Origin of the sequence: Sphingomonas glacialis (genome assembly GCF_014653575.1) — a bacterium.
GTDB classification, from domain to species: Bacteria; Pseudomonadota; Alphaproteobacteria; order Sphingomonadales; family Sphingomonadaceae; genus Sphingomonas; species Sphingomonas glacialis.
This window is the reverse complement of sequence record NZ_BNAQ01000001.1, coordinates 115,344-230,686: the sequence shown is the minus strand read 5'-3', so window position 1 is coordinate 230,686 and position 115,343 is coordinate 115,344. Positions and strand designations below refer to the sequence as shown.

Below are 115,343 nucleotides of genomic sequence, written 5' to 3'. Positions count from 1 at the left end.
GAGCGAGACAGTCTTGCGGATCATGCGGTCGCCTCGCCCTGGCCGGAAGAACGCGTCGGGGGCGTCTCGTCCGCAGGCTTCTGTTCGTGGTGGAGCTTTTGCGAGATGCCGCGTGCGCCGCGTCGGATCATCACGAAGAATAACGGGATGTAGAAGATCGCGAGGATCGTCGCGGTCAGCATCCCGCCGATCACCGCGGTGCCGATCGCGACGCGGCTGTTCGCGCCGGCGCCGGTCGAAATCGCCAGCGGCAGCACGCCGAAGATGAAGGCAAAGCTCGTCATCAGGATCGGGCGCAGTCGGATCCGCGCCGCCTCGAGCGCGGCATCGATCACGCGCTTGCCCGACTTTTCGGCTTGCTCGGCGAACTCGATCATCAGAATCGCGTTCTTCGCCGCCAGGCCCATCGTCGTCAGCAGCCCGATCTGGAGATAGACGTCGTTCTGCAGGCCACGGAGCGTCACGGCGAACACCGCGCCGACCAGGCCGAGCGGAATGATCAGAAGCACGGCGATCGGGATCGACCAGCTCTCATAGAGCGCGGCGAGACACAGGAACACGACGAGCAGCGAGATCCCGTAGAGGAACGGCGCCTGGCCCGACGACAGCCGCTCCTGATACGACAGGCCGCTCCACGCAACGCTCGTGCCGGGATACTGTGCAGCGAGTTGGGTCATCTTCTCCATCGCGGTGCCCGAGCTCTGCCCCGGCGCGGCCTGACCCGAGAATTCGTACGACGAAATCCCCTGGAAGCGCGCGAGCGAGGGGGCCGCGGTGCTCCAGCTCGTCGTGGCGAAGGCCGAGAAGGGGGTCATCGCGCCAGTCGAGCCGCGGACATACCATTGTGCGAGATCGTCGGGCGACGAGCGGTACGGTGCGTCGCCCTGGACGTAGACGCGCTTGACGCGACCACGGTCGTTGAAATCGTTGACGTAGCTGCCACCCCACGCCGTCGAGAGCGTCGAGTTGACGTTCGCCTGGGTGAGGCCGAGCGTGCTGAGCTTCTGCGCGTCGAGATTGACCTGCAGCGTCGGCTGGTCATCGAGATCGGTCGGGCGCACCGCCGCGAGCGTCTTGTCGGCGCGTGCCGCCGCCAGCAATTTGTCGCGCGCCGCCTTGAATTCGTCACGGCTCAGGCCGCCCGAATTGAGCAGTTCCATCGTGAAGCCGGTCGACTGGCCGAGCCCGCGCACCGGCGACGGAACGGTCGCGTAGAATTCGACGTCGCGCAGACCGCTCAGCGCCTTGGTCGCGCGCGCGGTGATCGCGTCGGCGCCATTTTCGACGCCGCTGCGATCGGCCCAATCCTTGAACGCGATGAAGCCGCGCCCGGCATTCTGCCCGCCCGACCCGCCGCCGCCGCCGGCGACGGTCAGATAGCCGGCAACGTTCTTGGCCTCGGGGCCGGCAAAATACTTCTCGATCTCGAGCTGCGCCTTGCGTGTCGAATTGAGCGTCGCGCCTGGCGCGAGATTGTACTGGATCTGCGCGATGCCTTGGTCCTCATTGGGGAGGAAGCCCGTCGGCAAGCGCAGGAACAGGATCGCGAGGATTGCGATCACACCGGCATAGATCAGCACGAACAGCCATTTGCGATCGATCACCGTGCTGACGGCGGTGCCGTAGCGATCGATCGTCTTGTCGAAGCCGGTGTTGAACCAGTCCTTGGCGGGCTGCGTCTTGCGCGCGAGCCAGCCGTCCTGCTTCATGTCCTGCTTGCGCTTGAGCAGCGTTGCGGTCAGCGCCGGGGTCAACACCAGAGCGACGACGACCGAGAGCACCATCGCCGAGACGATCGTCACCGAGAACTGGCGATAGATCACGCCGGTCGATCCGCCGAAGAACGCCATCGGCAGGAAAACCGCCGAGAGAACGAGCGCGATCGCGATCAGCGCGACGGTAATCTCGTTCATCGACTGGATCGTCGCATCGCGCGGCGACATGTCGGGATTCTCTTCCATCAAGCGCTCGACATTCTCGACCACGACGATCGCGTCGTCGACGAGCAGACCGATCGCGAGCACGAGCCCGAACAGCGTCAGCGTGTTGATCGAGAAGCCGGCGAGCGAGAAGATGCCGAAGGTGCCGAGCAATACGACTGGCACCGCGATCGTCGGGATCAGCGTCGCGCGCCAGTTCTGCAGGAACACGAACATGACGACGACGACGAGCAGGATCGCCTCGAACAGCGTCTTCTCGACTTCCTCGACCGACAGCTTGATGAACGAGGTCGAATCCTGCGGGAAGCTGTAGGCATAGCCGTTGGGGAAGGCCTTCGAGGAGCGCTCGATTTCAGCCTTGACCAGTTCGGCCGTGCTCAGTGCGTCGGCGCCCGGCGCGAGGCTCACCGCGATGCCGGCGCCCGGATGGCCGTTAACGCGGCTGGTGACGTTGTAGCTTTCGGCGCCAAGCTCGATCCGCGCGACATCCGACAGGTGCACCGAGGAGCCATCGGGCTGCGTCTTGACGACGATCGCGCGGAACTGCTCGGGGGTCGACAGACGCGTCTGCGAGGTCACGGTCGCATCGAGCACTTGCTCGGCCGTATTCGGGACGCCGCCGATTTCGCCCGCGGCGACTTCGGCGTTCTGCGCGGTGATCGCGGTGGTGATGTCGCTCGGGATCAGGCTGTAGCTGGCGAGCTTGTTGGGATCGAGCCAGATGCGCATCGCATATTGCGCGCCGAACACGTTGATGTCGCCGACACCCTTGATGCGGCCGATCGTGTCCTGCAGGTTCGAGACGAGATAGTCCGACACGTCCTGGTTGGTCGTCCGGTTGGTCGTGTCATAGATCGCGGCGATCAGCAGGAAGTCGGGGTTCGACTTGGTCACCGTCAGACCCTGCTGCTGGACCTGCTGCGGCAAGCGCGACAGGGCCTGCTGCACCTTGTTCTGCACCTGCACCTGCGCGATGTCGGGATCGGTCCCTTTGTCGAAGGTCGCGGTGATCGTCACCTGGCCGCGCGACGACGAGCTCGTCGCGAAGTAGAGCAAGCCGTCGATCCCGGTGAGCTGCTGCTCGATGACCTGCGCGACCGAATTCTCGAGCGTCGCCGCCGACGCGCCGGGATAGGTCGCGCGGATGTTGACCTGAGGCGGCGCGATGTCCGGAAACTGCTCGACCGGCAGGGTGTAGATCGCACCGACGCCCGCGAGCATGATGATGATGGCAACGACCCAGGCGAAGATCGGCCGGTCGATGAAGATGCGCGATATCACAGGGCTGGCTCAGTTCTTCTGGACGGCTGCATCACCCGCTTTGGGCGACTTGATCGTCTGCGGCGCGCTTGCGGCAACGGGCTTGATGGTCTGGTTGACCTTCACCTTGCCGACGCCTTGCGTAATGATCTTGTCGCCAGGCTTGAGGCCGGTGGTGACGATCCAGTTGGTACCCTGCGTCGCCGTCGCGGTGATCGGACGCTGGACGGCCTTGTAGCCACCCTTGCCGTCGGCGCCGACGACATAGACCGTCGCCTCGCCCTTGGGCGTGCGCGAGACCGCTTGCTGCGGAACGAGGAAGGCGTTGGGATTGATCGACTGCGCAAAGCGCGCGCGGACGAACATGCCGGGCAGCAAGAGCCCCTTGGGATTGGGGAAGCGTGCGCGCAGCGTCACCGTGCCGGTTGCCGCATCGACCACGACTTCGGAAAATTCGACGTCGCCGCTGAGCCCGTAATCCGAGCCGTCCTCCAGCTTTAGCTGGACATTCGCGCGGGTCGCCACCGAACCGCCCGATGCGAGCGCGCGGCGGAGCCGCAACAGGTCTGCGCTGGCCTGCTGAATGTCGACATAGATCGGATCGAGCTTCTGGATCGTCGCCAGCGGGTCGGTCTGGCTCGCGGTGACGAGCGCGCCGACGGTGTAGAGCGAGCGCCCGATCCGCCCGGTGATCGGCGCGGGTACGGTGGTGAAGCGCAAGTTGATCTTGGCGGTGTCGAGCGCCGCCCTGGTCTGCGAGACCGTCGCGGAGGCCTGGCGTGCGGCGGCGGCGGCGTCGGTGTAATCCTGCTTGGCGACCGCTTGCATGTCGGCGAGCGGCTTGTACCGATCGGCCTTGACGCGCGTCGCCTCGGCATTGGCGATCGCGCTCGCGACGTTCGCGTTCGCCTGGTTTGCAGACGCGCGGTAGAGGCTCGGGTCGATCTGGTAGAGCGGCTGTCCCTGACGGACGAGCGCGCCTTCGGTGAAGAAGCGGCGCCGGATCAGACCGGTAACCTGCGGGCGGACTTCCGAACTCTGATAGGCGGCGGTGCGGCCGGCGAGTTCGGTCACCAGCGGGACGCTGCTCGGCTGGATGACGATATAGCCGACTTCGGGGGGACCCTTGGGGGCGCCACGGCCGCTCTTTTCCTGTTTTGCGCTGCCGCAGCCCGTCAGCAGAAGCGCCGATGCACCGACCACGATCATCGAGCGCAGGGAAGAAAACTCAGCCGCCATTGTGTCCACCGCTCTCAAGGCTGTTCCCGCACGGTGGATACCCTACGGAACGGTCGCCAAACGCTGCCTAGTAGCGATTGTTCCGGGGGCTTATCAACTGTCCCGGTACGGCCACAATTCAACCATTACCGAACCCTATGCGCATCACCGCAGCTTCGCGATGGTCAGTCCGTCGGCCTTGGCACGGTCCTTGGTCGATTCTTCGCTGCGCTTGAGCGCCTTGGAGATCGCCTTGAGCGCCATGCCCTTTTTGGCCAGCGTGTGCAGCTTCTGGATTTCGTCGGTCGTCCAGGGCTGCCGATGGCGTTCGAATCGCTCTTCACTCATGCGGCTGTCCTACGGCAGCCCCGATCGAAGTTCCAGCCATGCGCGCCTTCGACATACTCTTGCGACATAAGCACGCTAGCCGAAGGGAAAGACATTTGGGGCTACGATGATCCGCACAACAAAACTGCTTACGCTCGCGCTCGCGGCGACCCCGGCGTTCGCCTCCGCGCAACAGGCGACGACCAAGAGCACGACCAAGCAGGCGCCAGCAGCGGCACCGGCGGCGGCGCCCGACGATAGCGAGGACGGCCCCGATATCGTCGTGCGCGGGGCAAGGCAGCCTGGTTCGGTGATCGGCGACATTCCGCCCGAACAGCAGCTGAGCCCTGCAGACATCCGCTCGTACGGGGTCAGCTCGATCACCGAGTTGCTGACCGAACTCGCGCCGCAGATCCGCAGCGATCGCGGTGGCGGCGGTGCGCCCGTGATTTTGCTCGATGGCAAGCGGATCTCGGGTTTTGCTGAAATCCGCGATCTGCCGACCGAGGCGATCGCGCGCGTCGACATTCTGCCCGAGGAAGTCGCGCTTAAATATGGCTACACCGCCGACCAGAAGGTGGTGAACTTCGTCCTGCGCCGTCGCTTCCGCGCGGCGACGGTCGAGCTGTCGGACAAGCTCGCCACCGAAGGCGGGCGAAACGCGCCGCAGGGCGAACTCGACTTGCTCCAGATCGCCAATAAGGGGCGGGTCAATCTTCACCTCGAGTATCAGCCGGTCGAGGCGCTGACCGAGAGCGAACGCAGCATCCTCCCGACTGTCCGTCCGACGATTCCAGGCGCGACCACCGTGGCGACCGATCCGACCGACCAGCGACCGTTTCGCACGTTGCTGCCCTCGGGCCGCACGTTCAACGCCAACTCGACCTACGCGCGCAGCTTTGGCGCGGTTTCGGGAACGCTGAACGGGACGCTTTCGGCGAGCAACACGACCGGACTGCAAGGGTTGCCAAGCACGACGCTCATCGTTCCGGCGGGCAATCCCTTTTCGGCCAGCGCGGTGACGGTCAGTCGAACGCTGGGAGGGGACTTCTCGCCGCTCAAGCAACGCACTTCAGCGATCGCGGCGCACCTCGGCACGACGTTCAACGGCGCGATCAGCACGGCGTGGCAATGGTCGGTGACGGGCACCTATGACCATTCCGAATCGAAGACCTTCACCGATGCGGGGCTCGACGCGACCGCGTTCAACGCGCGGCTCGCGGCCAATGATCCGACCGCGAATCCGTTCGGCGCGCTTGGTGCCTCACAGATCGGGACGCGGGCGACGACGCGCGGCTATTCGACCTCCGACGAGGGGAAGCTCGACGTTCTGCTCAACGGCACGATCTTCAAGCTGCCCGCGGGCGAGGTTTCAACGAGCGTCCATCTCGGCGGCGACATCAGCAGCTTCAATAGCCGCTCGTATCGGGCCGGGCTGACCTCGACCGGCGCGGTGACACGCAATATCGTCAATGGCCAGCTCAACGTCGACGTGCCGCTGACCAGCCGCGCGAAGGACGTCCTCGCGGCGATCGGCACGCTCTCGGTCAACGGCAATGTCGCGGTCAACCACCTCTCCGATTTCGGGACGCTGACGACGCTTGGCTACGGGCTCAACTGGTCGCCAATCGTGCCGCTGCGGATTATCGCATCGGCGACGATGCAAGATACCGCGCCGAGCGCGACGCAGCTCGGCAATCCGCAGATCGTCACGCCCAACGTGCCGGTTTTCGACTATGTGCTCGGGCAGAATGCGAGCGTCACGACGGTGTCGGGCGGCAACCCCAACCTGATCGCGAGCAACAGCCACACCTACAAGCTCAGCGCGACGGTCAAGCCGTGGAGCACGAAGGACCTGTCGCTCACCGCGACGTATATCGACGCACGGATCGAAAATCCGATCGCCGCCTTCCCGACCGCGACCGCTGCGATCGAAACGGCCTTCCCGTCGCGCTTCACGCGGGTGCGCGATGCCAATGGCGATCTGGTGCTGACCCAGCTCGACACGCGACCGATCAATTTCGCGCAGAGCAGCCGCTCCGAGCTGCGCTGGGGGATCAATTTCTCGACGGCGCTCAAGTCGAAGCTGCAAAAACAGATCGAAGCGTGGCGCGCTGGGACGGGGCCGAACCCGTTTGCCGGGATCAAGATTCCCGACAGCGTACAACGCCAGATCGCGCAAGCGCGAGCGGAGCGCGGCGGGGGTGCCGGCGGACCTGGTGGTCCAGGTGGTCCAGGTGGTCCAGGTGGTCCCGGCGGCCCCGGCGGCGGGCGTGGCGGCTTTGGCGGCTTCGGGGGTGGTGGCCGTGGCGGCGGCGGCGGGCGGCTGCAGTTCGCGCTCTACCACACGTGGCACTTCAGCGAGCGCGTGCTCGTCCAGCGGGGTGGCCCGGCGCTCGACCTCTTGAACGGCGACGCGATCGGCTCGAACGGCGGGCAATCGCGCCACGAGCTCGAGGGGCAGGCGGGATACAGCAACAACGGCCTCGGCGTGCGCCTGTCGGCGAATTGGCAAAGCGCGACCGACGTCAACGGCGGAACGCTCGGCAACCCGCAGAACCTGCATTTCTCGTCGCTCGGTAAGCTCGGCGTGCGGTTGTTCGGGGATCTCGGGCAGCGGCTCGATCTGGTCAAGGCGCATCCGTGGATGCGCGGGATGCGCGTCGCGCTGGCGGTCGACAATCTGTTCGATACGCGCCAGCGCGTGACCAATGCGAGCGGGACGACGCCGGTCGCCTATCAGCCCGATTATCTCAATCCGCTCGGGCGCACGGTGCGCATTTCGATCCGCAAGCTGTTCCTCTGACGCGGGGCACGCTTCGGTAGCGATCGGCCCGGGCGCGCCTCTTGCGCCCGGGTCGCGCTGCGGCGACAAGCGGGCGATGGCATCGCCCGATTTCTCGCTGCTCACCAAGCGCCGCTTTGCGCCGCTGTTCGTCGTCCAGTTCCTCGGCGCGTTCAACGACAATGTGCTCAAGTTCGCGTTGCTGTTCCTCGCCAATTTCGGGGTGCATCGCACGGGTCTCAGCGGCGAGATGCTCGCGACGGTCTCGACCGGCATCTTCATCCTGCCCTATTTCCTGTTCTCGGCGATCGGCGGGCAAACCGCCGATGCGATCGACAAGCGCATCCTGATCCGCTGGATAAAGGCCGCCGAGATCGCGATCATGGCGGTCGCTCTGGTCGGCTTTGCGATCGGGTCGATCGCGACCCTGCTCGTCTGCCTGTTCCTGATGGGGCTCCACTCGACGATCTTCGGCCCGGTCAAATATTCGATCCTGCCGCAGCATCTCGGCCATCATGAAATGATGGGCGGCACCGGGCTGATCGAGGCGGGCACCTTCCTCGCGATCCTCGGCGGGCAATTGCTCGCCGGCGTGCTCGCGCCGTGGGAGGCAGGGCTTGCCGCGACCGGGCTCGCCTGCGTCGGGTTCGCCGCGAGCCTTGCGATCCCGCCGGCACCGCCGTCGGGCAAGCAGCACCGCATCGACTGGAACGTCTTCCGCGGCACCGCGGACATCCTGCGCACTGCGCGCCGCGACCGGCTCGTCGTCCTGTCGATCCTCGGGATCAGCTGGTTCTTTGCCGCAGGGGCGGTGCTGGTTTCCGAATTCGCGCCGCTCGTCAGTGGTACGCTCGGGGGATCGAAGGCGGTGGTGACGCTGTTCCTGCTCGTCTTCTCGACCGCGATTGCGATCGGCTCGCTGACCGTCAACCGCTTGCTGCGGGGCGAGGTCTCGGCGCGTTACGTGCCGCTGTCGGCGGCGGTGATGGGCGGGTGTATGATCGACCTGTGGGCATCGACGCACGGCTTCCAGGTGCGCGCGGCGGGGCTCGATATCGCGCACTTCTTCGCCGCGGCCGGGAGCTGGCATATCCTGATCGGGCTCGCCGGGATTTCGTTCGCGGGCGGGATGTTCATCGTGCCGCTCTACGCGATCCTCTCGACCGCGACGCCGGCGGCCGAACGCTCGCGCGTGATCGCGGCGAACAACATCGCCAACTCGATCGTCACCGTGCTGGTGGTGATCGTCGCGACCGCGATGATCGCGCTCGGCAGCGATGTGCCGGGGGTGATCGGGATGCTCGGTGTGGCGACGTTGGGCGTGGCGCTCGTGCTGCGCGGCATGCCGCGGCGGGGGATCCTCTGACCGGGCGGGCGGTTGACGCAACCGGGCGTAGCCGTAAGGGATTGGCGACCGTCTCGAGGAGTGCCCCATGAAAACCCGCGCCGCCGTCGCCTTTGCCGCCAAGCAACCGCTCGAGATCGTCGAGCTCGACCTCGAAGGCCCCAAGGCGGGCGAAGTGCTGGTCGAGATCATGGCGACCGGGATCTGCCACACCGATGCCTACACGCTCGACGGGCTCGACAGCGAAGGGCTGTTCCCGAGCGTGCTCGGCCATGAAGGCGCCGGAATCGTGCGTGAAGTCGGGCCGGGCGTGACGAGCGTGAAGCCGGGCGATCACGTCATCCCGCTCTACACCCCCGAATGCCGCCAGTGTAAGTCGTGCCTCAGCGGCAAGACCAACCTGTGCACCGCGATCCGAGCGACGCAAGGCAAGGGGCTGATGCCCGACGGCACCTCGCGCTTCTCGTACAAGGGCGAGACGATCTTCCACTACATGGGCTGCTCGACCTTCTCGAACTTCACCGTGCTCCCCGAAATCGCGGTCGCGAAGATCCGCGAGGACGCGCCGTTCAAGACGAGCTGCTACATCGGCTGCGGGGTGACGACGGGCGTCGGCGCGGTGGTCAACACCGCCAAGGTCCAGGTCGGCGACAATATCATCGTGTTCGGTCTCGGCGGGATCGGGCTGAACGTGCTGCAGGGTGCGCGGATGGCGGGCGCGAACATGATCGTCGGGGTCGACATCAACCCTGATCGCGAGGAATGGGGCCGCAGGTTCGGCATGACGCATTTCGTCAATCCGAAGGACGTCGGCGATCTCGTCGCGCATCTCGTCGCGCTGACCGATGGCGGGGCAGACTATACGTTCGATTGCACCGGCAACACGACGGTAATGCGGCAAGCGCTCGAGGCGTGCCACCGCGGGTGGGGCACGTCGATCATCATCGGCGTGGCCGAAGCGGGCAAGGAAATCAGCACGCGCCCGTTCCAGCTCGTTACCGGGCGCAACTGGCGCGGTACCGCGTTCGGCGGCGCGAAGGGGCGGACCGACGTGCCGAAGATCGTCGATTGGTACATGAACGGCAAGATCGAAATCGACCCGATGATCACGCACGTCCTCAGCCTCGAGGAGATCAATACGGGCTTCGAGCTGATGCACGCCGGCGAAAGCATCCGCAGCGTGGTCGTTTACTGATCGACCACCGCTATTCCGGCGTAGCCGCTGATGAGGGCGGCTCGGTATTGGGGATTAACGATTCAGAAACCGCGATCCAATAGCGCCGATCATGGGTGAGGTTGCCGGAGTATAGGAATGCGTTTTTATCAAGCCACGCGGTTTCTGTTTCCGCGTAATTTCCAGTTCCGCATGTTCAGCATCTGCTTTGGCGCGGTGCATTTGCCGATCATCGTCTTCTGCGTGAGCGAGTTGGTGCTGGCGCGGTGGGATTGGCGCCTTTTCGCGGCATTGCTCGTCGCGACGCTGGTCGGGACGGTCACCGCGATCGTCGCGCTGCGCGGGCTGCTCGCGCCGGTGGCGCATGCGACCGATTTGCTGCAGTCGTTGCAACGCGGCGAGCCCGTCCCGCCGGTGCCGACGGGCGGCGATGATCTGGTAGGGGCCTTGCTCGCCTCGGTGGCGCGCGCTTCGGCGGAAACCCATGCGCGCGTCGAGCGGCTGGCCGATGCCGCCGAAAAGGACGTGTTGACCGGGCTGCGCAACCGCCGTGGTTTCATGGACGCGATCGCACCGGTGTTGCGCGACGACCGCAATTCGGTGGTCGCGGTGCTCGACCTCGATCATTTCAAGGCGGTCAATGATCGTCACGGTCATGACGAGGGCGACCGTGTCCTGGTCGAGTTCGCCAAGCGGCTGCAGACCGAATTGCGCCGTTCGGATCTTCCCGCGCGCTGGGGCGGCGAGGAATTTGCGATCCTGCTGCCCGACACCGCGCTCGACGAAGCGACCGAGATCGTCGAACGGCTGCGCGCCTCGCTCCATCGCGACGAAATCGGCCATCGCGGCGGCGACGCGCTGACCTTTTCGTGCGGGCTCGCGGTCGTACGCGACTACGCGTCGCTCAAATCGGCGATGCTTCGCGCCGACAGCGCCTTATACGATGCCAAGCGCTCGGGCCGGGATCGCGTCAGAAGCGTGGCGTAAGGTGCGCCCGGACTCAGCGCGCGAGGAATAGCGGGAGGTAGGCTGTGCATGAGCAAAGCACGCGTCGTACCTCCGAACAGCGCTTCGGCGACGCGCCGAGGGCCAGAGCCACCCATCCCGCTTTAACCCGCGTAACACCGTTGGAGCAGCTCGCGCTCAGCCACGGCTGACGTTCAGTCGAGCCCGCCGCCCCGGACGTTGCTGCCAGCGAACAGCGCCGTCTATGCCAGACCGCTGCCGATCGTTCGGATCGCCTTTGGTCTTTTGGTATGCAAGCGTGGATCACGCGGGCGGTGGAGCGTCCTCATCGTCGGCCGGCAGGTGGAATTCATGCCACATGCCGTTGAGGATGCCGAAGCCGACTGCGAGCCCGAGACCCAAGACCCAAGTGAAATACCACATCGTCTAGTCCTTTCGGGATCAGTAGAAATCGGGGTTGGTGGCGACGTCGGCGGTGGTGACGCGGCCCCACATCACCTTGAACGCCCAGCTCGTGTAGAGCAGCACGATCGGCAGCAGGATCGCGGTGACGAACAGCATGAGCCCGAGCGTCGCCGGGGTCGATGACGCGTTCCACACCGTCAGGCTCGAATGCGCGTCGATGCTCGAGGGCAGGATATAGGGGAACATCGACAGGCCGACGGTCGCGATGATCCCGGTGATCGCCAGCGCCGAACCGCCGAACGAGCTCTTCTCGGCGCCCACGGTAATACCGACGAACGCCAGCACCGCGCCGCCGATGCCGAGCACTGGCGCGATCAGCATCCAGGGATGCAGCGCGTAATTGCTAATCCAGGCACCCGCGAGATGCTGCGTCGTGGTGCGCAGCGGGTTCGACTGGCCGAGCGGATCGGCCACCGACTGCATGTGATAACCGATGTCGCCGAACGCGACGTACAATCCGCCCCCGGCAAACAGCAGCAGCGTCAGGATCGCAGCGACCGCCCCGAAGCTGCGCGCGCGCCGATGGACGGGGCCGCCACGCTCGACCTTGAAGGTCAGCCACGTCGCGCCGTGGAGCGCGAGCATCGCGACCGAGAGCAGCCCGCACAGCAAGGCAAACGGCGTGAACAGGCCGAGCAAGCCGCCTTCGTAGAACGACCGCAAGTCGCTATCGAGCCGGAACGGCGCCCCGAGCAGGACATTGCCGACAGCGACGCCGAACACGAGGGCAGGGACGAACCCGCCGACGAACAACGCCCAGTCCCACCGGCTGCGCCACGCCGCGTCGGGGCGCTTCGAGCGATATTTGAAGCCGACCGGGCGCAGGATCAGCGCGGCGAGCAGCAGGAACATCGCGAGGTAGAAACCCGAGAAGCTGACCGCATAGACGAACGGCCACGCCGCGAAGATCGCGCCGCCGCCGGTGATGAACCACACTTGGTTGCCCTCCCAGGTCGGGCCGACCGAATTGATCACCATCCGCCGCTCGGCATCGTTGCGCGCGACGAACGGGAGCAGGCTGGCGACGCCGAGATCGAAGCCGTCCGTGACCGCAAAGCCGATCAGCAGCACGCCGAGCAGCGCCCACCAGATCACGCGCAGCGTTTCATAGTCGAACATTATCCGTCCTTTCGGTTCAGGCGGCGACGGGGAGAATGGGAACCACGACGGTATCGCTCTGGTCGGGCACGGGATCGTCGACATGCTCGAACGGGCCCTTGCGGATCGCCGCGATCATCAAGCGGACTTCGATCACCGCGAGCGCGCCGTAGAGCACGGTGAAGCCGATGATCGTCGTCCACAACGCCGCGACGCTCAGCGTCGAGGTGGCGAGGAAGGTCGGCAACACGCCTTCGATCGCCCAGGGCTGACGCCCGATCTCGGCGAGCATCCAGCCGAGCTCGATCGCGATCCACGGCAGCGGGATCGAATAGAGCGCGATCCTCAGGAACCAGCGCGTGCTGTCGTGGCGGCGCAGGCTCGCGAGCACGAAAGCGGTGGCGAACAGCGCGATCATGTAGAAGCCGATGAACGCCATCGCGCGGAAGCTCCAGAACATCAGCGGGACGTTCGGGACGACGTCCCACGCAGTCACCGCAATCAGCTTGGGGCTCGCCAGGCGCGGATCGGCGACGTGCGCCTTGAGCAGCAAGGCATAGCCGAGATCGCGCTTGTGGAGTTCGAACCGTGCGCGTTCGCGAACATTGGTCGGGTCGGTCTTGAGCTTCTGCACGGCGTCGTATGCGACCACGCCCGATGTGATCCGCTCCTGCGCCTTCAGCACCAGCTCGGACATGCCGGTGACTTCGGTGTCGAGGCTGCGCGTGGCGATCAGCCCGAGCACCCACGGCACTTCGACGGCGTAGCGCGTCGTTCGCGCGGCGACATCGGGGATGCCGATCAGCGTGATGCCGGCGGGGGCGGGGGCGGTGTGCCACGCCGCCTCGATCGCGGCGAGCTTCATCTTCTGGTTGTCGGTGAGCGCATACCCGCTCTCGTCGCCGAGCACGACGACCGACAGCGACGAAGCGAGGCCGAACGCCGCGGCGACCGCCATCGAGCGTTTCGCCACGCCGACATATTTGCCGCGCAGCAGATAAAGCGCCGAAATGCCGAGCACGAACACCGCCGCGCAGACATAGCCGGCGCTCACGGTATGGACGAACTTGGCCTGCGCGATCGGGTTGAACAGCACCGTGCCGAAATCGCTGATTTCCATCCGCATCGTTTCGGGGTTGAAGGTCGCGCCCGCGGGGTTCTGCATCCAGCCATTGGCGACGAGGATCCACAAAGCCGACAAATTCGTACCGAGCGCGACCATGAAGGTGACGCCGAGATGCGCGAGCTTGGACATCTTGTTCCAGCCAAAGAACATCAGCCCGACAAACGTCGCCTCGAGGAAGAACGCCATCAGCCCTTCGATCGCGAGCGGCGCGCCGAAGATGTCGCCGACATAATGCGAGAAATACGACCAGTTGGTGCCGAACTGGAACTCCATCGTCAGCCCGGTGGCGACGCCGAGCACGAAGTTGATCGCGAACAATTTGCTCCAGAAGCGCGTGATGACGCGCCAGATCGGCCGGTCGGTCATCACATAGACCGCCTCCATGATCACCAGCATGAAGCTCAGGCCGAGCGTCAGCGGCACGAACAGGAAGTGGTACAGCGCGGTTAGGGCAAATTGCAGCCGCGACAGGTCGACGACACCTGGATCCATGGTCAATCTCCGTTAACGCCGCACAGCAGCGGTCGCCCGGCTTCACCCGATTTCGCACCGCAGCAGATATTGGGGTTTTCCCGTACGAAGGGGCCCGGCGGACGCACGGCGGGCGGCGGAGCGTCGCGATACAGGGCGAACGCTCGATGGGCTGTGTCGCCAAAATGTCGTAAGCCCGCGCTACGGCGTCGGGATGGGTATCATGCACAAAGCATTTCTGTTTGGCGGCTTGCTCGCGATCACCGCGTCGGTTGCGGCACGCGACCATTCCGAGCCAGGCGTCGCGCTGCCGACCGGGCAGCGGCTGACTCCGCTGGCAGCACCAGGCGCACGCTTCGAACCGCTGACGACGCGCATCGCGCCGCACCCCGAGTATGTCGCCGATGGCGCCGCAGCGATTGCGGTCAGCCCCGACGGGCGCGAGATGCTGGTGCTGACCAGCGGGTTCAATCTGTTCAACGGCAGCGATGGCAAACGGCTCCCCGCGCAGTCGACACAATATGTCTTTCGCTACGCGATCGACGCACGCGGCGGTCGGTTGCTTCAGACGACGCGCGTGCCGAATAGCTATTCGGGGATCGCGTGGCAGCCCGACGGCCGCGGTTTCGTCGTCGGGGGTGGAGTCGACGATGTCGTCCATCGGTTCGAGGCGCACGGGAGCCGCTTCGCCGAGACGCGCGCGCCGATCGCGCTGGGGCATGCGAGCGGAAACGGTGCCGAGGTCAAGCCGCAGGCGGCAGGACTTGCGGTCAGCCCCGATGGGCGACGCGCGCTGGTCGCAAATTACTACAATGATTCGATCAGCCTGATCGACCTGGCTGCGGGCAAGGTGATCGCCGAGCGCGATCTGCGGCCTGGCAAGATCGATCCCGCGCAAGCCGGCGTTCCGGGCGGCGAGAACCCGTTTGCGATCGTCTGGACCGATGCGACGCATGCCTGGGTGTCGGCACCACGCGATCGGCAACTCGTTGCGCTGAAGGTCGTCGGCGATGCGGTCCGCGTGACAGGCCGCGTGGCGACGCTCGGTGCGCCGACCGCACTGCTGGTCGATCCACGCCTCGGCCGGCTCTACGCGACCGAGGACAATGCCGACCGGCTGGCGATCATCGACCTCAAGACCGGCCGTCTCGCCGCCGAGCCCCGGCTCGGGCTGCCGGACGCACTCGGCGCGGCACCGCTCGCCAAGGGGCTCAATGCCAATGCGCTGGCGCTGCTCCCCGATCACCGCTTGCTCGTGACGATGGGGGGAATCAACGCGGTCGCCTTGGTTACGCCGCGCGCCGATGGCGCGAGCGTCGACGGGCTCGTGCCGACGGGCTGGTATCCCAGCGCGGTCGCAGTGAGCCGCGACGGCGGTCGCGTATTCGTCGTCAATCGCAAGAGCCCGCCGGGGCCGAACCCGCTCGGCTGCGCGCCGAAGCTCGCTATCTATCGCGGCCAGCCCAATGCATGCGGCGCCGCCAACCAATATATCTTCCAGCTCGAAAAGGCCGGGCTGCTGCAGTTCGCGCTGCCCAAGCCAGCGGCATTGGTGCGCACCACGCTGCAAGTCGCCGACAATATCGGGTTGACCGCAACGCAGGCGCGCGCGGCCGCGAACACGACGATGGCGGCGGTGCGTGCGCGGATCAAGCACGTCGTCTTCATCATCAAGGAAAACCGGACCTACGACCAAGTGCTCGGCGATCTCGCGGTCGGAAATGGTGATCCGCGGCTCGCGATCCTCGGCGAGCGGCTGTCGCCTAACCACCATCGCCTCGCGCGCGACTTCGTCACGCTCGACAATTTCTACGACAGCGGCGAGCAGTCGAGCACTGGCTGGACCTGGTCGACCGCGGCGCGCGTGCCAGACCTCCTCGAGAAAACCGCGCCGGTCAATTATGCCGGACGCGGGCTGGCGTATGAGGCGGAGGAGGCCGATCGCTTCATCTATACAGCACAGACGCCCGCCGAGCGTCACGCGACGAACCCGGCGCTCTCGACCGATCCCGATCTGCTGCCCGGGCCAGCGCTGCTGACTGCGCCCGATGGCGATCGTGACGAAGAGACGGGCCAAGGTTTCCTGTGGAATGCCGCGATCCGTGCCGGGCTGAGCGTTCGTAATTACGGCTTTTCGGACGCTTCGGTCTACGATCTCGGCAAGCCCGGTTTCATTCCGCTCGAGCGCGAACCGGCGAAGACAGGGACGCGGATCTACACGCCGGGCGACCGCTTACTGGCCTCGCGCAGCGACCCGTATTTTCGCGGCTTCGACCAGAAGATGCCCGATTATTGGCGCATGCTCGAATGGCAGCGCGAATTCGCCGTGGCGGACGCGAAGGATGCGGTCCCCGCGCTCACGCTGCTGCGGCTCAGCCACGATCATTTCGGCGATTTCAGCGATGCGATCGACGGGGTGAACACCGTCGAGACGCAAATGGCGGACAATGACTATGCGCTCGGCCAAGTCATCGAGACGATCGCGCAGAGCCGCGCGCGTGATTCTACACTGATCTTCGTGATCGAGGATGATGCGCAGAACGGTGCCGACCATGTCGATGCCCGGCGCAGCGTGGCGTTCATCGTCGGGCCGATGGTGCGCCACAACGCCCTGGTCTCGACGCGCTATACCACCGTCAGCCTGTTGCGGACGATCGAGGCGGTGCTCGGCCTGGCGCCGCTCGGGTTGAACGATGCGCTCGCGGTGCCGATGGCCGATGTGTTCGATCCGGCGATGACGGGCTGGCGCTACCACGCCGTCGCCGCCGACGTGCTGCGCGCGACGCAATTGCCGATCCCGCGGGATCGCTTCGTGGCGGCACCAGTGGCCGCCGGATGTGCCCCGCACGACGCCGCTTATTGGGCCGCTGCGATGCGAGGACAGAATTTCGCGACCGAGGATCGCCTCGATACCGATGCTTTCAACGCCGCTTTGTGGAACGGGCTCGGCGTTGGCGCGCAGCCGAGCACGCGTGGCGGCGAGGATTTCCGTATCCAGCGTACCGCTTTGCTCGCGGGCGTCTCTGCAGCCGAGCCCTGTCACCGCTAGCAGCGCGGAATTCGCGGCGACGGAAATCGCTCTGGCATAGCGCTGCCCAGCGTGCTCCATTCGCTGGCGAAGGGAGCTGCCGCATCGAGTCGGAGTCGCACCGCCCATTCGGATTCTGGACCGCGACCGCGCTGGTGGTCGGCGGGATGATTGGCTCGGGCATCTTCGTCCTGCCCGCACAACTTGCGCCTTATGGCTGGACGAGCATCGTGGCGTGGATCGTGGGCGTCAGCGGCGCGATGTTGATCTCCTGGGTGCTCGCAAGGCTGACGGCGGCGATGCCCGAAGCGACGGGAGTGGTCGCGATGTGCGGCGCCGGGCTGGGCCGGCTGTGCGGCGTGCTCGTCGGGTGGAGCTATTGGATCGGTATCTGGTCCGCCAATGCGGTGATCGCACTGACAGCGGTCCGCTATCTCGCGCAATTCGTGCCGATGATCGGCGCGACGGCGCTTGCCCAGGCGGTGTCGGCGACGGTGCTGATTTGGCTGTTGACGGTGCTCAACCTCGGCGGTGCGCGGCTGGCGGGGGCGTTCCAAGTCGGCACGACGGTGATCAAGCTCGTCCCGCTTGGTGCGATTGTCCTGATCCTCGCCGGGATCGCGTGGCGAGGTGGGGTGGGGCATTCGACCGGGCCCTATGCGGATTTCGCATGGGGCGGTCTGACGCCGGCGCTGACCTTCGCCTTCTACGCGATCGTCGGGTTCGAAGCGGCGAGCGTCGCCGCCGAGCGGGTGCGCGACCCGGCGCGCAATGTGGTGCGCGCGATGCTGTTCGGGCTTGCGCTGACGGGGGTGCTGTATCTCATCGTCTGCACCGGCATCATCTTCGCATTGCCGAGCGCGGCTGTCGCCAATGCGCAGGCACCGTTCGCGCTGTTCGTCTCGACCTTCTGGGGGCCTTGGGCGGGGCTTGCGACCGCAGGCTTCGCCGCGATCGCGGCGATCGGCGCGCTCAACGGCTGGACGCTGGTGCAGGGCGAGGTGCCGCTCGGCATGGCGCGCGCCGGGCTGCTGCCGCGCTGGATCGGTGCAACCAGCGCGCGCGACGTGCCGGTTGCGATCCTGCTCGTGTCGAGCACGCTCGCCAGCTTGCTCGTTCTGTCGAACGCGACGCGGTCGCTCGGCGGGCTGCTCGACTTCATGCTGCGGCTGACGGCAGCGGCGACGATCTGGCTCTATGTCGGCGCGTGCCTCACCGCGCTGATCCTGCGGATCGCGCCCGTCGCCGCCGCGCTGGGGCTGGCCTTTGCCGCGTGGGCGATGTGGGGCGCGGGGATCGAGGCGATCGGCCTGAGCGTCGGGCTGATGCTGACCGCGATCCCGCTGTATCTGCTGCGCTATCGCGCGGCGCTATCCGAAGACGCGCCCGACTAGACTTTGATCGCGCAGGATCTCGTGTGCCGCATTGTGCCCCGGCGCGCCGGTCACGCCGCCGCCGGGATGCGCGCCCGATCCGCACAAATAGAGCCCCTTGATCGGCCCGCGATAGTCGCCGTGGCCGAGCACCGGTCTTGCCGCCCAAAGCTGATCGAGGCCCATCGCCCCGTGGAAGATGTCGCCGCCGACCAGCCCGAACTTGCGCTCGAGATCGAGCGGCGAATGGATCTGGCGCGCGATCACGCTCGCCTTGAAGTTGGGGGCGTGCGCGGTGACGGTGTCGATGATCAGGTCGGCGACCTCCTCGCGCGCATCGTCCCAAGAGCGGCCATCTGGCAGCGTCGGCGCGAATTGCTGGCAGAACAGGCTGGCGATATGCTGGCCGGGCGGCGCGAGGCTGTCGTCGACCGTCGTCGGCAGCTTCATCTCGACGATCGGCTGTTTCGACCAGCCAAACTGCTGCGCGTCGATGAACGCCTGGTCCATGTAATCCATGCCGGGCGCGATGATGATCCCGGCGGTATGATGCTCAGCCTTGTCCTTCCCGCGCAGCACGCTGAAATCGGGCAGTTCGGACAAAGCGACGTTCATGCGGAAGGTGCCGCTGCCGGTCTTGAACCCGGCGATCCGGCGGTTGAAGTCGGCCGGCAGATCGGAGGAATCGACCATCTGGCGATAGAGCAAGGCCGGGCCGACATTGGCTGCGACGATCTTGGCAGCAATCTCTTCGCCCGACTCAAGGCGGACGCCCGCGACTTTGCCACCTTCGGTCAGCAGCTTGGCGACGGGAGCGTCGAGGCTGATCTCGACGCCCGCTTCGAGGCAGGCGTGCGCCATCGCCTGCGTGATGGCGCCCATCCCGCCGACCGAATGGCCCCAGGCGCCGTATTTGCCGTTCACCTCGCCGAAGACGTGGTGGAGCAGGACATAGGCGCTGCCCGGGGTCGAGACGCCGGCATAATTGCCCACCACCGCGTCGAAGGCGAAGGCCGACTGGACATGGTCGTCCTCGAACCAGCCGCCGAGGAAATCGCGCGCCGATTTGGTGAAGATGTCGAGCAGATCGCGTTGCTGCTCGATCCCCATCTTGGCGACGGGCCAGCCCTGCGCCGCACCCGCGAGCAGCGCGCGTAAACCGCCGCCGACATTGGGCGGGGTCTTGAGCGCGAGATCGCGGAGCACTTGCGCGACCTTTTCGAGCGCGGCGTCATAGGCCGGGTAGGCGTCGGCATCCCTCTGGCTGAAGCGCGCGAACTGCGCTTGCGTGCGCGCGGTGCCGCCGCCGAGCGTGAGATAGGTGTCGGGGAAGGGGAAGAAGTTGCTGATCGTCCGCTCGATGATGCGAAAGCCGCGGTCGTGCAGCTTCATGTCGGCGATGACCTTGGGGCGCAGCAGGCTGACGGTGTAGCTCGCGGTCGAATTTCGGAAGCCGGGGTGGAATTCCTCGGTTACCGCCGCCCCGCCGACGACATGGCGGCGTTCGAGGATGCGGACCTTGAGCCCGGCGCGCGCGAGGTAGAAGGCGCAGACGAGGCCGTTATGGCCACCGCCGATGATGAGCGCGTCGTAGCGTTTGGTCATGCTTGCTCCCGCCTTCCTCTCTACTTTCCCCCTCCCGCCTTCGCGGGAGGTGTGGGGGAGGGTCTCCTTCTTCTTCGATGCCGCGAAGAAGAAGACCCTCACCGACTTCGACTAGGCCCGCCTGAAGAAGGCGGACCAAGTCTGCGTTGCCTCTCCCGCGAGCGGGAGAGGGAGCCCGCAGAGCACTACCCCCGCGACCATCCCGGCGCGGGCGCACGGTGCAATCGCGCCTCCGGGATCCGCTCGCGGATCTTCCGCGCGAAGCTGCGCAGGCACACCTCGCTCCGCCCGATCGGCCCTGCGGTGTAGCTGCGCGACGCCATCCCTTGCTGGACGCGCTCGATCAGCCACGTGTCCTCGGCATTGACGACGCGGTTGACCCGCCAATTGGCATAGCGCACGAGCTTCATCTCGCGCCGGTCATCGGGCAGCGCGAACGCCATTTCGCGCAGCACGCTGGTGGTCGGCGTCAGCGGCAGCCATTGCATGAAGTCGATCTGGTCGGCGTAGAGATCGAACGCCATGTTGGGCCACAGCTTAAAGTAGAGCCATAGCCGCTGGTTGGCCTCGGGCAGATGATCGACGTGCGGCAGATGCGTCTGGTAGAAGCGCTCCCACGGATTGTCCGAGACGCGGTCGACGATCTGGCCCGACATCTTGTCGACGAACGGCGCCGCCTCGATCGCATAGCTCTTGCCGAACAGCCGGCTCAGCCCGTCATGCGCGACCGGGATGTGCAGATTGTCCGAATAATTGTCGCCGACGTTCTTCCAGTTGACCGCGCGCTCGCGCAGCCGGACGGGCGAGAGCGCCTCCATCGCCTCGAGGCGATACGGCGCGATCTCGGCATCGTACGGCGCAATCATCGCGGCGACCGACGGACCATCGCCTTCGAGCCGGACGAACACGAAGCCGCGCCAGATCTCGAGCTCGACCGGGGCGAGGCCGTGCGCCTCGAGCTCGAGCGCGGGATAATCGCGGCGCATCGGCACGCCCGACAGACGGCCGTCGGTCTCGTAGCTCCAGGCGTGATACGGGCAGACAAACTTGCGCGCACATCCCGTCGGTCCCTCGACGAGCCGCATCGCGCGATGGCGGCAGACATTGGCGAAGGCGCGCAGCGCACCGTCATCGCCGCGCACGACGACGACGCTCTCGCCGAGATAGTCGATCGTGTGGAAATCGCCGGCGTTGGCGATCTGGTTCTGGTGGCAGACGATTTGCCACGACGGCCGCAGCACACGCTCGACCTCGACCGCATGATATTCGGGATCGGTATAGAGCCAGCCGGGCAAGCTCCAGTCGGCATCAGGATCGGGGGGACACGGCGCCATGCTCAGCTCCGATTGCGGGTGCGCCGATCGTAGGATCGGCGTGCGCCCCGGGCAAGACCGGGGCGCATCAAACGCGTTTGCCGCGGTTACTTCGACAGGTCGGTGAACAGCAGCTTGTAATAGCGGATCCCCGGTTCGATCGTCGCGATCGGCGTGCGCTCGTCGAGGCCGTGGCTGAAATCGTCCGACGGCTTGATGAAAGTCGGGCTCGCGCCATAGCTCGCGACGTGGTGCGAGCGGAACCACATGCTGTCGCTCGCGCCCGAGGCCATCGCCGGGAAGACGGGCACGCCCGGATAGACCTGGCCCATCGCGCGGGTGATCGCGGTGATGAAATCGGGGCGCATCGGCGATGCGTCGTTCGCCACCGAGCCTTCGCTGACATCGGCGATCGTCACCGACGGGTCGGCGATGACGCGGCCGAGCTCGGCCATGATGTCGGCTGGTTTGTGGCCGGGAAAGATCCGGCAGTTGATGTTGGCGGTCGCGCGTTGCGGGAGCGCGTTCTCGGCGTGCCCGCCGTTGACGAGCGTCGGGACGCAGGTCGTGCCGATCTTGCCGATGGTCGCGGGTTTGGCGGTCAGCGTCGCGATCGCGGCCTTGTCGGTCGGGTCGGCGACGAACGCTTTCAGCGCGGCACCGATCGCGGGCTCCTCGAACGGCGCGGCCTTGGTCAGCGCCTCGCGCGTCAGCGGGCTCAGTTCGGGCTTGAACTGATACGCGCCGACCTTCTCGAGCGCTTTCGAAAGCTCGACGATTGCGTTGACCGGGCGCGGCATCGACGAGTGGCCGCCGGGGTTGGTGACGGTCAGCCGGAAATCGGCATAGGTTTTCTCCGCGCCGTTCCACGTCCAATATTTGGGCTTGCCGGTCGCCTCGTCGAGTACGCCGCCGCCGCCATCGACGTTGAGCACGATATTGGCGTCCTTGAGCCGCTCGGCGATCAGCGTCGAGGTCTTCATCGCGGTTTCCTCGTCACCCGAGAATTCGATGACGATCGTCCGTTTGGGCTTGTAGCCGCTGCGCCGCAGGTCGGTGAGCGCGGTGATCGCGATCGTCCCGTCGAGCTTCATGTCGGTCGCGCCGCGGCCATAGAGATAGCCGTTTTCGACTACGGGGGTGAACGGATCGCGCTTCCAGTCGGCGGGCTTGGCCTCGACGACGTCCATGTGCCCCGAAATCACCATCGGCTTGAGCGTCGGGTCGCTGCCGCGCCACGTGCCGATCAGATAGGCGGTGTCGTCGACGGGCACGATCTCGACATCGGCATCGGCAAAACCGCCCGCGACGAGCGCCGCCTTGTAGAGTGCGGCGACTTGCGGGGTCTGGTTGCCCGGGCCCTTTACCGAGCGCAGCGCGATTGCCTTCTTGGCGAGCTCTAGCGCGGCATCGGCCGACGCCGCGGCGGTGGGGGCGGCCGCGTGCGCGCCGCTCGTCAGGATGGTGGCAGACAGGAGAACAGCGAAGACAGCGCGCATGCAGGGGTCCTTGGCGGGAGGCGCTGTGAGCCTAGCGCCCAAGCTGACTGGCGCAAGGCAGTTGCCGGTCGGAGCTATGCGTATTTTCCGAGTCTGCCCAAACGCGGGTCGCGACTTCTAGGGAAGACAGGCCAGAGCGCTCGTGCAGGCGGCCGTGTCGCGGCACTGCTGTCAGCGTGTCGCGCGCGTGTCAGGTCGAAACGATTCCCGCATTCCCCCCGGAAGGAGCCTGCTCATGGCCAAGACAATGCACGCCGCGGTCGTCACCGCATTCGGACAGCCGTTGGTGCTCCAGGAGGTTGCGATCCCGACGCCGGGGCCCGGGCAGATCCTCGTCAAGACCGAGGCGTGCGGGGTCTGCCATACCGATCTCCACGCCGCGAAGGGCGACTGGCCGGTCAAGCCAAACCCGCCCTTCATCCCCGGGCATGAGGCGATCGGCATCGTCGTCGCGCTCGGCACCGGAGTGACCCGCGTCAAGGAGGGTGACCGCGTCGGCGTGCCGTGGCTCTATTCGGCATGCGGACATTGCGAATATTGCCTGTCGGCGTGGGAGACGGTGTGCGGCGAGGCCAAGTTCGGCGGCTACACGCAAAATGGCGGCTTCGCCGAATATCTGCTCGCCGACCCCGACTATGTCGCGCACATTCCCGCCGGGCTGAGCGCGGTCGAGGCGGCGCCGCTGATTTGCGCTGGCATCACGACGTACAAAGGCATCAAGGAAACGCAGGCGCGGCCAGGCGAATGGGTCGCGATTTCGGGGTGTGGCGGGCTTGGCCATCTCGCGATCCAATATGCCAAGGCGATGGGGCTGAACGTCGCCGGGATCGACATCGACGACGGCAAGCTCGCCCACGCGACGCGGCTCGGTGCCGATCTCGTCATCAACGCAAAGACGCATAGTCCCGCCGAAATACTCAAGGAGAAGACCGGCGGCGGGGCGCACGGCGTGCTGATCACCGCGCCCTCGCTCGCCGCGTTCAAGCAAGGCGTCGCGATGACGCGCAAGCGTGGCACCTGCGTGCTCGTCGGCTTGCCGCCGGGCGAGTTCCCCGTGCCGTTGTTCGATGTCGTGGCGAATTGCATCACCGTGCGGGGATCGTTCGTCGGCACGCGCAAGGATATGGCCGAGTGCCTCCAATTCGCCGCCGACGGCAAGGTCAAGGCCGACATCGAGCTGCAGCCCTTGGCGGCGATCAACAGCGTGTTCGAGCGGCTCGAGCGCGGCGACGTGCCGTCACGCGTCGTGCTCGACTTCACGCCGGCCGACGCCTGAGCGCGTCTCGGATCGATCGGGAGGGTCTGGGATGAACCGCCGAAATCTTCTGCTCGGGGGCGGGGCAGCCGGGCTCGGCGTCGTGGGGGCTGGCTGGGCAGGCCTTCACGACCTGTCCTCGATGACCGCGTATGATGCGGCAGCGGCCGCCGCGCGTATTCCGCTTGGCGGCAACCCGGCGCTGGGCGAGCTCGTCCGCTTCGCGACGCTTGCCCCCAACGGCCATAATACGCAGCCGTGGCGCTTCCGCCTCGGCACGAACCGGATCGACGTGCTCCCCGATTTCAGCCGGCGCACCCCGGTCGTCGATCCCGACGATCACCATCTGTTCGTCAGCCTGGGATGCGCGACCGAAAATCTCGTGCTGGCGGCGGCTGCGTCGGGGCATCGCGGGGAGGCGGTGTTTGCGCCCGAGGATGGCGGGACGATCGGCTTTGCGTTTCGCCCCGGCCCGCCCGTCGATGATCCGTTGTTCTGGGCGATCCCCAAGCGGCAATCGACGCGTGGCCGCTATGACGGGCGATCGCTGCCCACCGCCGAGCTCCGCGACTTGGCGGTCGCGGCAGCGGTGCCCGGGGTCGAGCTGATTCTGATGACCGAACGCCGCGACAGGGCGATCGTGCGCGACATGATCATCGACGGCAACTCCAGACAGATGGCCGACCCGGCTTTCGTGCGCGAACTCAAGCAGTGGCTACGCTACAATCCGCACGCGGCGCTGCGGACACGCGACGGCCTGTTCAGCGCGGCGAGCGGTAATCCCGCGCTGCCGAGCTGGGCCGGGCCGGCGCTGTTCGATCGCTTCGTTACCGCCCGCTCGGAAAACGACCGATATGCGCGCCAGCTCGACTCTTCGGCAGGCGTGGCGATCTTCCTTGGGGCAAAGGCGGATCCCGACCATTGGGTGCGCGTCGGTCGGGCGTGCCAGAGGTTCGCGCTGCGAGCGACCGCGCTCGGCATCAAATGCGCGTTCGTCAATCAGCCGGTCGAGGTCGCCGGTTTGCGACCCGAGCTTGCCGCATTGATCGGCGCGCCAGGCATGCGGCCCGATCTCGTCCTGCGCTTCGGGCGTGGGCCCGCGTTGCCCTATGCGCTGCGTCGTCCGGTCGCAGCAGTGTTGGCGGCATGACGCTGCGTCTGGCCCGATCTACGTAGTTTCATCAGCAGCCAGCCCGACCTTCGCAGCGCATGAGGCGCTCTTGTGAAGCTCGGAATCGGGTTTCGTTTGCCAAGCGGAAGGGCCTTCGATGCATCAGCCGAGCCAGACACTCACCACGCGCAGCGGATTTACCTTTCACGTGCGCCCGGCGCGGCCCGAGGACGATGGCACCGTCGCCGAGTTCTTTACGCACGTGACGCGTGAGGATCTGCGGTTTCGCTTTCTCACCGGAATGAACGAAGTCGCGCCGGCACAGATCACCGCTCTCACGCACGTCGATCATCGCTGGACCGAGAATTACCTCGCGTTCACGCATGACGGAGCGACGATGATCGCGACCGCGATGCTCGCCTGCGACCCGGGGTTCGAGCGCGGCGAAGTCGCTATCGCGCTCCGCAAGGATTTCAAGCAGCACGGCATCGGCTGGACGCTGCTCGCGCATATCGCCGCGGTCGCCGACACCAAGGGCGTCAAGGTGCTCGAGGCGATCGAGAGCCGCGATAATCACGCCGCGATCGAGGTCGAGCGCGACATGGGCTTCACGGTTGCCCCTTATCCTGGCGACGGCGCGTTGTTGCTGGTGAGCCGCTCGATCGGTCACGCCGCGGTACAGGCTTGACCGCACGCTGCGCACGCCCCGGATTGTAACGGCCAAGAGGAAGTTCATGCCTTCGAAAATCAGCGCGCATTTGCGCGACCGCGTCATGGGGGCCGAGGCGGCCGCAGCGCTGATCGCACCGGGCAGCACGGTCGGGCTGAGTGGCTTTACTGGATCGGGCTATCCAAAGGCAGTTCCGCTAGCGCTCGCCGCGCGGATCGAGGCCGAGCACGCGCTCGGGAATCCGTTCCGGGTCCGCGTGTGGACGGGGGCGTCGACCGGGCCCGAGCTCGATGGCGCGCTTGCGAAGGCCGACGGGATCGAGTTTCGCCTGCCGTACAATTCCGATCCGATCGCACGCGAGAAGATCAACCGTGGCGAGATGGACTATTTCGACATGCATCTGAGCCAAGTCGCGCCGATGGCGTGGCAGGGCTTTCTCGGGCCGCTCGACACCGCCGTGATCGAAATCGTGGGCATTCGCGACGACGGATCGCTGATTCCGTCGTCGTCGGTTGGCAACAACAAGACCTGGCTCGACCGCGCCGACCAGATCATCCTCGAGGTGAATCGCTGGCAGAACCCCGCGCTCGAGGGAATGCACGACATCTATTACGGCACCGCGCTGCCGCCGCACCGCGTGCCGATCCCGCTCGTCCGCCCCGACGACCGGATCGGCGAGGCCTATTACCGCGTCGATCCCGCCAAGATCGTCGCGATCGTCGAGACCGACGCGCCCGATCGCAACTTGCCGTTCGCAGCACCCGATGCCGCAGCCGAAGCGATCGCCGGGCATTTGATCGAGTTCTTCCGCCATGAAGTCGCGCGCGGGCGGTTGCCGGCGTCGCTGCTGCCGTTGCAGTCGGGGGTCGGCAACATCGCCAATGCGGTGCTGAGCGGGCTCGTCGCTGGACCGTTCGAGGCGATGACCTCGTACACCGAGGTGATCCAGGACGGGATGCTCGACTTGCTCGATTCGGGGAAACTGCTGATGGCGTCAGCGACCGCCTTCTCGCTCAGTCCGGAGGCTGCGGCGCGGCTTAATGCCGATCTGCGCGCGTATCGCGACAAGATGATCTTGCGCCCGCAGGAGATCAGCAACCATCCCGAGCTGATCCGCCGGCTCGGCTGCCTCGCGATGAATGGGCTGATCGAGGCGGACATCTACGGCAACGTCAATTCGACGCACATCATGGGATCGCGGATCCAGAACGGGATCGGCGGCTCGGGCGATTTCGCGCGCAATGCCTATGTCTCGATCTTCATGACGCCGTCGACCGCCAAGGGCGGCGCGATCTCGGCGATCGTGCCGCAGGCGAGCCATGTCGATCATATCAGCCAGGACGTCCAAGTGCTCGTCACCGAGCAAGGCCTCGCCGACCTGCGCGGGCTGAGCCCGAAGCAGCGCGCGCAGCTGATCATCGAGAATTGCGCGCATCCCGATTATCGCCCCGCGCTCGCCGACTATTACCGCCGCGCCCGGCTGGGCTCGTACGGCCAGCAGACGCCGATGCTGCCAGGCGAAGCGCTGTCGTGGCACCAACGCTTCCTCGAGACGGGCACGATGCGGATGTGACCGGGATCCACCGGTGATGACGGTCGGCTTTTGCCCCGCGCCGATTTGACCCCTACGCTCGGGTGGCGGTCTATATCGACTGGGCGGAGACTCGCTGTTGCGGCCGACCTTGGACCGTTATCTGGGAGATGCGGTAGGTAGCGCCGCTGCCATCACCAAAGCTTGGGGAGCTTGGTTGAACATCTGCAAACGCGCTGCTAGCTGGTAGTCGGACTAATAGCGTGTAGCGGTTCGATCGGCTGCGCGGCTTTGTGGAGAGGTTAACGATGAGCGTATCGCTCGTTCAATTTCGCGGCGCTGACGGCGCTCGCGGCGTCGCTGCGCTCGGTCCCGACGGCTCGGCGCGCGTCGTACCCGGTGCCATCACCACCATCGCGCTTGCCAAGACGGCGCTCGCTGACGGGGGCGGTCTGGCCGAAGCGGTGGAACGCGCCGGCGTGGGCGATCCGCTCGACCTGGCGAGCGTGACGCTGCTCTCGCCGGTTGACCATATCGATCCCGCGCATCTGCTGTTGACTGGAACGGGTCTCACGCATCTCGGCTCGGCCGAGGGGCGCGACAAGATGCACCGTGCCGCAGTCGAAAATCCTGCGCCGACCGATTCGATGAAGATGTTCCTGATGGGGGTCGAGGGCGGCAAGCCGTCCGAGCCGGGGCAGGGCGTCCAGCCCGAATGGTTCTACAAGGGCGACGGGTCGCAATTGGTCGGCCCCGGCGAGCCGCTGCGCTCGCCCGCGTTTGCGCTCGATGCAGGCGAGGAGCCCGAGATTGCCGGCATCTATTTGATCGATGCCGACGGCACGCCGGTCCGGCTCGGCTTCGCGCTCGCCAACGAGTTCTCGGACCATGTCACCGAGCGGGGCAATTATCTGTGGCTGGCGCATTCGAAGCTGCGCAATGCCGCGCTCGGCCCCGAATTGCGCGTCGGTGCGCTCCCCGGCGATGTCCGCGGCACCAGCCGGATCGTGCGCGATGGCGCGACGCTGTGGGAAAAGCCGTTCCTGTCGGGCGAGGCGAACATGTCGCATTCGATCGAAAATCTCGAGCATCACCATTTCAAATATGCGCTTTTCCGCCGACCGGGCGATGTGCACGTCCATTTCTTCGGGACTGCGACGCTGTCGTTCAGCGAAGCCGTGCAAACCCAGGAAGGCGACGTGTTCGAAATCGAAGCCGTCCCGTTCCATTTGCCCGTGCGCAACCCGATCGCGATCGATGCGCCCGTCTCTGTCAGCATGAAGGCGCTTTGAGATGGTGATCCGCATCGGCATAGTCGGAGTCGGCAAGATCGCGCGCGACCAGCATATTCCCGTCCTCGACGCCTCGCCCGATTTCGATCTCGTCACCGCCGCGAGCCGGCACGGACGGATCGAGCACGGGGTGACGCACACCACGATCGAAGAGATGCTCGCCGCCGAGGAGATCGACGCGGTCTCGCTGTGCCAGCCGCCGCAAGTCCGCTTCGAGGCGGCGCGTCTGGCGATCGCTGCCGGCAAGCATGTGTTCCTCGAAAAGCCACCCGGCGCGACGCTGAGCGAAGTCGACCTGTTGCACGCTCTGGCACGCGATAAGGGGGTGACGCTGTTTGCGAGCTGGCATTCGCGCTACGCAGCGGGGGTCGAGACTGCCAGGGCTTGGCTGGCGGGCAAGACGCTGCGCTCGGTCCATGTCGAGTGGAAGGAAGACGTCCGCCATTGGCATCCCGGCCAGGCGTGGATCTGGGAAGCCGGCGGGATGGGGGTGTTCGACCCCGGGATCAACGCGCTGTCGATCGCGACCGCGATCCTGCCGGGCTTCTTCCTAACGCACGGCGTGCTCGAAATCCCAGCGAACCGCGCTTCGCCGATCGCAGCCGATCTGCACTTCACCGATGCGGCGGGAACGCCGATCCGTGCGGAGTTCGACTGGCGCCAGACGGGCCCGCAGACGTGGGACATTAAGGCCGAGACCGATGCCGGGACGCTTGTGCTGTCGAAGGGCGGAAGTGAGTTGCGGATCGACGGGGTCGAGCAGACGCTCGCGCCCGAGGCCGAATATCGCGGGTTGTACGATCGTTTCGCCGCGCTGATCGCGGCGGGTGAGAGCGACGTCGATGTCGCGCCGTTGCGGCATGTGGCCGATGCCTATCTGCGCGCCGAGCGGCGGCAAGTCGCGGCGTTCGAGGACTGAGCGAAGCCCGCAGCGTCGGTGAGGATCAAAGGGACGGCGGCCGCAACCGCCGTCCCCTTTTTTGTGTCGGCTCAGTGGCTGTCGCGCGGCAACCCTCGTGTCTGTGCGATACGCTGATACTTTTCGGCACCCTCGAGGATCGCGCCGGTGTTGAGCTGGCCAACGACGGCGCGCTGCATTTCCTGCCATGGCGTCTGCGAGGCCGGATACTGATACCCGCCCGCTGCGACCAACGCGGCGCGGCGCTCGGCAAGCTCTTCGTCCGAGATCAGCACATCGGCGGTGCCGCGACCGAGATCGATCCGCACGCGGTCGCCCGTCCTGAGCAGTGCCAGCCCGCCATGCGCCGCCGCTTCGGGCGAGGCGTTGAGGATCGACGGCGAGGCCGACGTGCCCGATTGGCGCCCGTCACCGATGCACGGTAGCGCGTGAACGCCTTCGCGGATCAGATACGCGGGCGGGCGCATGTTGACGACCTCGGCCGCGCCGGGATAGCCGATCGGGCCCGCGCCGCGCATGAACATCAGCGTCTCGCGCGTGATGCCGAGCGCGGGATCGTCGATCTGGTGGTGATAATCCTCAGGGCCATCGAACACGATCGCGGGGCCTTCGAACGCCTCGGGATCCTCGGGGTTGGAAAGATACTGTTCGCGGAACTCGGCGCTGATCACGCTCGTCTTCATGATCGCGGCGTCGAACAGATTGCCCTTCAGAACGACGAAGCCGGCTTCCTCGACGAGCCGCGTCTCGAAGGTGCGGATTACGCGATCGTCCTCGATCGTGGCATCCCGGCAATTGTCGCCGATCGTCCGCCCGTTGACGGTCAGCGCGCCTTCCTGGATCAAATCGTGGCGCATGAGTTCTGCGACGACGGCGGGCACGCCGCCCGCGCGATAATAATCCTCGCCGAGATATTCGCCGGCCGGCTGCAGATTGACAAGCAGCGGGACCTTGTGGCCGTGCGTCTGCCAGTCGTCGAGCTCGAGCTCGGCGCCGACATGGCGCGCGATCGCCGCCAAGTGGATCGGCGCGTTGGTCGAGCCGCCGATCGCCGAATTGACGACGATCGCGTTGAGGAAGGCGTCGCGCGTCATGATGTCGGACGGCTTGAGGTCCTCGCGGACCATATCGACGATCCGCTTGCCGGTGAGATAGGCGACTTCCTGGCGGTCGCGATACGGCGCGGGGATCGCGGCCGAGCCCGGCAGCATCATGCCGAGCGCCTCGGCGAGCGAGTTCATCGTCGTCGCGGTGCCCATGGTGTTGCAATAGCCGGTCGACGGTGCCGACGAGGCGACGAGCTTGATGAAGCCGGCATTGTCGATCTCGCCCTTGGCGAGCATCTCGCGCGCCTTCCACACGATCGTGCCCGATCCGGTGCGCTCGCCCTTGTGCCAGCCGTTGAGCATCGGGCCGACCGACAGCGCGATCGCCGGGATGTTCACGGTTGCGGCCGCCATCAGGCAGGCGGGCGTGGTCTTGTCGCAGCCGATCGTCAGCACGACGCCATCGAGCGGATAGCCGTAGAGCGTCTCGACCAGCCCGAGATAGGCGAGGTTGCGGTCGAGCCCGGCGGTCGGGCGCTTGCCGGTTTCCTGGATCGGATGGACCGGGAATTCGATCGCGATCCCGCCCATCTCGCGGATGCCCTCTCGCACGCGGTCTGCCAACACGAGATGATGGCGGTTGCACGGCGACAGGTCGCTGCCAGTCTGCGCGATGCCGATGATCGGCTTGCCCGACTGGAGTTCCTCGAGGCTGAGCCCGAAGTTCAGATAGCGCTCGAGGTACAGCGCGGTCATGTCGATATTGTCGGGATTGTCGAACCAGGCGCGCGAGCGCAGGCGAGCGAGCGGCGTGGCGGGAGCGGTAGGCGTGTCGGTCATGCAGGATCGTCCGGACTGGGTCAGCAGCAGCGCGGCGACCTCCCTAGGCGCGGACGGGTTTCCACATTCCCGCGCCACACACTCCGGTCGCCGAGGCTATCTGTTGACGAGATAGAGCGAGACTTATACTCGGACAAATACCGAGAAGGCAATCCGCCGCGCGCGGGGTTCGCCACATGGAGGATCTACGAATGGCCGCACCCGTGATTGCCGCGCCTGCCCCCGTCGCATCGGGCGATTCGCCCGACAATGGGCGCTATCGTTCGGCTCTGACGCTGCTGGCGAGCCTGTTCTTCATGTGGGGCTTCATCACCGTCATCAACAACACGCTGCTGCCGCATCTGCGCAGCGTGTTCGATCTGAGCTATACCCAGACGACGCTGATCGAAAGCGTGTGGTTTATCGCCTATTTCGTCGCGTCGATCCCCTCGGCCAAGCTGATCGAGCGGATCGGCTATCAGCGCTCATTGGTGGTCGGCCTCGTCATCATGGCGGCGGGTGCGCTCGGGATGATCGTCGCGGCGCGGATCCCGTCGTACGGGGTGACGCTGTTCGCTTTGTTCGTCATCGCGAGCGGGATCACGCTGCTGCAGGTCGCGGCCAACCCCTATGTCGCGGTCGTCGGCAAGCCAGAGACCGCGTCGTCGCGGCTCAATCTGGTGCAGGCGTTCAACTCGCTCGGCGCGACGCTCGCGCCGCTGTTCGGCGGGTATCTGATCCTCGGCCGCTCGACCTCGGGCACGGCGGCGGCGGGGGCGGCGGCGCTGACCCCGGCGCAGCGGCTCGCCGACGCGCAGTCGGTGCAATTGCCGTATCTGATCGTCGCGGTCGTCCTGGTCGTGCTCGCGGTCGTCATCGCGCGGTCGCCACTGCCGGCGATGGGCGCTGCCACCAAGCGCAACGCCAAGGCCGAGCGCGCCAACCATTCGCTCTGGTCGCACCGCAACCTGATCTTCGGGATCCCGGCGATCTTCATCTATCTGATCGCCGAGATCGGCGTCGGCAACCTCTTCATCAACTTCATCAGCCAACCCGAGATCGGCAGCACGACGCACGAGCAGGCGTCGCATTATCTCTTCCTGCTGTGGGGCGGGATGATGGTCGGCCGCTTCGTCGGCAGCTATCTGATGCAGCGCATCCCCGCCGAGCATGTGCTCGCCGCCGCCAGCATCGGCGCGTGCGTCGTGATGCTGATCGCGACCTTCGCCACGGGGCATGTCGCGATGTGGGCGCTGATCTCGGTCGGGCTGTTCCACTCGATCATGTTCCCGACGATCTTCACGCTCGGCATTCGCGGGCTCGGGCCGCTGACCGAAGAGGGGTCTGGGCTACTGATCATGGCGATCGCCGGCGGCGCGCTGGTCATCGTGCAGGGCAAGCTTGCCGATATGTACGGGCTGCAAAACTCGTTCCTGCTGACGGCGGCGTGCGAGCTTTACGTGCTGTTCTACGCGGTGTGGGGGTGCCGGGTGAGTGCCGAGGTGGCGGCGCAGGAGGCGGTGTAATCGTCGGGGCGGCGGCAGTGGGTTTACACCGCTGCCGGTTGACTCGATTGACCCCAAGACGTGGTGTTCGCAAAGTCGATCGTTTCCGTTTTTGAACGGATACGGGCGTGCCTGTCCGACGATTTCAAAGAGCCTTGCGGGCATACCATAAATGCCGCGATGTAGGACAGCGGCATGGTGATGGTCGTCCAAGGCGGCCGTCCGCGATCGGTCGGCAGGCTGCGGCCGAACTTTGACATAGCGCGCAGCAGGGGCCTCGGCCCCGATGCCGTCATTCCCGCGGAGGCGGGAATCCATTGCCGCCCCGCCGGCCTAAACGAAAGAGCGTCGTCCTTATGGATCCCCGCCTGCGCGGGGATGACGACAAGGATCGTGAACGACCCACAATCGGTCGTCCCAGCTCAATCCTTCAATCCCAAAGCTGCAACTGCGCTGATGCAGAAATCAAAAGTTTTGCATCGATGTTAGTAGCCGGTTTCCAACGTCACGACCGTAAGCCGACCTTTGATCTTGCCAACCAACGTTACGTTGCCGCCCGGCCAGTCAGGGCCGTTCATCGCCATAATGGCGCTGGACGTCATTTGAGCCGTAAAAAGCGGTTGGAAGGTCGTTGCGCCTGGTGCGGTAACAATGGTGGTCTTTGTCCGGTCATCGACCCAAGCCCCATAGCCCCACGCGGTTCCGACCAATCGTAATGCGCGGCCGGGAGGTGGCGCTGGAAGCGTCGGTTCATCGAACTTCCGCCGCCCCTCGCATCCTACTTTGCGCAGCCGGCCATTAGAGAGTGTGCCTCCCTCATAATCGGCTTGAAGCGAGTAGCAGCGGCCATCGCTCAATGAGATGGTCACAGGCAGAAAACCCGGAGACCAAGCGTCAACGACGTGTGCTTTGCTAGTTTCAGCTATCGCAAATGCGCCAACAACCTTGACACGGCCCACAGCCGCGCCGCGCCTGTAGGTCGGATTGGCGTGGATCAGGCTCGACACCGCCGTATCAGGGATGCGGGTTAGTAGTGGTGCACCCGGGTCTGAGGGCACCGCAACATTTGGTCGTGATCCACCGTCGCTGTATCCAGCGGGTGGGACGAACTGCGCATGCGCGCTCAGCGCCGCGACTGCGATCATGCTTCCCACGCTCACGCGGGCAAATGCTGGTGCCTTGTTCTTCATTGGCAACTCCCTGATCGGAGCAGCTTACGACCGTGACAGCAAAGAGCCAGCCAGTATGCCGGCAGCCAGGTTGATGCAAAATTCACGGATTTCGCATCGACCAAAGAACGGCGGGAAACCATCCGGGCCGCCGATGCAAAAATCTGATGCGGCTTCCTGTAGGTATCTGGTTTGACTGGCGTGGTGCGGTTCAGAAGGCGGGCGGACCGTTTGCCACCAATGTCGTTAAACTCGGCATCCCGCCTTTGCGGTATTGACGGAAACCCCCGTTCGACCCCAAACGAGAACAGGACCGCGATGGCATCATCGCGGTCCCGTCAAAACCGATCTGCTCGAAGATCGGAGCCACACGCGCCACCAAGGTGGCGCGCGCCTTACCCCTCCATCGCCTCGAGCGACTTGCCCTTGGTCTCGTGGATGAACTTCTGCACCAGGAAGAAGCTGATCACCGCGCACACCGCATAGAACGAATAGCTTTTCGCGAGGCCAATGCTCCCCAGCATGATCGGGAAGGACTGCGCGACGAGATAATTGGCGAACCATTGCGCAAAGCCGCATACCGCGAGCGCCGAGCCGCGGATCTGGTTGGGGAACATCTCGCCGAGCATCACCCACATCACCGGGCCCCAGCTGATGTTGAACGCGAACGAATAAGCGAGCGCCGCGCCGACCGCGAGCTGCCCCATATGGCCCGGCAGCGTGAGCTTGTCGGCGACGAGCGTGCCGGTCGAGAAGGCATAGACCATCGCGAACAGCGTGACCGCCATGCCCGCCGACCCGATCAGCAGCAACGGCTTGCGGCCGATCTTGTCGACCAGGCCGATCGTGATGAAGCACGCGACGATCGAGATCGTCCCCGAGATGATGTTGGTCATCAGCGCCTCGGATTCGGAGAAGCCCGCCGCCTGCCACAGCGTCGCGCCGTAATAGAAGATCACGTTGATGCCGACGAGCTGCTGGAACACCGCGAGCAGCAGACCCGCCCAGACGACCGAGCGAAGCCCGAGGAAGCCGCGGCCGCCCGGCGGCGTCAGCACGTCGGAGAGGCGCGGGCGATGGTCCTTCGAGAAGCTTGCTTGAATCTCGCCGAGCGTCAGTGCGCCCTGGCGGGTGCCGAACAAGCTCGTCAGCACGTTCAGCGCTTCTTCGTTGCGCTGCTTCGAGACGAGGAAGCGCGGGCTTTCGGGGATGAAGAACAGAGCGATGAAGAAGACCACCGCGGGCACCGCCTGCAGCAGGTACATCCAGCGCCACGCGGCGATGCCGAACCAGAGCGGGTTGAGCGAGGCGACGTCGTTGGGGTTGACGGGGTTGGACGCGGCTGCCGCGAGGTAATAATTGGCGAAGAACGCCGCCGTCAGACCGGTGATGATCATGATCTGCTGGACGGTCGTCATGCGGCCACGGATGTTGGGCGGCGCGACCTCCGAGATATACGCGGGCGACAGCACGCTGGCCGCGCCGACCGCGATCCCGCCGCAGATGCGCGCGATGACGAACAGCGTATGGTCGTGCGCGATCCCCTGGACGAGCGCCCCGAGCAGGAACAGCAAAGCGGCATAGCGCATCACGTTGCGGCGGCCGATCGCATCGGCGAGCGTGCCGGCGGAGAACGCCCCGATGACGCAGCCGATCAGCAGCGATCCGACGGTGAAGCCCAGCCCGGCATCGTCGAGCGCGAACGCCGCCTTGAGCCCGGGCTGCGTCCCGTTCACCGCGCCACTGTCATAGCCGAACAACAGTCCGCCGATCGTGGCCACCGCAACGATCGCCGCAATGAACCCCAAATTGCCCCTTTGGGTATCGGGCTGCGTGAGTGCCATATCGTTTTTCCGCTCCTGAAATCGTTTATAGTTTTGCTGGATAGACGGGCAGGCCGCACACGCCGGCGTCGAACGCGAAGAGATTGCCGGCGAGCGGCTGCGCTTGCAAATCCTGTCGTGTCAGGCCCTTGCGCGCGGTTGTTGCATAGGCGGTGCGCAGCTCGGGGCCGCCGAAGGCGATCTTGGTGACGTTGGCGACGGGGAATTCCACCGTCTCGATCAGCGCGCCGGCGGGATCATAGCGCCGCACGCCCCAGCCGCCGAACAGCGCGACCCAGACACAGCCTTCGGCATCGATCGTCGAGCCATCGGGATGGCCTTCGCCGGGTGCGATCTCGCAGAACAGCGTCGGCGCGGCGAGCGTGCCGTCGTCGTTGAGGACGACGCGCCACACGCTCCGGCCTAGCGTATCGGTGTGGTAGAGCGTGCCGCCGTCGGGCGCGATCGCCGGGCCGTTGGTGATGACGACGGGGGCGAGGCCGCTGTCGGTGCTGCCGTGCGGATCGGCGCGATAGAGCCGGCCGCTCGCGTCCTGCTCGGCATTGTCCATGCTGCCGAACCAGATGCGGCCCATCGCATCGGTGGTCGCATCGTTGAGGCGGTTGCCGGGGAGGTGCGTCTCGGGATCGAACAGGTGCGTAAACTGCCCGCTGACGGAATCGAAGGTGTGGAGACCCGAAGCGAGCCCGGCGATCGTCCCGCCGTTCGCGCGCGGCAACACCCAGCCGACTTCGCCCGGCGCGTCCCAGTGCTGTAGCGCATCGCGCGCCGGATCGAAGCGGTAGATCCGCGGGCGCTTGATGTCGACGAACCACAAGGCCGCGTCATGCCAGACCGGCCCTTCGCCGAGGATCGCGCCGATCGGCTGGACCGAGCGTACCGCCCCGACCATCAGCGCCAGCCCGCGTCCACGAAATAGTCATGGCCGGTGCACATCCGCGCATCGTCCGAAGCGAGGAACAGCGCGAGCGATGCGACGTCGGACGGCTGAATGCGGCCATCGAGGCATTGCGCGGCGACGATCTCGGCCTCGCCCTCGGGGGTGTACCAGCGTTCTTGCCGCGGGGTCTGGATATTGCCGGGGACGATCGTCGTGACGCGGATGTTGTCGCGGCCGAGATCGCGCGCGAGGCTGCGCGTGAGGCCTTCGATCGCGGCCTTGGCGGTCTGGTAGAGAACTAAGTCGGGGAGACCCAGATGCCAGCTGATCGACCCGAAATTGACGATCACGCCGCCGCCCGCGGCCTTCATGCCGGGGACCACGGCCTGGGCGGCGAAGAACAGGTGGCGGAGGTTGGTCGCCATCCGCTCATCCCAATAAGCGGGCGTCACTTCCTCGATCGTATGGCGGTCGTCGCGCGCGGCATTGTTGATGAGGATGTCGATCCCGCCGAGCTCGGTCGAGATCTTGGCGATCGTCGCGGTGAGCGCGTCGATGTCGCGCAGGTCGCAAGCGTGGAACCGGCCGGGCGCGAACTTCGCCGCGGTCGCTTCGCCGGCTTCCTGGTCGATGTCGATGAACGCGACGTTTGCCTGCTGCGCCGCGAACGCTTCGACCAGCGCAGCGCCGATCCCGCTGCCGCCGCCGGTGACCAACACGCGCTTGCCGACGAGACTTGGATAGACGGCACCGCTCACTGAGTTGCTCCCAACAGGCCGCGTGCGGCGAGATTTGCGAAAAACGCGCTGATCCCGATCGTCCAGGGCGCGGCATCGCGCGAGGTGACGACGCGATTGACGAGGCGCCCGAGCCGCGCGCTTTCGATCGTCACACTGTCGCCGACCTTGTGGGTGAAACCGCGGCCCGGCTCGTCGCGGTCCTGCACGGGTGCGAAAAGGGTACCGAGGAACAGCACGAAGCCGTCGGGATATTGATGTTCGCTGAGCGTCTGGCGAACCAGGTCGAGCGGATCGCGGCTGATCTCGGCCATGTTGCTCGCGCCGTCGAGGACATAGCCGTCCTCGCCTTCGATCCGCAGCCGCAATTCGGCCGAGCGGACATCGTCGATGCCGAAGCTCGCGTTGAACAGGCGGACCATCGGCCCGAGCGAGCACGAGGCATTGTTGTCCTTGGCCTTGCCGAGCAGCAGCGCCGAGCGGCCTTCGAAATCGCGCAGGTTGACGTCGTTGCCGAGGGTCGCGCCGACGACGGTGCCTCGGCTGTCGACGAGCAGGGCGATCTCGGGTTCGGGGTTGTTCCAGGTCGAATCCGAGCGGATGCCGATCTCGGCATCGCCGCCGACCGTCGAGAGCACGGGTGCCTTGGTGAACACCTCGGCATCGGGGCCGATCGCGACTTCGAGATATTGCGACCACATCCCGTCGTCGATCAGCGCTTGCTTGAGGTCGGCGGCCTCGGTCGAGCCAGGCACGACCGCGCGGATCGAACCGCCGACGCGCGTTTCGAGCCGCGCGCGGATGTCCGCCGCCGCGCGCGAATCGCCGCGCGCGCGTTCCTCGATGACGCGCTCGATCGCCGAGACTGCGAAGGTGACGCCGCATGCCTTGACGCATTGCAGGTCGACGGGGCTGAGCAGGGTGACGGCCGACGGGTCGAATACGCCGAGCGAGACGCCGCCAGTGCCGCTGAAATCCCCCGCTTCGACGAGCGCCGAGACAGTCGGGGCGACGCGCGCCATGTCGAACAATTCGCCGCGGACGAGCAGAACCGGCGAGGGGCCATCGGCGCTTTCGATCCGTCCGAGGAACGTCCCGCTCTGCCAGTCCGCCGCCAGTGCAGACCGCTGTGGGTCGCTGCTGCCCGCCATCCTCAACTCCCGTCACGTTTTTATATCTGATAGCGCTACCAACACGACGTGAAGCGATGTGTCAAGAGCGCGAAATCGGTGCGTCCGATCCGCCGCTTGCGGCATCGCCGCGGCAGGCCATCGCCCGCCGCAGCGCGCAGGGTTTTACCGCGGCGAGGCTTCGCGAACGCCCTCGATCCGGCGCGCGACGTGCCACGCATTGTCGGGCGCGATCGCTGCCGGGAGCAACTCCGCCGGCAAGTTCTGGAAGCACACCGGCCGCAGGAAGCGGTAGATGGCGAGCGTGCCGACCGAAGTCGTCCGCCCGTCACTGGTGGCGGGGAAGGGGCCGCCGTGCACCATCGCGTGGCTCACCTCGACCCCGGTCGGCCAGCCGTTGGCGAGGATCCGCCCAACTCGACCGGCGAGCGCGGGGAGGAACTTGGCCGCGGCGGCGTGATCGTCGGCATCGATCTGGAGCGTCGCGGTCAGCTGGCCTTCGAGCCCGGCGACGACGCGCGTCAGCTCGGCAAGGTCGGTGCAGCGCACGACGACTGCCGACGAGCCGAACACTTCATGCCCGAGCGCGCTGTCGGCGAGGAAAGCGGCGGCATCAGTGTCGAACAGCGCGCCGACTGCTTGGTTGGCGCCGGTGCTCGCGCAACCGCGCGCGACGGTCCGGACCGAACCGTGTTCGGCGAGCGCGGCGACGCCCTTTTCGAAGCTGTCATGGATGCCGGGCGAGAGCATCGTCGCGGGCTGGCTGCCACCCAAGGCGACGCCCGCCGCATTGACGAAAGCATCCAGCTCTGGGCTGTCGATCGCGAGGACGAGGCCGGGATTGGTGCAGAACTGGCCTGCGCCCATCGTCAGCGACTGGACGAACGCGGTCGCCAGCGCGGCACCGCGCGCGGCGAGCGCTGCGGGGAAGAGGATCACCGGGTTGATGCTCGACATTTCGGCATAGACCGGGATCGGCTCGGCGCGCTGTGCCGCGATCTTGACGAGCGCCAGGCCACCGCCGCGCGAGCCGGTGAAGCCGACCGCCTTGATCCGCGGATCGGCGACGAGCGCGCCGCCGAGATCGTTGGTCTCGCCGGGCAGATAGGAGAAGGTGCCAGCGGGCAGGCCGCACTTGGCGACCGCGCTGGCGATCGCGCGCGCGACGAGTTCGCCGGTGCCGGGATGCGACGGATGGCCCTTGACGATCACCGGGCAACCCGCGGCGAGCGCCGACGCGGTGTCACCGCCGGCGACCGAGAAAGCGAGCGGGAAGTTCGACGCGCCGAACACCGCGACGGGGCCTACCGCCACATTGACGCGGCGCAGATCGGGGCGCGGCAGCGGCGCGCGGTCGGGAAGCGCCGGGTCGATCGTCGCGTCGAGCCAGTCGCCCTGGCGGACGACGGTCGCGAACAGCCGCAGCTGGCCGACGGTACGGCCACGCTCGCCTTCGATCCGCGGGCGGGGCAGGCCGCTTTCCTGGACGGCGCGGTCGATCAGTTCGTCGCCGATCGCGACGATCGCATCGGCGATCGCCTCGAGGAAGGTCGCGCGCGTTTCGGGATCGGTCGCCGCATATTCGGGGAAGGCCGCTTCGGCGAGCGCGGCGGCATCGGCCACGGCATCGGTGCCGGCCGAGGAGAAATCGGGGGTGAGGGTCGCGCCGGTCGAAGGGTCGATCCCCGAAAATCGCGTCGTCGCCTGCCGTTGCTCGGCACCGACCAAAATCGCTCCGTCGATCATAGATACTGTTCCTTGAATTAGTCCGACATAATAGAAGCTGCCGGCGCAGAGTACAAGGCGACCAGCGCAAGGGCTCGTCGGGAGATCGGCCCGTCCGCGCGAAACGGACGGGCCGACCGCTTGATCAGATGAAGCGGTTGATGAGGTTCTCGATCCGCTCCTGCCGGCCCGAGCGCGGCTGTGGGTCGATGCCCTGCTCGACCGCGAGATCGGCGATCGCCGCCAGGTCGAGCGACCCGATCTTCTGGCCGAAATCGGCATCCCAGCCGGCATAGCGCTCGGTCTTGATCGCATCGAGGCGCCCGTCCTCGATCAGCGCTGCTGCATTGAGCAGGCCCTTGGCGACGACGTCGATCGCGCCGACATGGCCGTGGAATAGATCGACCGCGTCCATCGACTGGCGCCGCACCTTCGCGTCGAAATTGAACCCGCCGGTGGTGAAGCCGCCCGCGCGGATGATCTCGAGATTGGCGAGCGTCAGTTCCTCGACCGAATTGGGGAACTGGTCGGTATCCCAGCCATTCTGCGGATCGCCGCGGTTCGCGTCGATCGAGCCGAAGATGCCGAGCGCGGCCGCGGTCGCGATCTCATGCTCGAAAGTGTGGCTGGCGAGCGTCGCGTGGTTCGCCTCGATATTGACCTTGACCTCGTTCTCGAGGCCGTAGCGCTTGAGGAAGCCGTACACCGTCGCGGTGTCGAAATCGTACTGGTGCTTGGTCGGCTCGAACGGCTTTGGCTCGATCAGGATCGTGCCGGTGAAGCCGATCTTGTGCTTGTGCTCGACCACGAGGTTGAGGAAGCGGCCGAGATTGTCGAGCTCGCGCTTGAGATCGGTGTTGAGCAGCGTCTCATAGCCTTCGCGACCGCCCCACAGCACGTAGTTGGCGCCGCCGAGGCGATGCGTCGCTTCGAGCGCGTCGCGGACCTGCATTGCGCCGAACGCGAAGACTTGCGGGTCAGGGTTGGTCGCGCCGCCGGCGGCGAAGCGCGGGTGGCTGAACAGGTTCGCCGTGCCCCACAGCAGCTTGCGGCCCGACGAGGCCTGGAGCTTCTCGAGATGATCGACCGCTTCGGCGAAGTTGCGGCGATGCTCGGTGATGGTGGCGGCATCGGCCATCACGTCGACGTCGTGGAAGGTGTAGAAGGGGATGTCGAGCTTGGTGAAGAAATCGAACGCGACTTCGCGCTTCTGCGCGGCCGCGGCCGAATCGTTCGCGCCGGCATGCCACGGGCGGTTGAAGGTCCCGCCACCGAACACGTCCGAGCCGGGCCAGCAGAAGGTGTGCCAGAAGCACGCGGCGAAGCGCAGATGGTCTTCCATCCGCTTGCCCATGACGACGCGGTCCTTGTCGTAATAGCGATAGGCGAGCTCGTCGTCGGTCTCGGGGCCCTTGAAGGCGATCTGCGGAATGTCGGCGAAGAAATCGGTGGCCATCGGGGCGCTCCTTGGGTGTCAGTTGGATGCGGTGAGCGGGGAGATGCGCGAATAGGCCGCCTTGAACGTCGCCTTTTTGGGGGCGAGGCGGCGGACCAGTTCGGCATTGGGGGCGATGCGGTGCGAGACGGGCGGTGCGACGCAGACTTCGGCGGGCGTTCCGCCATCGACCGCGATCTGCGCGAGCCGCGCGGCACCGAGCGCGGGACCGACCTCGCCGCCCTGGAGGTAGACCAACGGCACGTCCATCGCGGCGGCGAGCGTCTCGCCCCAATAATGCGAGCGTGCGCCGCCGCCGATCACCGCGAGTTCGGCGACCTCGGTTCCGGCTTCGCGCAGCACGTCGAGCCCGTCTGCGAGCGCAAACGCGACACCTTCGAGCACCGCCTGCGCGAGGCGGTTGGCGTCGGTGTCGTTGTCGAGCCCGATAAAGGCGCCGCGGACCTGCGCGTCGTTGTGCGGGGTGCGTTCGCCCGAGAGATAGGGGAGGAAGATCTCGGGACCATTGGCAGCACCCGCCGCTTCGGCGCGCTGGAACAGTTCGGCAGCACCACTCGCGCCGGTGAGCCGCGCGACCCAGTCGATGCACGATGCCGCGCTGAGGTGGACCGACATCTGGTGCCACATATCGGGCAGGCAGTGGCAGAAGGCGTGGACCGCGCGCGCCGGGTTGGGCCGGAACGCGTCGTTGGCGACGAAGATCACGCCCGACGTGCCGAGCGATAGCAAGGCCTTGCCGTCGGTGACGACACCGACCCCCGCCGCACCACCGGCATTGTCGCCAGCGCCGCCCGCGACGGGGACCTGCGGAATGCCCCACGCCTCGGCGATATCGGCGCGCAGGGTGCCCGCGACGTCGGTGCCCTCGACCAGCCGCGGCATCTGCGCCTGGGTCAGCCCGCAGGCGGCGAGCAACGTCTCGCTCCAGCGCCGGCCAGCGACGTCGAGCCACAGCGTGCCCGCCGAATCTGACATGTCGGACGCTTTCTCGCCGGTCATCCGCAAGCGGACGTAATCCTTGGGCAGCAGCACCGTCGCGACCTGCGCGAAGATCTCAGGCTCATGCCGCCGCACCCATTCAAGCTTGGGGGCGGTGAAGCCCGGCATCACGATATTGCCGCCGATGGTGCGGAAATCGCCCGTGGTCTCCTCGAGCGCCGCGCATTCCGCGAACGAGCGCCCGTCGTTCCACAGGATCGCGGAGCGGAGCGGTTTATCGTTCGCACCGAGCAGGGTCGCACCGTGCATCTGCCCGGCGAGCCCGATCCCGCGGACCGACCGGCGGACCTCGGGGTCGATCGCGAGCACTGCGGCGGTCGTCGCCTTCCACCAATCCTCGGGGTCCTGTTCGGACCACAAGGGGTGAGGGCGCTGGACGGTGAGCGCCGCGACGCCCTGGCCGACGACCGCGCCATGCGTGTCGAGGACGACGGCCTTGACACCCGACGTGCCGATATCGATTCCGAGAAACATCGTCTGCCTTATTTGACGAGCGGATCGATCGTCTTGATCGTCCCGTCAGCGTTGAAGGTGAGCTCGGTCAGCTTCACGTTGCGCAGGTGGTTCTTCCCGCTGAGCTGCGTGTCGGCATAGAAGAGCCACCACTTTCCGCCGGTCTCGATGATCGAGTGATGCGTCGTCCAGCCCTGGACGGGGTTCATGATATGCCCGCGATAGGTGAACGGGCCGTACGGACTGGTGCCCGTCGCATAGTTGAGGAAGTGCGTGTCGCCGGTCGAGTAGGTGTAATAATAGTGCCCGCCGCGCTTGAACATCCACGACGCCTCGAAGAAGCGCTTGTCGTGATCGCCGCCGAGCACGGGCTTCCCCGCTTCGTCGAGGATCACCGCGTCGTGCGGCGTCTCGGCGAGGCTCTTCATATCAGGGTTGAGCCGCGCGACCTTGCCAGTCAGCGCGGGCTTGGTGTCCTGGCCGAGATCGGTGTCGCTGCCGTTGGGATCGAAGGTGCCGTTCTTCCAGCGCTGGAGCTGCCCACCCCAGATCCCGCCGAAATAGAGGTAGCTCTTGCCGTCGCTGTCGGTGAACACCGCCGGGTCCATCGAGAAGGCGCCCGCGATCGGTTTGGGCTCGGCCTTGAACGGGCCCATCGGGCTTTTCGACGTCGCGACGCCGACCATGAACTTGCCGAGGCCGTTCTTGTCCTTGGTTTTGTCGCGCGCCGGGAAATAAAGGTAATAGGTGCCGTTCTTATAGGCAGCGTCGGGCGCCCACATCTGCTGCGAAGCCCAGGGGACTTGGCGGACGTCGAGCGCGACCGGGCCGACGGTGACGGGGGCGCCGATCTTGTCCATCTTCAGCACGCGATAATCGTGCATCGCATATTGATTGCCGAGATCGTCGTCGGGGGTCTCGGTCGGCACGTCGTGCGACGGGTAGATGTAGATCTTGCCATTGAAGACGTGTGCCGACGGATCGGCGGTGTAGATCGACGTGACGAGCGGTTGCGAAAGATAGCGCCGGCCATCAGGGGCGCGATCCTGCGCCAGCGCGAGCGATGCGGTTCCACACGCCAGCACGGCGGCTACATAACGATACGCCATTGGTCCTCTCCACGATGCGCGTGACCGCGCTATAGCAGACAGGTAGCGCTACCATTTGGAAGCTGCAAGCGGTTTCGGGATCGTACGCATTCCAAGACACGCTGCTGGCGGAGCGCGCCGTCGCCGATCGCATCATTCCCCTGATCGGCACCCGGCTGGTCGGTTGGAGGCGCATGGGCGTGGTCAACACGATCTGCGGCGCTCGCGGCCAAGATTGGAATCCAAATCAGTCGATGATGGCTGCCACCAAACTTGAAGCGTGCCGTGCGGTCACCCAGACTTCGTGTCGTTTGCGTCGGCAAGGGGCGCGTCGAGGTGGAATTGGAGGTGCGGCCGGATATCGTCGTCCGGCGATCGGATCAGGGACCTGTTGTCCTTCACAGCGCGCGGAAGCGGAAGTCGCGAAAGCGCGCTTCGCCCTGACCCGCCGCGTAGAGACCCGGCCGCAGCATCAGGAAGCCACCGCGAACATTGTGATGATACCCCGACACCTCCATGCCCCGATCGAAGCGCTGCCAGCTTCGGCCTGCATCGTGCGAGGTGTGGATGGCGACGATATGGCGCGTGTTGGTGATGCGGATCCGCATCCTTCGCCCGTGCGGGTTGGACGGGCGTCCGCGCTCCATCCCGTATTGATGCGTCACGAAGCGCCGCTCGTCGAAACCGAGGCCGGCATATAATCTGTCGTCATAGAACAGCACCAGCCCGGCGGTAGCGCCAGGAGCGATCTCGACGTCGCATTCGAAAGCATAGGCCTGGTCGCCGGCCGTCAGCAACAGGGGCGGGGAATCGACCGGCGCGGTTCCGCTCGCGCGCAGCACCAACGCGCCTTGCTCGACGCGGAGACGATCGGTTTCGTGCGGGCCGGGGCGAAAGAAGTTCCAGCGGCTGCCGAGGTCGAGCCGCGTGAAGGCGTCGCTGAGCGGCTGGCCGTGCGGCACGGCAGCACCGCCACGCGGCTTTGCGAGCGGGCGCGAGAGATCGCCGCCGGTCATCCGAAACCAGCCATCCGCGGTCCACGCGACCGGATCGAGCAGCGCCTGGCGACCGAGCGTCCAGAAGCCATTCTCGTAGCCGTGATAGATCGACCACCAACTCCCGTCGGGCGCCTCGATCAGGCTGGCATGGCCGCGCGACCACCAGCGTTCATCGGTGCTGGTGGTGCGTACGATCGGGTTATGCGGACAGTGCTCCCACGGCCCATGCAGCGAGCGCGATCGCGCGGCGATCACCATATGCCCGGTCGGCGGGCCCGCAGTGCCGCCGACCGCAGTGATGAGATACCAGTAATCGCCGTGGTGCGCGATCTTGGGTCCCTCCGGGCTGAAGCTCTCGACGTCCCATTCCGCGGGATAGTGCCAAGGGTCATAGACGTGCTCGACCGCGCCGAGCGTCGAGAGGCCGTCGGGCGCGAGCCGGATACGGTCCCCACCCGAGAGGAACAGCCAGCGCGATCCGTCCTCCGCCACCGCGTGGCAGGGGTCGATATGGGCGGGCAAATGCAAGTCGATCGGGTCGCTCCACGGGCCGTCGATGTGATCGGCATGGATCACGAAGATCGTGTTGGGGGTCGCCTTGACCGGTATGTAGAGAAAATAACGCCCGTCATGCTTGGCCAGGCTGACCGCCCAGACCGAGCCGATGTTCTTGGTCAGCGCTGCCTTGCGCGGTTGCCAGTTCACCAGATCGCGACTGTGCCACAGCGTCAGGCCCGGGTAGGAGTCGAAGCTCGAGAAGGTCATGTAATAGTCGGCGCCGTCCTTGAGGATCGCGGGGTCGGGATGGTCGCCGGACAGCAGCGGGTTGAGGAAGCGGCCGTCGCCCAGGTCGGGCACGCGCTGGTTATCGAACCCGCGGCGCCAGGCGGCGGCGGGGAGCGCTCCCGATCCGGGCGGTACGGCGGCGGCCGGTTCGGTGGCCAGGGCAGCGGTGCCGGCCAGCGCCAGACCGAAGGCATCGCGACGGCTGATTTCCATATCGGTGTCCTAAGCGGGATTTGGGTAGGGACAAAGCCACCCCGCCGGCCGTTGCAAGCGGGGTGGAGGCTCCCGGTGGGGACTTTAAACGCGCATGCCGGGGATACCGGCGCTCATGGCTGGGGACTCCAGCCGGCATTGCCGTTCCATTGCGCAAAGACCTTCGCGCGGGTGTCGAGCGAGGACAGATCGGCGGTGCTGCTGGCATAGCGCGTTTCGCGACCGGTCAGCGGCAGCGCCGCGCCGCCCGGCGTCAGCGATCCGCTCTCGCGCCAGCCCTCGCGCGCCGTCGGCAACAGATTGGGGACCGGGTTGATGAACCAGCCCGCGGGCGCGATGTGTGGGCCCATCTTGACGCCGATATAGGCGACCGAGTCACAATATTGGGTGGCATTGCCGGCCGAGCCGCCGCCGAGCGCGAGCATCGTCGTGCAGAACCCCTGTCCTTGCGTCGAGCCGCCCGAGCGCGCGAGATAGGCCGATCCGTCGGGTACGCCGCTGGCCGCGGTCAGCGCCCCTCCGAGCACGACGAAGCCGGGATAGCCCTTGGCCGCGCGCGACTGGAAGAGGTAGCCGCCCGACCCCGGTGTCGTCGGATCGAAGACAGTGCGAAGTTCGGAATTCTCGATCACTTCGGCGAAGGGATAGCCCCACAGGAAATCGACGTCGCCGGTGATCAGGCTGTTGTAGATCCACACCCAGCCTTTCATCTGCAAGGTATCCTGCGTGCCGAGGAAGTTCATGTCGGTGGCGATGAAGCGCGATCCGTTGAGCGTCGCCGAATTGTAGTAGATCACCTCGGCCTGGCTGTTCTGCGTGGCATCCTTCACGTGCGTGTTGGCGAAGGTGAAGTTGCTCAGCTTGAGCAGATCGCCGCCCTCGACCAGCAGCACCGCGCGCCCGCCGCCAAGCGACAGGCGCGTGCCGAGCGTGGCGGCGCCGCCGATGTTGCTGAAGGTGGTGTTCGGGGTCGCGCGGCTGCCGCCGGTGCCGGGATTGAACGCTTCCCAATTGCTGTTGCGCACGATCGTCCCGGCGCGGCTCTCCCCGAGGATCGTCAGATTGCTCACGTTGCGCAGGAACAGCTGCTCGTCATAGGTCCCGTTCTTGAGCGTGATCGTCTTCGGGCTGGCGGCGCTCGGGCACGACAGGCAGCCCGTCGCCATGACATAATCGAGCGCGCCCTGCAGCGAGCGGAAGTCGGCCGGTCCATCGTCGTCGACGATGAGATTGGTGGTCGAGGTCGGCGCGGACTTGGTGCGGAAGGTCCAGGCGGTGGCGCCGCCGATCCCCGGGAAGCTGCCTGCGCCGCCGAACGGGCCGTTGAACACCGACTGGTCGACCTGAACGTAATACGCTGTGTCATACGCCAGCACGCCGTCGTGGAGCTTGATCGTCGCGATATTGCCCGCGACGCTGACGGGCCGGTAATAGGTGTAGCGATATTGCGTGAGGCTCGCCACGCCGTTGCCGATCTTGTCGATCTCGGTATTCGCGGCGCCGAGCGCGCTTTGCGTCTCGCCGCCGGTGGTGACGATGTTCGCCGAAGTGTCGATCGTGTCGACCAGCGTTCCGTCGCTGCGATAGACGCGGATCGTGCCCGAGCCGGTGATCACTGGCGGGCCATCGAAGGTCAGCCGTAGCAGCGTATCCTTGAACGCGGCGGTGTCGCCCGTCGTTGGCGTGACCGTCAGCGGTGCCGCGGTCGCGCTCGGTGTCGGGGTCGGCGTACTGCCGCCATCTTGGCCGCACCCGCCGGTCAACACCAGCATGGCCGTCAGCGACAGCCCGATCCGCACCTTCATCGCCATCTCCCGTATTCGATGCCGGATGGTTCGATCTCCAACATTCTCAGCTCATCTTGATACCGGTGTCATTGCTCGTCAAGGGTCGATACTGATCGATATAGGAGGCTGATCAGACACTTTCGAAAAGTCTATTGAGCGGGATCAATTCGCAGGTGCAAAATTCGTCAATCCAAGGCCGCTGACTTATTGACACCGGTGACATCGGCAAATCATAAGAGCCGCCAGGGCGTCCGCAGAGGCGTCAACCGGGGAGAGAGTCATGCTGAAGGTCGATATGCGTCACGGCGCATCGCTTGCTGTCGTCGCGTTCTGCGGGCTTGTCGCTGTCGCTCCCGCGAGCGCCCAGAATGCTCCAGCGACGCCGGATACCGGCCGGGTCGCCGACGACACCGCGCAGGATATCGTCGTCACCGGTTTTCGCGCGAGCCTGTCCAACGCGGTCAACCAGAAGCGGCGCGCCAACCAGATCATCGATGCGATCACGGCCGAGGATATCGCCGATTTTCCCGACGCCAATCTCGCCGAATCGATCCAGCGCCTGCCGGGTGTCTCGATCGACCGCGATAATGGCGAAGGGCGCTCGATCACGGTGCGCGGCCTCGGCGGTGATTTCCAGCAGACGCGCTTGAACGGCGCCGACGCTCTGAGCGTCACCGGCGGGGGCAACGATCCGTCGGGGGCCAACCGCACGCGCGGCTTCGATTTCAACACCTTCGCGTCCGAGCTGTTCGGCGGGGTGACGATCACCAAGACGACCTCCGCGGCGAACGACGAGGGCTCGCTCGGCGCGATCATCGATCTCACCACCGGCCGACCGCTCGCCAACAAGAAGGATCGCTACGCGCTCGGGCTCGAGGGCGAATATCGCGAGAACGGCAAGACGGTAAACCCGCGGCTGACCGCTTTGGTATCGAAGCATATCACTCCGACACTCGGCATCCTCGGCTCGATCGCCTATCAGGACCAGCGTCAGCAGATCGATTCGTACCAGCGCAGCATCGGGCAGTTCGATTATGCGTATCGCTCGTCGCAGCTCAACGGCGTGACGCCCAACACCTATGGCTTCGCGCGGCCGTCGAACCAGGGGACTGGCGCGACGTTCGGCTCGGATCCGGCGGCCTATGCGCTGATCACGCCCAATACGCTGATCCCGGCGCTACCGTCGATCAACCGGCAGGACCTGCACTATAAGCGGCTCGGCGCGACCGCGACGCTGCAGTGGAAACCCACGCCGCATACCGAGGTGACGCTCGACGGCGTCTTCTCGAAGTACGACCAGGATTCGACGATCGCGGGGATCACCACGATCGGGCTCAACCGCAACGGCACCAATGCGCGCGCGGCGCAGACCGGCGCGAACGGTCTGCGCGCCGCCGGCACCGCCAACGGCTATGCCGACCGCGTCGCGCTCTATCCGAACTGCACCCCGTCGGCGGCGCTCGACTGCCAAGGCACTCAAGGCAGCGCGACGGTGCTGCCGGGCTATTTCAACAGCCAGAACCCCAACAACCTCAACCCGTTCGACTATTACAACAACCCGGCGTCGCCCGGCTATGTCGCGACCGCCAACCAGACCGGCTTCTACAACGAGCTGATCGGCCGCCCCAACACCAAGATTCGCGCCGCCAACGTCAATGCGGCGGGGCAGGCCGACTATCTCGTGCTCGACGATGTCGACTGGCGCAGCTCGACGCAGCGCGTGTCGGGGACGACCAAGTTCTGGCAGGGGACGCTCAATCTCAAGCAGGATATCGGCGAGCGGCTACATTTTGTCGGCACCGCCGGCTATTCGCGGTCGGAGTATAAGGGCACGACGCTGCTCGCCGAGTTCAACGCGATCGACAAGGACAATTACGTCTTCGACGGGCGCGGCAGCGGCAAGATGCCCGTGTTCAGCCCCGGCTTCGACGTCGCCAATCCGCAGAACTGGACGCTGGTGAAGGGCCTGTCGACGATCCGCTATCTGACCGATGACATCGTCAACAGCTTCCGTGTCGCGCGTGGCAGCCTGATCTGGGACGTCAACGACCTGTTCAAGGTCCAGGGCGGGCTGACCTACAAGCGCTTCAGCTATTCGAGCCTGCAGGGGCGGCGCAACAGCGACATCGAGGCGATCAATCCGACGCTCGCCGAAGCCAAGCTCGCGATCACCGATCTCGGGCGCTCGTATGATTTCGGTCGTGGCCTCCAGGTCCCGGCGGGGACGCCGACCAGTTTCTACGCCCCTGACATCGACAAGTTCAGCAACGCGTTCGGCATCGATTGCAACTGCATCAACAAATTCGGCGATTTCCGTGCGCAGGCCGATGCGCGCCAGGCCAATCGCGTCACCGAAAACGACCTTTCGGGCTATCTCGAATTCGACTGGGACGGAACGCTGTTCGGCAAGCCGTTCCGCGGCAATGCCGGAACGCGCATCGCCAAGACGATCGTGCGCGGGACGGGGTCGGTCGGCGGCGCCGCCAATGGCGTGGCGGGCGTGCTCGTCACCGCGCGTAACGAATATACCGACTATCTGCCGGCCTTGAACGCGGCGTGGGAGTTCCTCCCCAACACGCTGCTGCGCCTCGCCTCGGCCAAGGTCATCGCGCGACCCCAGCTCGCCGCGCTGACGCCGGGGACGACGTCGGTCCCGACCGGGCTCAACGCGACCACCGCGCCGCAGATCACCGTCGGCAATCCCTATCTCAACCCGTATCGCGCGACCAATTACGACGTCGCGCTCGAACATTATTTCGGTCGCGGCGGGCTGATCTCGGTCGGGTTCTTCATGAAGAATCTCGAGACCTTTCCGCAGCAGATCGCGGGCGAATATGCGCTCCAGTCGATCTACGACGCCGCCACGCTGGAATCGATCTATGCGAGCATCACCAGCCCGACCTTGCTCGCCTATACCCAGCAAGGCGGGGTCTTTGCGGTGCGCCAGTACAATGACGCGCCGGGCGGCAAGATTCGTGGCGTCGAGGTCAACGTCCAGTCGCAATTCTTTTTCCTGCCGGGGTTCCTCAAGAATTTCGGCATCACCGCCAACTACACGCACATCTCGTCGAAGCTCAATTATCTGACGAGCGCACAGCTGGCGACGACGCGCACGCAGACCGGGACCGCGGTCAACGTCTATGCGCAGGGGCCATTCCTCAACACCTCGCCAGATGCATTCAACGCGACGCTCTATTACGAGGACGCCAAATTCTCGGCGCGCGTCTCGGGCGCGTATCGCACGCAATATGTCACGCGCTTCCCGCTCGCATCGGGAACGTGCGCGGTCGGCCTGACGACCAACAACGGCGCGGTCTGCAACTCGCCGGTGGTCTCCGATTTCGGCTATCGCGCGAGCCAGTTCAACGTCGATGCGGCGATGTCCTATGCGCTGACCAGCTATGCGCGGCTGACGCTCGAGGGCCGCAACCTGACCAACGCGGCGAGCTATGCGACCGAATATCAGGCCGACCCGGTCGCGCAGAACTACCAGAGCACCGGGCGGGTGATCACCGCCGGCGTGCGGTTCGTCTTCTGATGGGTTCCAGCGTAAAGGACGCAGCGATGCGCTATTCGATTCTTGCCGCGACGAGCCTGATCCTCGCAGCTCCCGCCACCGCACAGGATCGCCGCACGGTGACCGAGCCGCGTCTGCCCGCGACTGCGTGCGAGACGCTGACGCCCAAAGCCGGCAACCGCGCCGCCGAGCTGCAGGCCGCGCTCAAGCGCTGTGCGGGGCAGGCGGTGCGGCTGAGCGCGGGGCGCTACGACAGCGGTCCGCTCGAGCTGCCGATGCGGACGACGCTGTGGCTCGATCGCGCTGCCGTGCTCGCCGCGATCCCCGACCCGGCGCTGTTCGACGCTGGCGAACGGGCTTGCGGGAAGATCGACCAGCGCGGGAAGGGGTGTCGCCCGCTGCTGCACATCGCCGATGCGACCGACGTCGCGATCGTGGGCGACGGCACGGTCGAGGGCAATGGCGGCCAGCCGATGGCCGGCGGAAGCGAGACGTGGTGGCAGCTCGCGCGCCGCGCGCAGGTCGAGAAGGGCAACCAGAACGTCCCGCGCCTGATCGTCGCCGATCGCGGCCGCAATTTCACGCTCTACCGGGTGCGCCTGGCGAACTCGCCGAATTTCCATGTCGTCGCCAACCGCCTGCAGGGCTTCACCGCCTGGGGCGTGATCGTCGACACGCCCGCAGACGCGCGCAACACCGACGGGATCGATCCCGGCGCGAGCGAGGACGTGACGATCACCAGGACGTTCATCCGCACCGGCGACGACAATGTCGCGATCAAGGCGGGCAAGACCGGCGGCACGCGCTACGTCTCGATCCTCGACAACCATTTCTACTCTGGCCACGGCATGTCGATCGGCAGCGAGACCAATGGCGGCGTCGCGCACGTGCAGGTCAAGGGGCTGACGCTCGACGGCACCACTTCGGGTTTGCGCATCAAGAGCGATGCGAGCCGCGGCGGGCTGGTCGAGGACGTGCATTACGAGGACGTCTGCATTCGCGGCAGCAAGCGGCCGATCGACATCTACACTGCCTATGACAAGGAGGCGCGCGGCGACCTGATCCCGGTCTATCGCGGCATCGTGCTGCGGCGGGTTTATGGCGATGGCGGGCGGCTGATCGCCAATGGCTATGACGCCGCGCACACGCTTGACCTCGCGCTCGACGACGTGCGGTTCACGACGATCCCGCGATGGGAAACCGTGCACGCCCGCTTCCTGATCGGCAAAGGCGGCGCGGTGCCCGATCCTACCGGTCAAGCGACCGAGCAGGCTTCCATTGCCGCGCGGTGCGATGCCGCATGGCGTACGTTTCCGGAAAAGCCGTAGCGCAAGGTGATGTCGCGTCGCGGTATCGGCCAAGGGGTGTGGTCACTCCTGCCGCGCGCTTGTTATTGCGATCGCCATAGACCCGGCGCAGCGCCGCGACCTACCCATGGACCGCGGCCGTAGACTGGAAACCCATCGCGGTGTGGCCATAGCCCGATAGGGTGCGGAGCGTTTCGCAGGTCGGCACGCCTTCAGCGCTCGGGGGAAGTGCCGAACCGAGGGAATAGGCGATCGGCGTCAGTTCGCGTCTCGCCCGGTGGCGGCGATCAGTCCAGGCACCGTGGCGGGATCGGCCGGTACCCGCAGATCGCGCTTGCTCGGGTGGGATGCCGCGTGGCCGAAAGATCTAGGCGGAACCTCGGCGATGCGGACGCTTCGAAACGAACGTTCGCTTATTTTGGCGACTATCTTCGCCGCTGGCGCCAGGATGCGCATAACAAGACCGCGTTGGCCACGGGGCATCAACGTGGCCGGAGTTTGTGATGGCACTATCTGGACGGCTTGCTGAACTTTCCGACTGGCACCAGGCACCGCGCGTTCGGCCGCTGAACGACCGCTTGCCAGCGCAGGGCGGTCGATACGTCCTGTGCTGGCTTCAGCAGGCGCTGCGCGCTTGCGACAACCCAGTTATCGACGCTGCCGTCCGCCTCGGCAACGCGCTGCACCTACCGGTGCTGGTCTATCACGGTGTCCGCGAGGACTATCCGTATGCGTCCGACCGGCTGCACCACTTCATCCTGAGAGCGAGCATCGATCTCGCGGAGGGATGTCGCCGGCGCGGGCTGGCTTGCGTCCAGCACGTCGAGCGTGCCGAGCGACGGGAAAAGGGTCTGGTCTACCGGCTGGGTGTCGCGGCGGCGGCGATCGTCGTGGAAGACCAGCCGACCTTCGTTGCGCGGTGGCAGTCGGAACGCGTGGCGGGAAGGGTCGATGTGCCCGTTCTTGCGGTGAATGCCGCCTGTCTGGTGCCACCGGCCGTCATCGGCCGCGACGTGCAGGGGCGGACCGCTTTCCTGCGTCGCCATGAGCCAGCGCGGGCCGCTTGGGCGGCCTGGGACGAGGAAATCGCAGACGTCGCCGCCTATTCCGGAGCGTTGCCGTTCACGCCTGACACGCTCCGCGCGGACGAGCTGGGCACCCTGATTGCCGGCCTCGACATCGACCATTCGGTCCCGGTCACCCCGATGCATCCAGCGGGTCGGAACGCGGCGGAGGCGCGGCTCACACGCTTGGTCGCAGACGTGCTGCCCGGCTACGCGTCCAACCGGAACGATGCCACGCGTCTCGACAGCGCGAGCAGTCTTTCGCCTTATCTGCACTTTGGCGTGCTTGGCCCGCGCGAGGTCATGGCGGCAGTGAACGGCGCTGCCGCAGGTGGACAGCACAAGCGCAAGTTCGCCGACGAGTTGCTCGGCTGGCGGGAGTGGTTCCACTATCAAGCGCGGCATCTCGACGCGCCCGAACGGTACGACCGGATCGCCCCCTGGGCGCGCCAGACACTCACCGACCATGCCGGCGACCTCCGCCCCGATCAGGAGACGCTCTCGGCCATGCTGAGGGGCGAGACACGCGACGAGACGTGGAATGCGTGTCAGCGCCAGTTCCTGGCCGAGGGCTGGATGCACAACAACCTACGGATGTACTGGTGCAAGCGCATCATCGCGATGACGCCCAGTCCGGAAGCGGCATGGGCAACCGCTTGCTATCTCAATGATCGCCTGAGCCTCGATGGCCGTGACCCGAGTACCTACGGCAACATCGCGATGATGTTCGCCGGGGCGCCCACGGATCGCGAGTGTCCGGTCTATGGGCGTGTGGCGACGCGGGGTGACGGCTCCATCCGTCATCGGGCGGGCGGGGACGCGTGGCTGGCAACGGCTGCGTCTCGGCCTGTTCCTCTTGTGTCTGTCCCTGAATTTCCACCGGTAGACCCGTATCTCGCGAGCTAGACAGATATCGCTTCGGTCGGCCGATCGGCATGGACGAGCCGCTGCTTCAAGGCGTCGGGTGAGCGCCGTTATTATTTGGCCAATGCCCGGCGTGGAGCTTGCAAAGCGCGATCAGCAGGTCGGGCGAGCCAGGTCGGTTTCACGCTGACGCGGTTGGAAGATCCTGCGCAGTCGCCGTGCCCGCTGCGTCGATCATTTGGTGCAGCCACGGTGAGTGCCACCCGGTGGACGCCACGATTGATGCGGTGTCGCTGCCACCGCCAGATGCCGAGGCAGACAGAACGCCGTAAACACAGGTCCCGATCCAGCACGTGTATCGAAGGTCGACGGTGCGACGTGGCGGAGAGAGTGGGATTCGAACCCACGGTGAGCTCGCACCCACGGCGGTTTTCAAGACCGCTGCCTTAAACCACTCGGCCATCTCTCCGCGCTTCCGCTCGCATAGCGACCCGACGCGGCATGACGCAAGGGCCACCGCGTGCAAGGTTTGTGACGGGCTGCAGGCCTTTGGGGGTTCATGTGCGTGGACGGCTGTGCCAATGTTGGCGCATGCGGGACAAACACACATTACGGGCGCGGATCGCCCTTGGACTGACGGCGGCTGCGCTCTGCCTCGGGGTCGGCGGCGCCGCCTGCGCGCAGGACGATACCGGTTTCCAGAGCTATCTGACGACGCTGCGCGCCAAGGCCGAAGGGAAGGGGGTCAGCCGCGCGACGCTCGACGCGGTGATGCCGACTCTCACGCTCAATCCGCGTGTGATCGAGCTCGATCGAGCGCAGCCCGGCGCCAATCCCAACGCGGGGATCCCCGATTTCGCGCCGTACCAAGCCCAGCATCTGAGCAGCGCGATCATCGCCAACGGCCGCAGCGCCTATCAAGCCGAGCGCTGGCGCTTGCGCCGGATCGAGCAGCAGACCGGTGTTCCCGAATCGATCATGGTCGCGATCTGGGGGCATGAGACGAGCTATGGCCGCGTGATGGGCGGGTTCGACCTGCCGCGCGCGCTCGCCTCGCTCGCCTATGAGGGGCGGCGGCGCGATCTGTTCGCCGACGAGTTCATCGCCTCGATGCAGATGATGGACCGCGGCGTGACGCGCTCGCAACTCGTCGGGAGCTGGGCGGGGGCGACGGGCGGGCCGCAATTCCTGCCGTCGATCTATCTGCGGCTCGCGCGCGACGGCGATGGCGACGGGCGCGCCGATATCTGGTCGAGCCATGCCGATACGCTGGCGTCGATCGGCAATTATTTCGCCAATGCCGGCTGGCGTCCGGGCCAGCCCTGGGGGCTGGCGGTTTCGGTGCCGGCGAGCTTCGACCGCAGCCAGATCACCAACCGCTTGCTGTCGCCGCGCTGCCTCAAGGTGTTCGCGCGCCACAGCGGGTGGAAGACGATGGCCGAATGGCGCGCGCTGGGTATCGCACCCGTATCGCGCAGCTGGCCCGCCGATTCGGTTCTCGCGACGCTGATCGAGCCCGATGGCGTCGGGCGGACCGCCTACCTCCTGACCGGGAATTACCGCGTGATCCTCGATTACAACTGCTCGAATTTCTACGCGCTGTCGGTCGGGTTGCTCGCCGACGCGGTCGAGCAATAAGCGCGTGACGCTGTTGCTTGGTTTGGCGCTGTTTGGCGTCGTGGCGTCGCCCGCTACCGTGGCGCAGCGCGATCTGCGTGACCCGACCCTGCCGTTCGACAGCGCGCGGCCGCCGCAGGATCTGCCGCCCGAAGTCGCGCAAGGGGCCGGCCCGCGCGGGACGTCGGGAGAAGCCCGTGAGGACGGCGTCGGCTATGCAACGCTGCTTACCGCGCCGCCCGAAGGGCGCTGGGCGACGGTCGCGATCGGCGTGGGGCATCCGACGCTCGCGCCCGGCACGCCGGTCGAGCTGACCGCGCTCGACAGCGGGCGGACGATCATCGCGTTGGTCGTCGCACAGAGCAGCGGCGCGGTCGTCGCCTTGTCGCCGGGCGCGGCGCAGGCGCTCGGTGTGGGCGATCATGGCGGCATCCGCGTCCGCACCGTCATCGTCTCGCCGCAGGATCTTCGCGCGCTGCAGGCGGGGCAAGCGGCGTCGCCCCGGCTCGACGCGCCGCCGACCTTGCTCGTGGCGCTTCGGCGCAAACTGCCTGCCGAGCGTGTCGCGCCCGCGCCGCGCTCGCCCAGCCGGCCGGCGGCGGTCGGCACGACCCGCCCGGCTCCCGCGCCGCAGCGGAGTGCACCCGTGAAGCCGCACTCGGCACCCGAGATCGAGGCGCCCGCTCGCGCGAAGCCTGCGCCTGAGCCTGCGCCTACGCCAGCGGCGGCCCGCGGCGGCCTCATGGTCCAGGTCGCGGCGCTGTCGTCCGCCGAGCGCGCGGCCGCACTCGCCAAGCAGCTCGGCGGCCGCGTCGTCCCGCTCGGCAAACTCTACCGCGTCCAGCTCGGCCCCTTCGCCGATTCCGCCGCTGCGCAGCGCGCACGTGACGGCGCCGCACGACGCGGCTATGCTGACGCACGCATTTTCCACACCGACTGAAAAACGAGACCGAACCGCATGTCCTCGCGCCAGAAACTGCTCGCCGCCGCCGTCGTCGCCATCGCCGCGACGTGCCCGGCGGTTGCCGCCCCCGAATTCCAGACCCCCGCGCCGGTCGCCTATCTGCAGGATCTGTCGTCGGGTGCGATCCTGTATCAGAAGGACGCCGATCGCCGCATGCCGCCCGCCTCGATGGCAAAGATGATGACGGTCTATGTCGCGTTCGAGATGATCAAGTCGGGCGAATTGAAGCTCGACCAGAAATTCCCCGTCCGCCCCGAGACGTGGCGCGCGTGGCACTCGCAAGGATCGACGATGTTCCTGTCGTCGGGCGAGGAAGTCAGCGTCGAGGATCTGCTCAAGGGCATCGTCACGCTGTCTGGCAACGACGCCTGCGTCGTGCTCGCCGAGGGGATTTCGGGGACCGAGAGCGCGTTCACCGAGCGGATGAACCGCGCGGCGACCAAGCTCGGCCTGGCGAACAGCCATTTCGGCACGGCTAACGGCTGGCCCGACAATGGCGTGACCTATGTCACAGCGCGCGATCTCGCCAAGCTCGCCTCGGCGACGATCCAGACCTATCCCGATCTCTACAAGCGCTTCTATTCGCTGCGCAGCTTTACCTGGGGCAAGACGCTCGGCGGCGAGAAGCCGATCGATCAGGCCAATCGCGATCCGTTGCTCGGGCGCGTGTCGGGTGCCGATGGCTTGAAGACCGGGCACACCGACGAGGCTGGCTATGGCTTCACCGGGTCGGCGATGCAGAACGGGCGCCGTCTCGTGCTCGTCATGGCGGGGCTCGGCACTTCGGGCCAGCGCGCCGAGGAATCGGTCAAGTTCATGGAATGGGGCTTCCGTGCGTGGCAGGCCAAGCCGATCCTCGCCAAGGGCAAGCAGATCGAGACCGCCGAAGTCCAGCTCGGCAGCGCGAACAGCGTCGGTCTGGTCGCCGCCAACGATCTGAGCGCAACCGTTCCCGCCGGCACGGCAGGCGAGATGAAGCTCAGCGTGCAATATGACGGCCCGATCAAGGCGCCGATCAAGGCTGGCCAGCACATCGCCGATCTCGTCGTGGTGACGCCCGGCATGCCCGCCGAGCGCCTGCCGCTGGTCGCCGCCAACGACGTCAGCGAAGCCGGCTTTTTCGGGCGCGCCTGGGCGGGGCTAATGGGGCTGTTCGGCGGGTGATCGGACGCTTCATCTCGCTTGAGGGCGGGGAGGGGGCGGGCAAGTCGACTCAAGCGAAACGGCTTGCCGTCGCGCTCGCCGAGCGTGGGATTGATGCGCTCGTCACGCGCGAACCCGGCGGAAGCGAGGGCGCGGAGGCGATCCGTACGCTGCTGATGCAGGGCGATGTCGCGCGCTGGAGTGCGCACAGCGAAGCCTTGCTGTTCGCCGCGGCGCGGGCCGATCATGTCGAGAAGACGATCCGGCCCGCGATTGGCGCTGGCCGCTGGGTGATCTGCGACCGGTTCCTCGACAGCAGCCGGGCGTATCAGGGCGTTGCCGGCGGGATCGATGATGCCGCGGTGCTCGCGCTGCACGCGTTCGGTTCGCGTGGGCTGCTGCCCGATCGCACGCTCGTGCTCGAGCTGTCGCCCGAGCAAGGGAGCGCTCGCGCCGCGCTGCGCGACGGCGACGCGTCCGATCGCTTCGCGGCGCGGGGCCCCGAGTTCCATGCCGACGTTGCCGCGGCGTTCCGGCGTTTCGCGGCGAACGAGCCCGCGCGCTTCCGGATGATCGATGCCGCAGCGGGAATCGAAGAGGTCGCCGGCTCGGTCCTCGCAGCGGTCTCGGACCTGCTGCCATGACGCTGCCGCTCGGCAACGACGCCGCGCATCAGGCGTTCGCTGCCGCAATGGCGAGCGGCGCGCTGCACCATGCTTGGCTGTTCGCCGGCCCCGAGGGGATCGGCAAAGCGACCTTCGCGCGCGCCGCGGCGCTGCGCTTGCTCGCGCAAGGGACGGGGGCGGACTTGCCGCCCGGTTTCGACGTTCCCGAGAGCGACACGCAGCGCAAGCTGATCGCCGCCGGCTCGCATCCCGACTATCGCGAACTGACCCGCCAGCCCAAGGACGGCGACAAGACCGGGCTCGATCTGGCGCGGAGTATCCCGATCGCGCAGGTTCGCGCGCTCGGGCCGATGTTCGCGACGCGGCCGTCGATGTCGGACCGGCGCGTCGTGATCATCGACTCGGTCGATGACCTCGAGCGGCCGGGCGCGTCGAATGCCTTGCTCAAGAACCTCGAAGAGCCGCCGCAGGGGACGATCTTCCTGCTGATCAGCCATGCGCCGGGCCGGTTGCTCCCGACGATCCGCTCGCGCTGCCGCCAGCTGCGCTTCGATCCGCTGGGCGACGCCTCCATGACGTCGGTGCTCGAGCATCTGCTGCCGAGCGCCGATCCGGCCGAACTGACCGCGCTCGTCGGCGTCGCGCATGGCTCGCCGGGACGCGCGCTCGGTTTTGCGGGGCTCGATCTCGCAGCACTCGACCAGGCGCTCGCGGTGATCGCGCGGGAGGGCGACCCGGGCAACGGCCGCCGCGTCCGGCTCGCCAAGTCGCTCGCGCTGAAAGCCGCGCAGAAGCGCTACGAGGCGTTTCTCGACCGGGCACCGGCGTTCATCGCGGCGCACGCTGCCGAGCGCCAAGGCGAACGCCTGCGGATCGCGCTCGACGGGTATGACGCCGCGCGCGAGCTGGCCGCGACCGCGCGCGCGCTGACGCTCGATGCGCAGGCGACCGTCTATGAAATGGCGGGGATCGTCGCCCGGCTCGCCGCGTAACGCTGGCACCGCGGCGAGGCTTCAATATCGCGCGCGGATGCCCTAGGAGGCGCGCATGACCGACCCCTATTATATCACGACCGCGATCAGCTACCCCAACGGCCGCCCGCATGTCGGCCACGCCTATGAGGCGATCGCGACCGATGCGATCGCGCGCTACCAGCGCCAGTTGGGCCGCGAAGTCCGCTTCCAGACCGGGACCGACGAACATGGTCTCAAGATGGTCCAGGAAGCGCGCAAGCGCGATCTGACGCCCCGCGCGCTTGCCGACGAGATGAGCGGGTATTTCAAGGCGATGGCCGACGCGCTTGATATCTCGTACGATCGCTTCATCCGCACCAGCGACGAGGATCACTACCGCGCCAGCCAGGCGATCTGGCGCGCGATGGAGGCGGCTGGCGACCTGTATCTCGACCGCTACGAGGGTTGGTACTCGGTCCGTGACGAAGCGTTTTACGACGAAAAGGAGCTCGTCGAGGGCGAGGGTGGCGCCAAGCTGTCGCCACAGGGCACACCGGTCGAATGGACCGCCGAGGAGACGTGGTTCTTCAAGCTCTCCAAATACCAGCAGCCGCTGCTCGATTTCTACGCCGCGAACCCGGACTTCATTCGCCCCGAGGCGCGCCGCAACGAAATCCTGCGCTTCGTCGAGGGTGGGCTCTCGGATCTTTCGGTCTCGCGCACTAGCTTCGACTGGGGCGTGCCGGTACCCGGGAGCCCCGGTCACGTCATGTACGTGTGGGTCGACGCGTTGACCAATTATCTGACGGGCGTCGGCTATCCCGACGATGTCGAATTGTACGAGACCTTCTGGCCCGCGCATCTGCACATCATCGGCAAGGATATCGTGCGATTTCATGCGGTTTACTGGCCGGCCTTCCTGATGAGCGCGAACATTTCGCTGCCGCGCGCGGTGTTCGGGCACGGCTTCCTGCTAAACCGCGGCGAGAAGATGTCGAAGTCGGTCGGCAACGTGACCGATCCGATGGAACTGGCGACGCGCTTCGGTGTCGATGCGCTGCGCTATTTCCTGCTACGCGAAGTCAGCTTCGGGCAGGACGGCAGCTATTCGGAAGAGGCGATCGTCACGCGCTGCAACGCCGATCTCGCCAACAATCTCGGGAATCTCGCGCAGCGGTGCCTGTCGATCATCGCCAAGGCGTGCGGCGGCGTCGTTCCGGCGATGGGCACGCGGACCGCGGCGGAAGACGAGCTGATCGCGAGCGTCGCGGCGGCCGAGACCGGTATGCACAGCGCGATGACCGACCTTGCGCTGCATAACGCGCTCGAGGCGATCTGGTCCGCGGCGCGCGATGCCAACCAATATTTCGCCGATCAGGCGCCGTGGAGCGTGCGCAAGACCGATCCGATCCGTGCCGACACGATCCTCTATCACGCCGCCGAGGCGATCCGCCGGATCGCGATCCTCGCGCGCTGGGCGATCCCGGGCGGTGCGGACAAACTGCTCGATCTGCTTGCGCAAACCCCCGACGCGCGCAGCTTCGAAGCGCTCGGCCATCCGCTCGCGCCGGGGTTGACGCTGCCGGCGCCGGCGGGGGTGTTTCCGCGGCTCGAAGCCCCGGCGGTGGAGGCCTGATGTTCGCCGACAGCCATTGCCACCTCAATTACAAGGGCCTGGTCGAGGGGCAGCAGGACGTGCTCGCCCGCGCCCGTGCGCGCGGCGTCCATGCGATGCTCAACATCGCGACGCGCGAGAGCGAGTGGGATGCGGTGATCGCCACGGCCGAGCGCGAAAGCGACGTCTGGGCGACCGTCGGCATCCATCCGCACGAGGCCGACCAGCATCCCGATATCGGCACCGCGCGACTGGTCGAGCGCGCGCAGCACCCGCGCGTCGTCGGGATCGGCGAGAGCGGGCTCGATTACTTCTATGATCACAGTGATCGCGACCGGCAGCGCGCGAGCTTCCGCGCGCACATCGCGGCGGCGCGCGAGACGCAGCTGCCGCTCGTCGTCCACACGCGCGACGCCGAGGACGATACCGCCGAGATCATGCGCGAGGAGATGGGGAAGGGGGCCTATCCCGCCGTCATCCATTGCTTCACCGCGAGCGGGGCGTTCGCCGATATCGCGCTCGAGATCGGCTGCTATATCTCGATCTCGGGGATCGTGACCTTCAAGAACGCCAAGGACCTGCAGGAAACCGCGGCGCGGTTGCCGCTCGACCGGCTGTTGATCGAGACCGATGCGCCGTTCCTCGCGCCGGTGCCGCATCGCGGGAAGACCGGCGAGCCTGCGTTCGTCGCCGATACCGCGGCGTTCCTCGCGCAGTTGCGCGGCGAGGCGCTCGAAACGCTGGCCGCCGCGACCGCCGAGAACTTTCACGCTTTGTTCACCAAGACGCGCCTATGAAGGTGCGGATCCTCGGTTCGGGAACCTCCTCCGGGGTCCCGCGGATTGGCAACGACTGGGGCGCATGCGACCCGACCAATCCACGCAACCGCCGGCTGCGCGCGTCGATCCTGATCGAGAGCGCGACGACGCGGATCCTGGTCGATACCGGACCCGACATGCGCGAGCAGTTGCTGGCGGCGGGAGTCGACACGCTCGACGCGGTGATCTGGACGCACGATCATGCCGACCACACGCATGGCATCGACGACCTGCGCCAGGTGTTCCACGCGATGGGGCGCCCGGTCCGTGGGCTTGCGCGGCCTGACCTCAAGGCAATGCTCGAACGCCGCTTCAGCTATGTCTTTCGCGGGCATGACGGCTATCCGCCGACCGTGGCGATCGAGGCACTGCCCGACTCGATCACGATCGGCGATATTACCGTCTCGACCGTCGAGCAGCCGCATGGACCGTTCGTCTCGGCCGGACTGCGCTTCGACAGCGCAGCGGGATCGATCGGATATGCGACCGATTTCAGCGCGATGACGCCCGATATGGCGACACTGTATCAAGGGGTCGATTTGTGGGTGGTCGATGCGCTGCGCCGACGTCCGCATCCGTCGCATGCCGATTTGCCGAGCGTGCTGGGCTGGGTCGAGGCGTTCCGGCCCGGTCACACCGTGCTGACCCACATGGACCAGTCGATGGATTACGCCACGCTCGTCGCCGAACTGCCGCCGGGCGTCGAGCCGGGCTATGACGGATTGGAACGGGCACTGTGAGCGACGGCGCGATGACGATCGTGCTGTATGTCCTCGTGCTGATCCTGCCGCTGAGCGCGCTTGCCGCGCGGCGTCTGCCAATGGGCGATGCGATCAAGATGGCGCTGGCATGGGTGGCGATTTTCGGGGTGCTGCTTATCGTCGTGACGCTTTGGCAGGGTGCGACCACGAGCGCTTGAGCCGACGCCGACTGTTGCGCGAGATTGGCGTAAACTTAACATAATGTATATTATCGGACTTGCAGGTTGCCCCGCTTCAGCGAGGCCGGACCGGCAAAGTCCAGCTTTAGCCCCCCGAAGAAAGCGGCCTTTGCGGCACCACGCGATAAGCGAGATCATATCCTACCATTGAGATCGGATTTGATGATGCCCCCGTGCTTACCAAATGCCTGAATGCATAAACGCGCCGCGCTCAACTGATCTGTGGATCGCCGCATGATCCAGCCGATCCTTCTCACCGTCCCTGGATTGCTCGGTTCGAGCGATGACCATTGGCAGACGCGCTGGGAGCGCGAACGGCGCGATACGCATCGGATCGATCTCGGCGACTGGGATAATCCCAACCGGACGGTCTGGATGAGCCGGATCGATCAAGCGGTCGCTGCGGCGCGCGGGCCGGTCGTGTTGGTGGCGCACAGCCTGGGTTGCCAGGCTGTCACGTGGTGGGCCAACGCCTCCGGCCCAAGCGGCGCGTCGTCGGTCTTGGGAGCCCTGCTCGTCGCGCCGCCCGCGACCGAGCGCGCCGCGCTCGATCCGCGTATCGCGTGCTTCGGGAACGATCCGCGCCGGGCCTTGCCGTTCGTTTCGCTGCTCGTTGCGAGCGAAGACGATCCTTATGCCACGATCGAGGAGTCGCAGGCGCTGGCGCGCAAATGGGGTTCGGGGCTCGTCGATATCGGGCGCGCGGGGCACATCAATGCGCGCTCGGGCCTGGGGAGCTGGCCACAGGGGCAAGCCGCGGCGGAGCTGTTGCGCGACGCAAGGACGGGCAATGTCCGGACCTTGGCGCGGCAAGCGCAGGCGGTGCTGCTGGATGGCGAGTTCGATGCCACGCGCCCTGTCCCCAGCGGATTGGGTCAGGCGTCGAGCCGGGATCGCACGCCGGTTCGTCATTGAGCATCGCGCCTCGCGCCGGTGCGGTTCGGAGCGCGCGGGGAAGAGATCGCCTTCGCCTGCGTCCTGCGATACGGAAGGCCGTGCGCGGGACTCTCGCGCCTGGTTCTAGCCGCGAGTTCGATATCACTATGCATCGCCCCCGTTCCGCTCGGAGACTCGACATCCGCTTCGACAGGATTGTGCGGTGATCGCGCGGCTCGTTGCCATCATGGCACGGCTGCGCGATCCGGCGACGGGCTGCGAATGGGACGTCGCGCAGGATTTCGCGAGCATCGCGCCGTATACGATCGAAGAGGCCTATGAAGTCGCCGACGCGATCGCGCGCGACGACATGGCCGATCTCAAGGACGAGCTCGGCGACCTCTTGCTCCAGGTCGTGTTCCACAGCCGGATCGCCGAGGAAGCCGGCCTGTTCGCGCTGCCCGACGTGGTCGCCGCGATCAGCGACAAGATGGAGCGCCGCCATCCGCACATCTTCGGCGATGCCGCCAACGGCGGGCACCAGCGCTGGGAACAGATCAAGGCCGAGGAACGCGCCGCAAAGGGGGCCGGCGGTGCGCTCGACGGCGTCGCGGTCGGCCTGCCCGCGCTACTCCGCGCCGAAAAACTGCAGAAGCGCGCGGCGCGGACCGGGTTCGACTGGCCCGATACCGAAGGCCCGCGCGCGAAGATCCACGAGGAAATCGCGGAGGTCGAGGCAGCGGCGACGCACGACGAGCGCGAGGACGAGATCGGCGACTTGCTGTTCTCGGTCGTGAATTGGGCGCGCAAGCTCGGGGTCGACCCGGAGGCCGCGCTACGCCGCGGCAATGCGAAGTTCGAGCAGCGCTTCAAGGCGATGGAGAGCGCAGCGGGCGATGGTTTCGCGGCGCTGTCGCTCGAAGAGAAGGAAGCGCTGTGGCAGTCGATCAAGCGTATACGGCAGGACTAAGCGCGCTCGCATAGGCACTCTGCACGGTCCAGCCGAGGCTGGTGTAGAGCGCCCTTCCCTGATCGGTCGCGACGAGGATTTCGCGCGAGGCCGCATCCCGCCGCTGTCCGCGTAATGCGCCCATCACCGCATGGCCGAGACCGCGCCGTTGGTGATCGGGACTGGTGACGATCCGGTCGTAGGCGAACACCCCCGCCGTCTCGGCCGCATAGCCGCTTGCCGCGAACGTTCCGTCGGGTGCGACGATCGTCGCGGCGATCACGCCGTCGGTCTCATCGACCCTCAGACGATAGCCGGCAGCTAACGGGCGGTGCGTCGGATCGACCGTAGCGGTCATTACCCAGCAGCGCGCCTGAAGCGCCCAGTCGTTCGGCAGAAGCGCCAGCATATCGGCATCGGTCGCGCAAACCTTGATGAACACCTGCGGTCGCCCGATCGTCCGCGCGAGCGTCGAAATCTCCCGATCGGCGCGCGCGAAGATGTAGCGGCACCATTCCAAATCGCTGCGCGTATCGACGCGCCAGCCGCCGTGATCGCCGATGGGCGCAGCAACCCCGCGTGCGCAGGAACGCGCCGCGACCCAGCCCGCGATCAGCGCGGGATCGACACCTCTAGCGTTGGGCGAAGCGCTCATAGTCGCGCTCGGCCATCCGCACGTCGTAGATCGCCTGCTCGCCTTCGACCGATTGCGACAGCACGTCGCCATGCGCGTGCAGCCACGCCGCGCCCGCGCCGTCGCCGGCGTCGAGCAGGATCGTATAGCGCCGATGGCTCGCGGTCAGCAGCGCGGCAACGGTGTCGAGCAGGCCCGCCACCCCTTCCCCGCTCAGCGCAGAGATCGCCACGACATCCTCGCGCCGCTCGGCCTCGCCGAGCCATTCGGCACGCTCGTCTTCGTCGAGCAAGTCGAGCTTGTTCCACGCTTCGATCCGCGGCACCGACGTATCGACGCCGATGTCGCGCAACACGGTCTCGACATCGTCGCGCTGCACGAGCGTATCGGGATGCGCGATGTCGCGGACGTGGATCAGCAGATCGGCCGAGACCACTTCCTCGAGCGTCGCCTTGAACGCCGCGACGAGCTGGGTCGGCAGTTCGGAGACGAAGCCGACGGTGTCCGAGAGGATCGCCTTGTCGATCCCCGGCAGCGCGATCTGGCGCAGCGTCGGGTCCAGCGTCGCGAAGAGCAGATCCTCGGCCATGACGTCAGCACCCGTCATCCGATTGAAAAGCGTCGATTTTCCGGCGTTGGTATAGCCGACGAGCGCGATCACCGGCCACGGCGCGCGCTGGCGGCGGTCGCGGTGCAGGCCGCGTGTGCGCGACACTTGCTCGAGCTCCTTCTTCAGCCGCGCCATGCGGTCGCGGATCAAGCGCCTGTCGGCCTCGATCTGCGTCTCGCCCGGGCCGCCGAGGAAGCCGAAGCCGCCGCGCTGACGTTCCAGATGGGTCCAGCTCCGCACGAGCCGCCCCGCTTGGTAATCGAGATGCGCGAGCTCGACTTGCAGGCGACCCTCGGCGGTCGCGGCGCGCTCGCCGAAGATTTCGAGGATCAGCCCGGTACGGTCGATCACCTTGGCCGACAGCGCCTTTTCGAGGTTGCGCTGCTGGACCGGCGTGAGGTTTGCGTCGAACACGACCAGCTCGGCCTCGCCCATCCGCACCGTGGCGGCGAGTGCCTCGAGCTGACCCTTGCCGATCAGCGTCGAGGGCTGGAGCGTGCGCACCTTGATCGCGACGCGATCGACCACTTCGACATGGATCGCCATGGCGAGACCGGCGGTTTCAGCCAGCCGCGCCTCGGCGTCGCGCGTCGATGCACCGGTATCGGGATAGACGACGACCGCCTTGGCACCGCGCGCTACGTCGTCGCGGTCACGTTCGAAACCTGTGGTCAATCTTCGTCCGAACCTGCTGTTTCATCAGCCAAATTGAGGGGGTGCGCGGGCTGGATCGTCGAGACCGCATGCTTGTAGACGAGCTGCGCCATGCCGTCGCGCTGGAGCAACATGCAGAACAGGTCGAACGCCGCGATCTGTCCCTGCAGCATCACGCCGTTGACGAGGAACATCGTCACGTTGTCCTCCGACTTGCGCACTGCGTTGAGGAAGATTTCCTGCAGCAACGGCTGCTTGCGCTGCGCCTCACCGACCGCATTGACGATCGCGTCGATGTCGACGGTGTTCGACGGCATGATCGTCGAAATCGCGTGCTTGTAGATCAGCTGCGACTGACCGTCGCGGCGGAGCAGCACCGAGAAATTGTCGAACCAGGTGACGATGCCCTGGAGCTTGACGCCCTTGACGAGGAACATCGTGATCGGGGTCTTAGTGCGGCGGAGCGCATTGAGGAACAGGTCTTGCAGCGAGGTGTGTTTGTCGGCCATCGGTCGATCCTATGTTTTTGGCGGGTGGTTCCCGCAGTGCGCCGGTTCCGGCGTCGAGATGCGCCTGAGTGACGCTAGACGTGATTTAGGGTGCCGGGGGCGGTTCGTCCAGCGGGTGGGGGTAGAAAGGGGCGGTCGTTGCGTTTCCCTTACGCGCTCAACCACTCGGTTGTGAGCTCGCCGCGATGCCCCTCCGGCGCGAGCACCGCGCGCAAGGCGTCCAGCAAAGGCGGCAACGCCTGCGTGAAGGCGTAGGGCGGATTGACGATAAAAAGGCCCGCGCCATTATAGATGCCGGGCCGATCTTCGTCGTACAGCCAATGCTCCACCCCCAGCACTTTCGGGATGCCGAGCTTGCGTACCTGCGCCTTCCACCGCGAATGCGTGGCGCGGTCTTTCAGCGGATACCAGATCACCGTCACGCCATGCGCCCATTTGCGGTGAGCGGCAGCGAGCGTTGCCGTGATCCGGTCGCGTTCGTCCAATTGCTCATAAGGCGGATCGACCACCACCACGCCGCGCGCGGTTCGGGGCGGCAGCATCGCCAGCCACAGCTCATAGGCGTCGCGCTCGTGGACGGCAGCGGACGTGGCGCGCATGACGCCGCGCAAGGTATAGGCGTCCTCTGGATGTTTTTCGTTGAGGATCAGCAAGTCCTGTGGTCGCAGAAGCTGCGCGAGAAACCGCGGCGAGCCGGGGTAGAGCTGCGGCCCGGTACCGACATTCACCGCTTGTACGGCGGCGCGGTACGCGTCCAGCAAGGGGTTCTGGTCGGCAAAGGCCCGCAGCACGCCCTGCGCGGATTCGCCGGTGCGTTGGGCCTCGTCGCCGCCAAGGTCGTACAGCCCGCAGCCGGCATGCGTGTCGATCAGCGTCAGCGCGCCCGGTTTTTGCTGCAAGGCCCGCATAAGGGCGATCAACAGGCTGTGCTTGACGACGTCGGCGCTATTGCCGGCATGGAAGGAATGGCGATAATTCATTGCAACTCAAAATCCTGACGATCGACCTTTTAGACGTGCTGCAGGGGGTTGGGTGGAGCACGCGTGGCGAAAGTACCAATCCGGGGCTCGTATAAAGCCGGTTGGAAATCTTCAACGCTCTTCCGGGACGCGCCTCAGGCCCGCGTTCGCGATCGTACCAGCGGCGGAGAATTGCGGCGCCGAGCGCTTGAGACTGCCCGATCATCGAGAGACCGGACGCGACTGGAATAACCGCGTCAGTCCCCGCCCGCCCCTCAATCCTCTCGCACCTCGGTGATCCCCAGCAATTTGAGCTTCCGGTGCAACGCCGAGCGCTCCATCCCGATGAAGTTCGCCGTCCGCGAGATATTGCCCGAGAAGCGCCGGATCTGCACGCGCAGATACTCACGCTCGAACGTCTCGCGCGCCTCGCGCAGCGGCGAGCCCATGATCGCCGTCCCGCTTCCGCCGAGCTCGCCCGGATCGCCGAGGATGTCGGCCGGCAGCATGTCGAGGTCGATCCGCCCGATCCGGTCGCCCGGCGCCATGATGATCGTACGCTCGACCACGTTGCGCAGCTGGCGGACATTGCCAGGCCATTCGTACGATTGCAGCGCGACCATAGCGTCGGGCGCGACTTCAGGGGTCGGCACGCGACGTTCGGACGCGTAATGCGCCATGAAATGGTCGATCAGCGCGGGAATGTCCTCACGTCGCTCAGCGAGGCCGGGGATCGCGACGGGGACGACGTTGAGGCGATAATAGAGATCCTCGCGGAAGCGCCCTTCCGCGATCTCGTGCGTCAGGTCGCGCGCGGTTGCCGAGACGACGCGGACGTCGACCTTGACGATGCGCTGCCCGCCGACGCGGCTGAAGCTCTGGTCGGTCAGCACGCGCAGGATGCGGCCTTGCGTGGCGAGCGGCATGTCGGCGATCTCGTCGAGGAACAGCGTCCCGCCATGCGCCTGCTCGAGCAGCCCCGACCGGACGAGCTGGCCGGCTTCCTCGGCGCCGAACAGTTCCTCCTCGACGCGTTCGGGCGTCATCCTTGCTGCATTGACGATGACGAACGGCGCATTGGCGCGCTGGCTCCAACCGTGGAGCAACCGTGCGGCGACTTCCTTGCCGACGCCCGCCGAGCCCATGATCAGCACGCGGCTGCCCGTCGCGGCGACGCGCTTCAAGGTCGCGCGCACCCCGTTGATCGCGGCGGAATTTCCGGTGAGATCGTTGTTCTGCCCGACCGATTCGCGCAAAGACGCGATCTCGCGACGCAGGCTCTCGGTCTCGGTCGCGCGCGCGACCATCAGCAGCAGGCGCTCGGCCTCGAACGGCTTTTCGATGAAATCGGCGGCACCGCGGCGGATCGCGGCAACGGCGGTGTCGAGATTGCCATGGCCCGAGATCATCAGCACGGGGATCGACGGATCGCGCCGCTTGATCTCGTCGAGCAGTTCGAGCCCGTCGAGCCGCGAGCCGTGGAGCCAGACGTCGAGCAAGACGAGCGACGGGCGGCGCACCGAGATCGCCTCGAGCGCCGAGTCGCTGTCGGCAGCGACGCGCGCGCCATAGCCTTCGTCTTCGAGGACGCCGGCGACCAGATCGCGAATGTCACGTTCGTCATCGACGACGAGGATGTCGAGGGGCATGGCTCAGGTCCGGTTCTGTAAAAGGGCGGGTGCGGGCGTGTCGGCGATGCCCCCATCGCCTCCATCACCCTGGTCGAGATTGGCAAGCATCGCCGTGTCGAAACGCACGGTAACGATCGTGCCCCCCCCGGGGCGGTCGTCGAAGGCGATCGTGCCGCAATGTTCCTCGACGATCTTCTTGACGATCGCGAGGCCAAGCCCGGTGCCGCGCGCGCGCGTCGTGACATAGGGCTCGACAATGCGGTCGCGATTGGCGGGGAGCCCGATGCCAGTGTCGGCGAGCGTCAGGGTGGCATGCCCCTCGCCTTCGCTCACCGTCATCGCGATTTCGGCCGAGAGCGCGTCGGTATGCGCCTCGACGGCTTCGACCGCGTTCTTGACGATATTGGTCAGCGCCTGGCCGATCTGGCGGCGGTCGCACACCAGGATCGGGCCGGGATCGTCATGCGTCAGCGTGAAGACGATGCCGGGGTGCGCGACTTCGTGGAGGAACATCGTCTGGCGCGCGAGATCGACGAGCGATTCCTCGCGAAAGACGGGCTTCGGCATCCGCGCGAACGAGGAGAATTCGTCGACCATCCGGCGCAGATCGCCGACCTGGCGGATGATCGTCTCGGTCAAGCGCGCGAAGGTCGTGTCCTCGGGGTCGATCTGCTTGCCATAGCGGCGCTGGAGCCGCTCGGCGGCGAGCTGGATCGGGGTCAGCGGGTTCTTGATCTCATGCGCAATCCGGCGCGCGACGTCGGACCAAGCGGCGCGCCGCTGGTCGAGCAATTGCCCGGTGATGTCGTCGAAGGTCAGGATCGGGCCTTCCGCCGCGCGCGTGACCTTGACCGCGAGCGTGCGCGCCTCGCCCCCGCCCGCGCCGAGCTCGACGATCGCCTCGCGCTCCTTGCCTTCGACCAAAGCGGCAAGCTCGGGCGAGATCAGGCTGAGCGGCTTGCCGGCTAGCGTATCCTCGGCGCCGTCGAGCAAGGTGACCGCCGAGCGGTTGATCAGCCGGATCGTCCCGTCGGGCGCGACCGAGATGACGCCTGCGGTTACCCCCGACATCACCGCCTCGATCAGCGCACGGCGGCTTTCGAGCGCGCTGTTCTGCGTCTGCAGGCGGCTGGTCATGCCGTTGAAGGCGTTGGCGAGCGTGCCGACTTCGTCGTCGGTCGTCGGCGTCGGCACACGCGCGCCGAGGTCACCCGCGGCGACGCGGTGCGCGGCGGCGACCAGTTCGCCGACCGGGCGCACGAGGCGATCGGCGACGGCGAGCGCGATCCACACCGCGATCGCGACGATCAGCAGCGAAATGGCGAGCAGAGCGGCGTTGAACTTGAGCTGCAACGAACGCGCCTTGACCAGCAGATCGCGATAAGTCGCAAGCACTTCGGTGCTGCGGCGCGACTGTTCCTCCATCACCTTGACGTCGGAGATCGCCACACTCAGGAAATACTGGTCTGTCGTTCCCGGGATCGCAGTCAGCGTCTCGATGCGGTTACCTTTGACTGTCGTCACGCTCGGCGTCCCGGCCCGCACCTGGTTGAGATCTGTGACGCTGATCTCGTTGCGCAAGTCGAGCTTATCGGGGTTGATTGCGTAGATCGGCTGAATGTCGTTCTTGGGACTGGCGGAAAAGATGAAGCCGTCCGACAGGCTGCGGAAGTAAATCTGGTAAAAGAAAATGTTTTCGAAAGCCGGTGAACCCGACTTGAACTCAGGATAGCCGGCGATGTCCTGCGCTGCAGTTACGGTAGCTTGCTGCCAGCGCTTGAGCATTTGTTGGTACGACGTCTTAGCGACCCCGGTGGCGTTCTCGATCATGTCGCGCGCCTGGTCGGAATACCAGAATTGCACGCCGTACTGGAACAGCAGCGAGGCGAAGATCACGACGAGCAAAGTCGGTACCGCGGCGACCATCGAGAAGATCGCGACGAGCCGAACGTGGAGCCGCCCGCGCCCACCAATTGGCGAGCGCGCGGCACGGCGCATCGCGACGCGGCGGCCGAGCAGGACGAGCAATGCGACGCCGGGCAGCAGGTTCGACACGAGCAGCAAGGCGACGACGGCAGGGCTGAGCAGGCTCTGCGAGGCGGCACCGCTCGCGATGACGAAATAGCTTGCGACCGCGATCGCGATCGCACCAGCGACGACCGAAAGCTCGAGCGCGGGTGTCACGCTGATCCACGACCGCGAGGCCGGCACAGACACAGGAGAGGCCGAAGCGTCGCTCATCGTGACATTGCTACAACGCTTGCGTTGCAAGGAAAACACACAAAACTGTAATCTATCGCACTTCGGCCCCCTTCGGGCCCCCTCCCGGCGTCGTCGCGGGCCAATCAGGGGTCGATTCCAAGCACGTCGAGTCGTTTGCGCAGCGTATTGCGGTTGATCCCGAGCGCCCGCGCGGTGCGCACTTGGTTCTGCCCGTGGCGCGCAAGGAGTGCCTCGATCAGCGGCCGTTCGACCTCGGCGATGATCCGGTCATAGAGCGTCCCGTCGTCGAGCGCGGCGGGTTCCTCGATCGCCAGTCGCTCGATCCGCGCACGGATCGCAGCGTCGATGCCGGCATCGACGTGCGTCGCGACCGACGACATCGCACCGCCGAGGGTCGCGCGGACCTCGTCGGCGTCGATTCGCTCGTCGCGCGCGAGCACCGCGACGCGGCGCATCATGTTCTCGAGCTCGCGGACGTTGCCCGGCCAGTCATAGGCTTCGAGCACGGCGATCGCATCGGTATCGAGCTGCTTGCGCGGGAGCCCGTCCTCGGCCGCACGGTCGAGGAAATGGCGTGCCAGCAAGGCGATGTCCTGCCGCCGGGCGCGAAGCGCGGGCAGCATCACGGGCACGACATTGAGGCGGTAGAACAGATCTTCGCGGAATTGCCCGCCCGCGACGAGCTGTGCGAGCTCACGATTGGTCGCTGCAACGATGCGGACGTCCGCCCGAATCGTCCGCGCGCCGCCGACCGTGGTGAACTCGCCCGATTGCAGCACGCGCAGCAGCCGCGTCTGCGCTTCCATCGGCATGTCGCCGATCTCGTCGAGGAACAAAGTGCCGCCCGCAGCCTGCTCGAAGCGCCCGGCCGAGCGCGCCTGCGCGCCGGTAAAGGCCCCGCGTTCGTGGCCGAACAGCTCGGCCTCGATCAGGTCGCGCGGGATCGCCGCCATGTTGAGCGCGATGAACGGCGAGCGGCGGCGCGGTCCGAGATCGTGGATGGCGCGCGCGACGAGTTCCTTGCCGGTCCCCGATTCGCCCGAGACGAGCACGGTAAGGTCGTTCGACACGACGCGTGCGATGATGCGGTAGACGTCCTGCATCGCGGGCGATCGCCCGATCAGCGGCAGCGCGCGGTCCTCGGCCTCGATCGGCTCCGCGATGCCGCCCGACCCACGCGACAGCGCGCTCTGCACGGTGCGTGAGAGCGCATCGAGATCGAAGGGCTTGGGCAGATAATCGAACGCGCCGACTTCGGTCGATCGCACCGCCGTCGTCAGCGTGTTCTGCGCCGACAGCACGATGACGGGGAGCCCGGGATGCGCCAGCACGATACGCTCGACCAGATCGAGCCCGTTGCCGTCTGGCAGCTTGACGTCACTGATCAGCACGTCTGGCAAAGCCGTCGCGATCTGCACCTCGGCCTCGGCGATCGTCGCGGCGGTCAGCACGCGGTGGCCGTCGCGCTTTAGCGCTTGCCCGACGACGGTGCGGATCGCGGCATCGTCGTCGAGAACGAGGATCCGGCCGGTGCGGCTCACGCATCGCCTCGCGGGAGCAGGATGCGGAAGACGGTCATTGGCGGGGCTCCCTCGCGCGCGAACTGGATGATCCCGCCCATGTCGCGCACCAGCTTGTCGACGAGCGCGAGGCCGAGCCCCTGCCCCTCCGGCTTGCCCGAGATGAACGGGTCGAACAGATGTTCGGCAATGTCGGCGGGTGGGCCGGGGCCATTGTCACTCACGCAGATCTCGATCGGCAAGCGCTGACGCGGCTTTCCGGGGGCGGGCGCGACCGCCATGCCGTGACGATAGGCGGTGGCGAGCGTGATCCGCGCATCGGCCTGCTCGCTCGTCGCTTCGCTGGCATTCTTGAGCAAGTTGAGCACGACTTGCAGGATCGCATCGCGATCGAGCTGGACCGTGGGGAGCGACGGATCGAACCGCTCCTCGATCGTCACGTGGCGCGCAAAGCCGGCGAGCGCGACGCGGCGCGCATGGCCGAGCAGCGGATAGATGTTCTCGGGCGCGAGCTTCAAGGGCCGCGTATCGGTGAAATCCTGCATCCGGTCGATCAGCGCGGCGATGCGGTCGACCTCGGTGGTGATGAGCGTCGTCAGTTCCTCGGCGCCCTTCCCGTTCGACAGCAATTGCGCCGCGCCGCGGATGCCCGATAGCGGATTCTTGATCTCATGCGCGAGCATCGCCGCCGCGCCGATCGCGGCGCGCGCCGCCGCGGCGCGGTCGGCGCTGTGCCCCATCCGGCGCGAGGTGGCCGCATGGTGCAGCGTGATGGTGTGCCAGCCGGGATGATCGGCGACGCGCGTCTCGATATAGTCGACGCGGATCTTGCCGCCACGCTTGAGCGCGATCTCGGTGTCGAACGCGGCGAGCCCGTGATTGTCGCGGGCGTTTGGCTGGCTCGGCGGGGTCATCACCGAGACGAGCGGATGGCCGAGCATCGCGCGTTCCGAGAGGTTGAGCAGCGTCTCGCATTCGGCATTGGCGAAGACGATGCAGCCGGTGCCATCGACGACGAGCACCGCCACGGGCAGCGCCGCGAACAGATCGGCGAAATCTGGTCCCCCGATCGCCTTCACGCGGCGGCGCGGCTGCACCAGGGGGCGTAGAATTCGGCGAGCATCGCCTTGACGACCTTGGGGTCGGGGATCTGATTGACCTTGTTGCGGAACTCGGCCGAGCCGTGGAGGCCGCGCGTGTACCAGCCGATATGCTTGCGCGCCATGTTGACCCCGGTCTCGTTGCCATAATGGCTGAGCATCGCTTCGTAATGCTCAGCAATGACGGTGTATTGCTCTTCGATCGAGGGATCTTCGACGCGCCGGCCAGTGGCGAACCATTCCATCACCTGGCCGAGCAGCCACGGGCGACCGTACGATCCGCGGCCGATCATGATGCCGTCGGCGCCCGACTGTTCGAGCGCCGCCTCGGCGTCCTCGATCGAATTAATGTCGCCATTGGCGATCACCGGGATGCTCACCGCGTCCTTGACCGAGCGGATGAACGCCCAGTCGGCATTGCCCTTGTACATCTGGTTGCGCGTGCGGCCGTGGACGGTGACGAGCTTGACCCCGAGATCCTGCGCGATCTGCGCCAGCTCAGGCGCGTTGAGGCTTGCATGGTCCCAACCCATCCGCATCTTCAGCGTGACGGGAACGCTGACCGCATCGACCACGCCCTTTATGATTGCGCCCGCCATGTCGAGATCGCGCATCAGCGCCGAGCCGGCATCGCCGTTGGTGACCTTGCGCACTGGGCAGCCCATGTTGATGTCGATGATCGCGGCGCCGCGATCCTCGCTGAGCTTTGCCGCCTCGCCCATTTCGTACGGCGTGCAGCCGACCAGCTGCATCGAGACGGGGTTCTCGATCGGTGCCCAGGCGGCCTTTTGCAGCGACTGGCGCGTCTCACGGATCGCGGCCTGGCTCGCCACCATCTCGGTGACGTTGAGCCCCGAACCATAGCGCCGCACGAGCGTGCGGAACGGCATGTCGGTAACGCCCGTCATCGGTGCGAGAATCACCGGCGAGGCGATCGTCACGGGGCCAATCTGGAGCGGGGCGAGGCGCGAAGTCACGGGATAGGGTCTGCCTGAAAAACGGGCAGCCTATAGGGGAAAGGGCGCGAAGCGGCAAGCATATGCAGCTGGGCTGGCGGGTCGCGCGCGGTTGGGCTAGGCGCTCATCGCATGACGAACCCCCGCACCGCTGCGTTGATCGTCGCCGCAGGAACCGGCGTGCGCTCGGGCAGCCCGATCCCCAAGCAATATGCGCCGCTCTGCGGCAAGGCCGTGCTGGCGTACTCTTATGCTGCGCTGTCAGCGCATCCGGCGATCGACCGGGTTATCGTGGTGATCGGCGCTGGTCAGGAAGCGGCGTTGCGCGCGGCGCTTGGCGAAGTGGAGTATGTGATCGGCGGCGCTTCGCGGCGGTTGTCGGTGCTCGCCGGCCTGGAAGCGCTCGACCGTCTCCCCGGCGAAGGCCGGGGCCGCCTCGTTGTAGCGAACGACGCGAACAACGCAGCGGCCCCGGCCTCCGCCGGGGCGACGGATGGGGTAGCGCGAGTCCTGATCCATGACGCCGCCCGGCCGTTCCTCAGCGCCGCGGTCATCGATCGACTGCTCGCCGCGCTCGATACGCATGACGGCGCCGTCCCTGCCCTTCCCGTCGCCGACACGCTCGCCAAGGGCGATGCCGAGCTCGGGGAAACCGTGCCGCGCGACTCGCTGCATCGCATCCAGACACCACAGGCCTTTCTCTTTCCAACCGCCCTCGCCGCGCATCGCGGCTGGCCAAATGACGGATCGGGTGACGAACCGACCGACGACGCGCAAATGGTGCGTGCCGCCGGCGGCAGCGTCGCGCTGGTCGCAGGAGACCCCATGCTCGAGAAGATCACCCACCCCGCCGATTTCGCCGCCGCCGAGGACCGCCTCGCCACCACGCTGCGCACGCGCATGGCGACCGGGTTCGACGTCCATCGGCTCGAAGTAGGCGAGGAGCTGTGGCTCGGTGGCGTCAAGATTCCGCACGACAAGGGCCTGTCGGGACACAGCGACGCCGACGTCGCGCTCCACGCGATCACCGATGCGCTGCTTGGCACGATCGCGGCGGGCGATATCGGCACGCACTTCCCGCCGAGCGACCCGCAATGGCGTGGTGCCGACTCGGCGCAGTTCCTCCAGCATGCCGCCTCGCTCATCACCGAGCGCGGCGGGATCATCGATTTCGTCGATCTGACATTGATGTGCGAGGAGCCCAAGATCGGCCCGCACCGCGCTGCGATGCGCGACCGGATCGCAGACCTCTTGCAGCTCGACACGGATCAGGTCAGCATCAAGGCGACGACGACCGAGCGGCTCGGCTTCACCGGGCGCGGCGAAGGCATCGCGGCGCAGGCGGCGGCGACGGTCCGCGTTCCAGGGGGCAAGAAATGAAGCGATTGCGCACATTCGCAGCACTCTGGATCGGGGCGACCGCGATGGTCGGCGCGCAAGCGGCCCCGACCGACCTGCCATGCCTCACCACGCAAGAAGGGCAGTCGCTCGTCCAGGTCGCGCTGCCTGACGTGCTCGACGCGGTCGGCAAGACGTGTGCGACGGCGCTCCCGGCGACGGCGACGCTGCGCGCGGGGCTCCCCGCGCTGATCGCGCGCTATCGCGCCAATGGCGATGCGGCGTGGGTCGCCGCAAAGCCGGCGATCGGCAAGCTCGGCGGTGAACAGCTGCGTGACATGAACCCCGACGTGCTGCGCCCGCTGATCTCGACGATCATGGGGCCGCTGATCGCCAAGGACATCAAGCCCGGCGACTGCCCGCGGATCGATCGCATCACCGGGCTGCTCGCTCCGCTGCCCGTCGCCAACACCGCCGCGCTGGTGGTCGAACTGTTCCAGCTCGGTACCGGCCGCAGCAAGACGCGCGCACCCTTCTCGATTTGCCCGACCCATGGATAAGATCGATTCGATCCTGCCCGCCGAGCTGGTCGAGGCAGCGCGCAAGGTCGTCACCGCCAATCTCGCAGCCGGACGCCGCGTGACGCTGGCGGAAAGCTGCACCGGCGGGCTCGTCGCGGCGGCGCTGACCGAGATCCCGGGATCGTCCGAGATGTTCGAGAGCGGGTTCGTGACCTATTCGAACGACGCCAAGCTCGAGATGCTCAACGTCAGCGCCGATGTGCTGGAGACCTTCGGGGCGGTGTCGGTGGCGACCGCGTGGAGCATGGCGCAGGGCGCGCTCGAGGCGACTGGCGCCGACATTGCCGTGGCCATTACCGGCGTCGCGGGGCCAGGCGGTGGGACCGAGAAAAAGCCTGTCGGCACCGTCGTCTTCGCACGCGCCGAACGCGGTGCCGATCCGGGACATGTCGTCGCCGATCGCAAGGATTTCGGCAATCTCGGACGCGGCGGGGTGCGGCTTCAGGCGGCGCTGTGCGCGCTCGAGCTGCTATTGCCACCCGAGGCCGCGGGCGACGCGTAAAGCACCGCCGCGCGGTCCTCGAACGCGCCGATCATCTTGCGCAGCGCGGTGCCGAACACCTGGCCCGCGAGCATTTCGAACACGCGGTTCTTGAACGCGAAGTCGACGGTGAAGTCGACCGCGCAACCCGCCCCGTCGGGCCGGAACACCCAGTCGTTGCGCAGATATTTGAGCGGCCCGTCGAGATATTCGACATGGATGCGGTTGGGGCGTTCCTTGTCGACCTTCGAGGTGAAGGTCTCGCGCAGGCCCTTGAACCCGACGATCATGTCGGCGGTAAGCTCGGTCGCGCTGTTCGAGCGGACGCGGATCGCCGAGACCCATGGGAGGAACTCGGCATAGCGGCCGACATCGGCGACCAGATCGAACATCTGCTCTGGAGTGTAGGGCAATCGCCGGGTTTCGGAATGACGCGGCATTACCGGACTGCGAACTTTGCCTCACGCGCGGCACGCAGGCGGGCGAAATCGTCGCCGGCGTGATAGCTCGAGCGCGTCAGCGGCGAGCTTGCCACGAGCAGGAAGCCCTTCGCGCGCGCGATCGCTGCATACGCGTCGAACGTAGCTGGCGGGATGAAGTCCATCACCTTGGCGTGGCGCGGAGTGGGCTGAAGGTACTGCCCCATCGTCAGGAAGTCGATTTCGGCGCTTCGCATGTCGTCCATCACTTGATGGACTTCGAGCCGCTCCTCGCCGAGTCCGAGCATGACGCCCGACTTGGTGAAGATCCGCGGGTCGTGGCGCTTGACGCTCTCAAGCAAGCGCAGCGATGCGTAGTAGCGGGCACCCGGGCGGATCGTCGTGTAGAGCCGCGGGACGGTCTCGAGATTGTGGTTGTAGACGTCGGGGCCGGCCTCGACGATCGACTCGACCGCGGCTTGCGTCTTGTTGCGGAAATCGGGGGTGAGGATTTCGATCGTCGTCGTCGGCGTGGTCGCGCGGAGCGCCTGGATCACCTTGACGAACTGCGACGCGCCGCCGTCGGGCAGATCGTCACGATCGACCGAGGTTACGACGATGTGCTGCAAACCCATCTGCGCCGCCGCATCGGCGACATTCTGCGGTTCGAGTTTATCGACCGCGCGCGGCATCCCCGTCTTGACGTTGCAGAACGCGCAGGCGCGCGTGCAGGTATCGCCGAGGATCATCACCGTCGCGTGTTTCTTGCTCCAGCATTCACCGATGTTGGGGCAGGCCGCTTCTTCGCAGACGGTCGTCAGGCTCTTCGAGCGCATCAGTTCGCGGGTCGCGGCGAACCCCGCCGAAGTGGGCGCCTTCACCCGCAGCCAGTCGGGCTTGCGTTCACGGGGCGGGCGGGCGAGCGGGGACATCTCGTTCATGGCTGTGCAGATAGCGATTGACGACGCGGCTTGCCACCCCCTCTTCTCCTCCGTTAAAAGCAGCACATGACCGATTTCAGCGACCTCGTCGGCGGGTATCACCGCTTCCGTTCCACCGACTACATCCGTCAGCGCGACCGCTGGGCGGAATTGGCCGAGGGGCAGAGCCCCAAGGTAATGGTGATCGCGTGTTCGGACAGCCGAGTCGATCCAGCGCAAGTGTTCGACACGTCGCCGGGCGAGATCTTTGTCGTCCGCAACGTCGCCAATCTGGTGCCGCCGTTCGAGCTCGACGGGTCGCGCCACGGCGTTTCGGCCGCGCTCGAATTCGCGGTGAGCCAGCTCAAGGTCGGCGAGATCGTCGTGATGGGCCACGGATCGTGCGGCGGCGTCAACGCGGCGCTGACGCGCGCGTTCGAGGGCAAGGCGCCGGGCGAAGGCGGCTTCATCGCGCATTGGATCGACATGCTCGATTCGGCGCGTGACCGGATCGTCGCCGAGCACGGCACTGGCCCCGCCGCGATCCGCGAGATGGAGCTCGAAACGGTGCGCGTCAGCATCGCCAATCTCCGCACCTTCCCCAACATCCGCGAAGCCGAAGCCGCCGGGACGCTGCGGTTGCGCGGCGCCTATTTCGCGATTGCCGACGGCGTGCTGCATGTGATGGACGAAACGGGCGACTTCGCACCCGCGTAAGGTCCGCAATTGCCCGAGTCGTATCGTTCGCGTAGCACATCGCGGATGAGACCCAACACGCTGCGGACCTTGCGCCGCTATCACCATTATCTCGGCCTATTCTTCGCGCCGATGATCCTGCTGTTCTCGGTCAGCGGTGCGTTGCAAACCTTCCGGCTGCAGGAAGCGCGCGGCTATGGCGGCACGCCGCCGAACTGGATCGTGTGGATCGCCAGCGTCCACAAGGATCAGGGCCCGCCCCGCCCGCCGCGCGCCGAGCAACCCAAGCCCACCGGCGAAGCGGCCAAGCCGCGCGGCGAGGCCGAGCGCGCCGGCCCCAAGCGGCCGTCCCCGCTGCCGCTCAAGATCTTCGTCGTCCTGCTGTCGATCGCCTTGTGCGCTTCGACGATCACGGGCCTGGTGATTGCACTGTCGATCCGCTCGATGCGACGGGTCTCGATCGCAATGCTCGTCGCGGGAACGATCGTCCCGCTCGTCCTGCTATGGATCTGATCGCGCGCCGCTGACGCGCCGGCCCGTCAGGGCTTGCGTGCCAGCGCCTTGCGCGCGATCGCCTCGATTGCCGGGTCGAGCTCGGGTGGCGTCATGTCGACATGCGCCTCGAGCCGCTCGGCGATCGCGGTGAGCGCGGCGATGCGGCCGGCTTTCTTGTCGTTGCCGTCGATCACCGTCCACGGTGCCCAGCGCGTATCGGTGCGCTTGAACATGTCGTGCATCGCGTCGAGATACGCCGGCCGCTTCTCGCGGTTGCGATAATCGTCGGCGCCGGTCTTCCAGCGCTTCCAGGGATGATCGAGCCGGCTGGCGAGCCGCTCGTCCTGCTCCTTGGTCGAGACATGGACGAACAACTTGACGATCGTCGTTCCCGAATCGGCTTGCTGCGCCTCGAATTCGTTGATCTCGTCGTAACCGCGCTTCCACTCGGCGTCCTTGGCATAGCTTTCGACGCGCTCGACGAGCACACGGCCGTACCAGCTGCGATCGAACACCGCGATGTCGCCGCACGCCGGGAGCTTGGTCCAGAAGCGCCACAGGAAGTGCCGATCGAGCTCGTCCTGGGTCGGCGCCTTGATTGGCCAGACCTCGAAATTGCGCGGATCCCAGTCGGCGCACAGCCGCTGGATGATGCCGCCCTTGCCCGCCGCATCCCAGCCTTCGAGCAGGACGATCGCGCGTTTGCGGTGGACGATGTGCGCGACCTGGATATGCGACAGGCGCGTCTGGAGCTTTTTGAGCTCGGCGTCGTAATCGCCGTCGAATGGTTTGCCCGATTCGTAGTCGGAGAGTTGGATCGTCATAGTCTCCTCCCGCTGGCGCGAGGAGTTGGGAGAGGAAATGCGCGGTTCGTTGTCATGGGGTGACACTGCCCGCCCCCAGCCCCTCCCGCAAGCGGGAGGGGAGTCTTTACGGGCAGCCCCCTCGCGCGGGAGGGGAGCCTTTTCGCGCCAGGCCTTCCCGAAACGGGAGAGCGTTAGGCCGGACGCACCGCTTCGTCTGCGGGCTTCGCGGTCGCGACGCCGGCGGTCGAGCGGAGGTTCAATTCCTTGAGCTGCTTGGGCGTCGCGAAGTTGGGCGCGCCCATCATCAGATCCTCGGCCTTCTGCGTCATCGGGAAGGTGATGACCTCGCGAATGTTGGGTTCGTCGGCCAGCAGCATGACGATGCGGTCGACGCCCGGCGCCGACCCGCCATGTGGCGGCGCGCCGAACTTGAACGCGTTGATCATGCCCGCGAAGTTCGTATCGACATCGGCCTGTGTATAGCCAGCGATCTCGAACGCCTTGTACATGATCTCGGGGCGATGGTTCCGGATCGCGCCCGACGACAGCTCGATGCCGTTGCAGACGATGTCGTACTGGAACGCGAGGATATCGAGCGGATCCTTGGTCTCGAGCGCTTCCATCTCGCCCTGCGGCATCGAGAAGGGGTTGTGGCTGAAGTCGACCTTCTTGGCGTCCTCGTCATATTCGAACATCGGGAAATCGACGATCCAGCAGAATTCGAAGCGCTTGTCGTCGATCAGGCCGAGCTGGTCGGCAACGCGCGTGCGCGCAAGGCCGGCAAGCTTGGCGGCCTGCGCCGCCTTGCCGGCTGCGAAGAAGATGCCGTCGTTAGGGCCGAGGCCGAGCGCCTCGGCGATCGCCTTCATGCCATCCTGGCCGTGGTTGTTGGCGATCGGGCCGCCGAACACGCCGTCCTTCTGCGTCGCATAGCCGAGGCCGGGGAAGCCTTCGCTCTGCGCCCAGCTGTTCATCTCGTCGAAGAACTTGCGGCTCTTCTCGTGCGTGTTCGGCGCCGCGATCGCGCGGACGACGTCGCCGCCCTCGACCATCGAGGCAAAGCGACCGAAGCCCGAACCCTTGAAGTGCTCGGACACGTCGGTGATGATCAGCGGGTTGCGCAGGTCAGGCTTGTCGTTGCCGTACTTGAGCATCGATTCGCGGTACGGGATGCGCTTGAACGGCAGCGCCGAGACGGTGCGACCCTTGCCCTGCCAGTTGGCGAATTCCTCGAACACGCCGTGGAGCACGGGCTCGATCGCGGCGAAGACGTCGTCCTGCGTGACGTAGCTCATCTCGAAATCGAGCTGGTAGAATTCACCCGGAGACCGATCGGCGCGCGCGTCTTCGTCGCGGAAGCACGGTGCGATCTGGAAATAGCGGTCGAAGCCCGCGACCATCAGCAGCTGCTTGAACATCTGCGGCGCCTGCGGGAGCGCGTAGAACTTGCCGGGATGGACGCGGCTGGGGACGAGATAGTCGCGCGCGCCTTCGGGCGAAGAGGCGGTGAGGATCGGTGTCTGGAATTCGGTGAACCCCTGCCCGATCATCCGCTGGCGCAGCGACGAAATGACGTTCGAGCGCAGCAGCACGTTGGCGTGGAGCCGCTCGCGGCGCAGATCGAGATAGCGGTACTTGAGGCGGATTTCCTCGGGATATTCGGCCTCGCCGAACACCGGCATGGGCAGCTCATGCGCGAACGACTGGACGACGACGTCGCGCGCGCGGATTTCGATCTCGCCCGATGGAAGGTTGGCGTTCACCGTCTCGGCCGAGCGGGCGACGACCTCGCCGGTGATCGTCACGACCGACTCGGGGCGCAGCTTGTCGAGCACGGCGTGCGCCGGGCTGTCGCTGTCGGTGACGATCTGCGTGATGCCGTAATGGTCGCGCAGATCGACGAACAGCAGATTGCCGTGATCGCGCTTGCGATGGACCCAGCCCGACAGCTTAACCGTGGTGCCGACGTCCGCGGCGCGGAGCTGGGCGCAAGTATGAGTGCGATAAGCGTGCATAGATCTTCTCATGTTCGTCGCCCCGGCGAAGGCCGGGGCCGCTGTGTATCGGAGCGCAACGCCTGACAACGCAGCGGCCCCGGCCTCCGCCGGGGCGACGGCGAATATGGTCGATGCGCTTCCCTCTACAACCCGCCTTTGTCAAGGCGCGCGACCCTCGCTATGGGGTGGAGATGCATATCCATCCCCTGATCACCGACAGTGCCACCCTCGCCAATCTCTGCGCCCGAATGTCGCAAGCCGATTTCGTCTGCATCGACACCGAGTTCATGCGCGAGAACACCTTCTGGCCCGAACTCTGCCTGATCCAGATCGCCGATGAGAACGAGGCGGCGGCGATCGACCCGCTCGCGCCGGGGCTCGACATGAGCCCGCTGCTCCAGCTCATGGTCAATAACGAGGACGTGCTCAAGGTCTTCCATGCCGGTGGGCAGGACCTCGAAATCGTCTACAACCTCACCGGCACGACGCCGCATCCACTGTTCGACACGCAAGTCGCGGCGATGGCGCTGGGGCAAGGCGAGCAGGTCGGCTATTCGAACCTCGTCGATGCCTGGCTCGGCATCACGGTCGACAAGGGCGCGCGCTTCACCGATTGGAGCCGCCGGCCGCTCGACGCGCGCCAGATCGAATATGCGATCGGCGACGTGACGCATCTCGCCAAGATATTCCCCAAGATGCTCGAGCGGCTGCGCAAGACCGGTCGCGGCGCGTGGCTCGACCAGGAGATGGAGCGGCTCGGCGATCCCAAGAATTACGCCAACGATCCCGAGGAAGCGTGGCGCCGGATCAAGGTGCCGAGCCGCAAGCCCGAGGTGCTCGGCCGCTTGAAGGCGCTGGCGCGCTGGCGCGAGATCGAGGCGCGCGGCAAGGATCTGCCGCGCGGGCGGATCGTCAAGGACGAGACGATCGCCGATCTCGCGGGCCATGCGCCCAAGCGGCAGGCCGATCTCGCCAAGGTGCGCGGGCTTTCCGCGACCTGGGCGCAGAACGACATCGGCGCGCGGCTGATGGCGGCGCTCGAGCATGCCGAGCCGATGTCGGCCGACGAACTGCCGTCGCGCGACGACCGCAAGCCGGGGATGGGCAAGGACGGCGCGCTGGTCGCCGATCTGCTCAAGCTGCTGCTCAAGATCCGCTCGAAAGAAATCGACGTCGCCGCGCGGTTGCTGGCTCGGACAGACGATATCGACGCGCTCGCGGCTGGGCAGCGCGAGGGGCTGTCGATCCTGCAGGGCTGGCGCTTCGAGCAGTTCGGGCGCGACGCGCTCGATCTGGTCGAGGGGCGGCTGGCGTTTGCGGTGGTCAACGGCAAGCTCAAGATGACGCGGACCGAGGATATCGCGGTTTAGCCGACGTTCGACGAACTTAACCCCGTCCGTCACCCCGGCCTTGTGCCGGGGTCCACCGTGCCGCGCGTCCTGCGCGTGTTGTGCGCGTATCCCGGTGGACCCCGGGACGAGCCCGGGGTGACGGGAGGCTACTCTACGATCACCGCCTTGCGTCCCAGCGCCGTTGCCAGCGAGGCATGACGCCGCTCGACCGTCTCGCTATACAGCGCGATATCGCTGCTCTTCACGCGCAGCGTCACCGTCTCGCCATCGTCGGCGAGCGACGAGCGCTGGAGCGGTCCGGCGAGCCCACCGCTCATCCGCTGCCCGAGCCGCATCGCCAGCCCCCAATGCACCGCGCGCTTCAAGTCGAGCGGATCGGCGAGCACCGCGAGCGGCGCTGGCGTGTTGACCCCGCCCCCCAGACTCGTGTGGAGCGCCTGCGCGATCAGCGCGCGACCGCGCGCGTCGACCGCGACCCAATTGCCGTGGAGCGCGACCTCGACGCCACGCTCTGCGCGGAACTCGGGATTGGCGCGCCAACCGACATCGGCGAGCAAGCACGCCGCGAGCCGCAGTCGCGCCATTTCGGGCCGGTCGCGCGTGAAGAGCGGCGCGATCCAGCGATCGAGCAAGTCGCCATGCTCGGCGAAGCGGCCATGCCGCCGGCCTTCGTCGCGCGTAGCGACGATCAGCGGATCCTGCGCGCGGACGTCCGGGTCTAGCGCGCCGTAGAGCAGTCCTTCGCGCAGCCCGAAGGCCGAGACGATCGTGGTGTCGCTGCCGAGATGTTTGAGCAAAGACACGAGCAGCGCGGTCCCGTCGCTCAGCGTTGCCGCGCGTGCGGCGGACAGGCCCGGGATCGCGCGCAGCCAGCTCTTGTTGACGTGGCTGATCGTCCGCCCCATCCGCGCGATCGCTTCGGCGGACATCGCATATTCGTGGATCACGGGAAGCGGGTAACTGCCGAGGTGCATGTCGAGCCGCGCGAGCGCGCGCCATGATCCGCCGACGAGATAGAGCGGCAACCCCGCCCCCTTCCCCGTCCAGCCCGCGCGATCGAGCGCACGCGCGACCTCGCGCTGCAACACGCCCGGCCCCTTGTCGCGGATCGCGCCGATGCGCAGGACGCCGAGCGGGAAGGACACGCGGTCGCCGACCTTGCCGCCACGAATGCGGATCAGCTCGAGGCTGCCGCCGCCGAGATCGCCGACGATACCATCGGCCTGCGGGATCGCAGACAACACGCCGTAGCCGGCACCGGTCGCTTCCTGCTCGCCGCTGAGCAATTCGACCTCGAGCCCGAGATCGCGCGCCGCATCGAGCAGGACCTTACCGTTCGAGGCATCGCGCACCGCTGCGGTCGCGACGGTGCGCAGCCGGGTCACTTCCATCTCGCGCGCAACAGCAGCGAAGCGCGCGAGCGCGTCCTTGGCCACCGTGATGCCTGTCTCGGCAATCGCGCCAGTCTCGGCCAGGCCGCGGCCGAGCCCGGCCATCACCTTCTCGTTGAACAAGGTCGCGGGCATTCGCTCAGGCCCTTGATAGACAACGAGGCGGATCGAATTCGATCCGATATCGATGATCGCGGTGCGCGGCTCGGCGGGATCCTGCTCGCGCGCGACGACGCGATTACCGGAGACAGCGTTGTCAGGTGACGCCGCCGAGATCCTGGGGGTGGTGTCCATCGGCTTAGCGCCGATTTCGGAGCGAAAGCTTTGGCACCGAACCACTCGCCGCGAGCGAGGCGCCGCGCCCCGACAGCGACGGGTTGGTCATGAAATAGCGATGCAGGTTGAACGGCCGGTCGCCCGGCTGCGTGCGGACGTATGACCCGTCGCCCTGCAGCTCCCAACTCTGTTCGTTGTCGATCAGATTGGCGACCATCACCTGGTCGAGGATCTGCTGGTGGACGGTCTTGTTCTCGATCGGCAGCATATATTCGATCCGGCGATCGAAATTGCGCTGCATCCAGTCCGCGGAGGAAATGAACACCTGCGCGCCGTCGTTGGGCAGCATCCCGCCATTGCCGAAGCACCAGATGCGGCTGTGCTCGAGGAAGCGGCCGATCACCGATTTCACGCGGATGTTCTCCGACAGGCCCGGGACACCGGGCTTGAGACAACAGATCCCGCGGATGATGAGGTCGATCTGCACTCCGGCGTCGCTCGCTTCGTAGAGCTTGTCGATCACCGCCGGGTCGACCACCGAGTTCATCTTCGCCCAGATCGCGGCCGGGCGGCCGGCCTTGGCGTTGGCGATCTCGGTATCGATCAGCCGCATCAGCCGCGGGCGCAAGTCGCGCGGCGATAGGCTGATCAGCGCCATGTTCTCGGGTTCGACATAGCCGGTGATGTAATTGAACATCTGCGCGGCATCGAGCCCGAGCCGCGGGTCGGCGGTGAAGAAGCTGAGGTCGGTATACACCTTGGCGGTGATCGGGTGGTAATTGCCCGTCCCGAAATGGCAGTAGGTCCGGTATTGCCCGCTCTCGCGGCGGACGACCATCGAGACCTTGGCGTGCGTCTTCCAGTCGATGAAGCCATAGACGACCTGGACGCCCGCGCGTTCGAGCGCCGAGGCCCACAGCAAATTCTGTTCCTCGTCGAAGCGCGCCTTCAATTCGACCACCGCGGTGACCGACTTGCCCGCTTCGGCCGCGGCGATCAGCGCGTTGATGACGGCGGGCTGCTTGCCGGCGCGGTACAGCGTCTGCTTGATCGCGACGACGTCGGGGTCGGCGGCGGCTTGCTTGAGGAAGGCGAGCACCACGTCGAAGGTCTCGTACGGGTGGTGGACGACGATGTCCTTCGCCTTGATCGCGGCGAAGCAGTCGCCCCCATATTCGCGAACTCGCTCGGGGAAACGCGGCGAGAAGGGCGGGAATTTGAGATCGGGGCGATCCTCGTCGACGATCGCCTCGAGATCGCCGACGCCGAGAAACGCGCCGCTCTCGGTGACGAAGCAATCCGCGCCGCCGAGTTCGTCGCGGAGCACCGAGCCGAGCCGCTTGGGCATGCCGCTTTCGAGTTCGAGCCGGATTACGCGGCCGCGCCGACGCCGCTTGATCGCATTGGCGAAGTAGCGAACGAGATCCTCGGCTTCTTCCTCGATCTCGAGATCGCTGTCGCGCAGCACGCGGAACTCGGCGCCGCCGATCACGCGGTAGCCCGGGAAGACGAGCGGGGCGAAACGCTTCACCAGCGATTCGACCGCGATGTAGCGCGCCTTCTCGCCCGGCAAGCGCAGGAAGCGCGGCATCGGCGCGGGGATCATGACAAGCTCGCGGATCGGCTGGTCGTCCGAGATGCGGACGAGGTCGAACATCACCGCGAGCCCCTTGTTGGGGATGAACGGGAAGGGATGCGCGGGGTCGAGCGCTTGCGGGGTCAGGATCGGGAAGAGCTGCTCGCGGAACTGTGTTTCGAGCCAGGCGAGATCCTCGCCCGACAGCGCCTCGTCGATCGTCCGCGAGCTGAGCACCGCGATGCCGGTCTCGGCGAGCTGACGGCGCAAGTCGCGCCACACGTCGCGCTGGCTCGTCACCAGCGCATCGGCCTCGGCAACGATCGCGGCGAGCTGCTGGCCCGACGTCAGTCCGTCGTTCGACAACCGCGCGACGTCTTGAAGCTGCTGGCCCTTGAGCCCAGCCACGCGGACCATGAAGAATTCGTCGAGGTTCGACCCCGAGATCGACAAGAAGCGCACACGCTCGAGCAGCGGATGCGCGGTGTTGCACGCTTCCTCGAGCACGCGGCGGTTGAAGGCGAGCCAGGAGAGCTCGCGATTGAAATAGCGGTCGCTCCCCTCGCTGCCCGCAAACGGATCGTCGTCATGGTCCAGGCTCGCGAGATGGGCTGGGCGGGTCATCGGGTTTCCGTCGATTCGGGGAACAAGTCGGGTGCCGCGCCCGGGATCAGTCCGGCTTCGATCAACGTCACCCGTGCGAGCGGGATAGACAGGCGCTTGTGCCGCGCCAGCAGCGCCTGGTCGAGCAGATCGACCGTGCGCAGCAAGCTGATATGGGTGCGTTCCACCCGCAGGACGAGCCATTGAATCACCTCCGGCCGCGCGTCGATACCACGCCTGAGGAACTGACGCTCGAAGATTGCGCGCATCAGCGCCTCGTCGGGATCGCCGATCCGCACCGTAGGGCTCGCGGCAAGGCGCGATCGCAGGTCGGGGAGCTTGATCGACCATTCGGGCGGCGGTGCGTCGGCGACGATCACGACCGGGCGGCGATCCTCCTGCGCGCGGTTCCACGCGTGGAAGATGCTCGTCTCGTTCTGCCGCTCGGCATCGTCGATCAACCCGCCGCCGGTCTTGGCCGCGAAGATGCGCGCCAGCAGACTGCGACCCGATTTGCGCGGGCCGGTGACGACGACGGCCATCACGGGCCAGGTGCTCCAATGTTCGAGCTGCTGCACCGCCCGCATGTTCGAATCCCCGATCAGGAATTCATCGTCACGCGGATCGGCTGGCCAGTCGAGCGGAAGTGCCATTTGTGCCGGGAGCATCAGATCACCCCGTCGGCGAATCGGTAGGGGTGGGCTGGCTCCCCTGCCCCGCCGAACCGCCGCGGCGGATGCGGAGCGTCGATCCACTCGCGCTCACGCTCCAACCGCGCGCTTCGAGCGCGGCGCGCAATACCGCCGGATCGGCGTCATATGCGACGCGCAGCACCGACACGCCGCCGATCGCGAGACTCGTGGTGATCGCCGAGCGAACGCCAGGGATCGCCTGAAGCGCACTCTCGGTTCCCGTGACCGAGCCGGCGGTGGGCGTGTCGACCTGGACCGTGATCGTAGCGCCGCTTTTGGTCGCGGCGGGGCCCGGCAAGCCGTCGATCCCGAGATCGATCGGGACGACTTCGGTTGGCGTGGCGACCGGCGTCGGCGTGGCGACGGGCGTGACATAGGCGAGGCCGGAATCGCCGCTGAGCCCGCCGCCGCGCAACGCCGCCTGATAGGCTTCGTCGATCCGCTTGACGCCCGCGTCGAGCAAAACAGCGAGCGCGTCGGCGCGGTCGACGCGCAGCGTGAACTGCGTGACGAGCCGGTTGTCGGGGCCATGCCGCGCCTCGAACACGCCGATAATCGGCCCGCCGGGCCATTCGCGGCGCAGCGTGACCTTGGGCACGAGCACATCGGTCGCGCCATATTGATCGAGCACGACGCGCCACCAGCCGCGACCCGGACGTTCGGTCTGGCCGAGGTTGAGCAATAGCGCGTCGGCGCCGGTGCCGGTCGGGCGGACATAATCGACCGCGCTGTTGCCGGTGCGATAGCGGCTCCACGCGTCCTGCCAGGCGGTCTTCTGTTCGAAGCCGGTGGCGACCCCGCCGCTCACTTCGATCGGAATCGTCAGCATCGGCGACGAGCGCGACGCCTCGGCCGAAACGCCGAGGATCGACCCGGCACGCGCCCGGCTGAAGAGCACGCCGAGCTTGGCGACGTAGCGGTTGGGGCCGATCTGTTCGTTCTCGACGACAATCCCCGACACCATCGCGTCGAGCGTACCGTCGGGCAGCGTGCCCCCGCCCCTGCCCATCCGGCGCGATAGCATGTCCCAACCCTTGCGCTGCGCGATCCGCCACCCGGCATAGCGCGCGGCCTCGGCGCTCTTGCCGGTAACGTCGATTTGAATGCCGCTCACTTCATAGCTGCCCGAGCTGTCGGCGGCGGCGACACCTTGATCGGGATCGTCGACTTGCGCGAGCACCAGCCCTCCCGACGCGGTCAGGGCGAGCGCCGCAGCGAACTTTACGGGCGTGGAAAGGCGGCGGATCGACATGTCGGCGCCCTTTTGGCGAAGGAGGCGTGGAAATCCAAGCAGGATATGGCTAGGCGGGCACGATGAGCGAAACGAACCCGGACACCGAGTCCTACACCTATGCCCAAGCGGGCGTCTCGATTGCCGCTGGCAATGCGCTGGTGCGCGCGATCGCACCGCTCGCCAAGGCGACGCGTCGGCCGGGTGCCGATGCCGAACTCGGCGGCTTTGGCGGTCTGTTCGATCTCAAGGCGGCGGGGTTCGTCGATCCCCTGCTCGTCGCGGCGAACGACGGGGTCGGGACCAAGCTCAAGCTCGCGATCGAGCACAATGCGCATGACGGGGTCGGGATCGATCTGGTTGCGATGTGTGCGAACGATCTGATCGTCCAGGGTGCCGAACCGCTCTTCTTCCTCGATTATTATGCGACCGCCAAGATCGACCCCGCGGTCGCCGAGCGCGTGATCGCCTCGATCGCCGAGGGCTGTCGCCAGGCGGGCTGCGCACTGATCGGTGGTGAAACGGCCGAGATGCCGGGGATGTATGCCGCCGACGATTATGATCTCGCAGGCTTCTGCGTCGGGGCGGTAGAGCGCGATCGGGTGTTGACCGGCGCTGCGATCGCGCCGGGCGACGTCGTGCTCGGGCTCGCCTCGGCTGGTGTGCATTCTAACGGGTTTTCGCTCGTGCGCCGCCTTGCCGCCGACAAAGGGTGGAAGCTCGACCGGCCGGCGCTGTTCGATGCGGACGTCTTGCTGATCGATGCGTTGATGGCGCCGACGCGCATCTACGTGAAGGCATTGCTGCCGTTGCTTGCGGAGAAGCGGATCAAGGGGCTGGCGCACATCACCGGCGGCGGCTTGCTCGAGAACATTCCGCGCGTGCTGCCCGACGGCACGCATGCGAAGATCGACGCCGATGCCTGGGCGCAGCCACGGTTGATGGCGTTCCTCCAGGCGCAGGGCAATATCGAGCCCGAGGAAATGGCGCGGACCTTCAATTGCGGGATCGGGATGGTCGCTGTGGTGGCCGCGGACGAGGTCGCGGCGGTGACCGCCGGGCTCGAGGCCGCGGGCGAGACGGTGTTCGCGATCGGGACGATCGAGGCTGGCGTGCGCGGGTGCACGGTTTCGGGCTCGGTCGAGACGTGGGGCGGTCGTGCCGATTGGACTGCGACGCATAACCATGGGTGAACGTCGTCTTCCCCCCTCCCGCTTGCGGGAGGGGTCGGGGGTGGGCGCGCGCGGTCACCGTCAGCTACCGTCGATGTCGGGTGCCCACCCCCAGCCCCTCCCGCAAGCGGGAGGGGGGCAGTGAGCGTCAAGGTCGGTATTCTGCTCTCGGGGCGTGGCTCAAACATGATGGCGCTGGTCGAGGCCGCGCAGGACTATCACGTCGCGCTCGTCGCATCGGACAAACCAGACGCCGCCGGCATCGCCTGGGCGCGCGAGCGTGGCCTCGCCACCTTCACGCAGTCGCCCAAGGGCATCCCGAAGGCCGACTATGAAGCCGCGATCGACGCCGCGCTTGTCGAAGCTGGCGTCGAGATCATCGCGCTCGCCGGCTACATGCGCCTGCTCTCCGACGGCTTCGTGGCGCGCTGGGCGGGCCGGATCATCAACATCCACCCTTCGCTCCTGCCCAAGTACAAAGGCCTCGATACCCACGCCCGTGCGATCGAAGCGGGCGATGCGGTTGCTGGCTGCTCGGTCCATATCGTTACCGAAGAACTCGACGGCGGCGCAGTGCTTGGTCAAGCCGAGGTCGCGATCCTGCCCGGCGACACGCCCGATAGCCTTGCCGCGCGCGTGCTCGAGGCCGAGCATCGCCTTTACCCACAGATTTTGGCGGAGTTTGTACGACGATGAGCCCCGATCCCGCAGCCGTCCTCGCCAAGGTCCGCGCACTGGCGCTGGCCTTGCCCGAAACGACCGAGCGCGAATCGCATGGCGCGCCCGGCTTTTTGATCGTCGATGGCAAGTTCTTCGCCTATTTCTGGCATGATCATCACGGCGACGGTGAAACCGTCGCGATCGTCAAGACCACCGGGGTCGACGAGCAGGCGATGCTGATCGAAGCCGATCCCGAGACCTATTTCCGCCCGGCCTATCTCGGCGCATCGGGCTGGGTCGCGATGCGGCTCGATCGTGACGACACCGATTGGGACCGCGTCGGCGACCGGATCGCGATCAGCTGGGAACTCGCCGCGCCGCGTCGCTTGCTCGAGGCGGGCGGACGGTGAGCGACCAGCCGCGCGATCCCGAACTGCAAGTCGCTGCGACCGAGGCGGTCGCCAAGGCCGAAGCAGCGGCGACGCGGCGGCGTTGGATCAACCTCGGCGAATTCATCGCGGTCGCCGGGTTGCTCATTGCGGGCGGCAGCCTGTACCTCAACTGGGCCGATCACCGCGCAGACGAAGCCGACAAGCAGGTCGCCTCGATCAAGGCAGCGCGCGAGCAATCACGCTTCGACATCCGCGCGGCGCCAGCCTCGAACGGCACCGCGTTGCTGCTCGCGCATGACGACCGCCATGCGATCCGCGACGCGTCCGTTACCTTCCCGACCGCGCTGGGTGTCGGCACCAAGGATACTGTCGCGGACACGATCGATCGCGGTTGGTTCGACCATGCCTTGCTGAAAGCGACCGATGGCGGGCCCGATAAGAAGACCGGGCGGCTGCCGGTGCTGATCGCGCTGACCTATTGGGATGGCGATACGCCGCGGACGACGCGCGGGATCTACGATATCGGGTGGAAGACCGAGGGCGGGTTTCCGTTCGGACGCTCGGTCAAGCTCGAGAGCCTGCGGCTCCACGAACTCGGCGGGACGCAGAAGCGGCTCGATGCCATCTGGGCGGGTCAGCAGCCGAAGGCGAAGGACTGACGGCGTTACAGCCGGGGTTCAGAGACCCCGCGCGTAAACCGGGTCGACATGCACCTCGCCGCCGACGACGAAGTCGCGGGTGCCGATGACGCTAAATCCATTGCGTTCGTAAAAGGCACGGGCGCGGGCATTCTGATCCCATACGCCGAGCAACACACGCTTGGCGCCAACCAGGACAGCATCGGCGATCGCCTGCGCCATCAGCGCGGCACCGGTGCCGCTGCCATAGGCCTGTCGCAGCGTGTAGATCCGGCGCAGTTCGATATCGCCGGGCTGCAGCGCAATCGGAAAGTCGGGCGCGGTCAGCACGGCATAGCCGATCGGCGCAAACCCGGGCTCGATCTCCGCGACGGTGACGACCGTCGCGGGATCGGCGAGCCATTTGGCAAAAACCGCCGCGCTATTGTTCTTGAGGCAATGCGCGACGAGATCGGCGCCGGCGAGCGACGGCGCATAGGTGTCGAGGAACGCCGCGTTGGCGACGAGCGACAGCAGGTCGGCATCCGCCGACCCTGCCCGTCGCACGCGCCACTTTGGCATCAGCCGACGATTTCTTCAGGCTTGAAGAAATAGGCGATCTCGATCTCGGCATTCTCGTCCGAATCCGAACCGTGCACGGTGTTGGCTTCGATCGACTCGGCGAGCTCCTTGCGGATCGTGCCGGGCTCGGCGTTCGCCGGGTTGGTTGCGCCCATGATGTCGCGATTGCGCTGCATGGCGTTCTCGCCCTCGAGTACCTGGACGACGACCGGGCCCGAGATCATGAAGCTGACGAGCTCGCCGAAGAACGGACGCTCCTTGTGGACCGCGTAGAAGCCTTCGGCCTGCTCGCGGGTCATTTGGATGCGCTTCGAGGCGATGACGCGAAGGCCTGCTTCCTCGAGCATCTTGGTGACGGCACCGGTGATGTTGCGACGCGTGGCGTCGGGCTTGATGATCGAAAAAGTGCGGTTCGCGGCCATGACCGTGAAGCTCCTGTGTTTGAAAGGCGTTTGGAAAGTCGCGCTCCCCTAGTCGGGCGCCCGGTCGGATGCAAGCCTCAGGCGGCTTGCTCCCACCGGCCGCTGTCATTCTGTTTCCAGTAGCGGCGCTCGATCCCGGAGCGATCGGCGAGCGCTTTCCACGCGGCGCGCGCTTGTGTGATGCGCTCCTCGTCGAAGAAGTGGAAGGCGCGGTCGAAGCCGAGCGCTTCCTCGCGCCACACGCCGTCAGCGAGCGCTATGTTGCGCGCGGCGTTGGCGGCGGCGGGGCGGTCGGTGATGAGGATCGGCTGGGCGGCGTCGCTCTCGCCGTCGGCTTGTGCGTGGGGTAAGAAGCTGTCGGGGGCATAGGTCCACAGCAGGCGGTCGAGCGCGCCGCGCTGGTCGACGCTTTCGGCGACGACCAACAGGCGGCCGCCGGTCTCGACGACGCGCTCGGCGATACGCGGGAGCACGCGTTCCAGCGGCTGCGCGGTGAGGTGGTAGAAGTCGACTTGCATGTTTCTCCCCCCTTCCCGCCCCTTCTTAATCCCCTCCCGCAAGCGGGAGGGGGATTTTGCGGCTTACCCCTCGAAGTTATCCGCGACGAATCGGTCGAGCAGACGCACGCCGTACCCGGTCGCGCCCTTGTCGTAGTTCGGGCCGGCCTTGTCGGACCACACCATCCCGGCGATGTCGAGATGCGCCCATTTCACGCCCGGATCGACGAAGCGCTGGATGAACTGCGCGGCAGTGATCGACCCCGCCCCGCGCGGACCGACGTTCTTCATGTCGGCGATCGGCGAGTCGATCAACTTGTTGTACGCCTCGCCCAGCGGGAAGCGCCACAGCAAGTCGCCCGACGCCTTGCCCGCCGCGAGCAGCTGATCGGCGAGCGAGTCATCATTGGCGAAGATGCCGCCATGCTCCGAGCCGAGGCTGATGATCATCGCGCCAGTGAGCGTTGCAAGATCGACGATCGTCTTTGGGCGATGCGTGCGCTGCACCCAAGTGACCGCGTCGCACAGCACCAGACGCCCCTCAGCATCGGTGTTGAGGATCTCGATCGTCTGCCCCGACATCGAGGTGAGCACGTCACCGGGACGGATCGCATCGCCATCGGGCATGTTCTCGACGAGGCCGCACACGCCGATCACATTGGCCTTGGCCTTGCGCCCGGCGATCGCCTTCATCGCGCCGACGACCGCGCCAGCACCACCCATGTCCCACTTCATGTCTTCCATGCCGGGCCCGGGCTTGAGCGAAATGCCGCCGGTGTCGAAGGTGACGCCCTTGCCGACCAGCGCCAGCTCGGGATCACCGGCGCCTGCCCCGCTCCATTTCAGTGCGAGCAGCCGCGCGTCCTTGGCCGAACCCTGCGACACGCCGAGCAATGCGCCCATGCCTAGCTCGCGCATCTCGTCCTCGCCAAGCACGGTCACTTCGAGCCCAAGGCCCTCGACTTCGGCCAGCACCTTGGCGACGAAGGTTTCGGGATAGATGACGTTTGGCGGCTCGGCGACGAGCGTGCGCGTCAGCTCGAGGCCCTCGGTCAGCGCCTTCTGCTTGCTCCACGCGGCATCGGTCGCTTCGGGCGCGCCGTGCAGGACGATCGAGGTCAGCGTCGGCTTCGATTTTTCGGGGAGTTTGGTGCGATAGACGTCGTGACGCCAGCCGCGCTGTGCTGCCGCTCCGGCAAAGCGCGCAACCGCGTTCGGGGTGGCGCCCGTGCCGGTGAAATCGACGCTCGCGCTCGTGACGCCCGAGGTCAGCAAGCGAGCGGTCAGCGCACCGCCGGCGCGCTCATAGTCGGGCTCGCTGCCCGCGCCCGTGCCGAGCAGCAACACGCGCCGCACCCCGCCCGCACCGTCGGTCACGAAGGCCTCGACGACGCTCGCCGCCTCGCCCTCGAAGCGGCTCGCGCGGGCCGCGGCCTTGACGAGATCGAGCGCCGCCGCGTCGACGAGCGTAGTCGCGAGCCGGGCAAGCCCGTCCTTCTCGACGGGAAAGGCGATCGCCGCGGCGGACGCCGGCGCGGCGCTGGAAAGTTCGATGTGCATGAAAGCCTCGATGTGGTCTGGTCGTCGAATGAGTCGAATGTCTCTAGGACAGCCAGACGCTGCTGGCAAAGGATCGACCCCAGGAAATCGCCGGGGGAATTCGCCGCAGCACGATTGCAGCGAGGCAAGGTCGATGCGATAGGGCGGGATCGACCAGCGGTATCCGGCGACAGATCGGGCGCTTTCTCGCATCAGGGTGTTAGTTCCGACGTGAAGCGTGCCTCCTTTCTCGCCAGCTGTGTGTTTCCGCTCGTCTGGGCGGCCGCGCCCGCCTTCGCGCAGGATCTGCAGACGCGGACCGTCCCTCCCCCGCCGCCCGCGACGACGCCGAGCACGGGCGAGGACCAAGTCCAGTTCAACGCCACGACGCTGGAATATGACAGCAAGGGCGACATGGTCACCGCCAAGGGTGACGTGCGAATGTACCGCGCCGGCAATCGGTTGCGCGCCGATACGGTGGTATGGGACCGCAAGACCGGCAAGGTCCACGCGGACGGCAATGTCGCGGTGGTCAACCCCGGCGGCGACACCGCCTATGGCGATTCGATCGAGCTGACCGATGCGCTCAAGGACGGCATGGTCGACAACATGCTGCTCGTGCTCGAAAAGGGTGGACGACTGGCTGCACGCAAGGGAACGCGCTCGCTCGACGAGACCGTCGTGCTCGAGGATGCCGCCTACACGCCGTGCGGTGTGACCGATTCGAACAATTGCCCCAAGGAACCGTCGTGGAAGATCACCGCGGTGCGCGTGATCTATCGGCCCGATCGACGCCGGATCTATTACAAGGGCGCGCGAATCAATTTGTTCGGCCTGCCGACGATTCCGTTGCCCGCTTTCTCGAATGCGATCGGCGACGGCAACGACAACGGCCTGCTCGCGCCCGACCTGCGCTACAGCCGTACCAACGGCTTCGAATTCGCGCAGCCCTACCATTTCGCGCTCGGGCCGAACCAAGGGCTTACGGTCACGCCGCGGATCTTCAGCGCCGTGCTGCCGATGCTCAAGGCCGAATATAGCGCGCTCAACACGCTCGGCGCGTACCGCATCGCGGGCTATGTCACCGCGAGCCCGCGCAGCACCGATTTGCTGACCCCGACCCCTGCAGGCACGCCGAATTCGTTCCGCGGCTATCTCGACGGGGTTGCGCGTTTCCAGCTGACCCCCGATTGGACGCTCAGCGGTTCCTTGCGCCTGACCACCGACCCGACGTTCCTGCGACGCTATGACATCTCGACCGACGACCGGCTGCGCAGCACCGTGAAGCTTGAGCATATCGACCGGAGCAGCTATTTCTCGGTCGCCGGTTGGTACGTCCAGACGCTCCGCGTCGGCGACCGCCAGGCGCTCCAACCGATCGCGCTGCCCGAGATCGATTATCGCAAGCGGATTCCCGACAGTCTGCTCGGCGGCGTTCTCACCTTCCAGCTCAACACGCTCGGGATCGAGCGCCCGGCGGGCCAGGACACGCAGCGCGCGTTTGCCAGCGCGCAATGGGAATTGCGCAAGCTGACGCCCTGGGGTCAAGAGGTGACCTTCACCGCGCTCGGCCGCGGCGACCTCTATCGTACCAGCGATATCCTCGCGACGAGCGTGGCAAACTATCGCGGCGAGTCGGGCGTCAGCGGCCGCCTGATCGGCGCGTTCGCGATCGACGTGAAGTGGCCGTTCATCGGGGCGCTCCTTGGCGGCACGCAGCGCCTTACCCCGCGCGTGCAAATCGTCGGATCGCCACAGGCTGGCACCACGACGGTTCCGAACGAGGATTCGCGGTCGGTCGATCTCGAGGATACCAACCTGTTCTCGCTCAACCGCTTTCCCGGCTACGATCGCTTCGAGGATTCGGCGCGGGTGACTTACGGGCTTGACTGGGCAGTCGACCTACCGGGCTTCTCGCTCACGACCAATATCGGGCAAAGCTATCGCCTCAACAGCCGTCCGACCCTGTTTCCCAACGGTACCGGCCTTTCGGGACGCGTATCGGACATCGTCGGGCGGACCGAACTGCGCTTCCATGACTGGGTTTCGGTGATCCACCGCTACCGGCTCGACCAAGGCGACCTCGCGGTCCGCCGCAACGAGCTCGATGCGACCGTCGGTTCGCGCAGCACCTATTTCCTCGTCGGATATCTGCGGCTCAACCGCAACATCGATCGGACGCTCGAGGATCTGAGCGATCGCGAGGAATTGCGGGTCGGCTCGCGCGTGCAGATTTCGCGCTTCTGGTCCGTGTTCGGCTCGACGGTGATCGATCTGACCAATCGAGACGAAGACCCGTTGTCGCTCGCCGACGGGTTCGACCCCGTACGGCACCGGCTCGGCGTGCAGTATGAGGATGATTGCCTCAAGCTCGGGGTTACCTGGAAACGGGATTATCAGACCACCGGCGACGTCAAGGCGGGCAATGGCTTCTTGTTGACGCTGGCGTTCAAAAACCTTGGCCGCTAAGCACTGGTTCAGACGGATCGGCGCAGGACCGCGTCCAACGGTTCGAGCCCGGGCCTAGGGCGCGAAGGTTTGGGCTGATCGGGCACGCTGTGCGGGATGGGATTTTGATTACGTGAAGACTGATACAGCAAAGCCGACCCGACTGGGTCGCAGCTTCGGATTTGGCGCAGCGATCATCGCGCTGCTGGCCGCGAGCGGGGGCTCGATCGCGCAGACTGCGCCGGCGCCAGCGGGGCCCGAGGCGGCGGCATCCGACCAAGCCGGCGTGACCGCGCTCGATCTGCCCAAGAACCCGACGATCTTCGGCAAGGTCGATCCGACGATCCGCAAGCCGACCGCGATCGTCAACGGTGCTGTGATCACCGGGACCGATATCGACCAGCGCGTTGCGCTGTTGCTCGCTGCACGCGACCTCAAACTGTCGGCGCAGGAAATGGCGCAGTACAAGCTCGTCATCGTTCGCCAGCTGATCGACGAAACGCTCGAGATCCAGCAGGCAAAGAGTGCCGACGTCAAAATTGGTCCCGACGAGATCAACAAGAGCTACGACACGGTCGCCCGCAACTTCGGCAAGACGCCGACCGAAATGCGCGCGTATTTGCGGACGATCGGATCGGCAGACCGTTCGCTCAAGCGCCAGATCGAGGCAGAGCTGTCGTGGAACCGCTATCTTCGCCGCAAGGTCGACGTCAACGTCGGTGACGAAGAGGTCAATGCGATCATCGACAAGATCAAGAAGCAGCAGGGCTCGACCGAATATCACGTTCGCGAAATCTATCTGAAGGCTGATGCCGACCGTGCTCCCGAGGTCTTTGCGCAGGCGCAGCAGATGATGCAGTCGATCCAGAAGCGCGACAAGGGTGAGGATACGTTTGGGTATTACGCCCGCCTGTCCGACGCGACGACGCGCGCAACCGGCGGCGATCTCGACTGGTTGAGCGAGCAGCAATTGTCGCAGCTTCCGGCGGCGCTGGTCGAGGCGATCAAGTCGATGACGCCCGAGCATCTCGCTGGGCCGATCGAGGTGCCGGGTGGTTTCTCAATCATCTATCTGGTCGATACGCGCAAGATCGGCGTCGCCGATCCGCTCGATGCGCGCCTGACGCTCAAGCAGGTCAGCGAGCGCTTCCCCGAGGGGATCACGCAGGAACAAGCCAACGCCCGCGTCGCCGAGTTCGCCAAGCTCAGCTCGACGATCAAGGGCTGCGGCGAGGTTGCCAAGGTTGCGGCAACGCTCGGCGCGGATGTGGTCGACAACGATTCGGTGCGGATCAAGGATCTGCCGGTCGCGCTGCGCGAGATCATGCTCAAGCTGCAGGTCGGCGAATCGACGCCGCCGTTCGGCTCGGCCAAGGATGGCATCCGTTCGCTCGTGTTGTGCGGTCGTGACGAAGCGGTTGCAAACATTCCGGGAATGGAACAAGTTCGCAGCACGATGGAAAATCAACGCGTTAACCTGCGTGCGAACCAGTTGCTCCGCGATTTGCGGCGTGACGCGATCGTCGAATATCGCTGACCTGGAGGATATCACGATGGTCGCGCCGCTCGCCATATCGATGGGGGACCCGGCGGGCATCGGCCCCGAGGTGATCGCAAAAGCGTGGGCGCGTCGCGTTGAAGCCGGCCTCCCGGCATTCTTCGCGACGGGCGACGCGCGAGCGATCGCAGCGGTGTGGGATGGTCCGGTCACGATCATCGCGCATCCCGAAGCGGCCAATCGCGTCTTCGAGACCGCTTTGCCGGTGCTGACGGTAGAGGACGGCGGTGAGATCGTGCCGGGCTCGCCCGATGTCGAGGGCGCGCGCTGTGCCTTGCGGGCGCTCGAGCTTGCCGCCGGTCTCGTCCGCTCGGGTGCCGCGCGGGCGCTCGTCACCGGGCCGGTGTCGAAGAGCCAGCTCTACCAGATTGGCTTCACTTATCCCGGCCAGACCGAGTTCGTCGCCGAACGCTGCGGCATTGCCGGTGAGAATGCGGTGATGATGCTGGCCGGCCCCGATCTGCGCGTCGTCCCAATCACGACACACGTGCCGCTGGCCGCGGTGAGTGGGCTGTTGTCGATCGAGCTGATCGTCGCCAAGGGCCGTGCGACCGCGCGCGGCTTGGCGCGCAATTTCGGGATCCTCAACCCGCGGATCGCCTTTGCCGGGTTCAACCCGCATGCCGGCGAAAGCGGCGCGATCGGGCGCGAGGAGATCGAGCTGATCGCGCCTGCGGTAGCGGTGCTGCGTGGCGACGGGGTCGACGCGATCGGACCGTTCGCGGCCGACACGCTGTTCCACCCGCGGGCGCGTGCTGGCTATGACGCCGTGCTGTGCTGCTATCACGATCAGGCTCTCGTGCCGATCAAGACGCTATATTTCGACGAGGGCGTCAACATCACGCTCGGCCTGCCGATCGTTCGGACGTCACCCGATCACGGCACCGCCTTCGACATCGCCGGCAAGGACCGCGCCGAGCCCGGTGCGACGATCGCGGCGATCCGTCTCGCCGGTGAAGCCGCCGACCGCCGCGCTGCTGCCGACGCGTGAGCAAGCCAGAATTGCCGCCGCTGCGCGAGGTAATCGCGCGCCATGGCCTCAACGCGAGCAAGGCGCTGGGGCAGAACTTTCTGCTCGACGCGCAACTGCTCGCGCGGATTGCACGCATTCCCGGCGACCTGACCGATTCCGAAGTGCTCGAGATCGGCCCGGGGCCGGGCGGGCTGACGCGGGCGCTGCTCGGCGCGGGGGCCCGCGTGACGGCGATCGAGCGCGACCACCGCTGTATCCCCGCGCTCGCCGAACTGGGCGAAGCGTTTCCCGGCAAGCTGCGCGTGATCGAGGGCGATGCGCTCGAGATCGACGGCGCCGGCCTGTTCGAGGGCAAGCCGCATATCGCCTCCAACCTGCCCTATAACATCGGCACGGCGTTGCTGGTGCGCTGGCTGTCCGCCGACTGGGCGCCGTGGTGGCAGAGCCTGACGCTGATGTTCCAGCGCGAGGTTGCCGAACGGATCGTCGCGCCGACCGATGGCGAAGCGTATGGGCGACTAGCGGTGCTCGCGCAGTGGCGGAGCAAGGCGACGCTGGCGATGCCGGTGCACCGGTCGGCCTTCACCCCGCCGCCCAAGGTGATGTCGGCGGTGGTGCATATCGTGCCTGCTGAGGCGCCCGACGGCGTGCGCTTCGCGACGCTCGAGCGGCTCACGGCGGCGGCGTTCGGGCAGCGGCGCAAGATGTTGCGGCAGAGCTTGAAGGGTGTGCCGGGCGCGCTCGCGGCGCTCGACGCGGTCGGGATCGAGGCGACGCGGCGGGCGGAGACGGTGAGCGTTGCGGAGTTTGTCGCGCTAGCCAAGGCGCTTTCCTGACAGCGTTGCCCGGCGGAGGCCGGGGCCGCTCGGTGGGTCGGGCGGCGCTCTGCTACATCCAGCGGCCCGGCCTTCGCCGGGACGTCGGATTAGTCGGCTTTGGGGAGCGCTGCCGGTACCGTCGCGGCAGCCGTAACGATCGGCGGGCCCTTGGCGATCGATGCCGTCAGCACGGCAACTTCAGGGCACGCGCGCTTGGCGCAGACCAGCTTGACCTTCGCCAGATTTTCGCGCGCGCGGATCACCGCCCCCTTGGCGACGAGCGCTTCGCCCTGCCCGCTCAGCGCTGCGACATCGTTGGGATCGAGCGACAGCGCCTCGCGGTAGAGGCGGATCGCCTTGCCCGGCAGGCCGCGCGTCTTGGCGACTTCGGCGAGCCGCACGAACGCGCCACGGTTGCGCGGATCGACCGCGACCGCGCTCTCGAACAGATCGGTCGCCGCGTCGAGATTACCCGCCGCCTGCTGCGCCTGCCCCTTTGCGAGCAGCGCCAGCGAGCGCACATCGACCGTGTCCTCGGGCCGCTGACCCTGCACCGCGGTCGCGACGGTAACCAGCGTCAGCGCGGCAGCGACGGCGACGGACGTGTAACGCATGAGATACTCCAGCTTCGACACGGCCACAGGGCTATCACGGCGCGATGAGGCGCGCGACAAAAAAGCCGTCGGTCGCGTCATGCGCTGGCGTCAGGCGGACGCCGGGGCCATGCTTGCGCCCGACCGGGAGTTTGAGCGGCTGCGCCTTCCAGCCGGGGTTGGCGGTAAGGAAATCGGCGACCTGTCCTGCCCCTTCTTCGTCGAGCAGCGAGCAGACGATGTACACAAGCGCGCCGCCCGGCTTGACGAGATTGGCGCCGACTTCGAGCACGTGCTTCTGCGTCTCGACCAGCCGCTCGATCCGGTCGGGCGTGAGCCGCCAGCGCGCCTCGGGGTTGCGGCGCCAGGTGCCGGTGCCCGAGCACGGCGCGTCGATCAGCACGCAATCGGCGCTGTGGAGCCAGTCGTCGAGCATCTCGACCTCGCGGCCCGGATTGAGCAGGCGCGTCTCGATGATCCCCGAGCGTGCGCGTTCAGCGCGAGGGGCCATGCGCGAAAGGCGCATGCGATCGGTGTCGGTCGCGAGCACTTCGCCCTGCCCTTCCATCACCGCGGCGAGCGCGAGCGTCTTGCCGCCGGCTCCAGCGCATAGGTCGACGATGCGCTGGCCGGGCTTGGCCTTGGCAGCGAGCGTGACGAACTGGCTGCCGGCGTCCTGCACTTCGATCGCGCCGTGATTGTAGGCGGGGAGGTTCTCGACCTGCGTGCCCGAAGGGAGGCGCAGGCCGTCGGGCAGGCCGGCGATCGGCTCGGCGCCCTCGATGTCGATCTCTTCGACGATCATGCGGTTGATGCGCGCGTCGAGCGGGGCGCGGCTGATGAGCGCTTCGAACTCTTCATAGCCGAGGTCGGACGAATGCAGGCGGTCGATGATCCACGTCGGCGCGACGCCCGAGGGGGCGGCGGTCTCGTGCTTGCCGATCGGCGCGGGGCCGTGGCCGACGCCGTCGAAGGTCGCGGCGACCTCTGGGTCGGCTTCAGCGACGGCGAGCATCGCGGCGCGGCCCGAGGCTGGGCGCTCGCCGGCTGCGCGGATCGCTGCGTAGACGAGTTCGCGGACGGCGCGGCGGTCCTTGCTGCCGGCATAGCGGCGCGTGCTGAAGTAGCGCGCGATCAGCGTGTCGGCGGCGGCGCCGCTGTCGCGGGCGCCAGCGATGATCTGGTCGAGCAGCTCGATCGCGGCCTGGGTGCGGGCGGATGGGGTCATATCAAAATTCCAGTCGTCATGCCGGACTTGATCCGGCATCCATGCGGTTTGCTCGCCTCATGCGGGACGTCTCGTCTCGGACGGCTCGCATGGACCCCGGATCAAGTCCGGGGTGACGAAATACGTCTTGCCCGCGCGCTCAGCGCGTGGGGTAGTTCGGGGCTTCGCGCGTGATGTCGACGTCGTGGACGTGGCTTTCCTTGAGGCCGGCGCCGGTGATCTGAACGAAGCGCGCGCGCGCCTGCAAGTCGTCGAGCGTCGCCGAACCCGTATAGCCCATCGCCGCGCGGATGCCGCCGACGAGCTGGTGGATCACGTCCTTGGCGGGCCCCTTGAAGGCGACCTGGCCTTCGATCCCCTCGGGGACGAGCTTCATCTGGTCCTTGATGTCGCCCTGGAAATAGCGGTCGGCCGAGCCGCGGCCCATCGCGCCGACCGAGCCCATGCCGCGATACGATTTGTACGCGCGGCCCTGGAACAGGAAGGTCTCGCCCGGCGCTTCCTCGGTGCCCGCGAGCAGCGAGCCGATCATGCACGCCGACGCGCCCGCCGCGAGCGCCTTGGCGAGATCGCCCGAGGTGCGCAGGCCCCCGTCGGCGATGACGGGCACGCCGTGCTTCTGGCCGATCTCGGCGCAGTCCATCACGGCGGTCAGCTGCGGCACGCCGACGCCGGCGACGACGCGCGTGGTGCAGATCGAGCCCGGGCCGATGCCGACCTTGATGCCGTCGGCCCCGGCGTCGATCAGCGCGCGGGTCGCCTCGGCGGTGGCGACGTTGCCGGCGATGACCTGGACCGAATTGCTGAGCTTCTTCACGCGCTCGACCGCGCGCGCGACGTCGCGATTGTGGCCGTGCGCGGTGTCGATCACCACCAGGTCGAGCTCGGCATCGACCAAAGCCTCGGTCCGCGCGAAGCCCTTGTCGCCGACCGTGGTCGCGGCAGCCACGCGCAGGCGGCCGGCGTCGTCCTTGGTCGCGTTGGGATAGGTGACCGCCTTCTCGATATCCTTGACGGTGATCAGGCCGACGCAGCGATATTTGTCGTCGACGACGATCAATTTCTCGATCCGGCGCTGGTGGAGTAGGCGGCGCGCCTCTTCCTTGCCGACGCCGGTCGAGACGGTCGCGAGGTTCTCGTGCGTCATCAGTTCGGAGACGGGCTGTTGCGCGTTCTCGGCGAAGCGCGTGTCGCGGTTGGTGAGGATGCCGACGAGCGTGCCGTCGGCCTCGACCACCGGGATGCCGCTGATCTTGTGGCGCAGCATCAGCGCCTGCGCTTCGGCGAGCGTCGCGGACGGGGCGATCGTGATCGGGTTGACGACCATGCCGCTCTCGAAGCGCTTGACCGCACGGACCGCGGCGACTTGCTCGGGGACCTCCATATTGCGGTGCAGCACGCCGATACCACCCAATTGCGCCATGACGATCGCCATGTCGGCCTCGGTCACGGTGTCCATCGCCGAGGAGAGGATCGGGATATCGAGCGAGATGCCGCGAGTGACGCGCGTCGCGGTGTTGGTCTGGCTGGGCACGATGTCCGATTCAGCCGGCACGAGCAGGACATCGTCGAAGGTGAGGCCGAGGCGAATGTCCATGAAGATGCCGTTTCCTGCTGCCCCGGGGAGGTCGGGTGGGTGCGAGTCGTGGCGGTCCATGTAAACAACGGCCGCGCGGGGCGCTAGGGGGCGGTTTGGGATGTGGCGGGCGGGGCGCTGCAGACGGGGGCGCGGTGGAAAGTCGCACGAGAGTCGCACCATCGCGGGTGGCTCACAAGCCCCTCCCCTGAAGGGAGGGGCAAGATGAAGAAGTTTAACGCTGTGCGACGAACCGTGTCTCGGTTGACTCGATTGACCCCAAGACGTGATGTTTCCTTTTCCGATCGTTTCCGTTCCTGCGCCAATACGGAATGCGGGTGACCTCCCCTTTCGTTCCGCCGCCCGGCGCAGGCCAAGCGAAACTGTCGCAAAGGCGCGAGGATGATAAGCCAGACCGTTCAAAGAGCAGGTAAGAACATAGCACGAACGTAGCTTGTAGGAAAGACTAAACGGAGCCTTCCGCGAGAACAGCCAACCAACGCAGCATAGCGGTTTGCGATCCGCGCCGCGTGGTGTCACTATCGCGCCATCAACTCCTGATACGAACAGTGTTCCCGCATCGATCGCGACCTGAATATTTCATATCCGAGGAAACGACATGAAAACGTTGGCGATCACGATGCTCCTCTTGCTCGTTCCCGCACCTTCTTCTGCGGCGGGATCATCCGCGGGCATGCCGAAACCAATTTTCAGTTGCGGGATCGGCACCAAGCGCGTGTCGGTCAACTTGGTGGGCAGTCAGCTGGTCTATCATTACGGCACGCAGCAAAAAGAGGAGATGTCGATCATCGGCGACCGGCAAAGCGGCAATGTCTTCTGGCTGACACAGCGGATGGCGGGGGTCGAATACCAGCTGCGTTTCAAGAGCGGTGCCTATAGTTACATCGTCTATACCGTCGAAGGAAATGCGATGTCTGGCGCGAGGCCTGCAGCGGGCCTTGTCGTCATGCAGGGCACAAAGACGATTTCGGACAAGAAATGCGCGAAATACGCCGAGTTCCAGCCGAACTTTGATTTCTCTTCGCTGCCGGAAGACTCTCGGGAGTATTCCGCGATGTAACCAGGGCTTGCATAGGAGCCCCCCCTACCCCCGCACCCCCAATCTGCTAAAACCCAACAATCGCGCCCGCCCCTTCCGCGGTCGCGCAAGGGGAACCCCATGGCACTCATCATCGCCGGCCTGCTCGTTATCCTCGTCCTGCTCTACCTCATGCTCGGCATGAAGGTCGTCCGCCAAGGCTATCAGTACACGATCGAACGCTTCGGCAAGTTCACCGCGGTCGCCAAGCCCGGGCTCACCTTCATCGTGCCGCTGTTCGACCGGGTCGGTCGGAAAGTGAACATGATGGAGCAAGTGCTCGACATTCCCGGCCAGGAGATCATCACCAAGGACAATGCGATGGTCGCGGTCGACGGCGTGGTGTTCTTCCAAGTGCTCGATGCGGCCAAGGCGGCGTATGAGGTGAGCGACCTGTATCTCGCGATCATGCAGCTCGCGACGACGAACCTGCGCACCGTGATGGGCTCGATGGATCTCGACGAGACGCTGTCGAAGCGCGACGAGATCAACACGCGGCTGCTGATGGTGGTCGATCACGCAACCGAGAGCTGGGGGGTTAAGATCACGCGCGTCGAGCTGAAGGACATCCGCCCGCCCGCCGACATCGTCAACGCGATGACGCGCCAGATGAAGGCCGAGCGCGAGAAGCGCGCGACGATCCTCGAATCGGAAGCGGCCCGCCAGAATGCGATCAACCGCGCCGAGGGGCAGAAACAGTCGCAGATCCTCGAGGCCGAAGGGCGCCGCGAGTCGGCGTTCCGCGACGCCGAGGCGCGCGAGCGCGCGGCCGAGGCCGAAGCGGCGGCGACCAAGGCGGTCTCGGATGCGATCGAGGGCGGCAGCGTCCAGGCGATCAACTATTTCATCGCGCAGAAATATGTCGAGGCGATCGGCAAGTTCGCGACCTCGCCCAATGCCAAGACGATCCTCTTCCCGGTCGAGGCGACGCAGTTGATGGGGACGCTCGGCGGGATCGGCGAGCTGGCGCGCGAGGCGATCGTCGGGTCGCCGTCGGCCTCGCCGGTGGTCAAGCCGCGGCCGCGGCCGGGTCCATTCGAAGCGGAGGAGCCCGCGGCATGATGCTGTTCGGGGTCGCTTGGAGCCTCGGCGCGCTGTGGCTGGCGGCGGCGCTCGCGCTCGTCATCGCCGAGATGCTCGTGCCGGGCTTCTTCCTGGTGTTCCTCGGCGCGGGTGCGGTCGGGACCGGGCTGCTCGTGCTGATCGTGCCGGGGGTGCCGATCGTGCTGCAGGCGTTGGTCTTCGCCGGGCTGACCGCGGGCGCGGTGGCGATCGGGTGGCGCTGGTATCGCGGGCTCGACACGACGCGCGCCGACCCGGCGCTCAACGATCGCGCGGCGCGGTTGATCGGGCGGCGCGTGCTGGTGTGCGAGGCGATCGTCGATGGCGAGGGCCGCGTTACGGTGGGCGACGGGGCTTGGACCGCCATCGGGCCCGATGCGGCGGTTGGCGCCAGCGTGCGGATCGTTGGGGCGGATGGAAGCGTGTTGCGGGTGGAGCTGGGGTGAGCTGACTTTGCTTGGTGCGGCTTGCGGGCGTGCGAAGAAGAAGGTTGGGTTCGCGCAGAGGCGCGGAGGGGGTGCGCGGGGGATCGGCGTTCCGCTCATCGATCGGTCGTGCCTGCGAGCGTGACACTCCCTCACCGCTTCGTCATCCCCGCGAAAGCGGGGATCCCGCTCCTCTCTGGCGCGCCGAGTAGAAGCGGGACCCTCGCTTTCGCGAGGGTGACGGAGGAGGTATGATTAACGGGGCTTCCGCCAGTAGGGCGACGCCGCGGGGCGCTACCGCCCGGCGTTGACGCGGTCGATCGTCGGGCGGTCGAACGCCTGGTCCTTGTAACGGCCATTGGCGTCGACCCAGTGCAGGAAGAGATGCGCCGACCAGGCATTGGGGTTGGGCTCGAGCCGGCCGTGGCGGTGGTGGACGCCCTGGTAGAGCACACCGTCACCCGGCTGCATTGCGACCGATCCAAACGCCGTCTGGCCGAAATCCGCGCGCACCACCGGCTGCGGGATGGGATCGGCGACGGTCGCGACCGACAGCGGCCAGGGCGTTTCGTCGCCATAGGCGATCGTCAGCGAGACGCTGTGCTCGCAGGCCGGGCGATCGGTGTGGATGCGGCACACGTCGCCGCGCTGATAGAGCCGGAAATAGGCGTAGGTCGGGAGCAACGCGCAGCCGGTTGCCTGCGCGATCCGCGGGGTTAGCCCCCACAGAAAGGTCAGCATCGGCGGATATTGCAGCGCGTAGATCTCGATCGCGTCCTTGGTCAGCAACGGCCCGCGCGCGGTGAAGCGGCGCATCGAGGCGTTGGTGAGCCCCAGATCCTGGCGCATCCGATCGTAGAACGCGTTGAGCACCGCCGGCGGAAACAGGCCGGGGAGCGCGGCATAGCCGTTCGCGCGATACTCGTCGGTTTCGTTCATCTCCAGACGCTTAGCCAATCGCGCGCGGCGATTGAAGCGCAAAGCGGATCGGCCACGCGGCGGCGCGACGCGACCGATCCGAAGAGCTCATTTCTTTCCGAAGAAACCCTCGGCCAAGCCACCGAGCTGGCCGAGCACCCCGCCCTGCCCGGCGAGCTGGCTCGCAAAACCGGCAAGCGCGCCCTCCCCGCCGAGATGCGCGAGGATCTGTTGGAGCGTGTCGGTCGGCAGGCCGGTGGTCTCGGCTGCGGTCGCGACGGTGTCGCCGGGTGCGGCATGCGCCTGGCCGAGCGCGGCGACCGCCGATTCGATCTGCTCGGGGGTCAGACCGATCTTCTCGGCGAGGTTCTTCACGTCGACGTTTTGGGTGACTTGGCCGAGCAGGCCGTCGAGCATTCCCATGGGTGCATCCTTGATCGTCAATTTGCGAGGCGCCGAGCGTATCACGCTACGGGCAGCGGCGCGAGATCGGGCGTGACGAAAGCGCGCCGCGCCGCGACGGAGAAGAGCCGCGCGCGGCTGTAGAAGCGCAGCGGCCAATCGCGCTGCCCGGCGGGGCTGGCGAGCAGCGCATCGACGCTGGCGACGAGCGGCTCGGCCGGGTCGCGCGCAGCGAGGTGCGCGCGGATGCCGGCGAGATAGGCGCGCGTGATCGTGTCGTGATAGCCGTGGCTGTCGTCATTCACCCCGCCGACGGCGGCGTTGTAGCGCGAGATGATCGTCGCGATCTGCGCATCGAGGTCGATGTCGCGCCGGTCGCGGGCGAGCCAGAGCGTTGCGGCGAGATGCGCCTCGTGCGTCCAGTCGGGGCGCGGCAGGGTGCGGTCGAGCAGCCCCTCCCCGACACGCCGGATCGCGGCGTCATCGGGAAAGGGGCGGTAGGGCAAGTCGGTCATCGGATCGGGCTCCAATGCGGTGCCCGATCCGGAGACGCGGGCAGGTCAGGCGGCGGCGGCGACTTTGGGCGCGGATTGTCGGACGCCTTCGTCGACATGCTCGGCGAATTGCGCGAAGTTTTCGACGAACAGATCGACGAGCCTTGCCGCCGTGGCGTCATAGGCCGCCTTGTCGGCCCAGGTCGCGCGTGGATCGAGGATCGCGCTGTCGACGCCGGGCACGGCGACGGGGACCTTGAAGCCGAAGTTCGGATCGGTGCGGAACTCGGCGTCGTTGAGCGAACCATCGAGCGCGGCGTTGAGCAAGGCGCGCGTCGCCTTGATCGGCATCCGGCTGCCGATGCCATATTTGCCGCCGGTCCAGCCGGTGTTGACCAGCCAGCAATCGACCCCGCCCTTGGCGATCCGGCTTTTCAGCAAATTGCCATAGACCGAGGGGTGCCGCGCCATGAACGGGGCGCCGAAGCAAGTCGAGAAGGTCGCATCGGGTTCGGTCACGCCGATCTCGGTGCCGGCGACGCGCGCGGTGTACCCTGAGAGGAAGTGGTACATCGCCTGTTCGGGGGTGAGCTTGGCGATCGGCGGGAGGATGCCGTAGGCGTCGGCGGTCAGCATCACGATGTTGCGTGGCACCGGCCCCATGTTCTTTTCGGACGCATTGGGGATGAAGTCGATCGGGTAGGCGCCGCGGCTGTTCTCGGCGAGGCTCGCGTCGTCCAGGTCGAGCTGGCGCGTTACCGGGTCCATCACGACGTTTTCGAGGATCGTCCCAAAACGCTTTGTGGTGGCGAAGATTTCGGGCTCGGCGTCGGCCGAGAGGCGGATCATCTTGGCGTAGCAGCCGCCTTCGAAGTTGAAGACCGCGGTGTCGGACCAGCCATGCTCGTCATCGCCGATCAGCGTGCGGCTGGCATCGGCGCTGAGCGTCGTCTTGCCGGTGCCCGACAGGCCGAAGAACACCGCGGTGTCGCCGTCGGGGCCCATATTGGCCGAGCAGTGCATCGGCATCACGCCCGTTGGCGGGAGGAGATAGTTGAGCAGGCTGAACACCGACTTCTTCATCTCGCCGGCATAGCGCGTGCCGCCGATCAGGATGAGCTTGTCGGTGAAATTGACCGCGATCACGGTCTCGCTGCGGCAGCCGTGGCGCTCGGGCGAAGCGCGGAAGCTCGGCAAGTCGATGATCGTATAGTCGGGGACGAAGCCGCGCAGCTCGCTCTCCTCGGGGCGGACGAGCATCGTGCGGATGAAGCTGTTGTGCCAGGCGAGCTCGTTGATCACGCGGACCTGGACGCGGTGCTCGGGCTGCGAGCCGCCGAACAGATCCTGGACGAACAGATCTTCCTTGTCCCGCAGCGCAGACAGGAAATCGGCCTTGAGGACAGCGAAATGCTCGGGCGACATCGCCTTGTTGCTCTTGCCCCACCACACCGTGCTCTCGGTTTCGGCGTCGCGGACGATGAACTTGTCCTGCGCCGAGCGGCCGGTATGCGCGCCGGTTTCGACCACCAGCGGGCCGTCGGCGGACAATTTGCCCTCCCCGCGGGCGATCGCCGACTGGATCAGCCGGGCGGTGACGAGATTCCAGTGCAGATTTGCGCGGGTTTCGATGCCCTGCGATTCAAGGCCGGCGGTGGGTATGCGATCGCTCACTGGGGTTTCTCCTACTGTCCCGTGCGGGTCATTTTGACCTCGCGGTGTTCCGGTCGCGCATATCGAGGCGGGGCGTGCCGGTCAAATCGGTCCGTTCAGCTTCCATTGAGGCTGGGCGGCTAATGGATTAAGCCGCCTGCGAAATGATGAAGGATTGCCCCCGCCGATGACGGCAACGATCGCGCTGGTCGATGACGACCGCAACATCCTCGCATCGGTATCGATCGCGCTGCAGGCCGAAGGCTTTGTCACGCGGCTCTATTCCGATGGCGAGACCGCGCTCAAGGCGCTGATCGACAATCCGCCCGACATCGCGATCCTCGACATCAAGATGCCGCGGATGGACGGTCTCGAGCTGCTACGACGCTTGCGCGAGAAGAGCATGATCCCGGTGATCTTCCTCACCTCGAAGGATGACGAACTCGACGAGGCGCTGGGCCTGGCGATGGGCGCCGACGATTATATCGCCAAGCCCTTCTCGCAGCGGCTGCTGATCGCACGGATCCGTGCGATCCTGCGGCGGACCGAGGTCTCGACGAGCGGCTCGGCGGGCGAGGAGGCGAGCGCGGAGACGTCGCTCACGCGTGGGCGGCTCGCGATGGATACCGCGCGGCACCGCGTCACCTGGGGGGGCCAAAACGTCGTGCTGACGGTCACCGAGTTCCTGATCCTCGAAACGCTCGCGCAGCGGCCCGGGATCGTCAAGACGCGCAACCAGTTGATGGATGCCGCCTATCACGACGACATCTATGTCGACGACCGGACGATCGACAGCCATATCAAGCGCGTCCGGCGGAAGTTCCGCCAGGTCGATCCCGAATTCGATGCGATCGAGACGCTGTATGGAGCGGGCTATCGTTTCTCGGAGGACTGACCCGGCGGCGGCGGCGATGCTCGTGCTCGATCCGAGCGACGAGGATGCGCGCGCGCTGTCGTTGCGCTGGTCGGCGCGCGTCTCGCTCACGCCGCGCATCCTGTTCGTCAACGTCTTCGCGCTGGCGATGCTCGCGGGCGGCTTCTTCTACCTCGATTCGTATCGCAGCCGGATCGTCGACGGGCGCGTCACGCAATCGATCCGCGAGGCGCGGCTGATCGCCGAGGCGGTGGTCGCGGTGCCGACCGCGCAACGCCCCGACCTCTCGGTCAAGCTGGCGCGCGACATGGGCAGCTGGATCCGCATCTACGATGCCGACGCCAAGCTGATCATCGACACGCGCGCGCTGGGTTTGCGCAACTTCGTGCTCCAGGACCCCGACAAACAGGCCTGGACCCAGGGCGCGGCGCGCTTCCTCGACGCCGGGATCGACACCGTCGTCGGCACGCCGCGCGCGCCGCTCTATCGCGAGCGCAGCAACGGGCTCGCCTGGCCCGACGTGCGCACCGTGCGATCGGCCCCGACCGTCGCGGCGACGGTGTGGCGCGCGCCCGACCGCACCCCCGTCATCACCGCCGCATCGCCGATGCCCGGCGGCAGCGTGGTGATGACGACCTTCAATGCGCGCGACATCACGCAGACGGTGCGCGTCGAACGCTTCCGGCTGAGCATCGTGCTGTTCGTCGTCGCGATCGTCTCGGTGCTGCTGTCGCTGTTCCTCGCGCGGACGATCGTGCGGCCGCTGCGGCGGCTCGCCTGGTCGGCGGTGCGCGTCCGGCTCGGGCGGGCGCGCGAGGTCGTGGTGCCGCGGCTGCCCGAGCGGCGCGACGAGATCGGGATGCTCGCGCGCGCGCTGTCGGACATGAGCCTTGCGCTTCGCGCGCGGATCGACGCGATCGAGGCGTTCGCAGCCGATGTGACGCACGAGATGAAGAACCCGCTCGCGTCGCTGCGCTCGGCGGTCGAGGGGCTGGCGATGGTCAAGGATCCGGCGCTGCAGGAGCGCTTGCTCGCGATCGTGCGCGACGATGTTCACCGGCTCGACCGGCTGATCACCGATATTGCCGAGGCATCGCGGCTCGACGCGCAGCTCAGTCGCGCGAAGTTCGAGCCGGTCGATCTCGGCGCGATGATCGCGGCGCTGATCGGCAGCCGTGAGGCGCGCGGCGTCGAACGCGGCATCCGGCTGGAGTTCGACCGACGGCAAGCCGAGTCGCTCGTCGTGCTGGGCGAAGGCGCGCGGCTCGAGCGGGTGCTCGAAAATGTCATCGAGAATGCGATTTCCTTCTCGCCCGATGGCGGGCTGATCCGGATCGTCGCGCGCCACGAGCCCGACGGCGTGTTCGTCGCGATCGAGGACGAAGGTCCCGGCGTTCCCGAGGAAGCGCGCGAGCAGGTGTTCCAGCGCTTCCAGTCGCTGCGCCCGGCGGGCGAGGCGTTCGGCAAGCATTCAGGCCTCGGCCTCGCGATCGCGCGGACGATCGTCGACGCGCATCAGGGCAGCATCGTCGCGACCGAACGCACCAACCGCGCCGCGGGCGCGCGCTTCGTCATCCGCCTGCCCGCCGCGGAAACCGCCGGATGAGCCTGCGCATCCATGCGACGACGATCGCGATCGGGGAGCTCGGCGTGATGCTGATCGGCCCGTCGGGAAGCGGCAAGTCGGACCTTGCGCTGCGGCTGATCGATCGCGGGGCACGTCTCGTCAGCGACGACTATACCGCGGTCCGCGCGGTCGCGGGCGGGCTCCGCGCGACGGCACCCGACACGATCGCCGGAAAGATCGAGGTGCGCGGGATCGGGATCCGGGCTATGCCGTATATCGACGAGATTGCGGTCGCACTCGTTATACGGCTTGGAGGTGCGGTCGCGCGGATGCCCGAGCGGAACGAGTCGACCGTCATCGCTGGCATTGCAGTGCCCGTGGTCGCGCTCGATGCTTTCGCGGCTTCGGCACCGATCAAGGTGGAATTGGCGCTCCGCGACGTTAGAGAGACGCTATGAAACGCGA

At 66.5% G+C, this 115,343-nt stretch carries 98 protein-coding genes and 1 tRNA gene (2 of these 99 cut by a window edge); 48 read left to right on the top strand and 51 right to left on the bottom strand.

Annotated elements, in window-relative coordinates:
* The 4 genes from IE187_RS00995 to IE187_RS00980 all read right to left on the bottom strand — a co-directional run.
* Window positions 1–24, bottom strand: partial view of an efflux transporter outer membrane subunit gene (locus IE187_RS00995; RefSeq protein WP_189674748.1) — the 5' portion only. Its footprint begins 1,476 nt before the window's first position; only the first 24 of its 1,500 coding nucleotides appear in the window; its start codon is at window positions 22–24; its stop codon lies off the left edge, out of view.
* Window positions 21–3,221: an efflux RND transporter permease subunit gene (locus tag IE187_RS00990; RefSeq protein WP_189674747.1), complete on the bottom strand. Its 3,201-nt coding sequence runs from the start codon at window positions 3,219–3,221 to the stop codon at window positions 21–23. Before IE187_RS00990 ends, IE187_RS00995 begins: the two co-directional genes overlap by 4 nt.
* Before the next feature lie 9 nt (window positions 3,222–3,230).
* Window positions 3,231–4,439 carry an efflux RND transporter periplasmic adaptor subunit gene (locus tag IE187_RS00985; RefSeq protein WP_308435266.1) on the bottom strand — a complete coding sequence of 403 codons (1,209 nt, stop codon included), beginning with the start codon at window positions 4,437–4,439 and terminating at the stop codon, window positions 3,231–3,233.
* 144 nt (window positions 4,440–4,583) lie between these two features.
* Window positions 4,584–4,766 (bottom strand): hypothetical protein, encoded by a 183-nt coding sequence (locus IE187_RS00980; RefSeq protein WP_026046530.1) that lies wholly within the window; start codon window positions 4,764–4,766, stop codon window positions 4,584–4,586.
* 106 nt (window positions 4,767–4,872) lie between these two features.
* Between IE187_RS00980 and IE187_RS00975 the strand changes: the two genes are divergently transcribed.
* The 4 genes from IE187_RS00975 (at window position 4,873) to IE187_RS00960 (ending at window position 11,036) form a co-directional block, all read left to right on the top strand.
* Window positions 4,873–7,551: a TonB-dependent receptor gene (locus tag IE187_RS00975; protein ID WP_189674746.1), complete on the top strand. Its 2,679-nt coding sequence runs from the start codon at window positions 4,873–4,875 to the stop codon at window positions 7,549–7,551.
* Between the two features lie 76 nt (window positions 7,552–7,627).
* Window positions 7,628–8,896, top strand: a complete 1,269-nt coding sequence (locus tag IE187_RS00970) for an MFS transporter (protein WP_229839166.1) — start codon at window positions 7,628–7,630, stop codon at window positions 8,894–8,896.
* Between the two features lie 67 nt (window positions 8,897–8,963).
* On the top strand, window positions 8,964–10,070 hold the full coding sequence (locus IE187_RS00965; RefSeq protein ID WP_133188288.1) for an S-(hydroxymethyl)glutathione dehydrogenase/class III alcohol dehydrogenase: 1,107 nt from the start codon (window positions 8,964–8,966) through the stop codon (window positions 10,068–10,070).
* A gap of 117 nt (window positions 10,071–10,187) precedes the next feature.
* Complete coding sequence (locus IE187_RS00960; protein WP_189674745.1) at window positions 10,188–11,036, top strand: GGDEF domain-containing protein; 849 nt, start codon at window positions 10,188–10,190, stop codon at window positions 11,034–11,036.
* A 282-nt stretch (window positions 11,037–11,318) separates the two neighbouring features.
* Here IE187_RS00960 and cydX read toward each other — a convergent pair whose 3' ends face one another.
* From cydX to IE187_RS00945, 3 genes are read right to left on the bottom strand one after another with little or no spacing between them, the layout of a single operon-like run.
* Window positions 11,319–11,438, bottom strand: coding sequence for a cytochrome bd-I oxidase subunit CydX (gene cydX, locus IE187_RS00955; protein ID WP_133188284.1), 120 nt, complete (start codon window positions 11,436–11,438; stop codon window positions 11,319–11,321).
* An 18-nt stretch (window positions 11,439–11,456) separates the two neighbouring features.
* On the bottom strand, window positions 11,457–12,599 hold the full coding sequence (gene cydB, locus IE187_RS00950) for a cytochrome d ubiquinol oxidase subunit II (RefSeq protein WP_189674744.1): 1,143 nt from the start codon (window positions 12,597–12,599) through the stop codon (window positions 11,457–11,459).
* A 16-nt stretch (window positions 12,600–12,615) separates the two neighbouring features.
* Window positions 12,616–14,196: a cytochrome ubiquinol oxidase subunit I gene (locus tag IE187_RS00945; protein ID WP_189674743.1), complete on the bottom strand. Its 1,581-nt coding sequence runs from the start codon at window positions 14,194–14,196 to the stop codon at window positions 12,616–12,618.
* A 202-nt stretch (window positions 14,197–14,398) separates the two neighbouring features.
* Between IE187_RS00945 and IE187_RS00940 the strand changes: the two genes are divergently transcribed.
* Window positions 14,399–17,224: a bifunctional YncE family protein/alkaline phosphatase family protein gene (locus IE187_RS00940; RefSeq protein WP_229839165.1), complete on the top strand. Its 2,826-nt coding sequence runs from the start codon at window positions 14,399–14,401 to the stop codon at window positions 17,222–17,224.
* On the top strand, window positions 17,110–18,597 hold the full coding sequence (locus IE187_RS00935; protein WP_268249477.1) for an APC family permease: 1,488 nt from the start codon (window positions 17,110–17,112) through the stop codon (window positions 18,595–18,597). The genes IE187_RS00940 and IE187_RS00935 overlap by 115 nt, the downstream gene beginning before the upstream one ends.
* Here IE187_RS00935 and IE187_RS00930 read toward each other — a convergent pair.
* From IE187_RS00930 to IE187_RS00920, 3 genes are all read right to left on the bottom strand, one after another.
* Entirely contained in the window at window positions 18,574–20,181 is a 1,608-nt protein-coding gene (locus IE187_RS00930; RefSeq protein ID WP_189674740.1) for a phytoene desaturase family protein, read from the bottom strand. The genes IE187_RS00935 and IE187_RS00930 overlap by 24 nt on opposite strands.
* A gap of 185 nt (window positions 20,182–20,366) precedes the next feature.
* Window positions 20,367–21,515, bottom strand: coding sequence for an aromatic ring-hydroxylating oxygenase subunit alpha (locus IE187_RS00925; protein ID WP_189674739.1), 1,149 nt, complete (start codon window positions 21,513–21,515; stop codon window positions 20,367–20,369).
* 86 nt (window positions 21,516–21,601) lie between these two features.
* Complete coding sequence (locus IE187_RS00920; protein ID WP_189674738.1) at window positions 21,602–22,993, bottom strand: M20/M25/M40 family metallo-hydrolase; 1,392 nt, start codon at window positions 22,991–22,993, stop codon at window positions 21,602–21,604.
* A 235-nt stretch (window positions 22,994–23,228) separates the two neighbouring features.
* On the opposite strand from IE187_RS00920, the gene adhP reads away from it, so the two are divergent.
* The 6 genes from adhP to IE187_RS00890 all read left to right on the top strand — a co-directional run bounded on the left by adhP (window position 23,229) and on the right by IE187_RS00890 (window position 29,771).
* Window positions 23,229–24,269, top strand: a complete 1,041-nt coding sequence (gene adhP, locus IE187_RS00915) for an alcohol dehydrogenase AdhP (protein ID WP_189674737.1) — start codon at window positions 23,229–23,231, stop codon at window positions 24,267–24,269.
* A gap of 31 nt (window positions 24,270–24,300) precedes the next feature.
* Entirely contained in the window at window positions 24,301–25,398 is a 1,098-nt protein-coding gene (locus IE187_RS00910; RefSeq protein ID WP_189674736.1) for an Acg family FMN-binding oxidoreductase, read from the top strand.
* Window positions 25,399–25,516: 118 nt separating this feature from the next.
* A complete protein-coding gene (locus IE187_RS00905; protein WP_133188264.1) occupies window positions 25,517–26,047 on the top strand; it encodes a GNAT family N-acetyltransferase in 531 nt (176 codons plus the stop codon).
* A gap of 46 nt (window positions 26,048–26,093) precedes the next feature.
* A complete protein-coding gene (gene scpC, locus IE187_RS00900; protein WP_189674735.1) occupies window positions 26,094–27,602 on the top strand; it encodes a succinyl-CoA:acetate CoA-transferase ScpC in 1,509 nt (502 codons plus the stop codon).
* Window positions 27,603–27,868: 266 nt separating this feature from the next.
* Window positions 27,869–28,852 (top strand): AraD1 family protein, encoded by a 984-nt coding sequence (araD1, locus tag IE187_RS00895; RefSeq protein WP_189674734.1) that lies wholly within the window; start codon window positions 27,869–27,871, stop codon window positions 28,850–28,852.
* Between the two features lies 1 nt (window position 28,853).
* On the top strand, window positions 28,854–29,771 hold the full coding sequence (locus IE187_RS00890; RefSeq protein WP_189674733.1) for a Gfo/Idh/MocA family protein: 918 nt from the start codon (window positions 28,854–28,856) through the stop codon (window positions 29,769–29,771).
* 71 nt (window positions 29,772–29,842) lie between these two features.
* Here IE187_RS00890 and IE187_RS00885 read toward each other — a convergent pair whose 3' ends face one another.
* Window positions 29,843–31,657: an IlvD/Edd family dehydratase gene (locus IE187_RS00885; RefSeq protein WP_189674732.1), complete on the bottom strand. Its 1,815-nt coding sequence runs from the start codon at window positions 31,655–31,657 to the stop codon at window positions 29,843–29,845.
* 191 nt (window positions 31,658–31,848) lie between these two features.
* Between IE187_RS00885 and IE187_RS00880 the strand changes: the two genes are divergently transcribed.
* A complete protein-coding gene (locus IE187_RS00880; protein WP_189674731.1) occupies window positions 31,849–33,162 on the top strand; it encodes a sugar MFS transporter in 1,314 nt (437 codons plus the stop codon).
* A gap of 464 nt (window positions 33,163–33,626) precedes the next feature.
* Here the strand turns inward: IE187_RS00880 and IE187_RS00875 are convergent, their stop codons facing one another.
* The 11 genes from IE187_RS00875 to IE187_RS00825 all read right to left on the bottom strand — a co-directional run bounded on the left by IE187_RS00875 (window position 33,627) and on the right by IE187_RS00825 (window position 48,424).
* Window positions 33,627–34,331 (bottom strand): hypothetical protein, encoded by a 705-nt coding sequence (locus IE187_RS00875; RefSeq protein ID WP_189674730.1) that lies wholly within the window; start codon window positions 34,329–34,331, stop codon window positions 33,627–33,629.
* Between the two features lie 374 nt (window positions 34,332–34,705).
* Window positions 34,706–36,154 carry a sugar porter family MFS transporter gene (locus IE187_RS00870; protein WP_189674729.1) on the bottom strand — a complete coding sequence of 483 codons (1,449 nt, stop codon included), beginning with the start codon at window positions 36,152–36,154 and terminating at the stop codon, window positions 34,706–34,708.
* 25 nt (window positions 36,155–36,179) lie between these two features.
* Complete coding sequence (locus tag IE187_RS00865; RefSeq protein WP_189674728.1) at window positions 36,180–37,046, bottom strand: SMP-30/gluconolactonase/LRE family protein; 867 nt, start codon at window positions 37,044–37,046, stop codon at window positions 36,180–36,182.
* The gene (gene xylB / locus IE187_RS00860) at window positions 37,046–37,792 is read right to left on the bottom strand and encodes a D-xylose 1-dehydrogenase (protein WP_189674727.1); all 747 of its coding nucleotides are present in this window, start codon (window positions 37,790–37,792) and stop codon (window positions 37,046–37,048) included. The genes IE187_RS00865 and xylB (IE187_RS00860) overlap by 1 nt, the downstream gene beginning before the upstream one ends.
* Window positions 37,789–38,922: a fumarylacetoacetate hydrolase family protein gene (locus tag IE187_RS00855; protein ID WP_189674726.1), complete on the bottom strand. Its 1,134-nt coding sequence runs from the start codon at window positions 38,920–38,922 to the stop codon at window positions 37,789–37,791. The genes xylB (IE187_RS00860) and IE187_RS00855 overlap by 4 nt, the downstream gene beginning before the upstream one ends.
* Window positions 38,923–39,066: 144 nt before the next feature.
* Entirely contained in the window at window positions 39,067–40,647 is a 1,581-nt protein-coding gene (locus IE187_RS00850) for an aldehyde dehydrogenase (NADP(+)) (RefSeq protein WP_189674725.1), read from the bottom strand.
* Between the two features lie 124 nt (window positions 40,648–40,771).
* Window positions 40,772–42,082 carry a xylose isomerase gene (xylA, locus tag IE187_RS00845; RefSeq protein WP_189674724.1) on the bottom strand — a complete coding sequence of 437 codons (1,311 nt, stop codon included), beginning with the start codon at window positions 42,080–42,082 and terminating at the stop codon, window positions 40,772–40,774.
* A gap of 18 nt (window positions 42,083–42,100) precedes the next feature.
* Window positions 42,101–43,555: a xylulokinase gene (xylB, locus tag IE187_RS00840; protein ID WP_189674723.1), complete on the bottom strand. Its 1,455-nt coding sequence runs from the start codon at window positions 43,553–43,555 to the stop codon at window positions 42,101–42,103.
* 8 nt (window positions 43,556–43,563) lie between these two features.
* Complete coding sequence (locus IE187_RS00835) at window positions 43,564–44,643, bottom strand: glycoside hydrolase family 43 protein (RefSeq protein WP_189674722.1); 1,080 nt, start codon at window positions 44,641–44,643, stop codon at window positions 43,564–43,566.
* A 377-nt stretch (window positions 44,644–45,020) separates the two neighbouring features.
* On the bottom strand, window positions 45,021–46,619 hold the full coding sequence (locus tag IE187_RS00830) for a family 43 glycosylhydrolase (RefSeq protein ID WP_189674721.1): 1,599 nt from the start codon (window positions 46,617–46,619) through the stop codon (window positions 45,021–45,023).
* 113 nt (window positions 46,620–46,732) lie between these two features.
* The gene (locus IE187_RS00825) at window positions 46,733–48,424 is read right to left on the bottom strand and encodes a pectinesterase (protein ID WP_229839164.1); all 1,692 of its coding nucleotides are present in this window, start codon (window positions 48,422–48,424) and stop codon (window positions 46,733–46,735) included.
* Between the two features lie 262 nt (window positions 48,425–48,686).
* On the opposite strand from IE187_RS00825, the gene IE187_RS00820 reads away from it, so the two are divergent.
* The 3 genes from IE187_RS00820 (at window position 48,687) to IE187_RS00810 (ending at window position 55,200) form a co-directional block, all read left to right on the top strand.
* The gene (locus IE187_RS00820; RefSeq protein WP_189674720.1) at window positions 48,687–51,944 is read left to right on the top strand and encodes a TonB-dependent receptor; all 3,258 of its coding nucleotides are present in this window, start codon (window positions 48,687–48,689) and stop codon (window positions 51,942–51,944) included.
* A gap of 26 nt (window positions 51,945–51,970) precedes the next feature.
* On the top strand, window positions 51,971–53,251 hold the full coding sequence (locus IE187_RS00815; RefSeq protein ID WP_189674719.1) for a glycoside hydrolase family 28 protein: 1,281 nt from the start codon (window positions 51,971–51,973) through the stop codon (window positions 53,249–53,251).
* 482 nt (window positions 53,252–53,733) lie between these two features.
* The gene (locus IE187_RS00810) at window positions 53,734–55,200 is read left to right on the top strand and encodes a deoxyribodipyrimidine photo-lyase (protein WP_189674718.1); all 1,467 of its coding nucleotides are present in this window, start codon (window positions 53,734–53,736) and stop codon (window positions 55,198–55,200) included.
* A gap of 337 nt (window positions 55,201–55,537) precedes the next feature.
* Here IE187_RS00810 and IE187_RS00805 read toward each other — a convergent pair.
* A tRNA-Ser gene (locus IE187_RS00805) sits at window positions 55,538–55,627 on the bottom strand.
* A 122-nt stretch (window positions 55,628–55,749) separates the two neighbouring features.
* Between IE187_RS00805 and IE187_RS00800 the strand changes: the two genes are divergently transcribed.
* The 11 genes from IE187_RS00800 to mazG all read left to right on the top strand — a co-directional run bounded on the left by IE187_RS00800 (window position 55,750) and on the right by mazG (window position 65,680).
* Window positions 55,750–56,796, top strand: coding sequence for a lytic murein transglycosylase (locus IE187_RS00800; protein ID WP_229839163.1), 1,047 nt, complete (start codon window positions 55,750–55,752; stop codon window positions 56,794–56,796).
* 4 nt (window positions 56,797–56,800) lie between these two features.
* Window positions 56,801–57,715, top strand: coding sequence for an SPOR domain-containing protein (locus IE187_RS00795; RefSeq protein ID WP_189674717.1), 915 nt, complete (start codon window positions 56,801–56,803; stop codon window positions 57,713–57,715).
* A gap of 18 nt (window positions 57,716–57,733) precedes the next feature.
* Window positions 57,734–58,903 carry a D-alanyl-D-alanine carboxypeptidase family protein gene (locus IE187_RS00790; protein WP_189674716.1) on the top strand — a complete coding sequence of 390 codons (1,170 nt, stop codon included), beginning with the start codon at window positions 57,734–57,736 and terminating at the stop codon, window positions 58,901–58,903.
* Window positions 58,900–59,526, top strand: coding sequence for a dTMP kinase (gene tmk, locus IE187_RS00785; RefSeq protein ID WP_189674715.1), 627 nt, complete (start codon window positions 58,900–58,902; stop codon window positions 59,524–59,526). The genes IE187_RS00790 and tmk overlap by 4 nt, the downstream gene beginning before the upstream one ends.
* Window positions 59,523–60,500, top strand: coding sequence for a DNA polymerase III delta subunit-related protein (locus IE187_RS00780; protein ID WP_189674714.1), 978 nt, complete (start codon window positions 59,523–59,525; stop codon window positions 60,498–60,500). The genes tmk and IE187_RS00780 overlap by 4 nt, the downstream gene beginning before the upstream one ends.
* Window positions 60,501–60,555: 55 nt before the next feature.
* Window positions 60,556–62,097 carry a methionine--tRNA ligase gene (metG, locus tag IE187_RS00775; protein WP_189674713.1) on the top strand — a complete coding sequence of 514 codons (1,542 nt, stop codon included), beginning with the start codon at window positions 60,556–60,558 and terminating at the stop codon, window positions 62,095–62,097.
* Window positions 62,097–62,873 (top strand): TatD family hydrolase, encoded by a 777-nt coding sequence (locus tag IE187_RS00770; RefSeq protein ID WP_189674712.1) that lies wholly within the window; start codon window positions 62,097–62,099, stop codon window positions 62,871–62,873. Before metG ends, IE187_RS00770 begins: the two co-directional genes overlap by 1 nt.
* Window positions 62,870–63,634: an MBL fold metallo-hydrolase gene (locus IE187_RS00765; RefSeq protein WP_189674711.1), complete on the top strand. Its 765-nt coding sequence runs from the start codon at window positions 62,870–62,872 to the stop codon at window positions 63,632–63,634. Before IE187_RS00770 ends, IE187_RS00765 begins: the two co-directional genes overlap by 4 nt.
* A complete protein-coding gene (locus tag IE187_RS00760) occupies window positions 63,631–63,813 on the top strand; it encodes a hypothetical protein (RefSeq protein ID WP_189674710.1) in 183 nt (60 codons plus the stop codon). Before IE187_RS00765 ends, IE187_RS00760 begins: the two co-directional genes overlap by 4 nt.
* A gap of 255 nt (window positions 63,814–64,068) precedes the next feature.
* Window positions 64,069–64,749, top strand: a complete 681-nt coding sequence (locus tag IE187_RS00755) for an RBBP9/YdeN family alpha/beta hydrolase (protein WP_189674709.1) — start codon at window positions 64,069–64,071, stop codon at window positions 64,747–64,749.
* Between the two features lie 208 nt (window positions 64,750–64,957).
* The gene (gene mazG / locus IE187_RS00750; RefSeq protein ID WP_229839253.1) at window positions 64,958–65,680 is read left to right on the top strand and encodes a nucleoside triphosphate pyrophosphohydrolase; all 723 of its coding nucleotides are present in this window, start codon (window positions 64,958–64,960) and stop codon (window positions 65,678–65,680) included.
* On the opposite strand, the gene IE187_RS00745 is transcribed toward mazG, so the two are convergent.
* From IE187_RS00745 to dusB, 9 genes are all read right to left on the bottom strand, one after another.
* Complete coding sequence (locus IE187_RS00745; RefSeq protein ID WP_189674707.1) at window positions 65,658–66,314, bottom strand: GNAT family N-acetyltransferase; 657 nt, start codon at window positions 66,312–66,314, stop codon at window positions 65,658–65,660. The genes mazG and IE187_RS00745 overlap by 23 nt on opposite strands.
* Window positions 66,292–67,578, bottom strand: a complete 1,287-nt coding sequence (gene hflX, locus IE187_RS00740) for a GTPase HflX (protein ID WP_189674706.1) — start codon at window positions 67,576–67,578, stop codon at window positions 66,292–66,294. The genes IE187_RS00745 and hflX overlap by 23 nt, the downstream gene beginning before the upstream one ends.
* A complete protein-coding gene (gene hfq, locus IE187_RS00735; protein ID WP_189674705.1) occupies window positions 67,575–68,066 on the bottom strand; it encodes an RNA chaperone Hfq in 492 nt (163 codons plus the stop codon). Before hfq ends, hflX begins: the two co-directional genes overlap by 4 nt.
* Before the next feature lie 149 nt (window positions 68,067–68,215).
* Window positions 68,216–69,046 (bottom strand): 23S rRNA (adenine(2030)-N(6))-methyltransferase RlmJ, encoded by an 831-nt coding sequence (locus tag IE187_RS00730; protein WP_189674704.1) that lies wholly within the window; start codon window positions 69,044–69,046, stop codon window positions 68,216–68,218.
* A 254-nt stretch (window positions 69,047–69,300) separates the two neighbouring features.
* Entirely contained in the window at window positions 69,301–70,674 is a 1,374-nt protein-coding gene (gene ntrX / locus IE187_RS00725) for a nitrogen assimilation response regulator NtrX (protein ID WP_133188199.1), read from the bottom strand.
* A gap of 3 nt (window positions 70,675–70,677) precedes the next feature.
* On the bottom strand, window positions 70,678–72,897 hold the full coding sequence (locus IE187_RS00720) for a sensor histidine kinase (protein ID WP_189674703.1): 2,220 nt from the start codon (window positions 72,895–72,897) through the stop codon (window positions 70,678–70,680).
* Window positions 72,898–73,001: 104 nt separating this feature from the next.
* The gene (gene ntrC / locus IE187_RS00715) at window positions 73,002–74,420 is read right to left on the bottom strand and encodes a nitrogen regulation protein NR(I) (RefSeq protein ID WP_189674702.1); all 1,419 of its coding nucleotides are present in this window, start codon (window positions 74,418–74,420) and stop codon (window positions 73,002–73,004) included.
* The gene (locus IE187_RS00710; protein ID WP_189675545.1) at window positions 74,417–75,499 is read right to left on the bottom strand and encodes a two-component system sensor histidine kinase NtrB; all 1,083 of its coding nucleotides are present in this window, start codon (window positions 75,497–75,499) and stop codon (window positions 74,417–74,419) included. The genes ntrC and IE187_RS00710 overlap by 4 nt, the downstream gene beginning before the upstream one ends.
* A complete protein-coding gene (gene dusB / locus IE187_RS00705; protein ID WP_189674701.1) occupies window positions 75,475–76,476 on the bottom strand; it encodes a tRNA dihydrouridine synthase DusB in 1,002 nt (333 codons plus the stop codon). The genes IE187_RS00710 and dusB overlap by 25 nt, the downstream gene beginning before the upstream one ends.
* Window positions 76,477–76,587: 111 nt before the next feature.
* Between dusB and ispF the strand changes: the two genes are divergently transcribed.
* The 3 genes from ispF to IE187_RS00690 are packed head-to-tail and all read left to right on the top strand — an operon-like array spanning window position 76,588 to window position 78,876.
* Window positions 76,588–77,835: a 2-C-methyl-D-erythritol 2,4-cyclodiphosphate synthase gene (gene ispF / locus IE187_RS00700; protein ID WP_189674700.1), complete on the top strand. Its 1,248-nt coding sequence runs from the start codon at window positions 76,588–76,590 to the stop codon at window positions 77,833–77,835.
* Window positions 77,832–78,353 carry a hypothetical protein gene (locus tag IE187_RS00695; protein WP_189674699.1) on the top strand — a complete coding sequence of 174 codons (522 nt, stop codon included), beginning with the start codon at window positions 77,832–77,834 and terminating at the stop codon, window positions 78,351–78,353. The genes ispF and IE187_RS00695 overlap by 4 nt, the downstream gene beginning before the upstream one ends.
* Window positions 78,346–78,876: a CinA family protein gene (locus IE187_RS00690; RefSeq protein ID WP_133188185.1), complete on the top strand. Its 531-nt coding sequence runs from the start codon at window positions 78,346–78,348 to the stop codon at window positions 78,874–78,876. The genes IE187_RS00695 and IE187_RS00690 overlap by 8 nt, the downstream gene beginning before the upstream one ends.
* Here IE187_RS00690 and IE187_RS00685 read toward each other — a convergent pair.
* On the bottom strand, window positions 78,816–79,295 hold the full coding sequence (locus tag IE187_RS00685; protein WP_133188183.1) for a type II toxin-antitoxin system RatA family toxin: 480 nt from the start codon (window positions 79,293–79,295) through the stop codon (window positions 78,816–78,818). The genes IE187_RS00690 and IE187_RS00685 overlap by 61 nt on opposite strands.
* Window positions 79,295–80,215: a lipoyl synthase gene (gene lipA / locus IE187_RS00680; protein WP_189674698.1), complete on the bottom strand. Its 921-nt coding sequence runs from the start codon at window positions 80,213–80,215 to the stop codon at window positions 79,295–79,297. Before lipA ends, IE187_RS00685 begins: the two co-directional genes overlap by 1 nt.
* A 66-nt stretch (window positions 80,216–80,281) precedes the next feature.
* On the opposite strand from lipA, the gene IE187_RS00675 reads away from it, so the two are divergent.
* The gene (locus IE187_RS00675) at window positions 80,282–80,911 is read left to right on the top strand and encodes a carbonic anhydrase (RefSeq protein ID WP_189674697.1); all 630 of its coding nucleotides are present in this window, start codon (window positions 80,282–80,284) and stop codon (window positions 80,909–80,911) included.
* A gap of 45 nt (window positions 80,912–80,956) precedes the next feature.
* Window positions 80,957–81,403, top strand: a complete 447-nt coding sequence (locus IE187_RS00670; protein ID WP_189674696.1) for a hypothetical protein — start codon at window positions 80,957–80,959, stop codon at window positions 81,401–81,403.
* A 26-nt stretch (window positions 81,404–81,429) separates the two neighbouring features.
* On the opposite strand, the gene IE187_RS00665 is transcribed toward IE187_RS00670, so the two are convergent.
* Together IE187_RS00665 and aspS are read right to left on the bottom strand one after the other, a co-directional pair.
* Window positions 81,430–82,209 carry a polyphosphate kinase 2 family protein gene (locus IE187_RS00665; RefSeq protein ID WP_189674695.1) on the bottom strand — a complete coding sequence of 260 codons (780 nt, stop codon included), beginning with the start codon at window positions 82,207–82,209 and terminating at the stop codon, window positions 81,430–81,432.
* Window positions 82,210–82,382: 173 nt separating this feature from the next.
* On the bottom strand, window positions 82,383–84,206 hold the full coding sequence (gene aspS, locus IE187_RS00660; RefSeq protein WP_189674694.1) for an aspartate--tRNA ligase: 1,824 nt from the start codon (window positions 84,204–84,206) through the stop codon (window positions 82,383–82,385).
* Between the two features lie 173 nt (window positions 84,207–84,379).
* Here aspS and rnd point away from each other — a divergent pair, with 173 nt between their 5' ends.
* A complete protein-coding gene (gene rnd / locus IE187_RS00655; protein WP_189674693.1) occupies window positions 84,380–85,558 on the top strand; it encodes a ribonuclease D in 1,179 nt (392 codons plus the stop codon).
* Between the two features lie 128 nt (window positions 85,559–85,686).
* Here the strand turns inward: rnd and IE187_RS00650 are convergent, their stop codons facing one another.
* Genes IE187_RS00650 through IE187_RS00635 form a run of 4 tightly spaced genes read right to left on the bottom strand, consistent with a single transcriptional unit; the run spans window position 85,687 to window position 91,330 of the window.
* On the bottom strand, window positions 85,687–87,225 hold the full coding sequence (locus IE187_RS00650) for a Ppx/GppA family phosphatase (protein WP_229839162.1): 1,539 nt from the start codon (window positions 87,223–87,225) through the stop codon (window positions 85,687–85,689).
* 4 nt (window positions 87,226–87,229) lie between these two features.
* A complete protein-coding gene (locus IE187_RS00645) occupies window positions 87,230–89,407 on the bottom strand; it encodes an RNA degradosome polyphosphate kinase (RefSeq protein ID WP_133188169.1) in 2,178 nt (725 codons plus the stop codon).
* Window positions 89,404–90,039: an HdaA/DnaA family protein gene (locus IE187_RS00640; protein ID WP_133191952.1), complete on the bottom strand. Its 636-nt coding sequence runs from the start codon at window positions 90,037–90,039 to the stop codon at window positions 89,404–89,406. Before IE187_RS00640 ends, IE187_RS00645 begins: the two co-directional genes overlap by 4 nt.
* A 19-nt stretch (window positions 90,040–90,058) precedes the next feature.
* Window positions 90,059–91,330, bottom strand: a complete 1,272-nt coding sequence (locus IE187_RS00635) for a heavy-metal-associated domain-containing protein (RefSeq protein WP_189674692.1) — start codon at window positions 91,328–91,330, stop codon at window positions 90,059–90,061.
* A gap of 62 nt (window positions 91,331–91,392) precedes the next feature.
* On the opposite strand from IE187_RS00635, the gene purM reads away from it, so the two are divergent.
* The 4 genes from purM (at window position 91,393) to IE187_RS00615 (ending at window position 94,192) form a co-directional block, all read left to right on the top strand.
* A complete protein-coding gene (gene purM / locus IE187_RS00630) occupies window positions 91,393–92,502 on the top strand; it encodes a phosphoribosylformylglycinamidine cyclo-ligase (protein WP_189674691.1) in 1,110 nt (369 codons plus the stop codon).
* Between the two features lie 165 nt (window positions 92,503–92,667).
* Window positions 92,668–93,177 carry a phosphoribosylglycinamide formyltransferase gene (gene purN, locus IE187_RS00625; protein ID WP_189675543.1) on the top strand — a complete coding sequence of 170 codons (510 nt, stop codon included), beginning with the start codon at window positions 92,668–92,670 and terminating at the stop codon, window positions 93,175–93,177.
* Entirely contained in the window at window positions 93,174–93,551 is a 378-nt protein-coding gene (locus tag IE187_RS00620) for an MmcQ/YjbR family DNA-binding protein (RefSeq protein ID WP_189674690.1), read from the top strand. The genes purN and IE187_RS00620 overlap by 4 nt, the downstream gene beginning before the upstream one ends.
* Entirely contained in the window at window positions 93,548–94,192 is a 645-nt protein-coding gene (locus tag IE187_RS00615; protein ID WP_189674689.1) for a hypothetical protein, read from the top strand. The genes IE187_RS00620 and IE187_RS00615 overlap by 4 nt, the downstream gene beginning before the upstream one ends.
* 18 nt (window positions 94,193–94,210) lie before the next feature.
* On the opposite strand, the gene IE187_RS00610 is transcribed toward IE187_RS00615, so the two are convergent.
* The 4 genes from IE187_RS00610 to IE187_RS00595 form a co-directional block, all read right to left on the bottom strand.
* Window positions 94,211–94,732 (bottom strand): GNAT family N-acetyltransferase, encoded by a 522-nt coding sequence (locus IE187_RS00610; RefSeq protein ID WP_189674688.1) that lies wholly within the window; start codon window positions 94,730–94,732, stop codon window positions 94,211–94,213.
* Window positions 94,732–95,154, bottom strand: a complete 423-nt coding sequence (gene ndk, locus IE187_RS00605) for a nucleoside-diphosphate kinase (RefSeq protein WP_010186473.1) — start codon at window positions 95,152–95,154, stop codon at window positions 94,732–94,734. Before ndk ends, IE187_RS00610 begins: the two co-directional genes overlap by 1 nt.
* A gap of 77 nt (window positions 95,155–95,231) precedes the next feature.
* Entirely contained in the window at window positions 95,232–95,672 is a 441-nt protein-coding gene (locus IE187_RS00600; protein ID WP_189674687.1) for a DNA polymerase III subunit chi, read from the bottom strand.
* Window positions 95,673–95,735: 63 nt separating this feature from the next.
* A complete protein-coding gene (locus IE187_RS00595; RefSeq protein WP_189674686.1) occupies window positions 95,736–97,211 on the bottom strand; it encodes a leucyl aminopeptidase in 1,476 nt (491 codons plus the stop codon).
* Between the two features lie 210 nt (window positions 97,212–97,421).
* Between IE187_RS00595 and IE187_RS00590 the strand changes: the two genes are divergently transcribed.
* From IE187_RS00590 to rsmA, 4 genes are all read left to right on the top strand, one after another.
* A complete protein-coding gene (locus tag IE187_RS00590; RefSeq protein ID WP_189674685.1) occupies window positions 97,422–99,659 on the top strand; it encodes an LPS-assembly protein LptD in 2,238 nt (745 codons plus the stop codon).
* 112 nt (window positions 99,660–99,771) lie between these two features.
* A complete protein-coding gene (locus IE187_RS00585; protein WP_189674684.1) occupies window positions 99,772–101,175 on the top strand; it encodes a peptidylprolyl isomerase in 1,404 nt (467 codons plus the stop codon).
* A gap of 16 nt (window positions 101,176–101,191) precedes the next feature.
* A complete protein-coding gene (gene pdxA / locus IE187_RS00580) occupies window positions 101,192–102,187 on the top strand; it encodes a 4-hydroxythreonine-4-phosphate dehydrogenase PdxA (RefSeq protein WP_189675542.1) in 996 nt (331 codons plus the stop codon).
* Window positions 102,184–103,005: a 16S rRNA (adenine(1518)-N(6)/adenine(1519)-N(6))-dimethyltransferase RsmA gene (gene rsmA / locus IE187_RS00575; protein WP_189674683.1), complete on the top strand. Its 822-nt coding sequence runs from the start codon at window positions 102,184–102,186 to the stop codon at window positions 103,003–103,005. Before pdxA ends, rsmA begins: the two co-directional genes overlap by 4 nt.
* An 89-nt stretch (window positions 103,006–103,094) precedes the next feature.
* Here the strand turns inward: rsmA and IE187_RS00570 are convergent, their stop codons facing one another.
* The 3 genes from IE187_RS00570 to guaB all read right to left on the bottom strand — a co-directional run bounded on the left by IE187_RS00570 (window position 103,095) and on the right by guaB (window position 106,405).
* Window positions 103,095–103,601 carry a tetratricopeptide repeat protein gene (locus IE187_RS00570; protein ID WP_189674682.1) on the bottom strand — a complete coding sequence of 169 codons (507 nt, stop codon included), beginning with the start codon at window positions 103,599–103,601 and terminating at the stop codon, window positions 103,095–103,097.
* Window positions 103,602–103,635: 34 nt separating this feature from the next.
* Window positions 103,636–104,808, bottom strand: coding sequence for an RsmB/NOP family class I SAM-dependent RNA methyltransferase (locus IE187_RS00565; RefSeq protein WP_189674681.1), 1,173 nt, complete (start codon window positions 104,806–104,808; stop codon window positions 103,636–103,638).
* Between the two features lie 139 nt (window positions 104,809–104,947).
* Window positions 104,948–106,405, bottom strand: a complete 1,458-nt coding sequence (gene guaB, locus IE187_RS00560) for an IMP dehydrogenase (RefSeq protein ID WP_189674680.1) — start codon at window positions 106,403–106,405, stop codon at window positions 104,948–104,950.
* 598 nt (window positions 106,406–107,003) lie between these two features.
* Between guaB and IE187_RS00555 the strand changes: the two genes are divergently transcribed.
* The 3 genes from IE187_RS00555 to IE187_RS00545 all read left to right on the top strand — a co-directional run bounded on the left by IE187_RS00555 (window position 107,004) and on the right by IE187_RS00545 (window position 108,991).
* A complete protein-coding gene (locus IE187_RS00555) occupies window positions 107,004–107,465 on the top strand; it encodes a hypothetical protein (RefSeq protein WP_189674679.1) in 462 nt (153 codons plus the stop codon).
* Window positions 107,466–107,564: 99 nt separating this feature from the next.
* The gene (locus IE187_RS00550; protein WP_189674678.1) at window positions 107,565–108,545 is read left to right on the top strand and encodes an SPFH domain-containing protein; all 981 of its coding nucleotides are present in this window, start codon (window positions 107,565–107,567) and stop codon (window positions 108,543–108,545) included.
* The gene (locus IE187_RS00545) at window positions 108,545–108,991 is read left to right on the top strand and encodes an NfeD family protein (RefSeq protein WP_189675541.1); all 447 of its coding nucleotides are present in this window, start codon (window positions 108,545–108,547) and stop codon (window positions 108,989–108,991) included. The genes IE187_RS00550 and IE187_RS00545 overlap by 1 nt, the downstream gene beginning before the upstream one ends.
* A 273-nt stretch (window positions 108,992–109,264) precedes the next feature.
* Here the strand turns inward: IE187_RS00545 and IE187_RS00540 are convergent, their stop codons facing one another.
* From IE187_RS00540 to IE187_RS00525, 4 genes are all read right to left on the bottom strand, one after another.
* A complete protein-coding gene (locus IE187_RS00540; RefSeq protein WP_189674677.1) occupies window positions 109,265–109,909 on the bottom strand; it encodes a hypothetical protein in 645 nt (214 codons plus the stop codon).
* An 87-nt stretch (window positions 109,910–109,996) separates the two neighbouring features.
* Entirely contained in the window at window positions 109,997–110,311 is a 315-nt protein-coding gene (locus tag IE187_RS00535) for a hypothetical protein (protein WP_133188131.1), read from the bottom strand.
* Window positions 110,312–110,352: 41 nt separating this feature from the next.
* On the bottom strand, window positions 110,353–110,805 hold the full coding sequence (locus IE187_RS00530) for a hypothetical protein (protein ID WP_189674676.1): 453 nt from the start codon (window positions 110,803–110,805) through the stop codon (window positions 110,353–110,355).
* Window positions 110,806–110,850: 45 nt separating this feature from the next.
* A complete protein-coding gene (locus tag IE187_RS00525) occupies window positions 110,851–112,458 on the bottom strand; it encodes a phosphoenolpyruvate carboxykinase (RefSeq protein WP_189674675.1) in 1,608 nt (535 codons plus the stop codon).
* 166 nt (window positions 112,459–112,624) lie between these two features.
* Here IE187_RS00525 and IE187_RS00520 point away from each other — a divergent pair, with 166 nt between their 5' ends.
* The 4 genes in view from IE187_RS00520 to rapZ are tightly spaced (each overlapping or abutting the next) and all read left to right on the top strand, a layout consistent with a single transcriptional unit that may run on beyond the window.
* On the top strand, window positions 112,625–113,332 hold the full coding sequence (locus IE187_RS00520) for a response regulator transcription factor (protein WP_189674674.1): 708 nt from the start codon (window positions 112,625–112,627) through the stop codon (window positions 113,330–113,332).
* Window positions 113,301–114,917, top strand: a complete 1,617-nt coding sequence (locus IE187_RS00515; RefSeq protein WP_438810902.1) for a sensor histidine kinase — start codon at window positions 113,301–113,303, stop codon at window positions 114,915–114,917. The genes IE187_RS00520 and IE187_RS00515 overlap by 32 nt, the downstream gene beginning before the upstream one ends.
* Entirely contained in the window at window positions 114,914–115,336 is a 423-nt protein-coding gene (locus IE187_RS00510; RefSeq protein ID WP_189674673.1) for an HPr kinase/phosphorylase, read from the top strand. Before IE187_RS00515 ends, IE187_RS00510 begins: the two co-directional genes overlap by 4 nt.
* Window positions 115,333–115,343, top strand: partial view of an RNase adapter RapZ gene (gene rapZ / locus IE187_RS00505; protein ID WP_189674672.1) — the beginning only. The gene runs 955 nt beyond the window's last position; 11 of the gene's 966 nt are visible here — the first part of the coding sequence; its start codon is at window positions 115,333–115,335; its stop codon lies beyond the right edge, outside the window. Before IE187_RS00510 ends, rapZ begins: the two co-directional genes overlap by 4 nt.

What these genes read in the sequence shown, in the direction of transcription:
- IE187_RS00910 (WP_189674736.1), top strand. Translation starts at nt 24,301, where the DNA reads ATGAACCGCCGAAATCTTCTGCTCGGGGGCGGGGCAGCCGGGCTCGGC.
- ndk (WP_010186473.1), bottom strand. Translation starts at nt 95,154, where the DNA reads ATGGCCGCGAACCGCACTTTTTCGATCATCAAGCCCGACGCCACGCGT.
- IE187_RS00620 (WP_189674690.1), top strand. Translation starts at nt 93,174, where the DNA reads ATGAGCCCCGATCCCGCAGCCGTCCTCGCCAAGGTCCGCGCACTGGCG.
- IE187_RS00880 (WP_189674731.1), top strand. Translation starts at nt 31,849, where the DNA reads ATGGCCGCACCCGTGATTGCCGCGCCTGCCCCCGTCGCATCGGGCGAT.
- IE187_RS00835 (WP_189674722.1), bottom strand. Translation starts at nt 44,643, where the DNA reads ATGGCGTATCGTTATGTAGCCGCCGTGCTGGCGTGTGGAACCGCATCG.
- IE187_RS00550 (WP_189674678.1), top strand. Translation starts at nt 107,565, where the DNA reads ATGGCACTCATCATCGCCGGCCTGCTCGTTATCCTCGTCCTGCTCTAC.
- IE187_RS00825 (WP_229839164.1), bottom strand. Translation starts at nt 48,424, where the DNA reads ATGAAGGTGCGGATCGGGCTGTCGCTGACGGCCATGCTGGTGTTGACC.
- IE187_RS00870 (WP_189674729.1), bottom strand. Translation starts at nt 36,154, where the DNA reads ATGGCACTCACGCAGCCCGATACCCAAAGGGGCAATTTGGGGTTCATT.
- IE187_RS00770 (WP_189674712.1), top strand. Translation starts at nt 62,097, where the DNA reads ATGTTCGCCGACAGCCATTGCCACCTCAATTACAAGGGCCTGGTCGAG.
- IE187_RS00690 (WP_133188185.1), top strand. Translation starts at nt 78,346, where the DNA reads ATGGATAAGATCGATTCGATCCTGCCCGCCGAGCTGGTCGAGGCAGCG.
- IE187_RS00765 (WP_189674711.1), top strand. Translation starts at nt 62,870, where the DNA reads ATGAAGGTGCGGATCCTCGGTTCGGGAACCTCCTCCGGGGTCCCGCGG.
- IE187_RS00865 (WP_189674728.1), bottom strand. Translation starts at nt 37,046, where the DNA reads ATGGTCGGGGCGGTACGCTCGGTCCAGCCGATCGGCGCGATCCTCGGC.
- IE187_RS00780 (WP_189674714.1), top strand. Translation starts at nt 59,523, where the DNA reads ATGACGCTGCCGCTCGGCAACGACGCCGCGCATCAGGCGTTCGCTGCC.
- IE187_RS00930 (WP_189674740.1), bottom strand. Translation starts at nt 20,181, where the DNA reads ATGACCAAACGCTACGACGCGCTCATCATCGGCGGTGGCCATAACGGC.
- IE187_RS00890 (WP_189674733.1), top strand. Translation starts at nt 28,854, where the DNA reads ATGGTGATCCGCATCGGCATAGTCGGAGTCGGCAAGATCGCGCGCGAC.
- guaB (WP_189674680.1), bottom strand. Translation starts at nt 106,405, where the DNA reads ATGGACATTCGCCTCGGCCTCACCTTCGACGATGTCCTGCTCGTGCCG.
- IE187_RS00820 (WP_189674720.1), top strand. Translation starts at nt 48,687, where the DNA reads ATGCTGAAGGTCGATATGCGTCACGGCGCATCGCTTGCTGTCGTCGCG.
- IE187_RS00960 (WP_189674745.1), top strand. Translation starts at nt 10,188, where the DNA reads ATGCGTTTTTATCAAGCCACGCGGTTTCTGTTTCCGCGTAATTTCCAG.
- IE187_RS00675 (WP_189674697.1), top strand. Translation starts at nt 80,282, where the DNA reads ATGACCGATTTCAGCGACCTCGTCGGCGGGTATCACCGCTTCCGTTCC.
- IE187_RS00635 (WP_189674692.1), bottom strand. Translation starts at nt 91,330, where the DNA reads ATGTCGATCCGCCGCCTTTCCACGCCCGTAAAGTTCGCTGCGGCGCTC.
- IE187_RS00555 (WP_189674679.1), top strand. Translation starts at nt 107,004, where the DNA reads ATGAAAACGTTGGCGATCACGATGCTCCTCTTGCTCGTTCCCGCACCT.
- IE187_RS00980 (WP_026046530.1), bottom strand. Translation starts at nt 4,766, where the DNA reads ATGAGTGAAGAGCGATTCGAACGCCATCGGCAGCCCTGGACGACCGAC.
- IE187_RS00600 (WP_189674687.1), bottom strand. Translation starts at nt 95,672, where the DNA reads ATGCAAGTCGACTTCTACCACCTCACCGCGCAGCCGCTGGAACGCGTG.
- IE187_RS00640 (WP_133191952.1), bottom strand. Translation starts at nt 90,039, where the DNA reads ATGGCACTTCCGCTCGACTGGCCAGCCGATCCGCGTGACGATGAATTC.
- IE187_RS00545 (WP_189675541.1), top strand. Translation starts at nt 108,545, where the DNA reads ATGCTGTTCGGGGTCGCTTGGAGCCTCGGCGCGCTGTGGCTGGCGGCG.
- IE187_RS00940 (WP_229839165.1), top strand. Translation starts at nt 14,399, where the DNA reads ATGCACAAAGCATTTCTGTTTGGCGGCTTGCTCGCGATCACCGCGTCG.
- IE187_RS00745 (WP_189674707.1), bottom strand. Translation starts at nt 66,314, where the DNA reads ATGAGCGCTTCGCCCAACGCTAGAGGTGTCGATCCCGCGCTGATCGCG.
- araD1 (WP_189674734.1), top strand. Translation starts at nt 27,869, where the DNA reads ATGAGCGTATCGCTCGTTCAATTTCGCGGCGCTGACGGCGCTCGCGGC.
- IE187_RS00985 (WP_308435266.1), bottom strand. Translation starts at nt 4,439, where the DNA reads ATGGCGGCTGAGTTTTCTTCCCTGCGCTCGATGATCGTGGTCGGTGCA.
- IE187_RS00520 (WP_189674674.1), top strand. Translation starts at nt 112,625, where the DNA reads ATGACGGCAACGATCGCGCTGGTCGATGACGACCGCAACATCCTCGCA.
- IE187_RS00535 (WP_133188131.1), bottom strand. Translation starts at nt 110,311, where the DNA reads ATGGGAATGCTCGACGGCCTGCTCGGCCAAGTCACCCAAAACGTCGAC.
- pdxA (WP_189675542.1), top strand. Translation starts at nt 101,192, where the DNA reads ATGGTCGCGCCGCTCGCCATATCGATGGGGGACCCGGCGGGCATCGGC.
- ispF (WP_189674700.1), top strand. Translation starts at nt 76,588, where the DNA reads ATGACGAACCCCCGCACCGCTGCGTTGATCGTCGCCGCAGGAACCGGC.
- IE187_RS00720 (WP_189674703.1), bottom strand. Translation starts at nt 72,897, where the DNA reads ATGAGCGACGCTTCGGCCTCTCCTGTGTCTGTGCCGGCCTCGCGGTCG.
- IE187_RS00790 (WP_189674716.1), top strand. Translation starts at nt 57,734, where the DNA reads ATGTCCTCGCGCCAGAAACTGCTCGCCGCCGCCGTCGTCGCCATCGCC.
- purN (WP_189675543.1), top strand. Translation starts at nt 92,668, where the DNA reads ATGATGGCGCTGGTCGAGGCCGCGCAGGACTATCACGTCGCGCTCGTC.
- IE187_RS00595 (WP_189674686.1), bottom strand. Translation starts at nt 97,211, where the DNA reads ATGCACATCGAACTTTCCAGCGCCGCGCCGGCGTCCGCCGCGGCGATC.
- IE187_RS00610 (WP_189674688.1), bottom strand. Translation starts at nt 94,732, where the DNA reads ATGCCAAAGTGGCGCGTGCGACGGGCAGGGTCGGCGGATGCCGACCTG.
- IE187_RS00695 (WP_189674699.1), top strand. Translation starts at nt 77,832, where the DNA reads ATGAAGCGATTGCGCACATTCGCAGCACTCTGGATCGGGGCGACCGCG.
- IE187_RS00975 (WP_189674746.1), top strand. Translation starts at nt 4,873, where the DNA reads ATGATCCGCACAACAAAACTGCTTACGCTCGCGCTCGCGGCGACCCCG.
- IE187_RS00810 (WP_189674718.1), top strand. Translation starts at nt 53,734, where the DNA reads ATGGCACTATCTGGACGGCTTGCTGAACTTTCCGACTGGCACCAGGCA.
- lipA (WP_189674698.1), bottom strand. Translation starts at nt 80,215, where the DNA reads ATGAACGAGATGTCCCCGCTCGCCCGCCCGCCCCGTGAACGCAAGCCC.
- IE187_RS00970 (WP_229839166.1), top strand. Translation starts at nt 7,628, where the DNA reads ATGGCATCGCCCGATTTCTCGCTGCTCACCAAGCGCCGCTTTGCGCCG.
- IE187_RS00565 (WP_189674681.1), bottom strand. Translation starts at nt 104,808, where the DNA reads ATGACCCCATCCGCCCGCACCCAGGCCGCGATCGAGCTGCTCGACCAG.
- IE187_RS00645 (WP_133188169.1), bottom strand. Translation starts at nt 89,407, where the DNA reads ATGACCCGCCCAGCCCATCTCGCGAGCCTGGACCATGACGACGATCCG.
- IE187_RS00730 (WP_189674704.1), bottom strand. Translation starts at nt 69,046, where the DNA reads ATGAATTATCGCCATTCCTTCCATGCCGGCAATAGCGCCGACGTCGTC.
- IE187_RS00830 (WP_189674721.1), bottom strand. Translation starts at nt 46,619, where the DNA reads ATGGAAATCAGCCGTCGCGATGCCTTCGGTCTGGCGCTGGCCGGCACC.
- IE187_RS00685 (WP_133188183.1), bottom strand. Translation starts at nt 79,295, where the DNA reads ATGCCGCGTCATTCCGAAACCCGGCGATTGCCCTACACTCCAGAGCAG.
- IE187_RS00920 (WP_189674738.1), bottom strand. Translation starts at nt 22,993, where the DNA reads ATGCGCGCTGTCTTCGCTGTTCTCCTGTCTGCCACCATCCTGACGAGC.
- IE187_RS00670 (WP_189674696.1), top strand. Translation starts at nt 80,957, where the DNA reads ATGAGACCCAACACGCTGCGGACCTTGCGCCGCTATCACCATTATCTC.
- IE187_RS00510 (WP_189674673.1), top strand. Translation starts at nt 114,914, where the DNA reads ATGAGCCTGCGCATCCATGCGACGACGATCGCGATCGGGGAGCTCGGC.
- metG (WP_189674713.1), top strand. Translation starts at nt 60,556, where the DNA reads ATGACCGACCCCTATTATATCACGACCGCGATCAGCTACCCCAACGGC.
- IE187_RS00755 (WP_189674709.1), top strand. Translation starts at nt 64,069, where the DNA reads ATGATCCAGCCGATCCTTCTCACCGTCCCTGGATTGCTCGGTTCGAGC.
- xylB (WP_189674723.1), bottom strand. Translation starts at nt 43,555, where the DNA reads ATGTTTCTCGGAATCGATATCGGCACGTCGGGTGTCAAGGCCGTCGTC.
- hfq (WP_189674705.1), bottom strand. Translation starts at nt 68,066, where the DNA reads ATGGCCGACAAACACACCTCGCTGCAAGACCTGTTCCTCAATGCGCTC.
- IE187_RS00665 (WP_189674695.1), bottom strand. Translation starts at nt 82,209, where the DNA reads ATGACGATCCAACTCTCCGACTACGAATCGGGCAAACCATTCGACGGC.
- IE187_RS00570 (WP_189674682.1), bottom strand. Translation starts at nt 103,601, where the DNA reads ATGCGTTACACGTCCGTCGCCGTCGCTGCCGCGCTGACGCTGGTTACC.
- cydB (WP_189674744.1), bottom strand. Translation starts at nt 12,599, where the DNA reads ATGTTCGACTATGAAACGCTGCGCGTGATCTGGTGGGCGCTGCTCGGC.
- IE187_RS00815 (WP_189674719.1), top strand. Translation starts at nt 51,971, where the DNA reads ATGCGCTATTCGATTCTTGCCGCGACGAGCCTGATCCTCGCAGCTCCC.
- IE187_RS00800 (WP_229839163.1), top strand. Translation starts at nt 55,750, where the DNA reads ATGCGGGACAAACACACATTACGGGCGCGGATCGCCCTTGGACTGACG.
- IE187_RS00650 (WP_229839162.1), bottom strand. Translation starts at nt 87,225, where the DNA reads ATGGACACCACCCCCAGGATCTCGGCGGCGTCACCTGACAACGCTGTC.
- purM (WP_189674691.1), top strand. Translation starts at nt 91,393, where the DNA reads ATGAGCGAAACGAACCCGGACACCGAGTCCTACACCTATGCCCAAGCG.
- IE187_RS00540 (WP_189674677.1), bottom strand. Translation starts at nt 109,909, where the DNA reads ATGAACGAAACCGACGAGTATCGCGCGAACGGCTATGCCGCGCTCCCC.
- ntrX (WP_133188199.1), bottom strand. Translation starts at nt 70,674, where the DNA reads ATGCCCCTCGACATCCTCGTCGTCGATGACGAACGTGACATTCGCGAT.
- rnd (WP_189674693.1), top strand. Translation starts at nt 84,380, where the DNA reads ATGCATATCCATCCCCTGATCACCGACAGTGCCACCCTCGCCAATCTC.
- IE187_RS00925 (WP_189674739.1), bottom strand. Translation starts at nt 21,515, where the DNA reads ATGGCGCCGTGTCCCCCCGATCCTGATGCCGACTGGAGCTTGCCCGGC.
- IE187_RS00905 (WP_133188264.1), top strand. Translation starts at nt 25,517, where the DNA reads ATGCATCAGCCGAGCCAGACACTCACCACGCGCAGCGGATTTACCTTT.
- IE187_RS00875 (WP_189674730.1), bottom strand. Translation starts at nt 34,331, where the DNA reads ATGAAGAACAAGGCACCAGCATTTGCCCGCGTGAGCGTGGGAAGCATG.
- IE187_RS00885 (WP_189674732.1), bottom strand. Translation starts at nt 31,657, where the DNA reads ATGACCGACACGCCTACCGCTCCCGCCACGCCGCTCGCTCGCCTGCGC.
- aspS (WP_189674694.1), bottom strand. Translation starts at nt 84,206, where the DNA reads ATGCACGCTTATCGCACTCATACTTGCGCCCAGCTCCGCGCCGCGGAC.
- IE187_RS00855 (WP_189674726.1), bottom strand. Translation starts at nt 38,922, where the DNA reads ATGGCGGGCAGCAGCGACCCACAGCGGTCTGCACTGGCGGCGGACTGG.
- IE187_RS00965 (WP_133188288.1), top strand. Translation starts at nt 8,964, where the DNA reads ATGAAAACCCGCGCCGCCGTCGCCTTTGCCGCCAAGCAACCGCTCGAG.
- cydX (WP_133188284.1), bottom strand. Translation starts at nt 11,438, where the DNA reads ATGTGGTATTTCACTTGGGTCTTGGGTCTCGGGCTCGCAGTCGGCTTC.
- IE187_RS00945 (WP_189674743.1), bottom strand. Translation starts at nt 14,196, where the DNA reads ATGGATCCAGGTGTCGTCGACCTGTCGCGGCTGCAATTTGCCCTAACC.
- mazG (WP_229839253.1), top strand. Translation starts at nt 64,958, where the DNA reads ATGGCACGGCTGCGCGATCCGGCGACGGGCTGCGAATGGGACGTCGCG.
- scpC (WP_189674735.1), top strand. Translation starts at nt 26,094, where the DNA reads ATGCCTTCGAAAATCAGCGCGCATTTGCGCGACCGCGTCATGGGGGCC.
- adhP (WP_189674737.1), top strand. Translation starts at nt 23,229, where the DNA reads ATGGCCAAGACAATGCACGCCGCGGTCGTCACCGCATTCGGACAGCCG.
- IE187_RS00515 (WP_438810902.1), top strand. Translation starts at nt 113,301, where the DNA reads ATGGAGCGGGCTATCGTTTCTCGGAGGACTGACCCGGCGGCGGCGGCG.
- IE187_RS00850 (WP_189674725.1), bottom strand. Translation starts at nt 40,647, where the DNA reads ATGATCGACGGAGCGATTTTGGTCGGTGCCGAGCAACGGCAGGCGACG.
- IE187_RS00530 (WP_189674676.1), bottom strand. Translation starts at nt 110,805, where the DNA reads ATGACCGACTTGCCCTACCGCCCCTTTCCCGATGACGCCGCGATCCGG.
- xylA (WP_189674724.1), bottom strand. Translation starts at nt 42,082, where the DNA reads ATGGCCACCGATTTCTTCGCCGACATTCCGCAGATCGCCTTCAAGGGC.